The 115343-nt window shown below is 66.7% G+C and carries 109 protein-coding genes, 1 pseudogene and 2 riboswitches (1 of these 112 running past the window's edge); of the genes and pseudogenes, 62 read left to right on the top strand and 48 right to left on the bottom strand.

Going from position 1 to position 115343, the window contains the following annotated elements; translation table 11 throughout:
* The 5 genes from H977_RS0100560 to H977_RS0100540 all read left to right on the top strand — a co-directional run.
* Window positions 1–325, top strand: the 3' portion of a protein-coding gene (locus tag H977_RS0100560) for an Rv0340 family IniB-related protein (protein ID WP_029106030.1). The gene continues 218 nt to the left of window position 1, outside the view; 325 of the gene's 543 nt are visible here — the last part of the coding sequence; its start codon lies off the left edge, out of view; the stop codon is at window positions 323–325.
* A 281-nt stretch (window positions 326–606) separates the two neighbouring features.
* Window positions 607–1752 (top strand): IniB N-terminal domain-containing protein, encoded by a 1146-nt coding sequence (locus H977_RS0100555; protein ID WP_029106029.1) that lies wholly within the window; start codon window positions 607–609, stop codon window positions 1750–1752.
* Window positions 1753–1843: 91 nt separating this feature from the next.
* The gene (gene iniA, locus H977_RS0100550; RefSeq protein ID WP_036474726.1) at window positions 1844–3709 is read left to right on the top strand and encodes an isoniazid-induced dynamin-like GTPase IniA; all 1866 of its coding nucleotides are present in this window, start codon (window positions 1844–1846) and stop codon (window positions 3707–3709) included.
* A gap of 42 nt (window positions 3710–3751) precedes the next feature.
* The gene (locus tag H977_RS0100545) at window positions 3752–5242 is read left to right on the top strand and encodes a dynamin family protein (protein WP_029106027.1); all 1491 of its coding nucleotides are present in this window, start codon (window positions 3752–3754) and stop codon (window positions 5240–5242) included.
* A 54-nt stretch (window positions 5243–5296) separates the two neighbouring features.
* On the top strand, window positions 5297–7132 hold the full coding sequence (locus H977_RS0100540; protein ID WP_353586938.1) for an Hsp70 family protein: 1836 nt from the start codon (window positions 5297–5299) through the stop codon (window positions 7130–7132).
* 58 nt (window positions 7133–7190) lie between these two features.
* On the opposite strand, the gene H977_RS0100535 is transcribed toward H977_RS0100540, so the two are convergent.
* The 8 genes from H977_RS0100535 to H977_RS0100500 all read right to left on the bottom strand — a co-directional run bounded on the left by H977_RS0100535 (window position 7191) and on the right by H977_RS0100500 (window position 20483).
* On the bottom strand, window positions 7191–8126 hold the full coding sequence (locus tag H977_RS0100535; RefSeq protein WP_029106025.1) for a type IV toxin-antitoxin system AbiEi family antitoxin domain-containing protein: 936 nt from the start codon (window positions 8124–8126) through the stop codon (window positions 7191–7193).
* A gap of 81 nt (window positions 8127–8207) precedes the next feature.
* On the bottom strand, window positions 8208–8657 hold the full coding sequence (locus H977_RS0100530; protein ID WP_029106024.1) for a hypothetical protein: 450 nt from the start codon (window positions 8655–8657) through the stop codon (window positions 8208–8210).
* A gap of 19 nt (window positions 8658–8676) precedes the next feature.
* The gene (locus H977_RS34615) at window positions 8677–9144 is read right to left on the bottom strand and encodes a hypothetical protein (RefSeq protein WP_231395831.1); all 468 of its coding nucleotides are present in this window, start codon (window positions 9142–9144) and stop codon (window positions 8677–8679) included.
* Window positions 9145–9183: 39 nt separating this feature from the next.
* Window positions 9184–10116, bottom strand: coding sequence for an LLM class F420-dependent oxidoreductase (locus H977_RS0100520; protein ID WP_029106707.1), 933 nt, complete (start codon window positions 10114–10116; stop codon window positions 9184–9186).
* Between the two features lie 22 nt (window positions 10117–10138).
* Window positions 10139–18478, bottom strand: a complete 8340-nt coding sequence (locus H977_RS32190; RefSeq protein ID WP_502691121.1) for a BTAD domain-containing putative transcriptional regulator — start codon at window positions 18476–18478, stop codon at window positions 10139–10141.
* A gap of 69 nt (window positions 18479–18547) precedes the next feature.
* Window positions 18548–19168 (bottom strand): TIGR03085 family metal-binding protein, encoded by a 621-nt coding sequence (locus tag H977_RS0100510; RefSeq protein WP_029106022.1) that lies wholly within the window; start codon window positions 19166–19168, stop codon window positions 18548–18550.
* A gap of 9 nt (window positions 19169–19177) precedes the next feature.
* Window positions 19178–19744 carry a hypothetical protein gene (locus H977_RS0100505; protein ID WP_051288487.1) on the bottom strand — a complete coding sequence of 189 codons (567 nt, stop codon included), beginning with the start codon at window positions 19742–19744 and terminating at the stop codon, window positions 19178–19180.
* A gap of 19 nt (window positions 19745–19763) precedes the next feature.
* On the bottom strand, window positions 19764–20483 hold the full coding sequence (locus tag H977_RS0100500) for an MBL fold metallo-hydrolase (protein ID WP_029106020.1): 720 nt from the start codon (window positions 20481–20483) through the stop codon (window positions 19764–19766).
* 96 nt (window positions 20484–20579) lie between these two features.
* On the opposite strand from H977_RS0100500, the gene H977_RS32185 reads away from it, so the two are divergent.
* A complete protein-coding gene (locus tag H977_RS32185) occupies window positions 20580–21410 on the top strand; it encodes a hypothetical protein (RefSeq protein ID WP_051288486.1) in 831 nt (276 codons plus the stop codon).
* Here H977_RS32185 and H977_RS0100490 read toward each other — a convergent pair.
* The 4 genes from H977_RS0100490 to H977_RS0100475 are packed head-to-tail and all read right to left on the bottom strand — an operon-like array spanning window position 21380 to window position 25300.
* Window positions 21380–22351: an ABC transporter substrate-binding protein gene (locus H977_RS0100490; protein ID WP_029106019.1), complete on the bottom strand. Its 972-nt coding sequence runs from the start codon at window positions 22349–22351 to the stop codon at window positions 21380–21382. The genes H977_RS32185 and H977_RS0100490 overlap by 31 nt on opposite strands.
* A 27-nt stretch (window positions 22352–22378) precedes the next feature.
* On the bottom strand, window positions 22379–23137 hold the full coding sequence (locus H977_RS0100485; RefSeq protein ID WP_029106018.1) for an ABC transporter ATP-binding protein: 759 nt from the start codon (window positions 23135–23137) through the stop codon (window positions 22379–22381).
* Window position 23138: 1 nt separating this feature from the next.
* Window positions 23139–23978 carry an ABC transporter permease gene (locus H977_RS0100480; RefSeq protein ID WP_029106017.1) on the bottom strand — a complete coding sequence of 280 codons (840 nt, stop codon included), beginning with the start codon at window positions 23976–23978 and terminating at the stop codon, window positions 23139–23141.
* Entirely contained in the window at window positions 23975–25300 is a 1326-nt protein-coding gene (locus tag H977_RS0100475) for an aryl-sulfate sulfotransferase (RefSeq protein ID WP_029106016.1), read from the bottom strand. The genes H977_RS0100480 and H977_RS0100475 overlap by 4 nt, the downstream gene beginning before the upstream one ends.
* 157 nt (window positions 25301–25457) lie before the next feature.
* Between H977_RS0100475 and H977_RS0100470 the strand changes: the two genes are divergently transcribed.
* The gene (locus H977_RS0100470) at window positions 25458–26489 is read left to right on the top strand and encodes a LacI family DNA-binding transcriptional regulator (RefSeq protein WP_029106015.1); all 1032 of its coding nucleotides are present in this window, start codon (window positions 25458–25460) and stop codon (window positions 26487–26489) included.
* A gap of 113 nt (window positions 26490–26602) precedes the next feature.
* Window positions 26603–26705: riboswitch (glycine riboswitch) on the top strand.
* A 51-nt stretch (window positions 26706–26756) separates the two neighbouring features.
* Window positions 26757–28139: an L-serine ammonia-lyase gene (locus tag H977_RS0100465; protein ID WP_036474720.1), complete on the top strand. Its 1383-nt coding sequence runs from the start codon at window positions 26757–26759 to the stop codon at window positions 28137–28139.
* On the opposite strand, the gene H977_RS32180 is transcribed toward H977_RS0100465, so the two are convergent.
* Together H977_RS32180 and H977_RS0100455 are read right to left on the bottom strand one after the other, a co-directional pair.
* The gene (locus H977_RS32180; protein WP_036474718.1) at window positions 28136–29443 is read right to left on the bottom strand and encodes a DUF445 domain-containing protein; all 1308 of its coding nucleotides are present in this window, start codon (window positions 29441–29443) and stop codon (window positions 28136–28138) included. The two genes, H977_RS0100465 and H977_RS32180, sit on opposite strands and share 4 nt — an antisense overlap.
* A 39-nt stretch (window positions 29444–29482) precedes the next feature.
* Window positions 29483–30301, bottom strand: coding sequence for an Abi-alpha family protein (locus H977_RS0100455; protein WP_196808143.1), 819 nt, complete (start codon window positions 30299–30301; stop codon window positions 29483–29485).
* A gap of 317 nt (window positions 30302–30618) precedes the next feature.
* On the opposite strand from H977_RS0100455, the gene dnaK reads away from it, so the two are divergent.
* From dnaK to H977_RS0100420, 6 genes are all read left to right on the top strand, one after another.
* Window positions 30619–32481: a molecular chaperone DnaK gene (dnaK, locus tag H977_RS0100450; RefSeq protein WP_029106012.1), complete on the top strand. Its 1863-nt coding sequence runs from the start codon at window positions 30619–30621 to the stop codon at window positions 32479–32481.
* Complete coding sequence (gene grpE / locus H977_RS0100445) at window positions 32478–33119, top strand: nucleotide exchange factor GrpE (RefSeq protein ID WP_029106011.1); 642 nt, start codon at window positions 32478–32480, stop codon at window positions 33117–33119. Before dnaK ends, grpE begins: the two co-directional genes overlap by 4 nt.
* 37 nt (window positions 33120–33156) lie before the next feature.
* Window positions 33157–34323: a molecular chaperone DnaJ gene (gene dnaJ, locus H977_RS0100440; protein ID WP_029106010.1), complete on the top strand. Its 1167-nt coding sequence runs from the start codon at window positions 33157–33159 to the stop codon at window positions 34321–34323.
* Window positions 34320–34706: a heat shock protein transcriptional repressor HspR gene (locus tag H977_RS0100435; RefSeq protein ID WP_036474716.1), complete on the top strand. Its 387-nt coding sequence runs from the start codon at window positions 34320–34322 to the stop codon at window positions 34704–34706. The genes dnaJ and H977_RS0100435 overlap by 4 nt, the downstream gene beginning before the upstream one ends.
* Before the next feature lie 117 nt (window positions 34707–34823).
* Complete coding sequence (locus tag H977_RS35110; protein WP_155946448.1) at window positions 34824–35330, top strand: hypothetical protein; 507 nt, start codon at window positions 34824–34826, stop codon at window positions 35328–35330.
* Window positions 35331–35473: 143 nt separating this feature from the next.
* Window positions 35474–35860, top strand: coding sequence for a hypothetical protein (locus H977_RS0100420; RefSeq protein WP_036474714.1), 387 nt, complete (start codon window positions 35474–35476; stop codon window positions 35858–35860).
* Between the two features lie 2 nt (window positions 35861–35862).
* On the opposite strand, the gene H977_RS0100415 is transcribed toward H977_RS0100420, so the two are convergent.
* The 3 genes from H977_RS0100415 to H977_RS32175 are packed head-to-tail and all read right to left on the bottom strand — an operon-like array spanning window position 35863 to window position 38971.
* Window positions 35863–36765, bottom strand: a complete 903-nt coding sequence (locus H977_RS0100415) for an aldose 1-epimerase (RefSeq protein WP_029106006.1) — start codon at window positions 36763–36765, stop codon at window positions 35863–35865.
* 18 nt (window positions 36766–36783) lie between these two features.
* Window positions 36784–37950: an FAD-binding oxidoreductase gene (locus H977_RS0100410; protein WP_029106005.1), complete on the bottom strand. Its 1167-nt coding sequence runs from the start codon at window positions 37948–37950 to the stop codon at window positions 36784–36786.
* Window positions 37937–38971, bottom strand: a complete 1035-nt coding sequence (locus H977_RS32175) for a membrane protein (protein ID WP_036474712.1) — start codon at window positions 38969–38971, stop codon at window positions 37937–37939. The genes H977_RS0100410 and H977_RS32175 overlap by 14 nt, the downstream gene beginning before the upstream one ends.
* Before the next feature lie 100 nt (window positions 38972–39071).
* Here H977_RS32175 and H977_RS0100400 point away from each other — a divergent pair, with 100 nt between their 5' ends.
* A complete protein-coding gene (locus H977_RS0100400; RefSeq protein WP_051288484.1) occupies window positions 39072–39701 on the top strand; it encodes a TetR/AcrR family transcriptional regulator in 630 nt (209 codons plus the stop codon).
* 4 nt (window positions 39702–39705) lie between these two features.
* Here the strand turns inward: H977_RS0100400 and H977_RS32170 are convergent, their stop codons facing one another.
* From H977_RS32170 to H977_RS35535, 3 genes are read right to left on the bottom strand one after another with little or no spacing between them, the layout of a single operon-like run.
* Entirely contained in the window at window positions 39706–40296 is a 591-nt protein-coding gene (locus H977_RS32170; RefSeq protein WP_155946447.1) for a hypothetical protein, read from the bottom strand.
* Window positions 40297–40347: 51 nt separating this feature from the next.
* Window positions 40348–40668: an ESX-1 secretion-associated protein gene (locus H977_RS0100390; RefSeq protein WP_036474710.1), complete on the bottom strand. Its 321-nt coding sequence runs from the start codon at window positions 40666–40668 to the stop codon at window positions 40348–40350.
* Window positions 40661–41551 (bottom strand): EspA/EspE family type VII secretion system effector, encoded by an 891-nt coding sequence (locus H977_RS35535; RefSeq protein ID WP_029106002.1) that lies wholly within the window; start codon window positions 41549–41551, stop codon window positions 40661–40663. The genes H977_RS0100390 and H977_RS35535 overlap by 8 nt, the downstream gene beginning before the upstream one ends.
* Before the next feature lie 115 nt (window positions 41552–41666).
* Here H977_RS35535 and H977_RS0100380 point away from each other — a divergent pair, with 115 nt between their 5' ends.
* Window positions 41667–42107, top strand: a complete 441-nt coding sequence (locus H977_RS0100380) for a hypothetical protein (RefSeq protein WP_029106001.1) — start codon at window positions 41667–41669, stop codon at window positions 42105–42107.
* A gap of 1 nt (window position 42108) precedes the next feature.
* Window positions 42109–42564 carry a hypothetical protein gene (locus H977_RS0100375; protein WP_029106000.1) on the top strand — a complete coding sequence of 152 codons (456 nt, stop codon included), beginning with the start codon at window positions 42109–42111 and terminating at the stop codon, window positions 42562–42564.
* A 2-nt stretch (window positions 42565–42566) separates the two neighbouring features.
* On the opposite strand, the gene H977_RS0100370 is transcribed toward H977_RS0100375, so the two are convergent.
* The 3 genes from H977_RS0100370 to H977_RS0100360 are packed head-to-tail and all read right to left on the bottom strand — an operon-like array spanning window position 42567 to window position 45137.
* A complete protein-coding gene (locus H977_RS0100370; RefSeq protein WP_029105999.1) occupies window positions 42567–43190 on the bottom strand; it encodes a CYTH domain-containing protein in 624 nt (207 codons plus the stop codon).
* Window positions 43191–43228: 38 nt separating this feature from the next.
* Window positions 43229–43897: a GAP family protein gene (locus H977_RS0100365; protein ID WP_029105998.1), complete on the bottom strand. Its 669-nt coding sequence runs from the start codon at window positions 43895–43897 to the stop codon at window positions 43229–43231.
* Window positions 43898–43952: 55 nt separating this feature from the next.
* A complete protein-coding gene (locus H977_RS0100360) occupies window positions 43953–45137 on the bottom strand; it encodes a macrolide family glycosyltransferase (protein ID WP_029105997.1) in 1185 nt (394 codons plus the stop codon).
* A 110-nt stretch (window positions 45138–45247) separates the two neighbouring features.
* On the opposite strand from H977_RS0100360, the gene clpB reads away from it, so the two are divergent.
* Together clpB and H977_RS0100350 are read left to right on the top strand one after the other, a co-directional pair.
* Window positions 45248–47794, top strand: a complete 2547-nt coding sequence (gene clpB / locus H977_RS0100355) for an ATP-dependent chaperone ClpB (RefSeq protein WP_029105996.1) — start codon at window positions 45248–45250, stop codon at window positions 47792–47794.
* Between the two features lie 20 nt (window positions 47795–47814).
* Entirely contained in the window at window positions 47815–49155 is a 1341-nt protein-coding gene (locus H977_RS0100350; protein ID WP_029105995.1) for an alpha/beta hydrolase domain-containing protein, read from the top strand.
* 56 nt (window positions 49156–49211) lie between these two features.
* Here H977_RS0100350 and H977_RS0100345 read toward each other — a convergent pair whose 3' ends face one another.
* Window positions 49212–50291 (bottom strand): NAD(P)H-dependent amine dehydrogenase family protein, encoded by a 1080-nt coding sequence (locus H977_RS0100345; RefSeq protein ID WP_029105994.1) that lies wholly within the window; start codon window positions 50289–50291, stop codon window positions 49212–49214.
* Entirely contained in the window at window positions 50288–51319 is a 1032-nt protein-coding gene (locus H977_RS0100340) for an aromatic ring-hydroxylating dioxygenase subunit alpha (RefSeq protein ID WP_029105993.1), read from the bottom strand. Before H977_RS0100340 ends, H977_RS0100345 begins: the two co-directional genes overlap by 4 nt.
* A gap of 90 nt (window positions 51320–51409) precedes the next feature.
* Between H977_RS0100340 and H977_RS0100335 the strand changes: the two genes are divergently transcribed.
* The 8 genes from H977_RS0100335 to H977_RS0100300 are packed head-to-tail and all read left to right on the top strand — an operon-like array spanning window position 51410 to window position 58575.
* Window positions 51410–52048, top strand: a complete 639-nt coding sequence (locus H977_RS0100335; protein WP_029105992.1) for a TetR/AcrR family transcriptional regulator — start codon at window positions 51410–51412, stop codon at window positions 52046–52048.
* Window positions 52049–52107: 59 nt separating this feature from the next.
* On the top strand, window positions 52108–52974 hold the full coding sequence (gene ttfA / locus H977_RS0100330; protein WP_029105991.1) for a trehalose monomycolate transport factor TtfA: 867 nt from the start codon (window positions 52108–52110) through the stop codon (window positions 52972–52974).
* Between the two features lie 34 nt (window positions 52975–53008).
* Window positions 53009–53785: an SDR family NAD(P)-dependent oxidoreductase gene (locus tag H977_RS0100325; protein WP_029105990.1), complete on the top strand. Its 777-nt coding sequence runs from the start codon at window positions 53009–53011 to the stop codon at window positions 53783–53785.
* Window positions 53786–53803: 18 nt separating this feature from the next.
* A complete protein-coding gene (locus H977_RS0100320; protein ID WP_029105989.1) occupies window positions 53804–54694 on the top strand; it encodes a hypothetical protein in 891 nt (296 codons plus the stop codon).
* Entirely contained in the window at window positions 54687–55340 is a 654-nt protein-coding gene (locus H977_RS0100315) for a TrmH family RNA methyltransferase (protein WP_029105988.1), read from the top strand. Before H977_RS0100320 ends, H977_RS0100315 begins: the two co-directional genes overlap by 8 nt.
* 15 nt (window positions 55341–55355) lie before the next feature.
* On the top strand, window positions 55356–56456 hold the full coding sequence (locus H977_RS0100310) for a glycoside hydrolase family 76 protein (RefSeq protein ID WP_029105987.1): 1101 nt from the start codon (window positions 55356–55358) through the stop codon (window positions 56454–56456).
* A 56-nt stretch (window positions 56457–56512) separates the two neighbouring features.
* Window positions 56513–57679 (top strand): XdhC family protein, encoded by a 1167-nt coding sequence (locus tag H977_RS0100305; protein ID WP_029105986.1) that lies wholly within the window; start codon window positions 56513–56515, stop codon window positions 57677–57679.
* A complete protein-coding gene (locus H977_RS0100300; protein ID WP_155946446.1) occupies window positions 57676–58575 on the top strand; it encodes an LLM class F420-dependent oxidoreductase in 900 nt (299 codons plus the stop codon). The genes H977_RS0100305 and H977_RS0100300 overlap by 4 nt, the downstream gene beginning before the upstream one ends.
* A gap of 9 nt (window positions 58576–58584) precedes the next feature.
* On the opposite strand, the gene H977_RS0100295 is transcribed toward H977_RS0100300, so the two are convergent.
* Window positions 58585–59277: a VTT domain-containing protein gene (locus H977_RS0100295; protein ID WP_029105984.1), complete on the bottom strand. Its 693-nt coding sequence runs from the start codon at window positions 59275–59277 to the stop codon at window positions 58585–58587.
* A gap of 74 nt (window positions 59278–59351) precedes the next feature.
* On the opposite strand from H977_RS0100295, the gene fbaA reads away from it, so the two are divergent.
* Window positions 59352–60389 carry a class II fructose-bisphosphate aldolase gene (fbaA, locus tag H977_RS0100290; protein WP_029105983.1) on the top strand — a complete coding sequence of 346 codons (1038 nt, stop codon included), beginning with the start codon at window positions 59352–59354 and terminating at the stop codon, window positions 60387–60389.
* On the opposite strand, the gene H977_RS0100285 is transcribed toward fbaA, so the two are convergent.
* Together H977_RS0100285 and H977_RS0100280 are read right to left on the bottom strand one after the other, a co-directional pair.
* Window positions 60386–60976, bottom strand: coding sequence for a CHAP domain-containing protein (locus tag H977_RS0100285; RefSeq protein ID WP_029105982.1), 591 nt, complete (start codon window positions 60974–60976; stop codon window positions 60386–60388). The two genes, fbaA and H977_RS0100285, sit on opposite strands and share 4 nt — an antisense overlap.
* Before the next feature lie 9 nt (window positions 60977–60985).
* Window positions 60986–61777: an Rv0361 family membrane protein gene (locus tag H977_RS0100280; RefSeq protein ID WP_029105981.1), complete on the bottom strand. Its 792-nt coding sequence runs from the start codon at window positions 61775–61777 to the stop codon at window positions 60986–60988.
* A gap of 64 nt (window positions 61778–61841) precedes the next feature.
* Between H977_RS0100280 and H977_RS0100275 the strand changes: the two genes are divergently transcribed.
* A complete protein-coding gene (locus tag H977_RS0100275; protein WP_029105980.1) occupies window positions 61842–62258 on the top strand; it encodes a DUF3151 domain-containing protein in 417 nt (138 codons plus the stop codon).
* Between the two features lie 3 nt (window positions 62259–62261).
* Here the strand turns inward: H977_RS0100275 and H977_RS0100270 are convergent, their stop codons facing one another.
* The 3 genes from H977_RS0100270 to H977_RS0100260 all read right to left on the bottom strand — a co-directional run bounded on the left by H977_RS0100270 (window position 62262) and on the right by H977_RS0100260 (window position 64623).
* Window positions 62262–63158 carry a cation diffusion facilitator family transporter gene (locus H977_RS0100270; RefSeq protein WP_029105979.1) on the bottom strand — a complete coding sequence of 299 codons (897 nt, stop codon included), beginning with the start codon at window positions 63156–63158 and terminating at the stop codon, window positions 62262–62264.
* A gap of 62 nt (window positions 63159–63220) precedes the next feature.
* Window positions 63221–64012, bottom strand: coding sequence for a site-2 protease family protein (locus H977_RS0100265; protein WP_029105978.1), 792 nt, complete (start codon window positions 64010–64012; stop codon window positions 63221–63223).
* A gap of 29 nt (window positions 64013–64041) precedes the next feature.
* Window positions 64042–64623 carry a hypothetical protein gene (locus tag H977_RS0100260; RefSeq protein WP_029105977.1) on the bottom strand — a complete coding sequence of 194 codons (582 nt, stop codon included), beginning with the start codon at window positions 64621–64623 and terminating at the stop codon, window positions 64042–64044.
* A gap of 105 nt (window positions 64624–64728) precedes the next feature.
* On the opposite strand from H977_RS0100260, the gene H977_RS0100255 reads away from it, so the two are divergent.
* Both H977_RS0100255 and H977_RS0100250 read left to right on the top strand, forming a co-directional pair.
* Window positions 64729–66024 (top strand): adenylosuccinate synthase, encoded by a 1296-nt coding sequence (locus H977_RS0100255; RefSeq protein WP_029105976.1) that lies wholly within the window; start codon window positions 64729–64731, stop codon window positions 66022–66024.
* On the top strand, window positions 66021–66653 hold the full coding sequence (locus H977_RS0100250; RefSeq protein WP_029105975.1) for a PaaI family thioesterase: 633 nt from the start codon (window positions 66021–66023) through the stop codon (window positions 66651–66653). The genes H977_RS0100255 and H977_RS0100250 overlap by 4 nt, the downstream gene beginning before the upstream one ends.
* Before the next feature lie 2 nt (window positions 66654–66655).
* Here H977_RS0100250 and H977_RS0100245 read toward each other — a convergent pair whose 3' ends face one another.
* Entirely contained in the window at window positions 66656–67402 is a 747-nt protein-coding gene (locus H977_RS0100245) for an SDR family NAD(P)-dependent oxidoreductase (RefSeq protein WP_029105974.1), read from the bottom strand.
* 93 nt (window positions 67403–67495) lie between these two features.
* Between H977_RS0100245 and H977_RS0100240 the strand changes: the two genes are divergently transcribed.
* The 3 genes from H977_RS0100240 to H977_RS0100225 all read left to right on the top strand — a co-directional run bounded on the left by H977_RS0100240 (window position 67496) and on the right by H977_RS0100225 (window position 70606).
* Window positions 67496–68167, top strand: coding sequence for a hypothetical protein (locus H977_RS0100240; protein WP_502691120.1), 672 nt, complete (start codon window positions 67496–67498; stop codon window positions 68165–68167).
* Window positions 68168–68560: 393 nt separating this feature from the next.
* Window positions 68561–70096: an HNH endonuclease signature motif containing protein gene (locus tag H977_RS0100230; RefSeq protein WP_029105971.1), complete on the top strand. Its 1536-nt coding sequence runs from the start codon at window positions 68561–68563 to the stop codon at window positions 70094–70096.
* Between the two features lie 51 nt (window positions 70097–70147).
* Window positions 70148–70606: a nitroreductase family deazaflavin-dependent oxidoreductase gene (locus H977_RS0100225; protein ID WP_081681597.1), complete on the top strand. Its 459-nt coding sequence runs from the start codon at window positions 70148–70150 to the stop codon at window positions 70604–70606.
* On the opposite strand, the gene H977_RS0100220 is transcribed toward H977_RS0100225, so the two are convergent.
* The 5 genes from H977_RS0100220 to H977_RS0100200 are packed head-to-tail and all read right to left on the bottom strand — an operon-like array spanning window position 70593 to window position 76416.
* The gene (locus H977_RS0100220) at window positions 70593–70787 is read right to left on the bottom strand and encodes a ferredoxin (RefSeq protein ID WP_029105969.1); all 195 of its coding nucleotides are present in this window, start codon (window positions 70785–70787) and stop codon (window positions 70593–70595) included. The two genes, H977_RS0100225 and H977_RS0100220, sit on opposite strands and share 14 nt — an antisense overlap.
* Before the next feature lie 5 nt (window positions 70788–70792).
* A complete protein-coding gene (locus H977_RS0100215) occupies window positions 70793–71998 on the bottom strand; it encodes a cytochrome P450 (RefSeq protein WP_029105968.1) in 1206 nt (401 codons plus the stop codon).
* A gap of 9 nt (window positions 71999–72007) precedes the next feature.
* Complete coding sequence (locus tag H977_RS0100210) at window positions 72008–72814, bottom strand: alpha/beta fold hydrolase (protein ID WP_029105967.1); 807 nt, start codon at window positions 72812–72814, stop codon at window positions 72008–72010.
* A 10-nt stretch (window positions 72815–72824) separates the two neighbouring features.
* Window positions 72825–74831, bottom strand: coding sequence for an MMPL family transporter (locus H977_RS0100205; protein WP_029105966.1), 2007 nt, complete (start codon window positions 74829–74831; stop codon window positions 72825–72827).
* Window positions 74824–76416 carry a Na+/H+ antiporter gene (locus H977_RS0100200; RefSeq protein WP_029105965.1) on the bottom strand — a complete coding sequence of 531 codons (1593 nt, stop codon included), beginning with the start codon at window positions 76414–76416 and terminating at the stop codon, window positions 74824–74826. Before H977_RS0100200 ends, H977_RS0100205 begins: the two co-directional genes overlap by 8 nt.
* Before the next feature lie 43 nt (window positions 76417–76459).
* On the opposite strand from H977_RS0100200, the gene H977_RS34610 reads away from it, so the two are divergent.
* The 6 genes from H977_RS34610 to H977_RS0100170 are packed head-to-tail and all read left to right on the top strand — an operon-like array spanning window position 76460 to window position 80557.
* The gene (locus H977_RS34610) at window positions 76460–76762 is read left to right on the top strand and encodes a UBP-type zinc finger domain-containing protein (RefSeq protein ID WP_081681555.1); all 303 of its coding nucleotides are present in this window, start codon (window positions 76460–76462) and stop codon (window positions 76760–76762) included.
* 24 nt (window positions 76763–76786) lie between these two features.
* A complete protein-coding gene (purT, locus tag H977_RS0100190) occupies window positions 76787–78052 on the top strand; it encodes a formate-dependent phosphoribosylglycinamide formyltransferase (RefSeq protein ID WP_029105964.1) in 1266 nt (421 codons plus the stop codon).
* A gap of 6 nt (window positions 78053–78058) precedes the next feature.
* A complete protein-coding gene (locus tag H977_RS0100185; RefSeq protein WP_029105963.1) occupies window positions 78059–78514 on the top strand; it encodes an Rv0361 family membrane protein in 456 nt (151 codons plus the stop codon).
* Window positions 78511–78924: a rhodanese-like domain-containing protein gene (locus tag H977_RS0100180; RefSeq protein ID WP_029105962.1), complete on the top strand. Its 414-nt coding sequence runs from the start codon at window positions 78511–78513 to the stop codon at window positions 78922–78924. The genes H977_RS0100185 and H977_RS0100180 overlap by 4 nt, the downstream gene beginning before the upstream one ends.
* 8 nt (window positions 78925–78932) lie before the next feature.
* Window positions 78933–80144 (top strand): O-succinylhomoserine sulfhydrylase, encoded by a 1212-nt coding sequence (locus H977_RS0100175; protein ID WP_029105961.1) that lies wholly within the window; start codon window positions 78933–78935, stop codon window positions 80142–80144.
* A gap of 2 nt (window positions 80145–80146) precedes the next feature.
* On the top strand, window positions 80147–80557 hold the full coding sequence (locus H977_RS0100170) for a hypothetical protein (RefSeq protein ID WP_029105960.1): 411 nt from the start codon (window positions 80147–80149) through the stop codon (window positions 80555–80557).
* On the opposite strand, the gene H977_RS0100165 is transcribed toward H977_RS0100170, so the two are convergent.
* Window positions 80554–81405 carry an SDR family oxidoreductase gene (locus H977_RS0100165; protein WP_029105959.1) on the bottom strand — a complete coding sequence of 284 codons (852 nt, stop codon included), beginning with the start codon at window positions 81403–81405 and terminating at the stop codon, window positions 80554–80556. The genes H977_RS0100170 and H977_RS0100165 overlap by 4 nt on opposite strands.
* Before the next feature lie 73 nt (window positions 81406–81478).
* Between H977_RS0100165 and H977_RS0100160 the strand changes: the two genes are divergently transcribed.
* The 4 genes from H977_RS0100160 to H977_RS0100145 all read left to right on the top strand — a co-directional run bounded on the left by H977_RS0100160 (window position 81479) and on the right by H977_RS0100145 (window position 84600).
* A complete protein-coding gene (locus tag H977_RS0100160) occupies window positions 81479–82558 on the top strand; it encodes a class I SAM-dependent methyltransferase (protein WP_029105958.1) in 1080 nt (359 codons plus the stop codon).
* Window positions 82559–82663: 105 nt separating this feature from the next.
* Complete coding sequence (locus H977_RS0100155; protein WP_036474708.1) at window positions 82664–83158, top strand: GNAT family N-acetyltransferase; 495 nt, start codon at window positions 82664–82666, stop codon at window positions 83156–83158.
* Window positions 83155–84252 carry an LLM class flavin-dependent oxidoreductase gene (locus tag H977_RS0100150; protein ID WP_029105956.1) on the top strand — a complete coding sequence of 366 codons (1098 nt, stop codon included), beginning with the start codon at window positions 83155–83157 and terminating at the stop codon, window positions 84250–84252. Before H977_RS0100155 ends, H977_RS0100150 begins: the two co-directional genes overlap by 4 nt.
* Window positions 84253–84318: 66 nt before the next feature.
* Complete coding sequence (locus H977_RS0100145; protein WP_029105955.1) at window positions 84319–84600, top strand: hypothetical protein; 282 nt, start codon at window positions 84319–84321, stop codon at window positions 84598–84600.
* Between the two features lie 14 nt (window positions 84601–84614).
* Here H977_RS0100145 and H977_RS32165 read toward each other — a convergent pair whose 3' ends face one another.
* Both H977_RS32165 and H977_RS0100135 read right to left on the bottom strand, forming a co-directional pair.
* Window positions 84615–85421, bottom strand: a complete 807-nt coding sequence (locus H977_RS32165) for an SDR family NAD(P)-dependent oxidoreductase (RefSeq protein WP_051288480.1) — start codon at window positions 85419–85421, stop codon at window positions 84615–84617.
* Between the two features lie 3 nt (window positions 85422–85424).
* Window positions 85425–86159 carry an MBL fold metallo-hydrolase gene (locus H977_RS0100135; RefSeq protein WP_029105954.1) on the bottom strand — a complete coding sequence of 245 codons (735 nt, stop codon included), beginning with the start codon at window positions 86157–86159 and terminating at the stop codon, window positions 85425–85427.
* On the opposite strand from H977_RS0100135, the gene fgd reads away from it, so the two are divergent.
* On the top strand, window positions 86153–87202 hold the full coding sequence (gene fgd / locus H977_RS0100130) for a glucose-6-phosphate dehydrogenase (coenzyme-F420) (protein ID WP_196808156.1): 1050 nt from the start codon (window positions 86153–86155) through the stop codon (window positions 87200–87202). The two genes, H977_RS0100135 and fgd, sit on opposite strands and share 7 nt — an antisense overlap.
* Here fgd and H977_RS0100125 read toward each other — a convergent pair.
* Window positions 87199–87960: a GntR family transcriptional regulator gene (locus H977_RS0100125; protein ID WP_029105952.1), complete on the bottom strand. Its 762-nt coding sequence runs from the start codon at window positions 87958–87960 to the stop codon at window positions 87199–87201. The two genes, fgd and H977_RS0100125, sit on opposite strands and share 4 nt — an antisense overlap.
* 211 nt (window positions 87961–88171) lie before the next feature.
* On the opposite strand from H977_RS0100125, the gene H977_RS0100120 reads away from it, so the two are divergent.
* The 4 genes from H977_RS0100120 to H977_RS0100105 are packed head-to-tail and all read left to right on the top strand — an operon-like array spanning window position 88172 to window position 94310.
* Window positions 88172–89728, top strand: coding sequence for an APC family permease (locus tag H977_RS0100120; protein WP_029105951.1), 1557 nt, complete (start codon window positions 88172–88174; stop codon window positions 89726–89728).
* Window positions 89729–89756: 28 nt separating this feature from the next.
* A complete protein-coding gene (locus H977_RS0100115) occupies window positions 89757–91076 on the top strand; it encodes an aspartate aminotransferase family protein (protein ID WP_029105950.1) in 1320 nt (439 codons plus the stop codon).
* Window positions 91077–91095: 19 nt separating this feature from the next.
* Window positions 91096–93183: a phosphate acetyltransferase gene (gene pta / locus H977_RS0100110; protein WP_029105949.1), complete on the top strand. Its 2088-nt coding sequence runs from the start codon at window positions 91096–91098 to the stop codon at window positions 93181–93183.
* On the top strand, window positions 93180–94310 hold the full coding sequence (locus tag H977_RS0100105; RefSeq protein WP_029105948.1) for an acetate kinase: 1131 nt from the start codon (window positions 93180–93182) through the stop codon (window positions 94308–94310). The genes pta and H977_RS0100105 overlap by 4 nt, the downstream gene beginning before the upstream one ends.
* Window position 94311: 1 nt before the next feature.
* Here H977_RS0100105 and H977_RS0100100 read toward each other — a convergent pair whose 3' ends face one another.
* The 3 genes from H977_RS0100100 to glnX are packed head-to-tail and all read right to left on the bottom strand — an operon-like array spanning window position 94312 to window position 98898.
* Complete coding sequence (locus H977_RS0100100) at window positions 94312–96594, bottom strand: serine/threonine-protein kinase PknG (RefSeq protein ID WP_029105947.1); 2283 nt, start codon at window positions 96592–96594, stop codon at window positions 94312–94314.
* Entirely contained in the window at window positions 96594–97565 is a 972-nt protein-coding gene (locus H977_RS0100095) for a glutamate ABC transporter substrate-binding protein (protein ID WP_029105946.1), read from the bottom strand. The genes H977_RS0100100 and H977_RS0100095 overlap by 1 nt, the downstream gene beginning before the upstream one ends.
* 13 nt (window positions 97566–97578) lie before the next feature.
* Window positions 97579–98898, bottom strand: a complete 1320-nt coding sequence (gene glnX / locus H977_RS0100090; protein WP_029105945.1) for a protein kinase G-activating protein GlnX — start codon at window positions 98896–98898, stop codon at window positions 97579–97581.
* 135 nt (window positions 98899–99033) lie between these two features.
* Between glnX and H977_RS0100085 the strand changes: the two genes are divergently transcribed.
* Window positions 99034–99540, top strand: a complete 507-nt coding sequence (locus H977_RS0100085; protein ID WP_029105944.1) for an NUDIX hydrolase — start codon at window positions 99034–99036, stop codon at window positions 99538–99540.
* Here the strand turns inward: H977_RS0100085 and thiE are convergent.
* On the bottom strand, window positions 99524–100195 hold the full coding sequence (gene thiE, locus H977_RS0100080) for a thiamine phosphate synthase (protein ID WP_029105943.1): 672 nt from the start codon (window positions 100193–100195) through the stop codon (window positions 99524–99526). The genes H977_RS0100085 and thiE overlap by 17 nt on opposite strands.
* Before the next feature lie 35 nt (window positions 100196–100230).
* Window positions 100231–100345, top strand: a riboswitch (TPP riboswitch).
* Here thiE and thiO point away from each other — a divergent pair.
* The 6 genes from thiO to H977_RS0100050 all read left to right on the top strand — a co-directional run bounded on the left by thiO (window position 100335) and on the right by H977_RS0100050 (window position 104991).
* Window positions 100335–101339 carry a glycine oxidase ThiO gene (gene thiO, locus H977_RS0100075; protein ID WP_029105942.1) on the top strand — a complete coding sequence of 335 codons (1005 nt, stop codon included), beginning with the start codon at window positions 100335–100337 and terminating at the stop codon, window positions 101337–101339. Its footprint overlaps the riboswitch before it by 11 nt.
* Window positions 101336–101536, top strand: a complete 201-nt coding sequence (gene thiS, locus H977_RS0100070) for a sulfur carrier protein ThiS (RefSeq protein WP_029105941.1) — start codon at window positions 101336–101338, stop codon at window positions 101534–101536. The genes thiO and thiS overlap by 4 nt, the downstream gene beginning before the upstream one ends.
* Entirely contained in the window at window positions 101529–102326 is a 798-nt protein-coding gene (locus H977_RS0100065) for a thiazole synthase (protein WP_081681554.1), read from the top strand. Before thiS ends, H977_RS0100065 begins: the two co-directional genes overlap by 8 nt.
* Window positions 102323–103108 (top strand): SGNH/GDSL hydrolase family protein, encoded by a 786-nt coding sequence (locus tag H977_RS0100060; RefSeq protein WP_029105939.1) that lies wholly within the window; start codon window positions 102323–102325, stop codon window positions 103106–103108. Before H977_RS0100065 ends, H977_RS0100060 begins: the two co-directional genes overlap by 4 nt.
* Before the next feature lie 213 nt (window positions 103109–103321).
* Window positions 103322–104233 carry an ATP-binding cassette domain-containing protein gene (locus H977_RS0100055; protein ID WP_029105938.1) on the top strand — a complete coding sequence of 304 codons (912 nt, stop codon included), beginning with the start codon at window positions 103322–103324 and terminating at the stop codon, window positions 104231–104233.
* On the top strand, window positions 104230–104991 hold the full coding sequence (locus tag H977_RS0100050) for an ABC transporter permease (RefSeq protein WP_029105937.1): 762 nt from the start codon (window positions 104230–104232) through the stop codon (window positions 104989–104991). The genes H977_RS0100055 and H977_RS0100050 overlap by 4 nt, the downstream gene beginning before the upstream one ends.
* A gap of 7 nt (window positions 104992–104998) precedes the next feature.
* On the opposite strand, the gene H977_RS0100045 is transcribed toward H977_RS0100050, so the two are convergent.
* On the bottom strand, window positions 104999–105700 hold the full coding sequence (locus tag H977_RS0100045) for a slipin family protein (protein ID WP_029105936.1): 702 nt from the start codon (window positions 105698–105700) through the stop codon (window positions 104999–105001).
* 336 nt (window positions 105701–106036) lie between these two features.
* Here H977_RS0100045 and H977_RS0100040 point away from each other — a divergent pair, with 336 nt between their 5' ends.
* The 5 genes from H977_RS0100040 (at window position 106037) to H977_RS0100020 (ending at window position 111652) form a co-directional block, all read left to right on the top strand.
* On the top strand, window positions 106037–107542 hold the full coding sequence (locus H977_RS0100040) for a M28 family metallopeptidase (RefSeq protein ID WP_029105935.1): 1506 nt from the start codon (window positions 106037–106039) through the stop codon (window positions 107540–107542).
* Window positions 107539–108975 carry a M28 family metallopeptidase gene (locus tag H977_RS0100035; protein ID WP_029105934.1) on the top strand — a complete coding sequence of 479 codons (1437 nt, stop codon included), beginning with the start codon at window positions 107539–107541 and terminating at the stop codon, window positions 108973–108975. Before H977_RS0100040 ends, H977_RS0100035 begins: the two co-directional genes overlap by 4 nt.
* Window positions 108976–109053: 78 nt before the next feature.
* A complete protein-coding gene (locus H977_RS0100030; protein ID WP_231395830.1) occupies window positions 109054–110121 on the top strand; it encodes a type III polyketide synthase in 1068 nt (355 codons plus the stop codon).
* Window positions 110121–110630, top strand: a complete 510-nt coding sequence (locus H977_RS0100025; protein ID WP_029105932.1) for an isoprenylcysteine carboxyl methyltransferase family protein — start codon at window positions 110121–110123, stop codon at window positions 110628–110630. Before H977_RS0100030 ends, H977_RS0100025 begins: the two co-directional genes overlap by 1 nt.
* Window positions 110627–111652, top strand: coding sequence for an NAD(P)/FAD-dependent oxidoreductase (locus H977_RS0100020; RefSeq protein ID WP_029105931.1), 1026 nt, complete (start codon window positions 110627–110629; stop codon window positions 111650–111652). The genes H977_RS0100025 and H977_RS0100020 overlap by 4 nt, the downstream gene beginning before the upstream one ends.
* Before the next feature lie 101 nt (window positions 111653–111753).
* Here the strand turns inward: H977_RS0100020 and H977_RS0100015 are convergent, their stop codons facing one another.
* Window positions 111754–113007 (bottom strand): uracil-xanthine permease family protein, encoded by a 1254-nt coding sequence (locus tag H977_RS0100015; protein ID WP_029105930.1) that lies wholly within the window; start codon window positions 113005–113007, stop codon window positions 111754–111756.
* Between the two features lie 18 nt (window positions 113008–113025).
* On the opposite strand from H977_RS0100015, the gene H977_RS0100010 reads away from it, so the two are divergent.
* The gene (locus tag H977_RS0100010; RefSeq protein ID WP_029105929.1) at window positions 113026–114714 is read left to right on the top strand and encodes a SulP family inorganic anion transporter; all 1689 of its coding nucleotides are present in this window, start codon (window positions 113026–113028) and stop codon (window positions 114712–114714) included.
* Here H977_RS0100010 and H977_RS35530 read toward each other — a convergent pair.
* Window positions 114711–115343, bottom strand: a pseudogene (locus H977_RS35530) (HNH endonuclease); the annotation flags it as partial. The gene H977_RS0100010 and the pseudogene H977_RS35530 overlap by 4 nt on opposite strands.

The following is a 115343-nucleotide window of genomic DNA, read 5'->3' as shown; positions in this document are numbered from 1 at the left end:
CAACGTGTGGGCCAGCGGGGCGGCCACCGCGGCGTTCGACGCCTTCGGGGATCACGTGCCGCTCGATGCCCCCAACGACGCCTGGGACAGCACCGCCGGGCGGGTCATCGACCAGCCGGACTCCCTGGACCATTTCGCGTCGTCGGTCATCGACGATGGCGGTCTGGTGGACCAGCCACTCGACGACCTGTCGCTGCAGCTCAACGAGCCGGTCATCGAGGACGCCGCGGTCGTGGACCCGGCTCCGGAAGGCGATTGGGCCCACCCGGTGCTCGACGACCAACACCACACCGACAGCGGTGGCGGATTCGACATCTTCGACTGATCTACCCTCGCGTCCCGATAAGCGCACGACCCACGCGGTCGTGCGCTTATTGCGTTTACCAGCAGAAACGTCAATAGGCCCGGGGTGTCCACAGTTGCCCCTAGCCATCCCCTAACCCCCTATTGGGGCGTCCCCCTCCACCCCGAGTAGGGGCGATACGGGGAGGGGAGTCCACCCCGTTTCCGGGGCTGTTGCGTCGCCATAACGTTGTCTCCAGATCGCCGGAGAGCCCGGCGGGGGACTCACCAGAGACTCCCAGAAACATCCGAAAGGTTGGAGAAATGACCACTCTGATCGACTTCATCCTCGAGCTCTTCCGCAGCCCGGCAGCCGCGGCGGCCTACGTCGCCAACCCCGAGGGCGCACTGCGCGACGCGGGACTGCCCAACGTGTCGGCCGCCCAGCTGGCCTCCGTGGCGGCATCGGCTGCCCCGGCCGGCATCGCGCTGGGCAACGGCGACCCGGTCTACGGACTGCAGCGGGCGGTGGCCGACTACCACAGCATCGGTTCCCCGTTCTCCCCGCAGACGGCCTTCACCTCGCAGCCGACCTTCGCGCCGGAGACCAACACCGATTTCATGAGCGGTAACTCGACCGATCTGGCCAGCCACAACAACGTCCCGATCATGAGCCCCAACCAGGACGCGGGTGCCAACGCTCAGCAGGGCGCGTTCAACCTGGGATTCGGGGACATCACGTTGGGAGACAAGACCTCCAACACCGCCACCAACGGTGCGGTCGTCAACACCGGCCACGCCGACGGGCCCATCGTCACCGGCGACGGTGCGGTGCTGGGCCACGGCAACACCGTCAACAACGGTGATGTTTGGGCCGGCTCCGGCTCACACGTCAACGTGGGTGAAGGCAACGCCATCGAGGACAGCTCGCAGCACGCCGGCGGGAACGTCATCTCCGGCAACGACGGCCCGGTGATCAGCGATGTCGACATGAGCGGCGGCCACGGCGGTGGTGCCAGCGCCAGCGGTGGCGGCGGCCTGCTCGGCATCGGCGGCGGACACGCCAGCGGTGGCGACGGCGGCAACGCCGGAAGCATCGTGATCAGCGACAGCTCGAACCACGCGGTGGGCGGCAACCAGACCACCGCCGGTCACGACGTGGGCAGCGGCAACAGCAGCGTGATCGACTCGTCGGTGCACACCTCGACGTCGACCTCGACCACGCACAATGTCGAGGACAACTCGTCGAGCTACTCGTCGAACATCGCCTCGGGCAACGAGTCTCACACCGCGCTCGGGTCGGGCAACGAGTCTCACACCGCGCTCGGGTCGGGCAACGAGTCTCACACCGCGCTCGGGTCGGGCAACGAGACTCACACCGCGCTGGGCTCGGGCAACAGCTACGACTCGCACTCTCACACCGACGTGGCGTCCCACAACCCGATCGAAACCGGGTTCGACGCCTTCTGATCCACATCGCATCGCAACGGGCGGAGACCCCAACCTGGGGTCTCCGCCCCTTCATGCGCTTACGGTGGACTCCGCAGGAGGGAACGTTTTCATGACCCAACCGACGGCTCAGCCGACGCAACCGAATGACCCGCGCAAGGTCAGGGTGATCGTCGAGCTCATCGACCACTCCACCAAGATCGCCGCCGCGCGCGACCGGGCAGACCTGGTGGAACGGCTGGAAGTGGCCAACCGACGGATCAATGATCCGCAGATCCGGGTGGTCATCGCCGGCCAGCTCAAACAGGGCAAGAGTCAACTTCTCAACTCGCTGCTGAACGTTCCCGTGGCACGCGTCGGCGACGACGAGAGCACTGTGCTGGCCACGGTCGTCTCATATGGGGAACAGCCCACCGCGCGTCTGGTGGTGGCGCGGCCCGACGGCGCCGAACCCGAGCTGATTCCCATCTCTCCCTCGGACCTGACCAAGGATCTGCGCCGAGCACCCGAGGCCGGTGGCCGCGAGGTGCTTCGCGTCGAGGTGACCGCCCCCAGCCCGCTGCTCAAAGGCGGCCTGGCATTCATCGACACCCCAGGCGTGGGCGGGCTTGGGCAGCCGCACCTTTCGTCGACCCTCGGTCTGCTGCCCGATGCGGACGCGCTGCTCATGGTCAGCGACACCAGTCAGGAGTTCACCGAACCGGAGATGGTCTTCATCCGCCAAGCGGTCGAAATATGTCCGGTGGCCACGATTGTCGCGACCAAGACCGATTTGTACCCGCATTGGCGTGAAATCGTCGGAGCCAATATCGGCCACCTGCAGCGGGCCGGCGTGAGCATTCCCGTGACACCCGTTTCCAGCATCCTGCGCAGCCATGCGATCCAGCTCAACGATAAAGAGCTCAACGAGGAGTCGAACTTCCCGGCCATCGTGAAGTTCCTGTCCGAACACGTGCTGTCCCGAGAGAACGATCGCGTACGGGATGAGGTGGTAGCCGAAATCCATTCGGCCGCAGAACATCTGCTACTGGCAGTGGAATCCGAACTGGCATCCTTCAATGATCCGGGCGAACGGGAGCGGTTGACCGCGGACCTGGAGCGGCGCAAGGAGGAAGCCCAAGAAGCTCTGCAGCAGACGGCGCTGTGGCAGCAGGTGCTCAATGACGGCATCGCGGACCTGACCGCTGACGTCGATCACGATCTGCGTCACCGATTCCGCAACATCACCGCGCACACCGAGAAGGTCATCGACTCCGGCGACCCCACGCTGCATTGGGCCGAGATCGGCACCGAGTTGGAAGAAGCGGTGGCGACCGCTGTCGGCGACAATTTCGTCTGGGCCTACCAGCGTGCGGAGGCACTGGCGGCCGAGGTGGCCCGCACCTTCACCGAGGCGGGACTGGAGGCGGTGCAGCTGCCGCAGATCGACGCCAGGGACATGGGTGCCGGACTCGGTGAAATGAAATCGCTGGCCCGGCTGGAGGCCAAACCGATCAAGGCCGGGCACAAGGTCATCACCGGTATGCGCGGTTCGTACGGTGGCGTGCTGATGTTCGGCATGCTCACCTCCTTCGCCGGGCTGGGTATGTTCAACCCGCTCTCACTGGGCGCCGGTCTGGTGCTGGGCCGCAAGGCCTACAAGGAGGACATGGAGAATCGCATGCTCCGGGTGCGTGGTGAGGCCAAGGCCAACATTCGCAGATTCGTTGACGATGTCGCCTTCGTCGTCGGCAAGGAATCGCGGGACCGGCTCAAGGGCATCCAACGTCAACTGCGCGACCATTACCGGGGCATCGCCAACCAGACCACCCGCTCGCTCAACGAGTCTCTGCAGGCCACTCTTGCCGCGGCGAAGACCGAGGAGAACGAGCGCAACGCCAGGATCATGGAACTGGAACGTCAGCAGAACATCCTCACCCAGGTGGTCCAGCACGCCCAGAATCTGTCCAGGCAGGCACCACTAGGCTCCAACAGTTAGTTCCCGGGTGTTTTTGGATTCGTAAGAGGTGGATTCCGCAGCGTGAGCACGGCCGATCAGGTGCGCTCGATTCTGGGCGGCACCATCAAGGCGTACCGGGGCGACCCGGCCTACCGTAATCGGCCCGACGTGCACAACGAGCTCGACCGCATCGGGCGCAGGCTCAACCAGCCGATCCGCATCGCGCTGGCCGGGACACTCAAGGCCGGGAAGTCGACGCTCGTCAACGCCTTGGTCGGGGAGGACATCGCTCCCACCGACGCCACCGAGGCCACCCGCATCGTCACGTGGTTCCGGCACGGTCCCACGCCGAAGGTGACTGCCAACCACCGCGGCGGTCGCCGTTCCAATGTGCCGATCGCGCGTGATCCGCACGATCGGGGCCTCACGTTCAGCTTCGCCGGCCTCAATCCCGACGATGTGGTGGACCTCGACGTCGAGTGGCCCGCGGCCGAGTTGATCGACAGCACGATCATCGACACCCCGGGCACCTCGTCGCTCTCGCGTGACGTCTCGCAGCGCACCCACCGGCTGTTGGTGCCAGAGGACGGCGTGCCCCGCGTCGATGCGGTGGTGTTCCTGCTGCGCACCCTCAACGCCGCCGACATCGCGTTGCTCAAACAGATCGGCGAGCTGGTCGGCGGGTCGTCGGGGGCGCTCGGCGTCATCGGCGTGGCCTCGCGCGCCGACGAGATCGGCGCCGGCCGCATCGACGCGATGATGTCGGCCAAGGATGTGGCCAAACGGTTCACCGAAGAGATGGACAAGACCGGCATCTGCCAGGCCGTCGTCCCGGTGTCCGGGCTCCTCGCGCTGACCGCCCGCACGCTGCGCCAGAGCGAATTCGTGGCGCTGCAGAAGCTCGCCGGTGTCGAACCCGCACAGGTGACCAAGGCGATGCTCTCGGTTGACCGGTTCGTGCGCGAGGACAGCTCGCTCCCGGTGGACGCGTCGACCCGGGCGGCGCTGCTGGACCGGTTCGGCATGTTCGGCATCCGGATCTCGATCGCGGTGATGCACGCGGGGGTGTCCGACTCCGTGGCCCTGGCCGACGAACTGCTGGAACGCAGCGGTCTGGTCGCTCTGCGCGACGTCATCGACCAGCAGTTCGCCCAACGTTCCGAGCTGCTCAAAGCGCATACGGCGTTGCTGTCACTACGCCAGTTCGTCCAGCAGAACCCGATCTACGCGACGCCCTACATCCTCGCCGACATCGACCCGCTGCTGGCGGACACACATGCCTTCGAGGAGCTACGGCTGCTCAGCCTGCTGCGTTCGCGCCAGACGACGTTGAATGAGGACGAGATGGCCTCACTGCGCCGCATCATCGGCGGCTCCGGCACCGATGCGGCCAGCCGGCTGGGACTACAACCCGACGCGCCGTTCGATGGGCCCCGCGCCGCGTTCGCAGCCGCGCAACGCTGGCGGCGGCGGGCCGATCACCCGCTCAACGACCCGTTCACCACGCGAGCCTGCCGCGCGGCGGTGCGCAGTGCCGAGGCACTGGTCGCCGCGTACTCCTCGCGCCACTAACGAATCAAGCCTCTCCGTCGACATACAGGTATGCGTGATTGCCTGGGGTTGTCTGTGGGGGCGACCAATCTGGTGGCGATCGCCGATCATGCGCCTCTGGTGCGGCGGGCAGTGCTCACCGTCTCCGCACAGCGCGGGCCTGTGGTCGGCGCGCCGTCCGAGACCTTGCTGCCGGCCGGCGACGGGTTGTTGTTCACCGATTTCGTAGGGCGCGTGGGTGACCCGGTGCCCCTGGTCGCCGCCGACGGTTCGGTGCACCACGCCGAGCAGTTGTTGGCCGGCGCCGTCGAAGCGCTGACGCGGGAGACCAGCCCGGCGCATCGTCCCGACGTGTCGGTGCTCGCGGTGCCCGCACATTGGAGTGTGGGCACCCTCGAGGCGGTGCGCCGCACATTGCCCGGCGTCCGGGTGGTTTCTGATTCGGTCGCGGCATTGACCGCCATCCAGGCACACCCCGGCCTGCCCGCTCGCGGCGTCGTCGCCCTCTGCGATTTCGGCGGCTCCGGCACCAACCTGACCCTTGCCGATGCCGGGGCGGGATACGCGACCATCGGGCAGACGACGCGCTACGACGACTTCTCCGGGGACTTGATCGACCAGGAAGTGCTGCGACACGTCCTGAGCAATCTGGAGGCCGAGCCCGCCGGTACCGCGGCGGTGGCTGCACTGGGCCGGCTGCGCGACGAGTGCCGGGCCGCCAAGGAACGGCTGAGCGACGAGGGGGCGACGAGTCTCGCCGGTCCCGCCGGTGCGATCAGGCTCACCCGCGCCGAACTGGACGCGGTGGTCGACCAGCCGCTCGGTGGCGTGATCGAGGCTCTGCTGGACTTGCTGCGCCGCAACGGCATTCACCCGGCGCAACTGACGGCGCTGGTTACTGTCGGCGGCGGGGCACGAATACCGCTTGTCACCCAACGGCTTTCCGAGGCATTCCGCATGCCGGTCACGACCGTCCCGCAGGCTCAGGTGATCGCCGCGGTGGGAGCCGCGCTGCTGGGCCGCCGCGGTGCCGATGAGACCGCGACCCAGGTGGCATATGCGCCTGCGTCGGTTCCTGTTGTAGGGACCGGCACCCTCGCCGCGTCTGCACTGGCGTGGTCGGTGGAGGACTCGGTGGCTGAGGTGGCCGCGTTCGTACCCGAGTCGGTGACCGACGATTCGGCCCGGCCGGAGTTCGTGTTCACCGAACCGCCTCTGCCGCCCACAATTCCGCGAAAGCCGTGGTATCGGCGTGGAGGTGTGGTCGCCTACGCGGCCGTCTTCCTCGCTGTCGTCGGCACGGTAGGCACGGTGTTGTCTGTCCGGGCAGACCACCGCGACGCCGCCGCGACCAGCCTGTTGGCGCCGCAACCGGTTCCGGCCGAATCTCCGCTGGCCCAAACCGCATCCGCGCCCCCGACCCGCACTGTGGTGGTGCGTGATCCGTCCTGGCCCGGACCCGGTGCGCCCGCTCAAGCCGCGCCGCGGCCGGCCGCTGCACCGCGGTTGGTGCAGAGTCGCCAAAGTGCACCGCTGCCCCCGGCGCCGCAGCGGATGGCCCCGGCGCCGCAGGCGCCTCGCCCTCTGCCGGCTGCTCCTGCACCGGCCCCCGCGCCCGTGCCCGTGCCTGTGGGGATCCCGTCGATCCCGGTGCCGCCGTTGGTGTTTCCACCTGTGACGCTCCCGCAGCTGCCGATCCCGACGTTCAAGCCGCCGGTGCCTGAATCGCCAGCGCCGTCGCCGTCACCAGCGCCGTCGCCGTCGCCGTCGCCCAGTCCGACTCCCACGCCCGAGCCGACGGTTGAGCCCACACCTTCGCCAGAACCCACACATACGCCCGAGCCCACGCATACGCCGGAGCCCACTGCGGCACCTGAGCCCACGCCCACATCGACGGCACCGTCACCGTAAGCAGGACTTAAATCTAGGATCACTGCTTAATAGTGACCGCAATCCTCGGTGTTGATGGCTATGCGGCCCGGTCGAGTGGAGTGAACTCACACCCAGGCCCACATGGGTGGCCGGCTACCGCGATCCCGTGCCGCTGCAATACCTGAGCGATCTTGCCCGCGGTCTGACACGGCCGGTCGAAGACCTGCCCGTAGGAGAGCCTGACTGTCGAACGGCCGTCCACGGCCGCGTCGAGATCCCGCTCGAAATCGGCATCCCGGCGGGTCGATGAATCGTGGTACATCCGACCGTCAAGCTCGACGATGAGTTGTTCGCCGTACTCGGCATCGCGATAGCAGACACCGAGGGATGACGCGGCTCGCTTCTGCCGGGTGGCCTGGGGTAGACCGTGCGGACGCTCGACGCGAACCAGATAACCGTGCTCCAGAACTGAGCAGGTGCCGTCGGCGATGTCCACCAGCACCGCGCGTAACCAGCGGCGACGGCGGACCCGTGCCCGAGAATCGAGCACTTGCAGCAGCCGATGCGCGGTGGTTCGCCTCGATTGGCAGGCGTTCGCCAGTATGGCGATGGCATCGAGTTCGGACGCGGCGCGGCATGCGACATCGAGAGTGGCTTCGTCGTAGCGCATCCGCGGTGGGCTGACGTTCCACAGCACGCGCTGCTCAAGGTTCGCGAGGTGGTGAATGTGGACTCCCACCGGTTCAGCCAGTATTGCCCGGCGTTGCGCGACGGCGACATGGATGGGCAACGCCTCGGCGCCAAGAGCCGAATCGAAGCACAGCGCCGCCGGAGCCGCGTAAAGGACTGCGGCCCAAGCGTGTTGCGGCCAAGTGAGTGGTCCGGTGTGGTCGACGTACACGCCCGCATGGACACGAGCCCACTCATTGCGCCTGATCAGTCGCCGGATTTCGTGCGCCCGCAGGCCCGCGTCCAAAGCCTGCCGACGCGAGATCACCCCATCCTGTTGGCGAAGCACATTGTCGACGTCCACCAAGTCGATACTCGTGGACAGGCACGCCGGCGACCAGAATCATTTCGCGGACCTGTGGATAACCGGTCGGCGTCGAGCAGCTCAGGGGTTGCCGGCAGGCGGCGTCGTGGTCGTCACGGGTGCGGTCGTGGTGGTGGTCGGTGGCGTCGTCGTCGTGGTCGTGGTCTCGGTGGTTGTGGTGGGGGGTTCAGTCGTCGTGGTGGTCGGCTCGGTGGTTGTCGTGGTCGGTGCCACGGTTTCGGTGACGGTGTGAGTCGGCACGGGTACGACCGGGGCTGTGCTGACGCCCGACGTGGTGGTCGTCGTGGTCGACGTGGTGGTTGTCGTGGTCGTCGACGGAGAGTCGGACGAGAACAGCTGCACCAGGGCATAGATGACGAGCGCCGCGATGACAGCGCCCACCGCACCCATGCCGATCAGCGCGGCAGGCTTGCGGTACCAGGGAAGCGGCTCGGGCGCGGGTTGCTCCGAGTACTCGCCGTAGCCGGAGGCGTATTGAGTGGGCTCGTCGTCGTCGTAATAGTTCGACACGCGCCGATGGTAGGCGCGTTCAGCCGCCGGGCGCCGGATACAGCGTGCGTGTCACGTTGGTGCGGGGACGACGGTGCGTGGTGGTCGGCGCCTCGTAGCCGGCGCTGCCCGACTCGGTCGTCGTGGTGGTCGTGGTCGTCGACGTGGGTGAAGTCTCGGACGTGGTCGACGTTCCGGAAGTCTCCGAAGGTGACGTGCTTGACGTATCCGACTCGCCGGGCAAACCGAACTCCGTGGTCACCGGAATGCGGCTGGTCGTGGTCCGGGTGGTGGTGGACTTCGACGTCTTGACCGTCGTCGACGCGAAACTGGGCGGGACGAAATCTATCGGTGCGTCCTGCGGGCCGCCGGAGCCGGTGAGCGCGATCGCCGCCCACACCACCAGTCCGATCACGGCGAGGGCCGCCGCGCTGGCCCCCGCAACAGCCGGCGTCGAGTGATGCCAGGGCGCCTCGGCAGGCTGCCCTTCCTCGTCGTCACCGGTCACGGGCACCGATACTATGCCCGCTCCCGGGACGAGCCTCGGTCAGCTCAGCTGACGCACGACCTCACCGGCGAAAAGCTCGAGGTGTTCCAGATCGGACTGGTCGAGCAGTTGCAGGTAGACCCGCTGTACTCCGGCCTCCAAGAACGGGCCGAGCTTGTCGACGATCTCGGTGGGCGTACCAACCAGAGGGGAATTGCTGCGCAGTTCGTCCACCTCGCGGTTTATGGCGGCGGCCCGTTTGGCGATCTGCGCCTCATCGCGGCCCGCGCACACCACGAACGCTGCCGAGTAGGTCAGCGCGTCGGCTGGGCGACCGGCGTCGGCCACGGCTGCGGCGACCCGCGCGAACTGCGTCTTGAGGGTGTCCAGCGGTACGAACGGCACGTTGAATTCCGAGGCGAACTCCGCGGCCAGCGCCGGTGTGCGTTTGGCGCCCATGCCGCCGATGACGATCGGCGGGTGCGGGTCCTGCGCGGGTTTGGGCAGTGCCGGCGAATCGACGACGGTGTAGTGCTCGCCAGCGAAGTCGAACGTCTTCCCGACGGGCGTGTCCCAGAGTCCGGTCAGAATGCGTAGCTGCTCTTCGAGCCGGTCGAAACGCTCACCCAGCGGGGGGAACGGGATGGCGTAGGCCTGGTGTTCGGCTTCGAACCAACCCGCGCCCAGGCCCAATTCGACACGGCCACCGCTCATTTCGTCGACCTGTGCCACCGAGATGGCCAGCGGTCCCGGGTGGCGGAAGGTGGCCGAGGTGACCATGGTGCCCAGCCGGATCGTCGAGGTTTCGCGCGCGATGCCGGCCAACGTCACCCAGGAGTCGGTCGGCCCGGGCAGGCCGTCACCGCTCATCGCCAGGTAGTGGTCGGATCTGAAAAATGCGGAGTAACCCAGCGCTTCGGCGGCGCGAGCCACCGCGAGCTGATCGGAGTAGGTAGCGCCTTGCTGGGGTTCGACGAAAACACGGAAATCCACGAATGCCAGCCTATCGGCGATCTCAAGTGGTCGTGGCCGGGTGACCGAGCTCATCGAAGCGGGCGAGCGCGATATTGAGGTCTGCCTCGTCGAATAGTTCACAGCGGTTGGTGCCGTCGGCTGCGGTCATCAGAAGTTCGACTATCCGCCACTCGGCGACGAAGCCACCTCGCGATCTCCCATCGGCCGTATGAGTAACGACTGCTCCGAGGTTGCTGAGTCGGTGTACGGCCTCGATGTAGACCTTCACGTCCGGGGCGACATCCCACGCGGAGCGGATATACGCGGCGAGATCGTCTGCCTCGAACGTCTCACGAACGCGGTGGTCGATGGTGACCCAATCCGGTGTCGCCGCTGGTACTTCGTGTCTGTTGAGTGCGGCGTAGCCCTGCCTCATCACGGACCACATCTGCGAATGCGCGGCCGCTTCACCGGCAAGATAGCGCGCGTCGAGCTCCGCGAAGGCGGCATCGAGGTCGTCGGGTTCGAAGGTTATGACAGCGGCGATCTGCTCGTCGGTATCCAGTTCGACGACTTCGAGAAGGTTGACTTGATACGCACTGGTCTGTTCGTGGCCGACTGCGTACTGAGAGTGCCTGAGCGCCAGCCGCTCACCGCGTGTCGCAAGGACTGTTGTCGCTGTGATCCCGGCGCCGAGTCCGGCGATTACGCGGGCGTCTTCGAGAGCGGCATCCCGTCCGTGCCGGATGCCGGAATTTACGATGTGACGACGATCCTCACTGCAGATGTCGTCGGCCAACAGGTTCGCCATCGCATCCAGATCGGCTTCTGCCAAACACTTCTGGAAGCGGTCGAACACACGACTCGCTATGTTGCTCAGCTTGGCCGACCGACCGAGCTCGTCGAAGCGGGCCAGCGCGATATCGAGGTCGGCCTCGTCGAACACTTCGATGCGGCTGATCCAGTCACCATCGACCGTGAATAGCGCGATCTCCCGCCATTCGAAGTCGAATCCGTCGCTTGACGATCCGCGAGTGACCTGGCAGACGACCGCTCCGACATCACTCAGCCGATGCACGGCTTCGACCGAGACGGTGGCTTGCGGCGCGAGATCCCAGGTGGCGCGAATGTAAGGGGTCAGGTTCCCCGGTGCGAATGCCCGCGCTCGCCTGTGGTCGACGTTCACCCAGTCTGGCGTTGTCGACGGCATCTCGTGCCGGTTGAACGCGGAATAGCCGCCCGTGATCGCCGACCATGTATGCGCGTGTTCGCCGGCCTCGCCGGCGAGGTATCGCGCGTCGAGTTCCGCCAAGGCGGCGTCAAGGTCGTCGACGTCGAATGCCATGAACGCCGTGACCCGCCGTTCCGCATCGATCTCGATCATGTGGAGTACTTCGGTGTCGAATGCATCGGGCCGATTGTCGTCGCCCCAGAATCGGGAGTGCATCAGAGCGAGGCGCTCCGCTCGGGTCGCAACAACGGTCGATGTCGCGTTGATGACACCAAGTTCGGCAGTCACCTGCGCGTGGGCGATCACGGCATCCCGACCCTGCTGGCGCCCCAGTCCCACCAACCGACGACGATCGTCCGCGCAAAAGTCGTCGGATATTATGGCGCCCAATGCCTTCCAATCGCCGGTGACGTAGTACGCGTTGAAGCGCTCATATTCGCGAGTTGCCGCATTCTGGAGCCGTGGGGTCGGCGGAGTGACGTCATCGAACCGTGCGAGCGCAGTGTCGAGGTCCGATTCGTCGAACATCTCGCTTCGAGTGAAGAGGCCACCTTCGATCACCATGAGGTGGATCTCGCGCCACTCTGCTTCGAATCCTTGGCGCGAGGTTCCTCGCAGCGCGTGAGTGACGACAGCCCCACGGCCGGTCAACTGGCGGACTGCCGCGATGCGAAAGCTGATGTCCGGCATCTGGTTCCAAGCAAGTCGGGTGTAGTCCTTGATATCGCCGGGTGCGAACGAAGTTACCCGCCGATGGTCGATGCTCACGTGATCAGGGGCAGTCTCGGGAAACTCACGCCGGTTGAGTGCGGTGTATGCGCCTATGACCGCCGACCACGTGTCCCCGTACGGCGCAGCCTCGCCGGCAAGATAGCGGCCGTCGAGCTCCGCGAAGGCAGCGTCGAGATCCTCGGTGTCGAACGCGATACCTGCCGCGATCCGGCCGTCGACAGCGATCTCGATGATGCTGAGCAGCTCAAGGCCGAACGGCTCCGACCGCTGATCGCTACCCGACACGTGGGTACGAGTGAGTGCGAGACGCTCCCCCCGGGTAGCGATGGTGACTAACTCCATGTCCTTGACCCCGACGTCGACGACAGCCCGAAGGTTCGCGATCTGGGTATCCCGACCGCGTTGTATGCCGATGTTCACCACCCGTCGGCGATCGTCGTCGCAAACGTCCTCGGCGAGTAGTTCTGCCATGGCATTCCAGTCGCGAGCTCTGAGGTGGGCGTTGAAGCGCTCGTACACCCGACTCGCCGCGTTTTCCAGCCTCGGTGTTGGCTGACTGAGTTCATGGAATTTCGCGAGCGCAGCGTCGAGGTCCGACTCGTCGAAGACCTCGCAGCGGTCGATCGATTCCCCTGCGACTGTGAGCACTCCGATTATCCGCCACTCCGCGTCGAAGCCCTCTTGCGAGGTGCCATGGGCGACCTGTGTGATCACGCCTCCGAGATCGCTCAGCTCATGCACGTTCTCGATGTAACTCGAGAAGACTGGTGTCAGCTCCAACGCCGTGCGAAGCAGTGCCTCCATGCCGCCCGCGTCGATGTTTGCGGCTCGTCGGTGATCGACGTCGACGAAATTCGATGTGGTATTCGGTAGTTCGTGCCGATTGAGTGCAGCGGAAGCCGACGCGATCGCCGACCAAGTGCGCGGATGTGTAGCCGCTTCACCGGCGAGATACAGAGCGTCGAGCTCCGCGAAGGCGGCGTCGATGTCGTCGGGGTCGAACACAACCACCGCCACGGTCCGCCCGTCGGCGTCGACCTCGACGACGTTGAGGACATCGTTTTGAATGGCCTCGGGCCCAGTACCCGAGCCTCTAACCCGCACGAGGGCGAGTAACTCGCCCCGAATCGCGGTGACGCCTGACGTGCTGAGAGCGAAGCCGATGTCGGCGGTCGCCTGCAAATCTTGGACCGCGGTTTCGCGGCCATATCGGATGCCGACATTCACTATCCGCCGGCGATCGTCGATGGAGAGGTTGTCGGTCGCAGCTTCAGCGATGGCGTCCCAGTCTCGGGCGAAGAACGACGACTCGAACCGTCCGAATGCACGCGTTGCCGCATTTTCCAGCCGCCGCGCCGATTGGCTGAGTTCGTCGAAGCGCGCCAGCGCTGCGTCTAGATCTGCCTCATCGAACAGCTCGGAGCGGGCGAGCGAATCGCCTTTTACCGTCAGTACGTGGACATCTCGCCACTCGGCATTGAAGCCCTCCTGCGAGATCCCATGCGCCACATGGGTGACGACCGCTCCGAGGCCGCTGAGCCGATGCACCGCCTCGATGTAGATCTTGGTATCAGGCGAGTCGTCCCACGCGGCTTGCATATACGCGATCATTTCGCCGGGAGCGAAACCAGCACCGCGACGGTGGTCGATGTTCACCCAGTCCGGCGGCGTCGCGGCGAGCTCCCGCCGGTTGAATCCGGCGTAGGCATCCACAACCATCGACCAGGTGTGGTCATGAGCCGCCGCTTCACCGGCGAGGTACCGCGCGTCGAGTTCCTCGAAGGCGGCGTCGAGGTCGCCCGGGTCGAAGGTGACAGTGGCGACCATCCGCTCGTCGGCACCCGCCTGCCCGATGCGGAGTATCTCGGTGCGAAACGCGTCGGGTCGCTTGTCCCGACCAGTGAAGGTGACGCGACTGAGGACGAGGCGGTCCCCGCGGGTCGCAAGTACCTCTGACGTCGTGTTCTTGACCCCGAGGTCGGCGATCACGCGCATCTCCGTGATCAAGGTGGCGCGGCCGTTGCTCTCTCGGCGGATTGCTTGTCGCCTCTCCTCGACCACGATGTCGTCGCTGAGCATGGCGCCAATGTCGTCCCAGCGGCTTTCGGCAAAGAGTGCGTTCAGTCGTTGCTCGGCTCGGCTTGCGGTGTTCTCGAGCCGCAGGCGAGAAGATTGATCTTCCGATCGCGCATGGATGGCATCCAGTTCGGCAAGGGCCGCTTCGATGTCGTCGAGGTCGAACCAAATCTGCAGTGCGATTCGGCCTTCGTCGTCGACGCCGCACAGCTGGAGAAATTCGTCCTGCGGCGCGCCCGGGCTTTCATCGACAGTGCCTATGCTCACCCGTGCGAGGGCGAGACGCTTGCCGCGTACGGCAAGGATGACATGGGCCGCCCGCATGATCCCGTTCTCGAGATCGCTCCTGGTCTGGTGTATCACTTCCTGTTGTGAGAAGTCGGTCCGCTTGAAGCCGACGAGCTTGCGTCGGCTTTCCACGGAGCCGCTGGGTGTAAACAGCCGTTCGAACTCGTCCCACTCCCCGGCATCGACGGCCGCTGCGGCACGTTCGAACGCTTGGATGGCCGCGCTGTGAATCTCGACCGGCGCTTCGGGTTGAGCGGATGCAGCGGGCGGGGTCGGAAGGTCTTGTTTCCCAAGAAGGTCGCGCGCTTTCTCCGCAAGTGCCGCGGCGCCTTTCAGTTCATAGAGGCCGACCGCTTGCTCAGCGGCCGCCCGTGCCCTTGAAGCGTCTCCGGCGGCGCCCAACACCGTCGCGAGGGCAAGACACGCATCGCCATGGTCGACCAGCGCATCGGTGCGCGCGGCAATGGCCACGGCCTCCTCGGCCACCCGACGAGCCTCCTCATGAGCACCGGCACGCGCCAGCAGCTGCGCCCGGACCGTCCGCCACGTGATCGATGCCTTCAAATCGTGGCCGGCGAGACGCTCACTCTCGGTGCATAATTCGTCGGCGTCGTCGCCCCTGTCGAGTGCGAGACAAGCGCGGGCGAGCAAGGCGGCAGTCTCGGCTGTGTCGGCGTCCAGACCCATGCGACGGAATCCGTCACAGGCGCGTCGCAGATACGGCTCGGCGGCCGCAGGATCGTCGGCCACCAACTCGACGATGCCTGCGAATTGGTCGACCTCAAGTAGTGCGTGTCGCATGCCGAGTTCGGTGAGTGACCGTCGGGCGGAGTCGATCAGCTGCCGTCCCGCGGCAGCGCGGCCGCGAAACGCGTCCAGGACCCCTTGGCACCTCGTCGACGTCGCTTCCACGACTGGTGATCCCGTCGTGATCCGAAGCAGCCGTACGACATCGAGACATCGTCCGCCCGCGCGCGGTACGGGGTTCGGGCCCCACAGCGCGGCAAGTGGCGCCCCGGCCAGCACCGCGTTCACTTGGCGATGATCACCTGCGCGTCGCGCCGCCGTGAGCGCTTGGTCCAACGCGGACTCGCAATCGGCGACTCTCCCGAGGCGGCCGAGGCACGCGGCCCGGACAGTCTGGGCCTTGGCCTCACCCGCGGCGTCCTCAAGGCCGGCCAGCCGCTCGGCCGCAGACCCCAACGAGGCTTCGATCTCGTCGAGGCGCTCGGGATCGGTGAGCATCGAAAGCTGTCCGTCGAAACACGTGCCCCAGGCCGCCAGACGTGCGGAATTGCCTGCGGCTTCTTGCAGTTGCGACACCGCACCCGCCGCCGAAGCGACGTCACCCGCTGCCAGTAGCGCCTCGCAGCGTGCGACAAGCAGCTCGGCCTGCTGGTCGTCGCGGTCGGGCAGTTCCTCGTCGAGTTCCTCGAGCGCGTGCAGTGCCCTGTCGTAGAGCTCGGCCGCGCCCTCGTAGGCCAGGCGTGCCATCGCCTGGTCGGCGGCACGTCGGCAGTAGTCGACCGCCTTGGCCGCATTGCCCGCCCATGCGCATTCGAAATAGTGGTAGGCCAATTCGGCCAGCAGCTCGTCCTCGGCCTGCGGCTCGTTCTCGAGGGTCGCGGCGATGCGCTGATGCAGCCGCATGCGCCGTACCGATGCCAGCTCCGCGAGCAGCGACTGCCGGACGATGGCGTGGTTGAACCGGTACAGACCGCCCGGCTCCTCGATGATGATGCCCGCCTTGCACGCATCGTCGAATGCGTCGACAAGGTCATCACCGATGACGCGCTCAACCAGCTCGATCGCAAACCTGCTGCCCACCACCGCGGCAGCGGCAAGGGCCTTGTTGGTGTCTGCCGAAAGCCGGGAAAGCCTGCGGCTCACGGCTTCACGAACACCTTGGGGCAAGGTGCTCGGGTCCCAGCGGCCACCGCTTTCGTCGACGTGGCGCAGTGCCTCGATGAGAAAGAACGGATTGCCGCCCGTGACCGACGCCAAGGCCCGGGCCAGCTCTTCGTCGTCGTATCCGGCCCCGGCGACGTAGGCGGTCACGTCGTCCTCGTCGAGCCCGCCCAGCTGGAGGCGAGTGGCGGAGCCAGAACCAGCACTGCGGTGAAGGTCGGCGAGCATCGCCGCCAGTGGGTGAGAGCGGTCGAGGTCCGTGCTGCGGTAGGTGCCGACGATCTGGATGCGGGTGCCGTCGCCGAAGCGAAGGAGGTGGCGCAGCAGAAGCAGTGTCGGCTTGCCCGCCCAGTGAAGATCGTCGAGGACCAGGACGATGGGTGCGTTGGCGGCGGCGGTTCCGAACGCCTCGACGACGGCGTCGAAAAGCGCGTAGCGCTCGGTGTCCGGGTCGGCTCGAGTCGGTGCCGCGAGGTCCGGCATGAGGTCGGTGAGCCCGGGCACCAACGAAAGGAGCGCTTCGACGCCGCGAAGCGCACGTAATCGATTGGCACCGAGGCAGGGTACGAGCGACCGCAAGGCTTCCGCGAAGGGCTGATATGGCGCACCGAGGTCCTCGTCGCAGCGCCCGTAGAGCACGACGGCACCGTGCTCGTATGCCTGCCGGGACCATTCGCCGGCCAGGCGGGTTTTGCCCACACCGGGTTCGCCGGCGATCAACACCGCGGTTGTGCCACCGGCGAGCGTGTTCTGCCACGTGGAGAAGAGTCGCTCCAGCTCGCGGCCACGTCCGACGAACGGTCCGGGACCGGCCAGCACCGCGGGTGGGCCCGGGCGCTCCATCGGTGTGTCCGTCGTGGGAGGCCGGGAATCGCCGGAGGTTTCCAGGCGGAGTTCGAAAACGTGCTCCGGGCGTGCGAGGTTGCGTAGCTGCCGCATCCCCAGATCGGCCAGCACCACATCGTCCGCGAGTGAGTCGATGACCAGTTCGGCCGTCGCCCCCGAGCACAGGATCTGGTCACCCGCAGCCAGGGACCGCAGGCGGGCGGCGCGGTTGACCGCCCGGCCGAAGTAGTCGCCGTCGCGAAGTTCGACCTCGCCGGTGTGCAGTGCAACCCGGATGCGCAGCGGTTCCGACAGCGCCCAGGGCTCATGGCGGATCGCCTCCTGCAGTTCGATGGCCGCGGCGGCGCCCGCCGACGGCCGGTCGAAGACGGAGAACGTCGCGTCGCCCTCGCCCCGCGTCTTGATGAGCCGCCCTCCGCGTGACGTGACGAGCTGTTCGACGAGCTCGTCGTGTCGGGCCAGCGCCGCCGCCATGGCGTCGGCGTCTGCCTCCCAAGCGGCCGTGGACCCTTCGATGTCGGTCAGTAGAAAGGTCACCGCGCGAGTGACTACCGTAAGCTGTTGTGACACTGGAATTTCCAGCGCGACATCCTGCGCGACGATGGCGGCTTCGAGCCGGCGAAGCTCGGGTCCGGGGTCGACGCCGAGCTCGTCGGCGAGCAGCGATCGGGCGCGTTGAAAAGCGCCAAGGGATTCGCCTTGCCTGCCTGCGCGGTAGAGCGCGAGCATCAGCTGGCCCCAACGCCTTTCGCGCAGCGGCGCATCGGCGATCGCAGCCTCCAGATCACCGATGATCTCCGCGGCGCGACCCGTCGCGAGCAGCGCATCGGCCCGGTCCTCGACGAGCGCGGCGTGGCCCTCGATCCAGCGGGTCTTCTCGGAGACGCCGCGCGAGCTATCGGGAAGTTCAGGGCTGCCGCGCCAGAGAGTCAGCGCCTCGTCGAAGCGAGCCACTGCACCGCTGGTGTCGCCGGCGGCGATGGCGTCGCGGCCCATCCTGGCAGCCAGCTTGTAACGCGAGGCATCGATCTCGGTCGTGCTCAGCCGCCAGCCTGTGCCCTCGGTCAGCACGAAACCGTCGCCGAGGGCGTGACGCAGTGAGGAGATATGGGTCTGGAGCGCTTTGACCGCGGTGCGTGGCGGACTGCCACCCCAGAGCAGTTCCACGAGCACGTCGGCAGGCACGACCGAAGCGCCGTGCAGCCCGAGCAGCGTGAGGATGGCGCGGGGTTTGGCGCCCGGGATTGTGACCGGCAGGCCATACTGCCGGACCTGCAGAGGTCCCAAAACCCCCAGCTCCACCTGTTGAAGCGTACTCACGCAGCAATCGTCTGGTTGACGATTCAACACATGGTCAAGAACGAGTAAAGCTGCGCACTACCTGCAGTTCTACAGCCCGCGACGGGAGGCACGCAGCGCGGCCACGGCATCGTCGTCGCCGGAGAACTCCACCCGCGCCGGCTCGCGGCCGGCGGCGAACAACAGCAGCTCACCGGGCTCACCGGTCACCGTCACCTCCGGGCCGGAGCCGACAGTGGCCAGTGCCTTGCCCGCCGGTGTCGTCAGGGTCACCCGGGCGGGGGATTTACCCATCGTCATCCGGGCCATCGCACCGATTCCGCGGGACAGCGCGGATACCGTCGCATCATCGAGAGGTCTTGGCTCCCAGCCTGGTTGGGCGCGGCGCACGTCTTCGTTGTGGATGAACATCTCGGCCACGTTGACCAGTGGGTCGAGCAGTTTGAAGGGGGAGTACAGGGGAGGGCCCGCAGCGATCTGGTCAATCAGGTCGGCCCAGTCGCTTTCGGCCACCTTGCGCTGAACCCGCTCGGTGTAACCGGCGAGTTGAGGCACAAGGATCCCGGGTGCGGCATCGAGTCGACGCTCCCTCACCACCAGGTGGGCGGCCAGGTCACGGGTGTTCCAGCCCTCGCACAGGGTGGGCGCATCGGGACCTGCGGCACGCATGGACTCGACCAGTGCGGCACGTTCCCGCCGAGCGATACTCATGAAACGACTCTAGAAGGTTTTCACCCCTTCGACAGCGATGGTCATCCCGTGCCCGGTGCCGTCATTGCTGATGCGCGTGCCGTCCTCACCCGCATCGATGGTCCAGCCCACCGCACTGTATGTGCGGTAGTCGAGGGTGACCACCGGAATGTCGCCGAGATTGCCCAGCACCCATTTGATCTTGCCGTCGGGGGTGAGCCTGACCCCGTTCGCGTGGTCGCCATCGACCACCGGGGCGTCGGCGAAATCCGATTCGCACCCGACCTCCTGCTTGGACAGTTGGCAACGCGTCTTGCCGGACTTGGTCTCGATGAACACATACCCGTTCTGTGGCTGCAGCGGGCTGGCTCCGGACGGTGCATGGGAGGTGCTGGGTGGAGCCGCGGAGGTGGTGCTCGGCGAGGGCGGGGGGCTGGACCGCGTGGGCCGAGCGGTCGGAAAACTCGGCTCGGTCGGTGACTGCGGGCTGGTGCTCGGAGTGCCCTCGATGCTCGATTGGCAGCCCGACAACAGCACACCCGCGGCCAGCAGGGCGCTCAGTGACTGCCACGCCTTCACGGCGCCAAGGCTACGCATGGCTCGTGATGACGACGGGCTATGACGCGCCGAACAGCCCCGCGTAACCGTCGGCCAGCGTGCGCAACTGCCCGGCACCGTCGCCGTGGAACGACGCGCCGTGCATGATCGCCAAGGTGGTGGGGCTCAGCTCGGCGAGCTGCATCAACGTGGGCGTCAGATTCGTGGTCAGGCCGGTGGCGTGAAAGAGCCCTTCGGCCTCCAATGCCGGTGCCACGCAATCCGACTCGGTGAGGGACGGACACTGGCCGGTGTGGGTGAACAGGTCGCCGGCGAGCAGCGTCGACGTGGTCTCGTCGAACCACAGCCCTGCTTCCCAGTTGTGCGGCACGTGTGGGGTGGCGATGAACCGCAGGCGATGCCCACCGGTGTCGTGCACACCGTCCAAAGGCGCTGCTACCGGCGGACGGTCGCACATGTCGGTCAGCGACAGCATGATGGCCAGCGGTCCGTGGATCACCTGGGCGTCAGGTGCTGCCGCCAGGAACTGGTTGACCGCGCCACACTCGTCGGCTTCCAGATGTCCGAACGAAATCCAGCGCAACCGAGCCAGCGGCAGAACCCGCTCGATGGCCGTCGAGACCTGCGGGAACAGGAAGCGCTGTCCGGTGTGGAACAGGAACTGTTCATCCCCGGTCAGCAGGAACTGGTTGAAGGTGAAGCCGTGCTCGGTGATCCCGGGTACCCACGTGGACAGGCGGTAGACGTCCGCGGCGATCTCGTCGACGCGTGTTTCCAGGTCGAAGGCCATGACTACATGGTCCGCCCGTGGAGTTTCGTCGGATGGGTTTTGCCGTCTTGGGATTCTCCCAGTTGCGTTACTTACAGTCGTCGCGTGCTCGGCAAAGCGCTCGACGCGTTTCTGGACTCGCCCTTGTCCGGAATCCTGCCGTGGGCGCTGATGGCCATCCTCGCCGGTCCCGGCCGCTACGAGATCGCGGTGACGGGTGCCCTCGGCCTCTCGTTGCTGGTGCTGTTGCTGACCTGGCGCCGCAACATCCCTGTGCACGTGCTGGAGGGGCTCGGAGTGGGCTACTTCGTGCTGTTGGCACTCGTCGGGCTCTCGGCCTCCAGCGGTCAGAAAGCGTGGCTGGAAATGTGGTCGGGCGAGATCACCAACGCCTCGCTGGCGCTCTTCGCCCTTGCCGGCCTGATGATCGGCCGGCCCTACACAACGGCTTATGCCCGCGACGTCATTCCATCGGAGCGGTGGGATACGCCGCTGTTCAAGCGCACGAACATGGTGGTGACCGCTGTGTGGGCGGCGGCGTTCGGGTTCTCGGCCTCCGTCGGGTTCCTCGGGGATGTGGTCTACGGCAGTACCGACAACTTCTGGACCGGTTGGATCCTGCAGTTGGGTGCCCTGTTCTTCGCAGTTTCCGTCACCGAGTTCTATCCCGAGTACGCCCGCGCCAAAGACGTGGCACACCCGCACCACCCGCTGCCGTCTTGGTCACGGGTGTTCGAGTGGGTGCCCCCGTTCGTCCTGGCCACCGGTGTGGCCGGCTGGCTACTGGCGACGATCGGCAGCGGGTTGGCCGCCGACCTGGTGGTGATCGGAGCGATCGGGACGGCGCTGTTGCGGCGGCGCGACCGGCGAGCGCGGGCGCGGCCCGATCCCGCGCCCGCTCGGCCTCAGGACCTTCTGGATTCCGGCAGGAACTGATTGTCGAGGAACTTCGCGTAGTCGGGCAGTTGCGTGTCCGGAGCGATGGACTTCTGGGTCTTGGCCCAAGCGCCGAGTTCGGCCAGCTTGTCCGCGAGGTCAGGCTTGAGCTGCAGGGTGAAGTCGAACTCGCCGAGCACGGTGCCGAGCAGCTCGGGGTCCAGTTGGGTGGCTTTGGCCACCGCGTCGGTGGCGGCCTTGTCGTGCTGGGAAAGGGCAGTTCCGGCGTCACCGAGGGCGGCGAGGAAGGCGCTGATCGCCTTGCCCTTGGCCGTGACGGCCGACTCGGTGGCGACGAACAGGCTGTGCTGGTTGTAGGTTCCGCCGGTCAGCGCCACGGCGTCGTCGCCCAGGCTTTCGATGGTCTGCGCCTGATACGGCTGGAAGATCGACACGGCGTCGACATTGCGCTGGGTGGCTGCGGTGACGATCGCGGACGGGGCTACCTGGACCAGCTCGGCCTTGATGTTGTTCTGCGCCAGAGCATTCGACACGTAGTAGGCCGCACTCGTGCCCAGGGGAGTGCCGATCGACTTGCCTGCCAGATCCGCGACGGTGTTGATGCCCGCACTGCGCCGGGCGACGATGCGCGATCCTTCCCAACGGGAACCGTCGGCGATCACCCGCAGGGTGGGGGTGCGGGTCAGCGCGGCTGAGGTGGGTACATCGGCGGCGGTGGTGATGTCCACTTGGCCTGCGGCCGCGGCCTGCAATGCCTCGACACCGGACTGGAAGTTCACCACCTTGACGTTCACGTCGTGCTTGCTGAACAGCCCGGTGTCGGTCGCAACGGGGATCTGCGCCCAGGACGGGTCGACGACGAATCCGACGGTGAGCTGATCGGCGTTCGCGGTGCCCGTGTCGGTGCAGGCGGTACCGGCGACAGCGAGGGCGGTAGCGGCAACGGCAGCGGCGACGATGCGCCGAAGTGGGGTCTTCACAGATGGGTTCCTTTGTCCGGTGGGAGGTCAGTGCAGGGCGTGATCGATGCCGAGCTGGTGGTGCAGGGTCTTGCGCATCTCGCTGTAGCCAGGCTGATCTGCCAGTGCATCGGCCGGCCGGGGCCGGCTGAGCGGGTTGGTGATCTGATCGACGATCTGCCCGTCGCGCAGCACGCTGACGGTGTCACCGAGCCGGATCGCCTCGTCGATGTCGTGCGTGACGAAGACGATGGTGCGGTTCAGCCGCGTCCACAGATCGATCAGCAGATCTTGCATGCGCAGGCGAGTCAGGGCGTCCAGAGCCGCGAACGGTTCGTCCATCAACATCACGGTCGGCTCCCCGGCCAGCACCCGGGCGATGCTGACGCGCTGCCGCATGCCGCCGGACAGCTCGCCGGGCCGCTGTGCGGCCACCTCGTCGCGCAGGCCCACCAGATCGAGCAGTTCCTGAATCGTGGTGCGGCGCTCGGATTTTGGCAGCCGCCGCGCCGCAAGGGCGAAGTCGATGTTGTCGGCGACCGTCATCCAGGGGAACAGCACATCGCGCTGGAAGGCGACACCTCTGCGGGGATGCGGCGCGTTGACCGTCTCGCCGTTGTCGGTCACCGAGCCCGCGGTCGCGGTGATGAGACCCGCCAGGCAGTGCAGCAGTGTCGATTTCCCGCTGCCGGACGCGCCGACGAGGACGGAGAAGGACCCGTCAGGGATGGTCAGGGAAATGCCCTTGAGTGTCGGCTCCTGCTTGCCCGGGAACTTCACCACGAGATCATGGGTCTGGACAGCCATCTCAGCGCTCCTCTTGAGCCCAGCGGGTGAACGGGGACGTGACCGATGCGACCAGCAGGTCACACAGCGCGCCGACGATGCCCAGGACGATCAGGCAGAAGATCAGCCGGTCGGCCTGAGAGAACAGCTGTGCCTGCGAGATCCGGTATCCGATACCCGCCGTGGTTCCGGTCATCTCGGCCACCACGATGAGCACGAATGCCATCGCCGCGCCCACGCGCAGACCTGACGCGATGTCGGGGGCAGCTTCGGGCAACACCACTTTCGACAGCGTCTGCCACCGGCCGGCTCCCAGGCAGCGCGCAGCCTTCAGGTAGTCGACCGGCGTGCTGGCCAACCCGGTGTGGCTGTTGATCCACACCGGGACGAAGACGCCGAGCGCGATGACCAGCGTCTTGCTGTTCTCGCCCAAGCCGAGCCACAGGATCGCCAGCGGGACGAGACCGATCGTCGGGATGGGGGAGAACACCCGTAGCACCGGCTGCAGCAGATTGCGCCCGGCCGACGTGGTTGCGGTGAAGACCGCGACGACGATGCCGATCGCGGCACCGATCGCGAAACCGACTGCTGCCCTGCGCAAACTGGCGAGAACGTCATCGGCCAACAGGCCTTCGGTCCACAGGGTCTGCCCCGCGGCCAGGATCTCGGGCACGCTGGGGAACAGCTGCCGCGGGAACCGTCCGGTCGCCACCATCGCCGACCACAGCGCCGCGGCGATGCCCAGCCCCGCCAGCGTCCAACCGAGTACACGCAACCGGCCGAACACCGATCGCACCAGGGCGGGGCCCGGACGACAGGCCACGCTCGGTGCGGGTGCGCGGGCCGCCAAACCGGCTGTCATGGCACACGTTCCGGGTTGTGTCCTACTGGATGAAGTGAGGAGCGTGACGTGCCCTCGGGTACCCAATCGAACGGGACGGCCTGCGAGCGGTACACCAGCGCAGTCCGGGTGAGCCGGTCGACCCCGGGCACCCTCGTCTGCTTGACCTCGGGTTCGCCGGCGACACCGTAGCCTTCATACGGGCTGTGGTACTCCCACACCACGTCACCGTCGGGGGTGGTCTGGAACAACCGGCCCTGCATGCCCTCGGTGATCAAGGTGTTGCCATTGGGTAGCCGCTGGGCATTGCTGACGAAGGAACTGAAGAAGGTCCAAGAGGCGAGACCGGAATCTTCAGCGGTGTACTGCCATACGATTTCTTTTGTGACCGGGTCGATTTCGAGGATCCGCGAGCCGGCGTAGATGCCCAGCGGTGCGGCCGGGTACCCGGCGCCACCTTGGTTGTCGAACACCAGTATGTTGCCAGCGCCGGGAAGGCCCGGGGCGATCATGTGAGGGTTGTGCTGACCGGAGGTCTGATCGACCGGGCGCGGCACCTTGTGCACGTTGATCCGCTGATGCTGGGAACCGAACTCGGCCTCGTGGTAGGGGCCCAGTTTCCAGGCGATCCTTCCGGACGACTTGTCGATCAGCGCGACGATGTTGGCCTTACGGAAGCTGACCAGGATGTTGTCGGGGTGAAAGACGGAGTCCGGATCGTCGACGTACCACCGATTGGGCCCGAGGCTCTTGGCGCTGTTCATCTCCAGATAACCCCAGGGATCATCGGGGTCGCGAGCGACGGTCTGACGCAGGGCATCCCAACCGGCCTCGGAGAATCCGAACTCATCGAGATGATCGCCGGCCAGCCACTGCCAGACGATCTCGCCCCCCGGTGTGACTTCGTAGAGTCCCTGATCGCCGACTGTGTGCCGGCCGAGGGCGGGCACCACGCGGGGAACGGTCACCAAGATCAGGCGATTCCCGTTGGGCAGCAGTTCCCAGTCGTGGTTCTGCCGAGCTGCGCCGTCAGGTGCCTGCGTGCCCCATTCCCAGACGATCTCGCCGTCCCAGTCGAGCTGGCCGACGGTGCCGTTGGCGTAGATGCCGCCGCGGGCGTCATCGCTGTCGGACAGCTGTACCCCGACGTCGCCGACGCGCCCGTCGTTGAGCGCGGGATCCAGAATGCGGGGCGGCACACCGGCATACGGCCACTCGTGCACCACGGTGCCGTTGAGGTCGATCACCCGGGTGACTCCGTCGGCGCCGGTGAACAGGACATAGCTGTCATGGACAAGCTCGGGATCGAGGTAAGTGACTCCACTGAGACGTACAAATGCCATGTCAGTTACTCCACCAATTTCCGGTTACAGCCATGGGTCCTCCTCGTTACGGTTCTAATCGATTAGCGTAAGCAAGCGAAGCTGAGGCGGAACCGTCACAATCGGGGTGATTCAAACTCTTATGAGCGGTCGTCGACGAGCGGAGGGTCCACGCGTTGTGAGTGTGAAACGTCCGACCCTGGCAGACGTCGCCGGCCGCGCCGGCACCTCGACGGCGGTGGTGAGCTACGTGCTCAACAACGGGCCGCGGCCGGTATCAGATCTGTTGCGGGCCAAGGTGCTCCGCGCGATCGACGAGTTGAACTACCGGCCCGATGGTCGGGCCAGGGCACTGCGTCGGCCGCGTCGCTGGCGGCAGATCGGCCTGTTGGTTCCCGATCTCACACTTCCGTTGTTCGGTCAGTTCGTGGGACGCATCGAGGTCGAAGCCCGAGCGCGCGATCACCTGACCCTGATCGGCAACACCGGATACGACCCAGAGCGGGAACTCGAATTCGCCACCGCGTTCACCGAGGTCGGCGTCGACGGCCTACTGGTGGTCGGTGCGGCGAACGCACCGGAAACGGCGAAACTCTGCCGGCAGGAACGTATTCCGGTGGTGTGGATGCACAACATCCGCGGTGAGGTCGAGGCCGACATCGTCGGCGTGGATCACGTCCGTGCCGGCGAACTTCTCGCCCGGCACCTGCTCGACACCCACGGTTGCCGCGACGTGGCCTTCGTCGGCGGTTTCACCGAGGCCGACGTCCGTCTCGGCGATCGGGAAACGGTGCAGCAGCGTTTCGAGGGCGTCGTCTCCGTGGTCGGTGGCGACATTCCGCTCATCCGGACCGATCTCACGCCGGCCGGAGCCTATGCGGCGGTCGCGGAGTATCTGCTTGGCGGACAATCCACCCCGCGGGCGTTCGTGGTGGGCACCTACGGCCAGTCGGCGGCCACCATCCGGGCGATCGCCGATGCGGGCCTGCGGATCCCGCAGGACATTCGGGTGGTCGGCTTCGACGGTGCCGTGACCGACTACGGACGGCTCCGGCTCACCACCGTGCAGCAACCCGTCGATGCCCTGGCCCGTCAGGCGCTCGGCCGTCTGCTCGGAGATGCGCCGGCTGCCGAGATTCTGGACCCGTCGCTGCGGATCGGCGATACCTGCGGGTGCAGCGACCGGCCGCAACGCGTCCCAAGCGAGTAACATCCGTCACATAACTCAATACGTCGATGACGCATTGTGGGAGAACCTCCGTTCCGGAGGCGCCGTAGGAGCAAATCCTCCCCGGGAATCTCTCAGGCCCAATACCGCAGTGTCGAGGCAACTCTGGAGAACAGTGCGACCCGTGTACGTCGCGCTTACCGAAGGTGAAAGGCGCGCCGCGCCAAAACTCTCAGGTTTCAGGACAGAGCGGGGAGGTGTCACCACACGACGCATCCGTAACTGGATGCCCGGAGACTGGAGCGCCTCATGACCAGCGTGTTCGACCTGTTCTCGGTGGGTATCGGCCCGTCGAGCTCGCACACCGTGGGCCCCATGCGGGCGGCCGGCATGTTCGCCGACGAACTCGTCGGCCGCGGCGCGCTCGATGACGTCGTCGAGGTCAGGGTGGATCTGTTCGGCTCGCTCGCGGCGACCGGTGCGGGGCACGGCACGATGCCGGCGATTTTGTTGGGTCTCGAGGGCTGCCGGCCCGAGACGATCGAGACCGACGAGATGGAACGGCGCCTCGAGGCCATCCGAGCCGAGGCCGCGATCCGGTTGGCCGGCCGGGTCGCCATCGCGCTGACCGAGTCCGACATGCACCTGCAACCGGACCGCCGGCTGGCCCAGCACCCGAATGCCATGACGTTGACCGCGTTGTCGGCCGGTGGCGACATCGTCTACCGCGAGACCTATTTCTCGGTCGGCGGTGGATTCGTCGTCACCGAAACCGAACTGGCGCGGCACGCAGCGGCGGAATCGGAGTCGCCCGGATCCTTCCGTTCGGCCGCCGACCTGCTGGCACTCACCGAGCGGGAGGGGCTGTCGGTCAGCCAGGCGATGATGCGTCAGGAGTGTCTGTCTCGAGACGAAGCCGAGGTGCGCGAACGCCTCCTGCAGATCCGCGATGTCATGGTGGCTTGCCAGACCAACGGAATGTCGCGGGACGGATATCTGCCGGGCAACCTGAGGGTCCGGCGTCGCGCCAGGGACTGGTTCGTGCGCCTCGACGCCGAGGACCCGCAGCGCGATCCGGCTTTCGCCGAGGACTGGGTGAACCTGATCGCGCTCGCGGTCAACGAGGAGAACGCGTCGGGCGGCCGGATCGTGACCGCGCCGACCAACGGTGCGGCCGGGATCATCCCGGCGGTCCTGCACTACGCGTTGCATTACACGCCTGCCGGAAAGGCCGACCCGGACGACACCGCCATCCGCTTCCTGCTGACGGCCGGGGCCATCGGTTCGCTGTACAAGGAGCGGGCCTCCATCTCGGGTGCCGAGGTCGGCTGTCAGGGCGAGGTCGGCTCCGCCGCATCGATGGCCGCGGGTGCGCTGGCCGAAATCCTCGGCGGCACACCGCAACAGGTCGAGAACGCCGCCGAGATCGCCATGGAGCACAGCCTCGGCCTCACGTGCGATCCGATCGGCGGGCTGGTGCAGATTCCGTGCATCGAACGCAACGCGATCTCGGCGGGCAAGGCGATCAACGCGGCCCGGATGGCACTGCGGGGTGACGGCACCCACCGCGTGAGCCTCGATCAGGTCATCGAGACGATGCGGGCCACGGGCATGGACATGAGCGCCAAGTACAAGGAGACCTCAACCGGCGGGCTGGCGGTCAACGTCCCCGTCAACGTCGTCGAATGTTAGTGATGCAGCAGGGCGCGCAGCGCGACGGCCGCGGGTTCGTTGCCGAAGTGCTCGACGACCTGCACCTGGATTTCGCCGACGACGCCGCCGAGGATCGCGCCGACCGCGATCATGGTCGGTTCGTCGTCCTTGAAGACCGGCCGCAGGATCGACTCGTACTCCTCGTTGGTGAGTTGACCCATCTTGTCGATGATGGTCTGTTCGAGGTCCAGCGCATTCATGGCGTAGTCCTGGGCCTCGACCAGCGTGGTGGGAAGGCGCTCCAGCACTATCTTCACCATGTTGTCCTTGAGGGCGTTGTATCGCCGGGTTCCGACGGCGAACTTCACCAGCGGGGTGGCGATGCCGGTCTGCGCGTCGATGGCCGCAGCGACTTCCTTGCCGACCAACGCGAACAGCTTGTCGGAGCCCGGGCCTCGTAACACGCCGTCGAACAGGATCTCCGGTGAGAACAGATCCTCGGCCAGGATGCGCGCGTAGTCCTTGGTGATCTCCTCGCGTTCGGCGTGCAGCAATCCCTGGAACGGGATGAAACCGAGGTACTTCGTGGGCCTCACGGGCCGGAACAGCATGTTGAGCGCGATGTAGTCACTGATCAAACCGACCCCGAACCCGAAAGCCGGCATGATCCACGGGTTCTGGAACAGCGCCCACGCGACCATCTGGACCACGCCGATCACGAGTCCGAAGTAGATGCCGCTGCGACGGACGAAGGCCATCGCGTTGTCGCCGAGTCCGCGCATCAGCTTGTTGAGCTTGTCCTTGTTGCGGACCAGTGTCGTGACGGCCAGGTACTGGATGTCGACGAACCGGTTGAGGTCCGACCGCATCTCGGCGAGCATCTTCTCCACGACTATCGAGGTCTGGTCGTGGATACGCGACATGATCGCCTTGCGCGCGGCGTCGGGCAGCGAATCCCAGAGCCCGGGGCGGATCTGCTCGGCGATGTCGCGGGAAATCTCGTCGACTGCCTGGGTCAGAGGTTCGCGCAGGGCATCGACGGCCTCTCTGGCGTCGACCTTCTCCAGCAGCTCCTCAGGCCTCAGGAGCTTCTGAGTGAGCAGCTCGATGGTCTTGGACCCGACCTTGCCCGCACGGCGAGGCACGATGCCCTGCCAGCCGATCAGGCCGATGCCCTTGAACTCCATCGGCCGGTACAGCATCTCGAGCGCGACGATCTTGGTGCTCCACCCGACGAAGGCGGCGACGAACGGCATGGACAGATAGATCAGCCAATTGACGCCGAAATCCGCCTTGATCTCCTGCCAGGTCTGGATCGCGAGGAATGTCTCGGCTGTTGTCATGCGCGATCCGCCTTCGGCTTCTCGCTGCTGCCCATGCGGTTACGTACCGTCCCGCTGGACCGCAGCCTCCCACAGACCGCGACCCAGGCCCGACAGCGTGAGGGTCAGCTTCTCCACCCGGGCGGTGAGCGGCCCGCGCGAGGCGCTCTTGACGGCCTTCAAGACCATGGGCTCGGCCATGAGCACCTCGTAGTCCGCCTTCTGCGACGGATCCTCGGGGCCGGTCTCGACCAGTCCCAGGGACAGCAGATGACCGACGTACTGCGGGACCATGGCCGGCAACGCCACGTTGGCGGTGCGGCCGATCAGGCATGCGTTCTCCAGGACGGCCTGTCCCGGGGTCCGGGCGCGTGTCCAGGTGTAGACGTTGACCAGTGGCGAGGCCGCGCCCTCCGACAGCGCGCCGATGATCCGGGCTTCGTCGGCGACCAACTGATCGAGGAGGCGGTGGTAGAGCTCGACCTGGCTGCCGGTGGTGCTCTGGTCCAGGGCGCGGTCCAACAAGCGGTCCATCTTGGTGTTCAGTGAGTGGGCGGTCGGCTCCTCCGGCGTGGCCGTCGGTACCGGCCGCGGTGTCGATTCGATGGCCTCCAACCGGTTCTTCACCAGGGTGGCCAGTTGTTCCTCGCCCCAGGCGGCCAGCTTCATGCTCGTCTTCGCGGCGTCGAGTGCGCGATCGGCGATACCGAACGGGTCGTACCGCTTCGGCAGGAGCGGCCGGGGATTGCGCGGGGTGCGGATGGCGATGGCGATGTCGCCGACCGGGGTGGCCCATCGGAACGCCCGGCGCTGGTATCCGTGCTTGGCGGGCTTGTCCTCGGGCACGTTCGGTTCGGGCCTGGTTATCTCGTCTGCCATCGCCGGTCGATCCCCCTCAAGTGGCTGTTCGCGCCCCGGGGGCGACGGTGTGAGCCGATGTCGAGCCGTGGCCGAGCCCGGCCGGCGGCATCTGATTATGGGGCACGGTACCCGGCCTGGGCAGAGGCGAGTACCGACGGTGAAACCGTCCTCGAAGAAACCGCTGCGCCGGGAACAAATCCGCCGAAGCCCCCGTTGACCACATCGACAGCAAGTTGAGTGACAGTGACTCAAGTCTGGGTTGACAACCTATGCTCGCCCGGAGCAAGCTTGAGCGCAGTCCGCTCAGACCCCGATATCTATCAGGAGGCAACACCATGGCTCGTGCGGTCGGCATCGACCTCGGGACCACCAACTCATGCGTCGCGGTTCTGGAGGGTGGCGACCCCGTCGTCGTCGCGAACTCCGAGGGCTCCCGGACCACCCCGTCGGTTGTCGCATTCGCGCGCAACGGCGAGGTGCTGGTCGGCCAGCCCGCCAAGAACCAGGCCGTGACCAACGTCGACCGGACCATCCGTTCGGTCAAGCGTCACATCGGCAGCGACTGGACCGTCGAGATCGACGGCAAGAACTACACCGCGCAGGAGATCAGCGCGCGTGTGCTGCAGAAACTGAAGCGTGACGCCGAGGCCTACCTCGGTGAGGACATCACCGACGCGGTCATCACCGTGCCCGCGTACTTCAACGACGCCCAGCGTCAGGCCACCAAGGAAGCCGGTCAGATCGCCGGCCTCAACGTGCTGCGCATCGTCAACGAGCCGACCGCGGCCGCTCTGGCCTACGGCCTGGACAAGGGCAGCAAGGAACAGACCATCCTGGTCTTCGACCTCGGTGGCGGCACGTTCGACGTCTCGCTGCTGGAGATCGGCGACGGTGTCGTCGAGGTGCGTGCCACCTCCGGTGACAACCACCTCGGTGGCGACGACTGGGACGACCGGATCGTCGAGTGGCTGGTCGACAAGTTCAAGTCCACCAGCGGCATCGACCTGACCAAGGACAAGATGGCGATGCAGCGGCTGCGTGAAGCCGCCGAGAAGGCCAAGATCGAACTCTCGAGCTCGCAGAGCACCTCGATCAACCTGCCCTACATCACCGTCGACGCCGACAAGAACCCGCTGTTCCTCGACGAGCAGTTGACCCGCGCCGAGTTCCAGAAGATCACCCAGGACCTGCTGGACCGCACCCGTCAGCCGTTCCAGTCGGTGATCAAGGACGCCGGCATCTCGGTTTCCGAGATCGACCACGTCGTGCTGGTCGGCGGCTCGACCCGGATGCCCGCTGTCACCGAACTGGTCAAGGAACTGACCGGTGGCAAGGAGCCCAACAAGGGTGTCAACCCGGACGAGGTTGTCGCCGTGGGCGCCGCGCTGCAGGCCGGTGTGCTCAAGGGCGAGGTGAAAGACGTTCTGCTGCTTGACGTCACCCCGCTGTCCCTCGGAATCGAGACCAAGGGCGGCGTGATGACCAAGCTGATCGAACGCAACACCACCATCCCGACCAAGCGGTCGGAGACCTTCACCACCGCCGACGACAACCAGCCGTCGGTGCAGATCCAGGTCTTCCAGGGTGAGCGCGAAATCGCTTCGCACAACAAGCTGCTCGGCTCCTTCGAGCTGACCGGCATCCCGCCGGCCCCCCGCGGCGTGCCGCAGATCGAGGTCACCTTCGACATCGACGCCAACGGCATCGTGCACGTCACCGCCAAGGACAAGGGCACCGGCAAGGAAAACACGATCAAGATCCAGGAAGGCTCCGGCCTTTCCAAGGAAGAGATCGACCGGATGATCAAGGACGCCGAGGCGCACGCCGACGAGGACCGCAAGCGTCGCGAAGAGGCCGACGTTCGCAACCAGGCCGAGTCGCTGGTCTACCAGACGGAGAAGTTCGTCAAGGAGCAGCGCGAAGCCGAGGGCGGATCGAAGGTTCCCGAGGACACCTTGACCAAGGTCGACGCCGCGATCGCGACGGCCAAGTCGGCGCTGGAAGGCTCCGACATCTCAGCGATCAAGGACGCCATGGAGAAGCTCGGTGTCGAGTCGCAGGGCCTGGGCCAAGCGATCTACGAAGCCACCCAGGCTGAGCAGGCCGCCGGTGGATCCGACGGAGCTGCCGGCTCGTCCAGCGCGGACGACAATGTGGTGGACGCCGAGGTTGTCGACGATGACCAGGAGACCAAGTGAGCGAGAACGATACGCACGAGCCGGTGACCATCACCGACAAACGGCGCATCGATCCCGACACCGGTGAGGTTCGTGAGCAGGCGCCGGCCCCTGGTGGGCCGGCGTCGGCCGCCTCCGAAGCCGGAGAGTCGGCGAGCGATAGCGACGAGGTCGCCGAGCTCAAGGCCACGCTGCAACGCGTGAAGGCCGAATACGACAACTACCGCAAGCGGGCACTGCGCGATCAGCAGGTCACCGCCGAGCGGGCCAAGTCCGGCGTCATCACCCAGTTGCTGGGTGTGCTCGACGACCTGGACCGTGCTCGCAGCCACGGTGACCTGGAATCCGGACCGCTCAAGTCGGTTGCCGACAAGCTGGTCAGCGCCCTTGAAGGACAGGGCCTTTCCTCATTCGGCTCCGAGGGTGACGAGTTCGACCCGTCACTGCACGAGGCCGTGCAGCACGAGGGCGAGGGCACCCATCCCGTTGTCGGGACCGTGATGCGCCGTGGCTACAAAATTGGTGACCAGGTGGTCCGGCACGCCCTCGTCGGTGTGGTCGACACGGTGCCCGAGGCCGCAGACGGTACTGATTCCCCGTCGGGGACAGCGGATAACGCTGACGCCGCCGGTGATCAGGCCGCAGAATCAGACAACTAGACAATCCAACTAGAGAGAAGAGGTAAGGAGGTGGCGCATGGCCCAACGCGAGTGGGTCGAGAAGGACTTCTACAAGGAGCTCGGCGTCTCCTCTGACGCCAGCGCCGACGAGATCAAGAAGGCCTACCGGAAACTGGCCTCCGAACTGCATCCCGACCGCAATCCCGATGCGGGAGCGGCGGAGCGGTTCAAGGCCGTTTCCGAGGCCAACAGTGTTCTGTCGGACCCCGCGAAGCGCAAGGAGTATGACGAGACCCGCCGGCTGTTCGCCGGGGGTGGGCGTCGGTTCAACCCGGGCGGGAACTTCAGTGGCGGATTCGGTTCCGACGGAGCCGAATTCAACCTGGGTGACCTGTTCGACGCGGCCGGCCAGAGCGGCGGCGCAAACATCGGTGACCTCTTCGGAGGGCTGTTCGGGCGCGGTGCACAACCGCGTCCGAGCCGGCCACGCCGGGGCAATGACCTGGAAACCGAAACCGAGCTGTCCTTCTTGGAAGCCACCAAGGGCGTGGCCATGCCGCTGCGGCTGACCAGCCCGGCACCCTGCACCAACTGCCACGGCAGCGGTGCACGGCCGGGCACCAGCCCCAAGGTGTGCCCGAACTGCAATGGCTCGGGTGTGGTCAACCGCAACCAGGGCGCGTTCGGATTCTCCGAACCCTGCACCGAATGTCGGGGCAGCGGCTCGATCATCGAGCATCCCTGTGCCGAATGTCAGGGCACCGGCGTCACCACCCGGACCCGCACGATCAACGTGCGGATTCCACCCGGCGTCGAGGACGGTCAGCGCATCAGGCTGGCCGGCCAGGGCGAGGCCGGGCTACGGGGTGCGCCGTCGGGCGACCTCTACGTCACCGTGCATGTGCGTCCCGACAAGGTATTCGGGCGTGACGGCGACGACCTGACGGTCAGCGTTCCGGTCAGCTTCCACGAATTGGCCCTGGGAACAACGCTTTCCGTTCCCACCCTGGACGGTAAGGTCGGCGTGCGCGTGCCCAAGGGCACCTCCGACGGCCGGATCCTGAGGGTGCGCGGTCGCGGGGTGCCCAAACGCTCCGGCGGGCACGGTGACCTGCTGGTCACGGTGAAGGTCGCGGTGCCGCCGAACCTGGAAGGTGAAGCGGCAGAGGCGCTGGAGGCCTATGCGAAAGCCGAACGGGCCAGCGGTTTCGATCCGCGGGCCGGATGGGCAGGCAACATATGAGCCAGCGGAAAGAGGAAGCTCGCACGTTTTTGATCTCGGTGGCCGCCGAGCTGGCCGGTATGCACGCGCAGACCTTGCGTACATACGACCGGCTCGGCCTGGTCAGCCCGCAGCGCAGTTCCGGCGGCGGGCGCCGCTATTCCGAGCGCGACGTCGACCTGCTCCGCGAGGTGCAGAGGTTGTCGCAGGACGAGGGTGTCAACCTCGCCGGCATCAAGCGCATCATCGAACTGACCAATCAGGTCGACGCGCTGCGGGCTCGGGTCTCCGAATTGACCCAGCAGGTCGAACAACTCAGCACCAACCAGCGTCACGATGTGTCGGTGGCCTCCAAAGCGGTGGTGCTGTGGCAGCCCGCGGCCCGGCGGCGGCATTCACAATAAGTTGCGATGTGTCGGCAAATTTTAGGTAGCGGCTTACGCTAGTTGCCCCCTCCGGTGCGGTAAACGATCACGGTGCACAGCATTGGTGCTATGCACAGCAGATCGGAGGCACGTGCGATGGAGGAAAGCGACAGGCGGACAGGTATCCCCAAGGAAGCCTGGGCCGCCATTGGCGTAGTCGGGGCCGCCGCGGTCACCGGTCTCGTGACAATCATCGTCAATCACAGCAGTAGCCCCGGCGGTTCGGCGAGCAGCGCCTCGTCGTCGTCGACATCTTCGATGCGCTCGGATCCTGTCGCCGCGATGATGGGCCGGTGGGAGGGCACGGCCAACAGCGAAGAGGGACGCGCCTTCGACATCACGCTGACCATCGACCGCGGATGCCATCTTGGCGAACGTTGTGGATCCATAGGGATTCCGAGCGTCCCCTGCTACGGTCAGGTGTTCTTGAGCCAGGCCGATGGCGATGAAGTCGAGTTCCGGGTGGCCAACTTCGATGCGCACAGTGATCTTCAGAAGTGCCAGGAGGGCGCGGGTGAGCGCTTCCGGGTGCTTTCCGACGGCAAATTGGGATACCGAACGACGTATCCGCCTGTGGCTGAAGGCGTTCTTGACCGCTCCTAGAGTCAAGTGAGTACCACAGGTCATAAATTGAAGTAGTCGCCTACGCGTGCCTGCCCGTGCCGTCCCCGCAACGATTCACATAGCCGCCCGCGCACTGCACCGGCAGCTTGTGTGGAGGCGGCTCGAATGTGGGGGAGGACATCATGGGTCACAACATTTCCCGGATCGTCGGAGTCGGCGTTGCGTTAGGTACCGCGAGTGCGGTTCTGCTCGCCACTGCCGCACCGGCACTGGCGGATCCGTCACCGGCGATGCACTGGGGTTCGGACACCCGAGCCAAATCTCAACCGCAATGCATGACAGATGCGGATTTTGCGATCCGTGAGACCGGACTGAGAGTGACATCCAACGGCAACGGATCCGTTTCCGGCGCAGGAGAACTCAACGGCACGGGGGTGTCGGTGCTCGTCACGTGCTTGTCGCTCGGCCCCCGAACCTGGATTCAGGTAGTGGGCGTGAGCCAGGACAGCGAGGCGGCCGGTCAAGCCAGGAACCGCGTGCGCACCATCACCATGGGGTCACCGAGCTAGCCCTAGCCGACTTTGATCGAAAACGTGGCTGTCTCCGGCGTTCCGGGCACCGCGAAACGGTAGTTTCCCCGCCGCAACGCATCGGTGGGCGCGGCCATCGGCTCGATGCCCACCACGTTGTCGGAGAGCGGAGCGAACAGCTGCGCGGCGGGGTAACCCGCGTCGAAGGCGACCTCCACCCGGCGGCTTCCGCCCGACAGCGTGAACACCGCACCGACGTCGACGGCATCGAATCCGTCGTCGAGTTCGGTGGTACCCAGTTGTCTCGACCCACCCGGCCAGTCCTCGGATTCGCCGGTGGGCAGGCCGCGGTCATCCACGAACAGATGCCGCATATCGGGCGTCCGTAACTGCCAATCCTCGAGCGGCACATCAGGAATCGTCAGATATGGGTGGTAGCCGTAACACAGCGGCACCGGTTGCTCGGAGGTCGCCGCCACCGTGGTGGCGACGGTCAGGGTGCGGTCGGCCAGCGTCACCGCCATGGTCAAGCGATGCGGGAACGGAAACGTCACCAGCAGCCGCGGGTCGTTGTCCCAGCCCAGCGATGCCGTCAACGCGTTCTCGGTGTGTTCGATCACCTGCCAGTCCGGATTGGCGGCCAGCGCACCGTGCATCGGTGACCCGTACGCGTCGCCGCGCACCCCGTTGACCCCGGGTGCCACATTCACGATGGTGTCGCCCACGCGATACCCGTTGGCGCTCAGGCGATTTGCCCACGGGTAGAGGATCGGGATGCCCATCGTCTTGCCGTCGGTCAGGTAGGCCTGCAGTCCGCGGCGCTGGCCGAGGTATTCGACGACGTCGTCGGCCAGCGAGGTGCAGATCATTCCCGCAGTGGGGACGTAGGTGGCCGTCAGCGACGACGACGGATCATGCAGGGTGACTGGGTGAACCGCGGCCATGGCGCCAGTCTGGCATCCTCAGCGCGTCAGCGGGTCGTGCTGGATGCGTTCGGCCGGTGCTCCCCGCTCGACCAGCGCGGCTTTGGTGGCGGTGACCATGTCCGGGCCACCACAGATCAGGATCTGCCGATCGCCCCAGTTGCCGTACCTGGTCACGACTTCGGCCAGGGTGCCCTTTTGGCGTACGTGCAGGCCGCGCGGTGGCTGGACGTCGGGATACTGACCGGCCCAGGGCGGATCGGTGCTGTACTCGGACACCGGGGTGACCGACAGCCACGGGTTGGTCGAGGCGATGTGCCACAGCGTTTTCAGGTCGTACAGATCACAGGGGTAGCGGCCGCCGAAGAACAGGTGCACGCGCGGATTCTCACCGTGCAAGGTCATGTCCATGATGATGTTTCGCAGCGGGGCCAGACCCGTGCTGCCCGCCACCATCAGCACATCCTCACCGTCGCGGTCGACGTGCAACCCGCCGTGCGGGCTGGACATCCGCCAGCGGTCCCCGATCTTGGTCTCGGCGACGATGGCGGTGCTCACCATGCCGCCCGGCACCGATCGGACGTGGAATTCGATGCCCCCGGAGCGGTCGGACGGAACCGCCGGGCTCAGGTAGCGCCACCGGCGCGGCCATTGCGGCACCTGGACGGTGACGTACTGGCCGGGGTGGTAGAACAGCGCCTGGTCGAGTTGTAGCCGGATCACCGAGACGTCGCGGGTGACGCGGTGGTGTTCGATGACGGTGCCGTCGCAATAGGCCGGGGAATCCTCGGCGTCGGCCGCCCCCCGCATCACCCCGATGATCAGGGCCACTGCGTCACGGGTGGCCTCGGCCAACCGGTCGTCCCATTCAGACTCGAGGTGGCTGTGCAACGAGTTGTACAGGGCGTCCTGCATGGAGTCGTAATGGCTCTGCGTCACACCGTATTTGCGGTGGTCTCGGCCGAGCTGAGCCAGGAACGCCACCGGCTCCTCGGCGCGCTGCGCGATCAGCTCCCCGAACAGCCAGGTCAGAGCGCGGGCGAACACATCGCGCTGGCTGGTCATGTCGGGCGGGAAAAGATCGCGCGCCGAGAGGTCGGTGGCGAACCACTGGGTGTAGAAGTTGCGGATCAGCGTCGCGGAGCCCTGCTCGGGGTCGACGGCACTCTGCAGTGTCTGCAGCGCTTCACGGTCATCGAGTCCCACGGAGTCGCAGTCTAGGCGCGGGCCGTCCGGGCCGCCGCAAAGCCGCGATGATCACCAACGACAACCCGGCGAGGACCCAGCAACTGAGCACGATGAGCGCCAGGTCCGCGCCCGCGCCGCCGAAGTAGGCGGTGGATCGCAGCAGCGTGGCGGTGGCACCCTGCGGCAACAGTTGACCCAGCTGGCCCCAGCCGGCCGGCAACATCTCGGGTGCCGACGTCAAACCCGACAGCGGGTTGCCCAGCAGCAAGGCCAATGCGGCGCCCAGACCCAGGCCGGCCTTGCCGAACAGTGAGCCCAGGCCGAGCATGAACAGTCCCGCGGCGGCGATCCCCAGGGCCAGCCCTGCGGCGACGCCCCACAAGTTCGAGTCGATCGAGCCGAACACGTAGTAGAGCAGGGCCGCGACCGTAGTGCCGGCGAGTGCGGAGAACACGATGGTGGCGGTCAGGCGGGTCCACACCTCGCGTCGCAACAGCAGCACCAGTGCGACGGCCGGCAGCATCCCGGCCAGTGTGATCGGCAGGGCAGAAGCGGCGAGTCCGGTGCCGCGCGGATCTTGGCTGGTGGGTGGCGCGAGGTCTTCGGTGTGAAGGGCCATCCCGGAATGCGCGGCGATGCCGGTGCCGATCTGGGTGAGCAGTTGCGCGACGGCCGGGCTGCCTCCGGTGGCAGTCAGCAGGGTCGGCCCCTGCGGGCCGAACGCTATGCCGCCGTACACGTTTCGATTGAGGATCGCCTCACGCAGCGACTCCTCGCCGGGGTAGTAGGTCACGGCGAATGCGCCGGGGGCCTGCTGTTCGAGGCGTTCGGCGATCTGACTGGTGGCGGCCTGGGGTCCCGCGGCGCCGATCGGGACGTCGTGCGGTTTGGAGCGCGACGCGGGCAGGGCGAAGGCGATGGCCACGATGGCGATCGCGACGGTCAGCACGGTGACGATGCCCGCAGCGCGCAGAGCGGCGGGTGGTTGGTGTTCGGGCGCCGCGTGGTGGACGGGCGCGGGGGCTTGGGTCGAGAGCATCGTTCCCTCTTTTCATCCGACGTTGAATTAATCGGTTGATGTGAGGGTAACGCCGCTACGGGTATTTTTTCAACACCTATTGAAATGATAGTGTCGATGCATGGCTTCACCTGGGAAAACTGCCACGCGCCGCGGGCGCCGTCAGGGTGATCCGGTGTCCCGCGACGCAGTGCTGGCAGCGGCCAAGCAGCGCTTCGCGGCCGAGGGATATGAGAAGACGACGCTCCGCGCCATCGCCGCGGATGCGCACGTCGACGCGTCGATGGTGCTCTATCTGTTCGGCTCGAAAGCCGACCTGTTCCGCGAGTCGCTACGGCTGATTCTCGATCCCGATGTGTTGGTGGCGGCGCTGGAAGGGCCGCCCGAGGAGATCGGCGAACGCATGGTCCGCGTCTATCTGAAGATGTGGGAGTCTCCCGACACCGCAGCCAGCATGCGGGTCATGCTGCAGTCGGCAACATCGAATTCCGATGCGCACGTCGCATTTCGAACGTTCATGCAGGATTACGTGCTCGCCGCGGTGTCAGGCGTGCTGGGTGGTGGCGAGCAGGCCCGGTTGCGCGCCATGCTCGCCGCATCGAATCTGGTCGGTACCGCGATGCTGCGCTATGTCATGGCGGTGCCGCCGCTGGCGACACTCGACGGCGAAGAGGTGGTGCGGCTGCTGGCCCCGACGATCACCCGTTACCTCACCGCCGATGCGGCTGAGCTGGGCTTGCCCGAGTTGTAGGCGGTCAGTGCGCCCGGTCGGAGTGGCGGGCGATCAGTGCGAGCTCTGCCTCGCCGGCCTGCTCCGGGGTCGCGAACGGCATGTTTGTTCCGACGAAGTCTCGCGCTTCCTGGAAGTCCATCCCCTGCTCGACCATCATGTTGACCACGCCGACATGCACCACTGCCGTCGCCCGCTTGGCCGCGACGCCGGCCACGAACCGGATTTCGTCTGCCAACTGAGCCTCGGTCAGCCTGGTCACCTTCGGGTCCAGATCCACCTGGGCGACTGACCCGTTCAGGTACGCCGTGACGGTGACAGTGCCGGGCGGATTGATGGCCTGGACCACCGGGATCTGCTCTTCGTCTTCTTCGTCAGGCCGGCCGTCGAGGGCACCGAAGCCGTCGTCCTCGTGGTCCTCGACTTCGTCGTGATTGGCGTAGTCGTGGACCGCGTCCAAACCGGTGCCGTGGTCGTCGTGAACGTCCAGGCCGCCCTGGAAGTCCGGCAGCGCGTCGAGGTCGGACGCGTCTTCCTCGACCTGAGGTGCGCCGAAGTCGAACGCATCGAGGCCGTTGTCATCGGCGTCGTCCCAGTCGGAACCGTGAGGCGTCATGCGTTAGTCATACCTGTTCCGGCTCAGCCATCGAATAACTGGTCGGCATTGTCACCGTGGATGCATCTGCTTGCCGATGTCTGCTCCACCTTGAGTATCCGTCCGCTCATACTGTGTGGCGGAGATGTTCAGCTTCTCCGACATGTCCTGCGAGACGAATGCCATTGCTTCGCATGCCGCTGCGCGGGCATCGTTGGCAAAAGCCAGGGCCATGATGCTGGCAGTGCAGATCGTGCCGTGGTTCACCATCATGGAATCGGTGACGCCGTCGGTGATGGTCGCTCCGACCTTCATGTAGCCCGCCGCAGTGCGCTGTCGGTTGGACAGCTCGCGGACGTGGGGCGCAGTGACGCCGAGTGTGCCGTCAGACATCGATCGATCCCTCTCCAGTACCTGTCGACGTGCCACCGGAGGGGCTCCACGGGGCGGGAGTCGTGTTGCCGTCTGGTGGTGACATCGACCCTGGTGGCGCCCCGGCGGGCTTCGCGCCAGCGGCGGCCTCTCGGTAGGCGTTGGCGGCTTTCTGGAACTTCTGTGCATTGTCGGTCGCCAGGTATTGCATCGTCGCAATCGCGCCGAGCACCGGGGGCATCGCTATGCCGACCGCACTCACCTCGAACGCCATCTGTTGTGCCGGGCCGGTCGGTGGCGTCTTCCCGATCACAATCGCTATCGGGATGCAGACGGTGAGGTAGGTCGCCGCGACGTCGAGGACCATACGTGTCTTTTCAAGCTGACCCGCCTGGCCGGCGATGATGTCCTGTACTTCTGCGTCGATCTTGGCCATCTTCGCGGCGCGGTCCTGCTGCAGATCATTCTGGGCGGCGTAGGCATCCGATCCGCTGCCATGCCACTGCTCGGTGGGCGTCGCGCTCTTCAAAGTGTCCGCGATCGTGTTGAAGTGGTCGGCGCCCTTAGTGAACCGGTCGCCGGTCTCCGGATCGCCGATTCCGCACGTCAACTGGATCCCATTAAGGGCGAGGAGGGCTGCACTGAGGATCGGCGTCCCGAACCCTTTGATCGTTGGTTTCGGAGAACCGTAAGAGCTGAAGTTGGTGGGCGACTTCTTGAGCAAGTGTTCGGAGCCAAGCTCGCCGAACATGTGCAAGCCACCGATTAGGTCTGCGCCAAGACCGGCCTGGGCTACGGCCGCCTCGACCGGGTTCTCCTTATTCTTCGCTTCCCAGTGCTCAGAGGCACCCTTACCCGCGAACGCGACCTCGATGACCGATCGGGCGTGATCCAGCTTGCTCATTTGCCCCCTCTTCGTCTGCGACTTCGCAAGCCTAACAGCGGGTTTACGGGCTTCGGCGCATCAAATTGAGCACTTGCCACGGTGCCCGTCGATGCGACGTAGCTAGACTGCGGCAATGCTGGTTCCGGGGGAGATGTTCATCCCGCTGTCCGTACGCAGTTGGCCCGACACTCCAGAGGAAGCGTTGGCTCGCTTCGTCGCGATAGGCCTCTTGATGTCCGTGATTCTCGTGGCTGCGAGCGGGCTCTGGTGGTGGTTCTATACGAACCGGCCGAATGCCTACTGGCGGCGTTTGGAGCAGGAATCGGCACAGTTCCGTGCCCGCTGGCCCGCTGACCGGCTGGATAGCGCGCCCTACGGTGAGTTGGACAAGGAAGCGCAACGGTGTTGGCTGATGCTTCTCCTGCTCGAGGAGGGCAAACTGGTGGTTCCCAATAGCCAGGAGCGCGCCAAAGAGATTGCCGCCGTGCGACATTGGACAGGCGCAGTGGTGGCTGCGTTGAACGCAGCCATCGTGCGCGACCGGCAGGCAGCCATTGCTGAAGGGTTCAGATGACATGGGCACCGAATTCGACCTTGGCACCTTCATTGAGGGGTCCATTCCCTATGTGATTGTCGGGCTAGTAGCGACGATCGGAAGTGCGGCCGCGGTCCTTGCAGCCGATTGGAACGGCACAAAGGTGTGCTATCGGACCCTCGCACGGTTATATACGCACTCGTCGGCATTCTGGGCGCGCTGGCCGGGCGATCGCCTCTGGGTGGCGCCGTACGAGGAGCTGGCCGCTGAAGCGGACAGGTGCAATGAGCTCATCGGATATGTGGGCGAAAAGCGAATGAGACTGCCTGTGAGGCGGCATGCGAGGAAGCGGGCCGAATCCGTACATGCTGAGTTCCGTCAGCAGATCGAACGCGAAGAAGCCATGTACCAGACCATGCTCGTCACCGTCCACAGCGCGATGAACTACGCGATCTCTCAGGGCCGTGGCCCGCAGCAGCAGTCCTACCGCGCCTGAATTCAGTTTCCCTCGAAGTGATTGTGGCCCAAAGTATCCACGAAGGTCGGTCCCTGCTGACCCAGCTCACTCAGATATTCACCTGACCAGGTGCCGAAGGGCTTGTGCGCCAGGTATTCATTGCGGAACCGGTCATCTTCGGACACCTCGGAAACACAGAACGAGGGAATCGCCAGATCGACCACGGGTCCGCCACGCTCAACTTCGGAGAGCAACAGCGGTGCATTTCGCCCGAGGAACTGATCGATGATCCAGCCGTCCTCGCCCAGCCACATCGAATAGCGGACCTTGGCGATCACGAATTCGGACCGGCTCACGATCTGCGCCGCAATCAGTGGATCGAGCTCCCGTTCGGCTTCATAGCGGGTGCCCCCGATGGCGGGACCTTTGGCTGTCATAGTTCCCAACGATCCGTCGCCCAATGTCTCCACGAGCTGGGCGGGAGTCGCGTTCAATTCAGCGGGCGCCGGTCCCTGGACGCGGACGCGCACCGCGTAGCCATCGGAGGCGAACAGATATGCCTGGACGATCAGCGCTGGTGCAGGATCCGATGCTGCCACTGCGGGCAATTCGCGGACAAAGAACTTCCGCTCGAATTCGAAATCACCGAAACCGGATTCGGACATGCGCATACCGTAGCCCGATCTGTGCCGAAAAGCCTGACCTACAGGCCGTGAATTCCCTTGTAGAGCACGAGGAGACCGATCACCACGAGAATGGCCGCGACCAACACGGCATGCCGGCGTTCCATCCATTCCTTGAGCCGGGCGAGCATGGGATCGAGCCGATCACCCGACACTGCATACGCGAGGATCGGCAATGCGACCGTCGACGCGGCGGCGGCAACGAAGTAGAGCCCTGCCGCCCAGACCCCCGGCTGGCCGAGACCGGCGCTGCCGATCGCCAAACCTGCTGCCGCGCAGATGAACAGCACCTTGGGGTTGACCACGGTGAGCGCCAGGCCGGCGGCGCCTGCCCGGGCCGGCGAGAGGCTGCTCAGGCTGGCCATCCACTTGGGGCTGTGCTCGGATTTCGCCCGGGTGAGATAGCGGTACACGCCGAAGACGATCAATGCGGCACCGACCACGATGCGCAACCACGATGCCCACTTCGGAGGCTCGTCGAGGTGGCCGAACAAGCCGGACACGCCGACGAAGATCGCGGTCAGCGCGGTCAGGCCGATCAGCCATCCGGCGAGGAACGCCAGGCCGGCCGGCCGGGGGCGCGGCGTGTGCAGCACCAGCACCGCCGGAATGATCGACAGTGGCGACAGGGCCACCACCATGGCAAGCGGGATGAGGTCGGCAAGAACCGAACCCCAGCTCTCGGTCATCGGCGCCCTCTCGTTGCATTACTCAATGCGGTGTCCGAGCAAAACCTAGCAACGTTCACCACCGTCCGGAGGTGATGTCCTCGACAGCGTCGGCGGCATGTTGCGGCCCGCCGTGGGCGTGGATCTCCGCGCGGATGGTGTCGAGGTTCAACCGGACCCGTGGGTCGTTCGCGATCCCGAGTACCGCGTCGCGGATGTCTTCCACGCTGGGCAGGCGATCGGGCAGGTGACGGCCGACCCCGATGGTCTCCAGGCGTGCGGCATTGGCCGGCTGATCGACGGCCTGTGGGATCGCCACCATCGGGACGCCGAACCACAAGCCCTCGGTGCACGAACCCATGCCGGCGTGGGTGATGAAGCATTGGGCCTGTCGCAGCACGGCCGGCTGGGGAACGGACTTTCGCACCTGGACCCAGGACGGGACCGCGCCCACGTCGGCGCGCCCGCACGCCAACACCAGCCGCCAGCCCAGCCCGTCCAGTGCGTCGATCGCGTTGCGGTACACGTCGGCCCGTTCGGTATAGGCGGTGCCGAAGGCCAGCAGCGCCAGTGGGCCGCCGCCGGCCGGCGGGGTCCAGTCGCCGGCATCCTCGCGCCGCGGGTCGATGCACGGGCCGACGAACCGGTAGCGATCGCCGACCCGGTCGGAGTTGCGTTGCATGACCCGTGGGATCAGCACCAGACAGCGCGGCGGTACGCCGGTCACGCCGTCGAACGTCAACTCGGTCCCTGAATCGGTGAGCCACTCGTCGAACGCTTGGCGATAGGCCAGTCCGCCTGGGCTGTTGAGGATCGGGTCCAGGATCTCGGCCATGTCCTCGTGATAGCCCTCCCAGGCCACCTCGCTCGGGGAGAGTTGGGCCGACGGCACGCCCCAGCGCGCGGCGGCGACCGGGCCGGCCAAGCCGCCGATGTCGTAGAGAACGACGTCCGGGCGGTCGTTGTCCAGGGCGGCATGGACCTGAGGCAGGACGTGCACCGCTTCGTCGAGGAACATCCGCATGCCGGCCGCCGGGTCGGAGTCGTCGAACGTTTCCGGTGCGCCCGGTGCCCCCGGCAGCACCGAGGTGCAGGCGATCACGTCGGCCCCGGTCGCGGCCACCAGATCGGCCAGATGTCCACCCACCAGGTAGCTGACCCGGTGGCCGCGGCGTACCAGTTCGTGAACCACGGCCAGATGCGGGTACATATGGCTGGGAGCGGATGCGGCGACGACGGCGACGTGGGAGGGGGTGCGCACTCAGCCGATTGTGCCCGCAGGAAAATTTTCAAAGTTGAGCGGAACAGACTCAACCTTGACTACGTTGTACATCGGGACAAGCATTTTCTCTATCGGAAAAGGGAGGTGTCGTGGACTCGTTCAACCCGACGACCAAGACTCAGGCGGCGCTGACCTCAGCGTTGCAGGCGGCCAGTTCCGCAGGCAATCCGGAGATCCGGCCCGCCCACCTGTTGATGGCACTGCTCACTCAGAACGAGGGCATTGCCGTACCCCTGCTCGAGGCCGTCGGCGTGGACCCCGCGACGATCCGGACCGAGGCGCAGCGGTTGCTCGACCAGCTGCCCAGCGCCAGCGGCGCCAGCAGCCAACCCCAGCTGAGCCGGGAATCGCTCGCCGCGATCACCACGGCCCAGCATCTCGCCACCGAGATAGACGACGAGTACGTCTCGACCGAGCACCTGATGGTCGGCCTGGCCACCGGGGACTCCGAGGTGGCCAAACTGCTCACCGGGCATGGCGCATCCCCGCAGGCGTTGCGGGAGGCGTTCACCAAGGTGCGCGGCAGCGCCCGCGTCACCAGCCCCGACCCCGAGGGCAGCTACCAGGCGTTGGAGAAGTACTCCACCGACCTGACCGCGCGCGCCCGGGAAGGCAAGCTCGACCCGGTCATCGGGCGCGACAACGAGATTCGTCGCGTCGTGCAGGTGCTCTCGAGGCGTACCAAGAACAACCCGGTGCTCATCGGTGAGCCCGGCGTCGGCAAGACCGCGATCGTCGAGGGCCTGGCCCAGCGTATCGTCGCCGGCGACGTGCCAGAAAGTCTGCGGGACAAAACCGTCATCAGTCTCGACCTCGGTTCCATGGTGGCCGGTGCCAAGTACCGCGGTGAATTCGAGGAGCGTCTCAAGGCCGTCCTCGACGACATCAAGAACTCGGCCGGGCAGGTCATCACGTTCATCGACGAGCTGCACACCATCGTGGGCGCCGGTGCCACAGGCGAATCCGCGATGGACGCGGGCAACATGATCAAGCCCATGCTGGCCCGCGGTGAACTTCGCCTGGTCGGTGCGACCACGCTCGACGAGTACCGCAAGTACATCGAGAAGGACGCCGCTCTGGAACGCCGTTTCCAGCAGGTGCTGGTCGGCGAGCCGTCGGTCGAGGACACCGTCGGCATCCTGCGCGGTCTCAAGGATCGGTACGAGGTGCACCACGGTGTGCGCATCACCGACTCGGCTCTCGTTGCCGCCGCGACCCTTTCGGATCGCTACATCACCGCGCGGTTCCTGCCTGACAAGGCGATCGACCTGGTCGACGAGGCCGCGTCGCGGTTGCGCATGGAGATCGATTCGCGGCCCGTCGAGATCGACGAGGTCGAACGGCTGGTCCGTCGCCTCGAGATCGAGGAGATGGCGCTGGAGAAGGAAGAGGACGACGCATCCAAGGAGCGGCTGGACAAGCTGCGCGGCGAGTTGGCCGACTACAAGGAGAAGCTGGCGGAGCTGACGACTCGTTGGCAGAACGAGAAGAGCGCCATCGACATCGTTCGCGAGCTGAAAGAGCAGCTGGACACGCTGCGCGGTGAGGCCGACCGAGCTGAGCGCGACGGTGACCTGGCCAAGGCCGCCGAGCTGCGCTACGGGCGTATCCCCGAGGTCGAGAAGAAGCTCGACGCCGCACTGCCGGTGGCCGAGGCCCGCGAGAACGTCATGCTCAAGGAAGAAGTCGGTCCCGACGACATCGCCGAGGTGGTCGAGGCGTGGACCGGTATCCCGGCGGGCAGGATGCTCGAAGGCGAGACCGCCAAGCTGCTGCGCATGGAGGAGGAGCTGGGCAAGCGCGTCATCGGCCAGCGGGCCGCAGTCACAGCGGTTTCCGATGCGGTGCGCCGCAGTCGGGCCGGGGTGGCCGATCCCAATCGGCCGACGGGCTCGTTCATGTTCCTGGGCCCGACCGGTGTCGGTAAGACCGAGCTGGCGAAAGCGTTGGCGGAGTTCCTGTTCGACGACGAGCGTGCCATGGTCCGCATCGACATGAGCGAGTACGGCGAGAAGCACTCGGTGGCCAGGCTGGTCGGTGCACCTCCGGGATACATCGGCTACGACCAGGGTGGTCAGCTCACCGAGGCGGTGCGTCGGCGTCCGTACACCGTGGTGCTGTTCGACGAGATCGAAAAGGCCCACCCGGACGTATTCGACGTGCTGCTGCAGGTGCTCGACGAGGGTCGGTTGACCGACGGCCAGGGCCGCACGGTCGACTTCCGCAATACGATCCTGATCCTGACCTCGAACCTGGGTGCCGGCGGCACCGAGGAGCAGGTGATGGCGGCGGTGAGGTCGGCCTTCAAGCCCGAGTTCATCAACCGGCTGGACGACGTCATCATCTTCCACGGGCTCGAGCCCGGCGAGCTGGTGTCGATCGTGGACATCCAGTTGCAGCAGCTGCAGAAGCGGCTGGCCCAGCGTCGGCTCACCCTCGAGGTGTCGCTACCGGCCAAGCAGTGGCTGGCCCAGCGTGGCTTCGATCCGCTCTACGGTGCCCGCCCGCTGCGGCGGCTGGTGCAGCAGGCGATCGGTGACCAGCTGGCCAAGCTGTTGCTGGCCGGTGAGGTGCACGACGGCGACGTGGTGCCGGTGAACGTCAGCGCGGACGGTGAAGGCCTGGTCCTGGGCTGACGTTGCGCGAAGATGATTGGGTGATCACCAAGGTTGTCGGTACGCCCAAACTGCTCCTCGGCTCCTACGACCTGGCCATGCTGGGTTACGGGGCCGAGGAGTTTTTCGTCTCGGGGACGGCTCAGTCGTATGCGCCGGCGGGTTCGGCGGAGTACACGACGCGCATCGTCGTTGTCATGCCGACCGACTCCTCCACATTCAACGGCACCGTCCTCGTGGAATGGCTCAACGTCAGCGGCGGTATCGACGCTCCTGCAGTGTGGTTCATGGCACACCGCGAGATCGTCCGAAGCGGTTACGGGTATGTGGCGGTGTCGGCCCAACACGTCGGCGTGGAGGGCGGGGACAGCCTCGTCGGCGCCGACATGTCTCTGAAGGCGCAAGACCCCCAACGCTATTCGATGCTGCACCACCCGGGTGACGCGTTCGCCTACGACATCTTCACCCACGTCGGTCGTGTGGTACGTGATGGCGCTATCAATGGTCTCGAACCGGAAACCGTGCTGGCGGTCGGGGAGTCGCAATCAGCGATGTTCCTGACCACTTATGTCAACGACGTCGATCCCACCGTCTCGGTTTTCGATGGCTTTCTCGTCCATTCGCGGTTCGGGCCGGCCGCTCCACTTGAAGGGACCCGCGCGATACGGGCGTCGGATCCCGTGCCATTCCGCGACGATCCGCGGGTCCCCGTCCTCGTAATGCTCACCGAAACCGACGTGGTCGACGGCCATCTGCCCGGCTATCACAAAGCGCGACGGTCGGCTGGCGAGCGTTTCCGGGCCTGGGAGCTACCCGGCAGTGCGCACGCCGACAACTACACGATCCGTGTCGGGTTCATCGACAGCGGAGCCGTCCCGGTAGAACAAATCGCGGCGGCGTACGCGCCGACCGATCAGCTGATGGGGACGCAGCTGTCGTACTTCATCAATTTCGCCCCGCAACACCACTACGTGCTGCAAGCCGCAGTCGATGCCCTCAACGCCTGGGTGCGCACGGGTGCGCCGGCACCAGCGGCCGCGCCGATCGAACTATCTGACAGCGGCCAGCTGATCCTCGACGCCAACGGCCTTGCCAGGGGCGGAGTTCGGACGCCGTGGGTCGATGTGCCGATAGCGCGGACCTCGGGACTCGCGAACGATGAGAGCCCGATGTCGTTTCTTTTCGGATCGGGCGAACCCTTCGATGCGGACACGCTGCAGGCGCTGTACCCCGGCGGCTCGGCCGAATATCTGGCCCGTTTCACCGAGTCGTTGGACCGGACCGTCGAAGCGGGATTTCTTCTGCAAGAGGACCGTGCCGAAATCCTGGAGCTCGCCGCGGCATTATTTCCAGGGCTGAATTTGTCCGCCGAGCAGACGTAAAACTGCCCTTTTCCAAGTGGAATTGGGCAGTTTTGTGTCTGCTCGCCAGGGAAACGCTACAGGCTGAACCTCCCGGCGATCCCGCGCAGCGGCACGTCGGCACTCGTCAGGAGCCCGGGCGGCGCCTTGACAACGGATGCGATGGCGTTGAGTGCGGGGAGCCCGGTCACGGTCATGCCGATGGAGGCGAACGAGTCCGGATCGGAAAGGTCCACACCGGGTTTCGGGAAGATCATATGCTTGTTGTAGATGCACGGATCGCCCTTGATCTGGGTGATGTAGCAGCCCTTGATGTCCCAGCTGGGGTCGGTGTGCGGGGTCATCTGCCATTCCAGGTGGGTCTCGACGCGCGGCACGCCGTCGACCGTCCCGACGTACTTGATGTAGTTGCCGCCCAGCGATCCTTTGGGCAGGGTGTACCAGCCCAGGTCGACGTCCTTGGTGCAGGCGCCCAGTTCGTATTCGAACTTGACCTCGTCGAGTTCGAGGCCGAAGCAGTCGGCCATCATCAGCACACTGTCGGCGAAAACCCGGGTGTACTTCTCCAGCTTGCCCGGGATGGACGGGTCGTCTACGGGAAGTCCGTAGCCGACCTCGATCCAGGTGTCCTTGCTGTGATGGCATGACACGTCGACGGATTCGATGGTGGTGACGTTCTCGATCTCGGCGACATCGGCTGAACACACCACTCCGAGGATCTGGTTGACGCCGGGATTCATGCCGGTGCCGTAGAACGTAGAACCACCACGTGCGGCCGCTTCCGCCAGGACCTGGCTGACCGGTCTCCCCGACGGATGAGGGTGGTTGGTGTCGCGGTGCCAGCCGGTGATCCAGTCGGCGGTGGTGACGATGTTGATCCCGGCCTCAAGGACTTTCACGTAGAGATCCTCATCCGGAAAGACACCGTGGAACGTCAACACGTCAGGACGCGCCGCGATGATCTCGTCGATCGAACCCGTCGCCGTCACCCCGATCGGCCCGATCCCGGCGATCTCCCCGGCATCCCGGTCAACCTTTTCCGGTGTGTAGCAATGCAATCCGACCAGTTCCAGGTCGGGGCGCTTACCGATGCGTTTGATCATCTCGGTGCCGACGTTGCCGGTCGCCACCTGGAACACGCGGATCTTCTCTGTCATAGGGTGTCTACCTTTCGTACACGCGCCAGGTCTGCGGCACTGCCTCCGAGACCATCTGGATAGAACTGCATGGCCCACTTGCGGATTGCGGTGAAGCCCTCGTATTCGGAGCCGGCCAGTGCCGGGGGATCGGAGTAGCGCTGGTGTGACCAGATGTGGATGTCTTGCGTGAACTGGCGGATCACCTCGTCGCCGAACTCGGTGGCTCGCTGGGCGGCCCGGGGGGTGTCCTTGCCGGGCGTCCGGCCGATGTAGACCATGAACCGGACGTCGGAGGTCGACTCGTCGACGGGGGTGACCGCCGAGATGGTGCGGTTGTCGATCATTCCCCAGCTCTTGGTCACCGCGATGCCCAGACCGCCGTTGATCGCCTCGACACCGCTCTGCACATCGTCGATGGATTGTTGATCGCTGCCCTCGAAGGTGATGGTGAAGTCGACGTAGGAGACGGGTGCGGCGAAGTCGTGGCGGGTGAACACCGGCACGATGGGGGTCTGGTGCACGAACTTGAAGTGCGCGAAGTCGACGCCGTTCTCCAGCACGTACTGCGGATGCAGCTCGAGTCCTCCGCGGAACAGCCGCTGCTGGGGGTAGTAATCGGTGGCGCTGCTTCCGTCGGCGAACGACGCGAACACGTCCGGCGCCTCGAAGAACGGCTCGCGCCCTTCGGCGTCGTGCCAGATGTAGATGGCCTCGTTGCGTTCGGCGACGGGGTAGGTGCGCATGCGGCGGCCGCGGTTGGGCCGGTCCTCGTACGGGATGCAGACGTTGCGTCCCTCGGCGTTCCACTGCCAGCCGTGGAACGGGCACTGGATGACCTCGCCGACCACGTGGCCGCCGAATCCGAGATGCGCGCCCAGGTGCTCGCAGTAGGCGTTCATCACCGTCACCTGCCCGGATTCCGAGCGCCAGGCGACCATCTCCTCACCGAAGTACTTCATGGCGTGCACGGCCCCGACGCCGACCTGGTCCGACCAGGCGACTTGGAACCATCCCGTCGGTTTCATCGACAGCGGTGGTTTTGCCATGACGCGAATCGTAGGAGGTTCTGTGAAAGTTGTGAAGAGGTTTAGTAGAGGGTTCTGTGAAACGTGGCCCGACCGGCTAACCTCATGAAGATGACCGAGGTGAGCGGGCGCCGCACCAACCGGCGCGGCGAAGCCACCCGGGAGAGCATGCTGGAGGCCGCGCGCAAGGCGCTGGCCACCGGAGACCCGGGAGCGGTCTCGGCCAACCGGATCGCCAAAGACATCGGCGCAACCTGGGGCGCGGTGAAATACCAGTTCGGCGACATCGACGGCTTCTGGGCCGCGGTCCTGCAGCGCACCGCCGAACGTCGCGCGGGCATGCTGAGCCATCGCGACCGCGGTGCGCCGCTGCGTCAGCGCGTCGCCGGGATCATCGACCTGCTCTACGACGGATTGACCGCGAGCGATTCGCGGGCCATCGAGAACCTGCGTGCGGCGCTGCCGCGGGACCGGGCCGAACTCGAGCGGCTCTACCCGAAGACCGCGGCCGAGCTGTCCTCGTGGGGGCAGGGCTGGCTGCAAACCTGCCAGCAGGCTTTCGCCGACCTCGACGTGGATCCCGAGCGGGTCCGTGAGGTTGCCTCATTCATCCCGGGTGCGATGCGCGGCATCACCTCCGAGCGCCAACTCGGCACATATACGGACCTCGACGTGGCGCGGCGAGGACTCACGAACGCGATCGTCGCGTACCTCCGAGAGTCCGGTTCCCGGCCGTCTGATCACCAGTAATCGGGTTGTGACCTCCCAAGGTGGAGGCAATCGGGCCGTCAACAAGTAGGCTAGGCCCGATGGTCCCGCTCTGGTTCACGCTGTCCGCACTCTGTTTCGTGGGTGCGGCGGTGCTGCTGTATGTCGACATCGACCGTCGACGTGGGTTGGGACGGCGCCGCAAGTCGTGGGCGAAGTCGCATGGCTTCGATTACGAGCACGAGTCGCACGAGATCCTCAAGCGCTGGAAGCGCGGGGTGATGTCGACCGTCGGTGACGTCACGGCCAAGAATGTCGTGCTCGGCCAGATCCGTGGCGAGGCGGTGTTCATCTTTGACATCGAAGAGGTCGCGACCGTGATCGCGCTGCACCGCAAGGTCGGCACGAACGTCGTCGTCGATCTGCGGCTCAAGGGCATCAAGGAGCCTCGCGAGAGCGATATCTGGCTCCTCGGCGCGATCGGTCCGCGGATGGTGTACTCCACCAACCTCGACGCCGCTCGCCGCGCCTGCGACCGCCGGATGGTCACGTTCGCGCACACCGCTCCGGATTGCGCCGAGATCATGTGGAACGAGCAGAACTGGACGCTCGTCAGCATGCCGGTCACGAGCACCCGCGCCCAATGGGACGAGGGGCTGCGCACAGTGCGCCAGTTCAACGACCTGCTGCGGGTGCTGCCTCCGGCTCCGCAGAACGGTGTGGCACCGCAGTCGGGTCAGGGCAGCCAGGCTGCGCTGGCACGTCGCGCGGGCTCGCCCAGTCGCCCGTTGGCGCCGACTCCCGCTGGGCGTCGGGAGCTGCCGCCGGGCCGCGCTGATGCGGCACCCGGACGCAGCGACGTGAGCCGCTACACCCAGCCGCGCCAGGAGCCCGGCCGCCCCGATGTGGTCCGTCGGACCCCGCCGCCGGCGCGCAACGGGCGGCACGCACCGCACTACCAGCGCTAGCCGGCGCACCAGAACCGTTCAGTACCCTGTCGGCATGCCTCGTCCCGTCGCGCTGATCACCGGACCGACCTCGGGACTGGGCGCCGGGTTCGCCCGCCGGTATGCGCGCGACGGTTATGACCTGGTCCTCGTGGCACGAGACGGCGCGCGGTTGGAGCGGCTCGCCGCGGAACTGCACGACGAGGCCGGCACGAACGTCGAGGTCCTTCCCGCGGATCTGGCGTGCGCTCCCGATCGGGCCAAGGTCGCCGACCGGTTGCGAGCCGGGGTCCAGGTGTTGGTGAACAACGCCGGCTTCGGCACATCGGGTGAATTCTGGACTGCCGATCTCGCCCAGCTGCAGGCCCAACTGGATGTCAACGTCACTGCGGTGATGGAGCTGACCCACGCCGCGCTGCCGTCGATGGTCGATGCGGGCAGCGGGACCGTCATCAACGTGGCAAGTGTCGCCGGGCTGGTGCCCGGGCGCGGATCGACGTATTCGGCATCCAAGGCCTGGGTCGTATCGTTCAGCGAGGGGTTGTCGAATGGCCTGGGCGGCACCGGGGTCGGCGTGCATGCGCTGTGCCCGGGTTTCGTCCACACCGAGTTCCATGCCCGCGCGGGCATCGACATGGCGGGCACGCCGTCGTTCCTGTGGCTCCAGGTCGAGGACGTGGTGCGTGAATGCCTGGCCGACGCGGCCGCGGGCAAAGTGGTCATCGTGCCCGGCCTGCAGTACAAGGTGCTCACCACCGGGAGCCGGATGGTTCCGCGAAACCTGGTGCGCGCCATAACAAAAGCAGTGGGAAAAGGTCGTGGGAGAACTTAGAACAGAACTTTCGTGGCAGTGCGGGCGCTGATCGCGGGGGTGATGGCGATACTTCTCGCCGTCACCGCGGGCTGCAGCTCCGATCAGCCGGGACGTACCTATGAGGCGTCGACCGCTGCCCTCGGTGATTCGCTCGACATCCTCGGCTGGCATCTGAAGGTGTCGGATCTGCGGTTCGACTCCGAACACGTACTGGTCGACGTCGAGGGCTCCGCTTCGGGTGACGCCCACGCCAAGCCGGAGGACATCCGGTTCGGCCTGTACGGCGCACTGGCGCATCCGATCGAGGTCGACGGGCTGCACGGTTGCGATGACGTGTCCAACCTGGGGATCCGGGCACTGACGGCACCGGCGCCTGACAAGCTCAGCGGCACAGTCTGTCTCGGGCCGCTGAAGGACCAGAGCCAGGTGCGCGGGGTGTATGCGTACTCACCGCGCGAGCGCATTGCCGGGACCACCGTCGCCTATCCGGCGGCCTTCCCGGTCGGCGTGCTGCCCACCAACGTCAACGACACCGGGGTCACCGTCAAGTCGACCAGCGTGGACGCGTTCAGTGCCGACGGCGGCCAACTGGCCCCAGCCGCACTCGGTGACCCCAGCGCCTTCAACGGCAAGGGATACATGCTCATCGGCCTCGAAATCGATGGTGCGGCAAAGCGTTACGCAGATGATGCGGCGGCACGGGGTGGCCCGCTGATGGTGGTGGCCGGCCCCACCATGCCGCCACCGGGGCTCAGTCATGCCTGCTCGGTTTACGGCTCGTCGGTGCTGATCATGCCGGAGGCCTCACGCGAGGCCGTCAACGTGCGGGCCTCGCTGTGCACGCAGGGAGAGATGAACGCTGCGCTGCTGTACGCATCGGTTTCGGTGATCGGCACGCACGCCGCGCTGTGGACCACTCGTGACTGACGCCGTCGGCCCGACCGAGTGGGGCGAGTCCCCGGGAGTAGGTCCCTGGGAGGGGCCGTTGCCCACCGGGGATGACGCCGCGCACTACGACCCCCAGCTGCTGAGCGACGGTGACACGCGCAATGTCGTTGATGCCTACCGGTATTGGAGCCGGGAAGCGATCATCGCCGACATCGACCACCGGCGGCATCCGCTGCACATCGCGATCGAGAACTTCGGTAACGACGCCAACATCGGTGCGGTGGTGCGCACGGCCAACGCCTTCGCCGTGGACACCGTGCACATCGTCGGGCGGCGGCGGTGGAACAGGCGAGGCGCCATGGTGACCGACCGCTATCAGCGGCTGCACCACCATGACACCACCGCCGACTTGCTGTCCTTCGCCGCCGATGCCGGGTTGACCGTGGTCGCTGTCGACAACGTGCCCGGCGCGGCGCGGCTGGAACAGACCGAACTACCTCGCGACTGCCTGCTGATCTTCGGCCAGGAGGGCCCGGGCATCACTCCGGAGGCGCAGGCCGGAGCGGCAATCACGGTGTCCATCGCGCAGTTCGGTTCGACCCGCAGCATCAATGCCGGAGTTGCCGCCGGAATCGTCATGCACGCCTGGATCACCCGACATGCCGACATTTCGCGCGCTTGGTAAGGCAGGATCGTCAGTATGGATCAGCTATGGGCCAACCGTGCGGCCAGCGCCGAAGCTGCGATCACCCAACGTCACCTGACCAAGCTGTGGGGTCTGCCGGGCACCCAGCTCGGTGTGGTGGCCTGGCCGGCGACCAAGAAGTACCGCAGATTCGGAACCTGGCATTACTGGTGGCAGGCGCACCTCCTGGACACTCTGGTCGACGCGCAGGTGCGCGATCCGCAGCCCGAGCGGAAGACGCGCATCGAACGGCAGATCCGCACACATCACCTGCGCAACAACCTGTCCTGGACCAACAACTATTACGACGACATGGCCTGGTTGGCATTGGCCCTCGAACGGGCCGGCCGGCTGGTCGGCGTCGAGAAATCCCACGCGCTCAAGAAGCTGTGCGCGCAGTTCGTCGATGCCTGGGTGCCCGAGGACGGCGGTGGCATCCCGTGGCGTAAGCAGGACCAGTTCTTCAACGCCCCGGCCAACGGTCCGGCCGGCATCTTCCTGGCGCGCTACGACGATCGCCTGCGCCGGGCCCAGCAGATGGCCGACTGGATCGACGAAACCCTGATCGATCCGGAAACCCACCTGGTGTTCGACGGCATCAAGGCCGGCTCGATGGTGCGTGCTCAGTACACCTACTGCCAGGGCGTGGTGCTCGGGCTGGAGGTCGAACTCGCGGTGCGTACCGAGGATGCCCGGCACTCCGAACGGGTACGTCGGCTGGTGGCCGCGGTGGACAAGGAAATGGCCACCGACGGTGTCATCAAGGGCGCGGGCGGCGGTGACGGCGGGCTGTTCAACGGCGTCACGGCGCGATACCTGGCGCTGGTGGCCAGCACCCTGCCCGGCGATACGGCAGAGGACGATGCTGCCCGTGAGACGGCCCGGTCACTCGTGCTCAAGTCCGCGCAGGCTGCCTGGGACAATCGCCAGACCGTCGACGGGTTGCCGTTGTTCGGAGCGTTCTGGGACCGCGCCTCCGAAGTGCCCGGGACCGAAGGCCAGCAAGCACAGTTCGTCGACGGCGCGGTGAACGCGTCGGCGATCCCGGAACGTGATCTCTCAGTTCAGGTTTCGGGTTGGATGCTGATGGAAGCAGCGCACACTCTGTCCGAATAGCCGCGCTCTCGGCCCCGCAACTGAGCGGCTGCCCAACAGCGACTAGGTTGGGCATCGTGAGAGATGTGCTCGCCGAGCTGCTGGCCGTGTGGCGCGCCGGGGGCACCGCGGGTCTGGCGACGGTGGTGCGCACGTTCCGTTCCGCCCCACGACCGGCCGGGGCCTCGATGGTGGTGGCACCGGACGGCGCGGTCACCGGCTCGGTGTCCGGCGGATGCGTCGAGGGCGCGGTGTACGAACTCGCCGGGCAGGTGGTCGCCGACGGCACGCCGGTACTGCAGCGTTACGGCGTCAGCGACGACGACGCTTTCGCCGTGGGGCTGACCTGCGGCGGCGTGCTCGACGTGTATGTCGAGCCCGTGTCCGAGCGGACGTTCCCGGAACTGGAAGTGCTGGTCGGCGACATCGAAGCCCATCGACCTGCCGCGACCGCCACGGTGATCGCACATCCCGATCCTGTGTGGGTGGGCCGGCGACTGGTCATCCGCGCTGACGAGGTGACCGGCACCCTCGGCTCGGCCCGCGCCGATGGCGCGGTCACCGACGACGCCCGCGGGCTTCTCGACACCGGCCGCAGCGCGGTACTGACGTTCGGGCCGGACGGCGAACGGCGCGGTGAGGGCATGGACGTGTTTGTCGCGAGCTTCGCGCCCCGGCCTCGGATGCTGGTGTTCGGCGCGATCGATTTCGCGGCCGCGGTGGCGCGGCAGGGTTCGCTGCTCGGTTACCGCGTCACGGTGTGCGACGCGCGTCCCGTCTTCGCGACCGCTGCCCGCTTCCCGACCGCCGACGAGGTCGTCGTCGACTGGCCCGACCGCTACCTGTCCGCACAGGCTGCCGCCGGCGCGATCGACGGCCGGACCGTCGTCTGCCTGCTCACCCACGATCCGAAGTTCGACGTTCCACTGCTCGAGGTGGCCTTGCGCTTACCCGCGCTCGGCTACGTCGGCGCCATGGGGTCGCGGCGCACCCACGAAGACCGGCTGGCCAGGCTCCGGGAGATCGGGCTGACGGAGGCAGAACTCGCGAGGTTGTCCAGCCCGATCGGGCTGGACCTGGGAGCCAGGACACCCGAGGAGACCGCGGTGTCGATCGCGGCGGAGATCATCGCCCAACGCTGGGGCGGCACCGGCAAGCCGCTCACCGAGACCGGCGGCCGCATTCATCACGAACACAGTCATCACGAATACGACGAACCGAGTGAATTGAGGAGTGGTCAGTGACACGAGCCAGGATCGATTTCCCCAGCCGAGTCGGTGTGTGGTGGGCCAGCGACACCTGGTCGATGCCGGACGCGCAGCAGGTGGCGCGGGAGATCGAGAGCCTCGGATTCGGCTCGTTGTTCCTGCCGGAGGTGGTGGGCAAGGAGGCGCTCACCCAGTCGGCGGCGTTCCTGGCCGCCACCGAACGCCTCGTCGTGGGCACCGGCATCGCCAACATCCACGTCCGGGTGCCGTCGGCCGCCGAATCCGGAGCGCGGACCTTGACCGCGCTCTATCCGGGACGGTTCGTACTCGGGCTGGGCGTCAGCCACGGGCCGTTGGTGGAACACGGCCTGGGCGGCACGTACGCCAAGCCGCTGGCCACGATGCGCACCTACCTGGACCGCATGGCCGCGGTGCCCGAACAGATCGAACCCGGGGTCGGACGTCCGCCGCGGCTGGTGGCCGCGCTCGGCCCGAAGATGATCGAACTGTCGGGCACCCACGCCGACGGCGCCCACCCCTACCTGGTCACACCGGAGCACACCGCGGCGACGCGCGAGATCCTGGGCCCCGACCGTTGGGTGGTGTCCGAACAGGCCGTCGCCATCGGCGGAGACGACGCCGACCAACTGGCCCGGGCGCACAAGCACCTCGACGTCTACAGCGGTCTGCCGAACTACCGGAACTCGTGGCTGCGGCAGGGTTTCGACGACACCGACCTCGTTCGCGGCGGATCGGACCGACTGGCCCGCAGACTCGTCGGCATGGGCTCGGTCGAGCAGGCTGCCGCGGCGATCACCGCGCACCTGGATGCCGGCGCCGATCACGTCGTCGTGCAGGCACTGGGGGAGCACCCGACAGCCGATCCGCGTCCGGCATTACGCGAGCTCGCGGCCGCGCTGAATCTTGGGTAGCCGGCGCGGCTAGACCTGATCAGCGGCCTTTTTGGCGGCGCGGCGGCGCTTGAACCACTCGATGAACATCGGTGCCACCGACGCCACGACGATCAGGATGAAGATCGGCTCCAGCAGCTTCTGGATGATCTCGAACTGGCCCAGCCAGTAGCCGAGCAGGACGAGGCCGACGCCCCACACGACCGCGCCCAGCACGTTGAACGTCGTGAACACCGAATAGCGCATCTTCGCGGCGCCGGCGACGAGCGGGGCCAGCGTCCGCACGATCGGCACGAAGCGGGCGATGACGATCGCGAACGGGCCCCGTTGCTCGAAGAATCCGTGGGCCTCGTCGAGGTACTTCTGCTTGAGGATCCGGGCGTCGGGCTTGAACATCTCGACACCGATGAACCGGCCGATGACGTAACCGACCTGGCCGCCGAGAATCGCCGCCAACGGGATGAACACCAGCAGCTGCCAGAGTTCGAAGTTCGCGTCCACCGACGTTCCCTGGGCGGCGGTGCCCGCGGCGAGCATGCCCGCGACGAACAGCAACGAGTCGCCGGGGAGGACCGGGAACAGCACCCCGGACTCGACGAAGACGACGACGAGGATGCCCACCAGGGCCCAGGTGCCGAAGGATCCGATGAGGTGCAGCGGATCCATGAAATCCGGCATGAGCGCCAGATTGGTCGTAGCCTCAGGGAGGGCGATGTCGATCACGACTCCCTAGGGTACCTGGGCCCCACCACCGGTCTTCACCTGCGATAACCCGCGTCCAGATGGAAGGACAAGCTATGCCGATCGCCACGCCCGAGGTCTATGCCGAGATGCTGAGCCGGGCCAAGGAGCATTCCTTCGCCTTCCCGGCCATCAACTGCGTCGGCTCCGAGAGCCTCAACGCCGCCATCAAGGGTTTCGCCGACGCGGGCAGCGACGGCATCATCCAATTCTCGACCGGCGGGGCCGAATTCGCTTCGGGGCTCGGGGTCAAGGACATGGTGACCGGCGCTGTCGCGCTGGCCGAGTTCGCCCACGTGGTCGCAGAGAAATACCCGATCACGGTGGCCCTGCACACCGACCACTGTCCGAAGGACAAGCTGGACACCTATGTGCGGCCGCTGCTGGCGATTTCCGCCGAGCGGGTGGCCGCGGGCCGCAATCCGCTGTTCCAGTCGCACATGTGGGACGGCTCGGCAGTGCCGATCGACGAGAACCTGACCATCGCCCAGGAGCTGCTGAAGATCGCGGCTGCGGCCAAGATCGTTCTCGAGGTCGAGATCGGCGTGGTCGGCGGCGAAGAGGACGGTGTCGAGGCCGAGATCAACGAGAAGCTCTACACCTCGTCGGACGACTTCGAGAAGACCATCGACGCGCTGGGCGCCGGTGAACATGGCGCGTACCTGCTGGCCGCGACGTTCGGAAACGTGCACGGCGTCTACAAGCCCGGCAACGTGGTGCTCAAGCCCGAGGTGCTCGCCGAGGGGCAGCGGGTGGCCGCCGCCAAGCTCGGATTGCCCGGTGACGCAAAGCCTTTCGATTTCGTCTTCCACGGCGGATCGGGTTCGCTGAAGTCCGAGATCGAAGATTCTCTCAAGTACGGCGTAGTGAAGATGAACGTCGACACCGACACGCAGTACGCCTTCACCCGACCGCTGGCCGCGCACATGTTCACCAACTACGACGGTGTGCTCAAGATCGACGGCGAGGTCGGCAACAAGAAGGTGTACGACCCGCGGAGCTACCTCAAGAAGGCCGAGGCGTCGATGACCGAGCGCGTCATCGAGGCATGCAACGACCTGCACAGCGCCGGGCGCAGCGTCACCGGAGGTTAAGGCGCCAGCCTGCCGAATCCCAGGATCCCCGCGGTCTCGGCGTCATCGAGGGTATGCACCCGGATGCCGCCCTCCTCGTTGCCGCCGACCGTGGTGATCGCGTTGTCATCCACGACCGCAACGAAATTCGCATGCAACCCGAGCGGGCTGCCGTCGGCGTACATCACGACGTCACCGGTGTGCGGCTGGTACCCGTCGGGTGCGGCGAACCGGCCGGCACCCTGGTAGTACTCCTGCAGCGTGTACACACCCGGGATCCGCCAGCCTCCCGAATTGGGGTTGGCCAGAGGCCGGCCGGCCTCGTTGAGCACCCAGCTGACGAAATCGGCGCACCACGGCTCCTCGACGCCTTCGGAGAAATGGCTGCCGCCGGGCTGGGCGTCGTATTGCGCCTGCAGCACGTCGACGACGCGCGCCTGAGCCGGATCGAGTGCGGCACGGTCGATCTGAGGGAAGGCAACACGTTTGCCGGGCAGCGCGTCGAGGGCAGAGCCCGGATGCCGGATCAAAACCGCGGCCACACCGACGATGACGATCGCGCCGAGCGCGCACAGTGCCAACCAGAGCTTGGGTCCGCGCAAGGTCACCCGATCAGGTTAACCGGTGGGTGCCTGGCAGACCTTCCACTGATTGTCGCGGAACTGGAGGTCGAAGCTGCGGGTGGACCGGGTTTGCGGGGCAAACGCCATGAAGCTGGTGACGTTGGCCTCGGCGTGGTCGCCGTTGACGACGACCTGGTCGATGCTGGCAACCACTGGGTACTGCTTGGCGGCCTCCACTCGGGCGTGAGTTTCGTCCCACGCCTTCTGGTCGTACTTGACGTAGTTGTCGCGGGTGGTGCCGCAGGTGATCGACCGCAGGGCGGCCAGGTCGCCACGTTGGATGGCGGAGTCGAAGTTCTGGATCGTCGTGCGAACGTCGTCTTCCCGGGACACCGTCGCCGATGACTTACGGGTCAGCAGGACGGTGCCGAGCACGGCGATGGCCACCAGCGCCGCGATCACCAACACGACCGCGATCACCCAGCCCCAGCTCCGGCGGGTAGCGGGCTGCGGCGGTTGGGCCGACTCTTCGCGTGCTGGGATGACTTGTGGAGCAGCACCTTTCGGTACCTCGGCGGCGACGGTATCGCCCTCGGCCGGTGGCGCGAAGACCTCGGTCTCCGGGTCAGGGGGCGTGTCGATCTTCTGGGTGGACCCGTCGAATCCGGACGGCGCGGTGAACCGTCGTTCGTCGTTGAGGTGCACTTCCCCGGTGACTTCGTCGGCCGAACCGAAGATCTCGGTGGCAGGCTCGGTCGTCTCGGACATATTCGGCAACTCGACCTTCTCGGTCGGTGTGTCGCTTTGGTCGGCGCGGTTCTCGTCAGGTCCCGTTGGGTTCGACATCCCTGCTGCGGTCCTCCCGTACGTCGGTACCGGTGGAGCTTATCGGTCGGTGCACAATAGGCCCATGACACGGATGGGTGATTTGTTGGGGCCGGAGCCGGTCCTCCTTCCCGGGGACCCCGAGGCCGAGGACGAACTGGCTGCGGGTGAAAAGGCGGCCGTGGTGGCCGCCGCCCACCCGTCGGCATCGATCGCCTGGGCCGTACTGGCCGAGCAGGCGCTCGCGGACGACAAGGCCGTCACCGCATATGCCTACGCCCGCACCGGTTATCACCGCGGGCTGGATCAATTGCGGCGCAACGGCTGGAAGGGCTTCGGCCCGGTGCCGTTCGCCCATGAGCCGAACCAGGGGTTCCTGCGGTGTGTGGCCTCGCTGGCCCGAGCCGCCGGCGACATCGGCGAAACCGATGAATTCCAGCGCTGCCTGGATCTGCTCGACGACTGCGATCCGTCCGCGCGCCGCGAGCTCGGCCTGGGCTGAGTCTCAGTCCTTCGCCTCGCACGAGCAGTCCTCCGCGGCGTCGGGCGGTTCCACCTGCACGGTGGCGTGGGCCAGGCCGCGGGCATTCAGGACCGCCCGCGCGTCGTCGAGCACCCGGGCTGTGTCGGCGCTGCTCGTCAAGTGTGCGGTGACCATGTCCTTGCCGGGGACCAGCGTCCACACGTGCAGGTCATGCACGCCGGTCACACCGTCCACCGCGCCGAGCGCGCTGCGCAGTTCCTCGACGTCGATGTGGCTGGGGGAGGACTCGCTCAGAATCCGCAACGCTGCCCGGGCGAGGGCGAAGGCCCGGGGCAGCACCCACAGCGCGACCAGGACCGCGACCACCACATCGGCGTAGGGCCAGGCGGTGGTGACGGTGACGATGCCGGCGACCAGGACGCCGATGCTTCCGACGGTGTCGGCCACAACCTCCATGTAGGCGCCCTTGACGGCCAGGCTGTCCTTGGACTGCGAGCGCAGCAGCATCACGACGACGGCGTTGGCGGCCAGGCCGGCCAATGCCACCACGATCATCGGCACGCCGGGCACGTCGGGAGCATTGCCGAGGCGTTCGATGGCCTCGTACAGGATGAAACCGGCGACTCCGAGCAGTAGCGCGGCGTTGGCCACTGCGGTGAAGACCTCGGCCCGGTGCCAACCGTAGGTGCGGGCCGGGGAGGTACTGCCGCGTCGCGCCAGCAAAACGGCGGTCAACCCCATGAACATGGCTACCAGGTCGGTCAGCATGTGGCCGGCATCGGCCAGCAGGGCGATCGAGTTGATCATCAGCGCGGTGACCAGCTCGAGAACGAAGAACCCGCTGAGGATCGCCGCCGCTATGACCATCCTGCTGACGCGCGTATCGCTGCTGTGGCTGTGATCGTGGCCGGCACCCATGTCCCGAAATATATGCGGAAGTTCGCATATGTCGCAAGTGTCGTGGGCGCCGGCGTCACGCGTCAGAGCCAGGCGGACCAGAACCGGGTGAGTTGGCTGCCGATCGATACCAGCTGGCCAGGCACACCGGAGAGGTCGACGAACCAGAACACCACCGAGAAGAACCAGCGATTGAGTGTCGGCGTGAACAGCAGGATCAGCAGGATGAACAGGCCCCACTGCTTGGCCGGCGCGAGCGCTCGTTGCGTATCGGGGCTCAGGTGCGGTTCGAGGGCGCCGTACCCGTCGAGTCCCGGCACCGGCAGCAGGTTCAGCACAACGGCGGTGACCTGCAGGAACCCAAGGAATGCCAGCCCGGACCAGAACACGCTGTGGGCCGGATCGAAGAAAATCCGGGTGATGCCGAGCAGCAGGACAGCCAACACCAGATTGGCGGCCGGGCCGGCCAAGCTGACCAGGGTCTTCTGCCTGGCGGTCATCCAGGAGGTGCGGACATAGACCGCGCCACCGGGCAGGCCGATCCCGCCCAGGGCGATGACCAGGATGGGCAAACCCAGCGACAGCAGCGGATGGGAGTACTTGAACGGGTTCAGTGTCAGATAACCCTGGCCCGCCACTTCGCTTTTCATGGTGGCGTCGCCGAACCGCCATGCGGTGAAGGCGTGGCCGAACTCATGCAGGCACAGCGACACCAGCCAGCCCGCGATCACCAGGATGAACACGCCGACATAGGACAGCGGCTTGACGTTGTCGGCCGCGAGCCAGGCCACCACGCCGCCCGCGGCGGTGAGCGCGACGACGGCCAGGAATACCGGGCTCGGCCGTACCGACTGATGCAGCGGGCGAATGTTCACGATTCGACGCTACCTGCAGTGTTGGCAGATCAGCCGACTCTCAGCCAACCTTCGGTGTGCCGGTAGAACGTCGAGCGCCGGACCGTCCGGGGCGCGGGCACTCCGTCGCGGATCACCTGCGCACCCGGGGTGCCGAGCTGCGCGGCACGTCCGGCGACCCAGCGGCGCGGCCGGCCGCGGTCCGACAAGATGCCGGCGCGTAGTCCCGGCATGGTCAGCGTGGGCTCGACCCGGACGCCTGGCGCCTCGCCGTCGAACAGGACGACGTCGTCGACGATGGCCTCACCCTGCAATGGCGCACCGTCGACTCCGCGCCATTGCGCCGCGCTCACCAACACCGTTCCGGTCTCGTCGCGGATCAGCGGGACACGCCGGGCCGGGGCGCGCAGCGCTCGCCGGGCCGACCAGCTGCCGGTGGCCACGGCGACCTCGATGTCGAGTCGGTCGGCGCGCAGCAACCCGGTGAGCACGGCGGCCAACTCCGCTTCGCCGCCGCTCACAACCAGTCTGCGGTGTGCGCCGAGGTCATCGACGTCGACTCGGGGTAGGCCGCGAAGTGGGCGCGGAACACGCGCGGTGCCCACCACCGCAACCCCGTCTGAGGTGGTCAAAACTGTTCCTTGCGGTCAGACAAATGTGTTCCTGGCGTGAGCTGGGATATTGTGACCTACCGGCTGCATCACACTAGTGCGGAAGATTAGGCGGGAGATTACGCCATGCCGGCAATCGTCCTCATCGGCGCCCAATGGGGTGACGAGGGCAAAGGTAAAGCCACCGATCTACTCGGTGGTCGCGTGCAGTGGGTGGTTCGCTACCAGGGAGGCAACAACGCCGGTCATACCGTCGTGCTTCCCACGGGGGAGAACTTCGCACTGCACCTGATTCCCTCGGGCATCCTGACGCCAGGGGTCACCAACGTCATCGGTAACGGCGTGGTGGTCGATCCCGGTGTGCTGCTCACCGAGCTCCAGGGCCTGGAAGAGCGCGGCGTCGACACCTCGGGCCTACTGATCTCCGCCGATGCGCATCTGCTGATGCCCTATCACGTCGCCATCGACAAGGTGGTCGAGCGATATGCGGGCAGCAAGAAGATCGGCACCACCGGCCGCGGCATCGGTCCCTGCTACCAGGACAAGATCGCCCGCATCGGCATCCGGGTCGCCGACGTGCTCGACGAGCAATTGCTGGCCGAAAAGATCGAGGGCGCACTGGAATTCAAAAACCAGGTGCTGGTCAAGATCTACAACCGCAAGGCGCTCGAACCGGCCGAGGTGGTGGAAAACCTGCTCACCCAGGCCGAAGGCTTCAAGCACCGCATCGCCGATTCCCGGTTGCTGCTGAACCAGGCGCTGGAGAAGGGCGAGACCGTCCTGCTCGAGGGGTCGCAGGGCACCCTGCTCGACGTCGACCACGGCACCTACCCGTTCGTCACCTCGTCGAACCCGACGGCCGGCGGCGCCGCCGTCGGCTCCGGAATCGGACCGACGCGCATCACCACGGTGCTGGGAATCCTCAAGGCGTACACCACCCGCGTCGGCTCCGGCCCGTTCCCGACCGAACTGTTCGACGAGCACGGCGCGTACCTGGCCAAGACCGGCGGCGAAGTCGGCGTGACCACGGGCCGCGCCCGGCGCTGTGGCTGGTTCGACGCGGTGATCGCGCGGTACGCGACGCGGGTCAACGGCATCACCGACTACTTCCTGACCAAACTCGACGTGCTGTCCAGCTTGGAGACCGTACCGGTGTGCGTCGGCTACAAGGTCGACGGCAAGCGCACCAACGAGATGCCGATGACGCAGTCCGACATCCACCGTGCGGAGCCGATCTACGAAGAGCTGCCCGGTTGGTGGGAGGACATCTCCACTGCCCGCGAGTTCAGTGATCTTCCGGCGAAGGCGCAGGACTACGTGTTGCGGCTGGAAGAGCTTGCCGGCGCCCATGTTTCGTGCATCGGCGTGGGCCCGGGTCGTGAGCAGACGATCGTGCGCCGCGACATCCTGGCCGCTCCATGAGTGATGGGGCGGGTGACGGCTCGGTTTTCGATCAGCACGGCGGATTCCCAGTTTTCGAGCCGGCCGATCCGGGGCCGGGTTTCGAGCGGTTTCTGACGGCCATGCGCCGGGCTCAGGACCTGGCCGTCTCGGCCGACCCCGACAGCGACACCTGGGATGACGCGGCCGACCGCGTCGAGGAACTCGTCAAGCTTCTCGACCCGTACCAAGCCGCCGAGGGGGTGGGGCCGGCCAACCGGATGCCCTCGTTGCCGGGCGCGGGCAGCCTGCTGATGCCGCCGTGGACCATGTCGAAGTTCGAGCCCGATGGCGTCGAATTGCACGTGCAGTTCAGCCGGTTTCACGTCGGCGGCAACTATGCGGTGCACGGCGGTGTGCTGCCGCTGTTGTTCGATTCGGTGTTCGGCATGGTGATCCATGCTGCGGGCCGCCCGATCAGCCGGACCGCTTTCTTGCATGTGGACTATCGCAAGGTGACTCCCATCGACACCAAGCTCACAGCGCGCGGCTGGGTGCGGGAAACCGAGGGACGCAAGGCATTTGTGAACGCCGAACTCCGTGACCCCGACGAGAATCTGCTCGCCGAGGCCAACGGTCTGATGATCAGACTCTTGCCGGGACAGCCTTAGAGTCAGATCGCAGTGCGCCCGCCGTCGGCGGGCAGCACCGCGCCGTGGATGAAACTGGCGCTCTCTCCAACCAAAAACCCGATGGTTCTTGCGATTTCAGAGGGATCTGCGACGCGTCGCGCCGGGGCCTGGGCGGCGAGCGCGGCAAGGCGGTCGGTGCCGTACTGCGCGGTGGTGCCTTCGGTCAGCGTCGGTCCCGGAGCGACGGCGTTGATCCGGACTCCTTTGGGGCCGTATTCGGCCGCCCACGATTTGGTCAGCAGGTTCAGCGCGGCCTTGGAAGATGCGTACACCGCCGCGCCCGCTGTGCCGAACATCGACACCATGGTGCTGACGTTGACGATCGCGCCGTCTCCTCGCGCAGCCATGGCCGGAGCGATGGCCCCGACGAGGAAGAACGGAACCTTCACGTTGAGGGCGTAGCAGGCGTCGAAGTCCTGTTCGGCGATCGCCGCGGTAGGTCCGAAGACCGCGATGGCGGCATTGTTCACCAGAATGTCGATCTGGCCCGCGATATCGATTGCCCTTCCCGCCAATTCGTGTGCGCTGGCCGCATCGGTCAACGTGGCGCCCAGAAAATCGGCGGTGCCGCCGGCGTTGCGGATCGCGGTCACCACCTGAGCTCCGCGGTCCGCGTCTCGACCGCTCGCCAGGACATGAGCGCCTCGTTCAGCGAGATGGAGCGCGGTGGCATGACCGATGCCGCTCGTCGCTCCCGTGACCAATGCGGTTTTCCCACCGAGTGACATCCGGCCATCGTATGGGCCGCGAATATCGGACTCGATTGCGCATCGAATCGCGATCTTCCCGCACGTCGCGGCGACGAGTGTCACCATGACGCCGTGGTCCAACAACATTTGCACCGCTTGTCGACGCCCCGGGCAGCCGCATTGGCGGGCGTCCTGTTCGCTGTGCTGTTCGGGGCGGCGCTCGTACTGATCCGCACTTCGTTGCCCGAGGGTGCCGAGCCGGGTTCGCAATGGGTCGATGGCGCGACAACCCACCTGCGGGTCGCGTCGGTCTTGATGCCTTTCGCGGGCATCGCGTTCCTGTGGTTCATCGGCGTGGTGCGTGACGGCTTCGGTCGCTACGAGGACCGGTTCTTCTCTTCGGTGTTCCTGGGCAGCGGGATCCTGTTCCTGGCGATGATGTTCGTTTCCTCGGCGGTGGGTGCCGGGCTGATCGCCAGCCGGGCGGGCATTGCCGATGCCGCCGCCTACAGTCACGTCGCCACGTTCGGGCAAATGGTGTTGATGGCGTTGAGCAAGACCTACGGCGTGCGGATGGCGGCGGTGTTCATGATGTCGTTGGCGACGATCTGGTTGAAGACGGGCCTGATGCCGCGCCCGCTTGTGTACGCGACTTACCTTGTCGCCGTGGCGCTTCTGGTCGCCGGCAATGTCAGCATGTGGATCGTGCTGGCGTTCCCGCTCTGGGTGTTCGCGGTCAGTCTGCTGATCTTGATCAGGGCCGGGGTGATCGACCTGCCGGGCGAACGCGAGGAAACTGCGTAGCTCTTGGTGGCATCTGCCTGAACGTGTCGCCCTATCTCTGTTATCGGCGTCTCTGTCATTGGCGGTGATCACTGATCGAACAAGGTCACAAGTGTCACCAGACGTCACGGGATGTCATGGGAGATGACGCCGAAAATCGTGTCGGTTGTGATGTCTCAGGACATCGGTGACGGACGGTTCTGCATCAGGACATCGGTGACAGTTGGTCCCGCGGGGCGCATCATCAGGCCACTGCGAGATCGCAAGACGGACCCGAGGATCGATGGGTTCATTGACAGCCACCGCCCGAGCCTCGCGACAGAAGTGTCACCGATGTCCTGATGCAGAACTGTCACCGACGTCGTGAGAGATAACACGAATATCGTGTCGGTGGCTGGTGGCATAATCGAACACATGTTCGAGATGGACGCTGATGCCGATTCGGGTGCGGCGTTGATCGATGCGATCACTGCCGCGGCGCGGGCCGAGTCAGCAGCGATCGCGGCCCGATTGACCGCCATCGGGCAACTGGATACCCGCCGGGAACGCGAGTTGGCCGAGACCATCTTTTGGACCACCGATCCGTTCGAGGAAGTGGCCGCCGAAATTTCGGCGGCGATGCGGATCAGCCGCAACCGGGCCGGCACCCAGATCCACCACGCCAGGGTGTTGCGCGACAAACTGCCCCTGGTGGCGGCCCGATTCGCCGCCGGCGACATCGACTACCGGGTGGTGCGGATCATCATCGCCCGCACCGAAACCGTCCATTCCTCGGTGTGGGCACAGCTCGATGAGGCACTGGCGTCGCGGGCGCGGAGCTGGATGCGACTCTCGGAACGCAAGGTGCGCGAACGGGTGGATCAGCAGGTCGCCAAACTCGACCCCCACGGAGTACGAGTCCCACCGGATCTGACCGAAGACGCGTTCGTTCAGATCGACCCGGGCAGCCCCGGACGGGCCACACTATGGGCCAACGTCGATGCCACCGACGCGGCGGCACTGGATCAGCGCCTGGATGCGGTGGCCAACACGGTCTGTGACAACGACCCGCGTACGCATGCGCAGCGACGCGCTGCCGCGATCGGGCCGGTGGCCCGCATGCAAGCCCAGTTGCGCTGCCTGTGCGGGCTACCCGACTGCGCGGCCACGCAGAAACGCGCGGCCGCCAATGCCGCGGTCATCCATGTGCTGGCCGAGCAGGCCACTGTGGACGGCACCTCCAATGATCCGGGGTATCTACCTGGGCATGGCATTCTGCCCGCCCACCGTGTGCGGGAGTTGGTGGCCACCGCCAAACTCAAGCCGCTGCGCGTGCCGGCGGCTACAGCTAAGCGGACCCCACCAACCGAGACGGCCGAACCCAGCGAGCCCAGCGAGTCGGCCGAGACGACTGAGCCGACCGCATCTCCCGAACCGACTGAGCTCGGCCAGCCCGGGTACCGCCCGTCGGCGGGGCTCTCCGAGTTCATCCAGTGGCGCGATCTGACCTGCCGATTCCCCGGCTGCGACGCCCCCGCCCAACGCTGCGATGTTGACCACACCGTGCCCTACCCGGCCGGACCGACCCATCCGTCCAACAACAAGCTCTACTGCCGGGCCCATCACCTACTGAAAACCTTCAGCGCCGGCTGGTCGGATCGCCAATTGCCCGACGGCACCGTCGAATTCACCGCACCCACCGGCCACACCTACACCACCGAACCCCACGGCGCCGCCATGTTCCCGGCATTAGCCACACCGACCGGCAACCTGGAGCTACCCGAACCCGAGGCGCCCAGCCCCAACCGCGGCGCGAGGATGCCGACCCGCCGCAAAACCCGCGAACAAGACCGCCAAAACCGCATCACCGAAGAACGCTGCCTACGCGCTGAACTCAACAACAACCTCGAACACGAACACCAATTCCAAGCCTGGATCGCCGAACACTACGGACCACCCCCACCATTCTGAGTGCCGGCACTGGCGTTACCGCGAAATGCCGAGCAGGATTGGCGTATGAGCATGCCGTGGTGGGAGAGGTACATCGGTCTGCCGATGCTGATGCTGCACGACAAGGTCTACAAGGCCACAGACGGGCGGATCGGGCACCACATCCCCGGCGGTCCGACGACCCTGATCCTGCACACCGTCGGAGCCAAGACCGGTCAGCAGCGCGCCAATTCGCTCGCCTACGCCCGTGACGGCGACGACTATCTGGTTGTGGCGTCAAAGGGAGGCGAACCCACCGCGCCCGGGTGGTATCACAACGTGAAGGCCAATCCGAGGGTGGAGATCAACATCGGCCCGAAGCGGCTCAAAGCGACCGCCAAAGCCGTGCTTCCAGACGGTGCTGACTATCCGCGGCTGTGGCGGATCGTCAATGACATGCCAGGAAACAAGGACCGCTACATCGGATATCAGAAGCGAACGTCGCGGCCGATTCCGGTGATCGTGCTGACGCCCGACGTCACTCCCCGGTGAGCTTCAATGCCGATGCGGGGCACAGCTTGACGGCCTGCCGCGCCTTGTCGATCTGATCGTCGGGCACCTCGTCGACAAGCACTTCGACGACACCGTCGTCGTCCTGATCGAAGATGGCGTCGGAGATCATCACGCAGTTGCCCGATGCGATACAGGCGTCTTGATCTGCTTCTACCTTCATGGCATTCACCACGTTACCGCCAACGATTTCAGCCCGTAGATGAAGTGGAATGACCGGTAGGCGACGTCCTCGAACGGTTCGGCGAGCGCGAGGTCCGGGAACCGGCGCAGCAGGGCCGGGAAGGCGATGCGCATCTCCATGCGGGCCAGCGGGGCACCGAGGCAATGGTGCACGCCGTGGCCGAATGCCAGGTGGCCGGGCGCGCCGCGGCTGATGTCGAGCACATCAGGGTTGGCGATGAAGTGGGGATCCCGGTTGCCCGCGGGCAGTGAGGCAAAGACCAACTCGCCCGCCGGTATCCGCACGCCGGCGATCTCGACTTCTGTGGTGGTGAAGCGGGGGATCGCGTTCTGCACGATGGACAGCCAGCGCAGCAATTCCTCGATGGCGGGAGCGACGGTATCCGGGTCGTCGCGTACCGCGCTCAGCTGGTCGGGGTGGCGCAGCAGTGCCAGGACACCGAGGCCCAGCATGTTCGACGTCGTCTCGTGCCCGGCGAGCAGCAAGAGCCCGGCGATGCCGACGAGTTCGTCGTCGGACAGCTCATCCCCGTGCTCGCGTACCAGCATGCCGAGGATGTCCTCGCCCGGATCGCGGCGTGCCCGCCCCACCAGGCCGCGCATGTACTCGCGGCTCTGCTGTTGCAGCGCAAAGCGTTCGGCGATGGGCAGCGACAGGTCGAGTTGGTGGGCCGAGCGTTGCTGGAAGTCGTCGCGGTCCTCGTAGGGCACCCCGAGCAATTCGCAGATCACCAACGAGGGGATCGGCAGTGCAAAATCGGCCACGAGATCCGACGGCGGGCCGGCCGCTGCCATCGCATCGAGACGGGCGTCGACGATCTCGACGATCCGAGGTTCCAGACGTTTCATCCGGCGGATGGTGAACTCCGCCGTCAGCATGCGGCGCAGCCGCTGGTGTTCGGGCGGGTCAAGCCCCAGAAGGTTGCCTGCCCGTGCGCTGGCCAGCTCCTCGTCGGACATCGCCGGCGCGCCCGGCAGGGCGAAACCCGGTGGTCTGCTGTTGGAGAACCGTTCATGGTCACCCAGTACCGCCTTGACGTCCTCGTGGCGGGTGATCAGGTACACGGCGTTGCCGAGCGCACTGACGACAGTGCGCACTCCGGCGTTCTCGCGGATCTCGCCCAGGTCCGGCGTCGGGTCGAAGGCATTGCGCCGCATGTGCAATGGCGGCAGTGTCGTCGGCCCAGTCATGCCACGACGCTACTCGCGTGCCAGGAACTGCCTGATCAACGTGTTGACGAGGCGGGGATTCTCCAGCGCGGCCAGGTGCGCGACGCCGTCGAGCACCGTCACGTCGGCCCCCGGAATGGCGTCGGCCATCGCGATGGTCTCCCGCAGCGGGAACGTCGCGTCTTCGGCGCCGGCGACCACGAGCACCGGCGCCTTCACGCGGGAGAGCAACGTCCGCTGGTCCGGGCGCCGCGGTACCACGCTCTGCACCGCCCAGGCGGCGGAATCGACGTCGACGCGGTGCACGGCGTTCCGTACGAAGGCAACCACTTCGGGACGCGTGTGAAACGTCGTCGGGCCGAGGAACGCCGTGAGCACCGGTCGGGTGAGGGGACCGCGGATTCCCCTGAGCGTTTTGGCCATCCGCAGCAGCAAACCGTACTCCAACTTCTGCGCTCGCCCGGCGGGCGATGCCGTGCAGTTCATCAACACGGCACGGCCGATGCGGCTCGGGTGCAACGCCGCGAACGTTCCACCGATCATCCCACCCCACGAGTTGCCGACGAAGTGCGTGCGCTCGACGCCCACGCCGTCGAGAATGTCGGCGACGACATCGGCGCAGTCGGTGAAACTGAAGGGGGCGGTGAGCTTTTCGCTGCCGCCGTGACCGGGCGGGTCGACGACGATGACCCGGTGATCGGGCTCGAACTCCTGCACCTGCCCGGCCCACATGTCGCCGGTCATCAGCAGGCTCGGCCAAAACAGCAAGGCATCGCCGTCGCCGCGGACCTGGACGCGAAGGCGGCCGAGTTTCGTCGGCACTCGCAGCTCCTGCACACCTGCCAAGCTAGCGCTCGGCGTGCAACCCCGGCCACCAGATCCGCGGGCCGATCAACGTGAAGAGCGCCGGGATGATCACCGTGCGGACCACGAACGTGTCCAGCAGGATGCCCAGGCCGACGATGATGCCCAGCTGTGTCAGCACGATCAGCGGCAGCACGCCCAAAACGCAGAACACTGCGGCCAGCACCACACCGGCGCTGGTGATCACCGCACCGGTGGCCGACACCGCCCGCACGATGCCGTGGCGGGTGCCGTGTTCCGGTGTCTCCTCGCGGGCCCGGGTGACCAGGAAGATCGTGTAGTCGACGCCGAGGGCCACCAGGAACAGGAACGCGAACAGCGGAGTGCTGTTGTCCAGAGCCGGGAATCCGAATATGTGGACGCTGGCCCAGCCGCCCAGCCCGAGTGCGGCCAGCGCGCTGAGCACCGTCACCCCGACCAGCACCAGTGGCGCGAAGGCGGACCGCAGCAGCAGGTAGAGCACCGCCAGCACCACCGCCAGAATCGCCGGGATCACCACCATCCGGTCACGCTGCGCTGCTTTGGCGATGTCCCTCGCCTGGGCGTCGGACCCGCCGACCAACGCGGTACGGTCCGCCGAATGTACCGAATCGCGCAGGGCGTCAATCGTTTTGAATGCCTCGTCGGAGGCGGGTTCGGCCTTGAGCACCACCGACCACTGGCTGAGCCCGGTTGGTGACTGACCGACAGGTCCGGCGGAGACAACACCGGGGGTGTCGGTGATCGCGCGCTGCACCGCACCGGCTTTGGCGGTCGACGCGATGACGCGGGTGGGGTCGGTGAGACCGCTCGGGAAGTGGGCGGCCAGCGTCTGATAGCCGGTCACCGATTCGGCCTGTACCCGGAACTGCTCGGTCTGGGTCAGCCCGATCGGTGTGGCCAGCAGAGCGGTGCACAGCACAGCCAGGCCCGCCAATGAGACCACCGCGACGCGGGCGGGCTTGTGCGCCACGGAGTCTGCGATCCGGTGCCAGACACCGCTTTCGGTCAACGGCGTGGCGCCGACCTCGGGAATGAAGGGCCAGAACAGTCGCTTGCCGCACAGCGCGAGCAGCGGCGGCAGGACGACGAGAACGAAGATCGCGGCGACGATCAGACCCGAAGCGGCTTGCACGCCGAGGCTGCGGTTGCTCGGTGCCGAGGCGAACAGCAAGGTCAACAGGGCCAGCACCACGGTGGCGTTACTGGCCACGATCGCGGGGGCGGCGGCCCGCACCGCCGTCACGAGCGCCTCCCGATGCTGCTCGGTGCGCCCGAGTTCCTCCCGGTAGCGCGAAATCAACAGCAACGCATAGTTGGTTCCCGCGCCGAACACCAGCACGCTCGTGATGCCCGACGTCGACCCGTCCGGGCTCAGACCCAATCCGGACGCCACCGCGGTCCCGACGACGGCACCGACACGGTCGGCGAAGGCGATGACCAGCAGCGGTACCAGCCACAGCACCGGCGAGCGGTAGGTGACGATGAGCAGCAGCGCCACTACCGCCGCGGTTACCGCGAGCAGCGTGATGTTCGCTCCGGCAAACGAATTGGCGATGTCCGCACCGAAGGCCGGACCGCCGGTGATCTCTGCCCGAAGTCCGGCGGGCAAGCCGTTGGTGGCGGTTGCGCGCAGATCTTTGACGGCGTCGTTCAGCCCGAAACCGGACAGCCCGGCCTTCAACGGCACGGTGGCCACCGCGGCCTTGCCGTCGTCGGCGACCACCACGGGCGGCCCGGGCGCATCGGTCATCCGGTGGCGGGCGTCCGCGGTGGCGTCGACGTCGCCGCTGGTGAGCTCACCGCCGTCGGTGCGGGTCACGACGAGGATCGCCGGCACCTGATCGCCGCCGGGGAAATCGGCTCGCAGCGCGTCGGCCCGTGCCGATTCGGCATCGGCCGGGACGGCGACCGGCGATTGTGAGGCGGAGTCGCCGCCGCTGAGCAGGCCGAGCAGCCCGCCGGAGACCAGCACCACCAACACCGCGAGCCACGCCAGCCGCTTAATCACGATTCAGTGTCGCCTCTTCCAGATCGAGCCCATGCAGCACAGTACGCAGCACTTCGTCGTCGATGTGGCCGGCGTCGCGTTCGGCGATGAACGCGTCGCGTTCGGCGGCAAGCATTTCCAGTCGGAGCCGGCGGAACGCGGACGCCGGGCTCTCGCCGATGTCGTCTTCGCCGCGTCCGAGCCGCTCCCATGCGGCGTTGCGGCGCCGGGTGTTCCATGCCCGCAGCACGTCGGCGGCACGTTCGGGCACATCGCTGCCGGCCGGTTGTTCGGCCAGCAGCGAGTCGAGTCGTTCGGCCGCGGCCCGGGCCGCCTTGTCCTGCGCAGCGGCCGTGGCGATCGCGTCGCTGTGCGCCTCGTCGCCTCGCGCGTCGAGTACCCGGATGAACCACGGCAGCGTCAGGCCGTGCAGGAGCAGCGTTCCGACCACGACCACGAAGGTGAGGAACACCAATTGGGGTCGGCCGGGGAAGGGATCGCCGGCCAGTGTGGTGGCGGGAACGCCGAATGCCGCGGCCAGTGACACCACGCCGCGCATCCCGGCCCACGCGACCACGAACACCTGCCCGGCCGGCGGTGCGGGCTCGTGGGAGCAGAGCTGTTTGGACAGCATCCGGGGCACATAGGTGGACGCGAAGACCCAGACGATGCGCACCCCGATCACCGCGGCGAGGACCGCCGCCGACGAGATGGCCAGCGTGGCCGCCGAGATGCCGGACAGTTCGCTGATCACCTTGGGCAGTTGCAGGCCGATCAGCAGGAATGCGAACGACTCGAGGATCAGCTGCAGTGCCTTCCACACGGCCTTGTCCTGCAGTCGGGTGGCGTAGCCGGCCTGCGTTTCGCGCTGGCCCAGCAACAATGCCGCGACCACGACGGCGAGCACGCCGGAGCCGTGGATCTCCTCGGCCAGCAGGTAGATGAAGAACGGTGCGACCAGGCCGATCGCGCTCTCGACCAGTGGGTCGTCGAGCCGGGTGCGGATGAAGTGCACCACCATCCCGATCACGCCGCCCACCACGGTGCCGCCGACCGCGGCCAACGCGAACGTGGCCAATCCGCTGCTCCAGGTGGCGGCCGTGCCGATGGCGGCGCCGAGTGCCACCTTGTACGCGGTCAGCGCGGTGGCGTCGTTGAGCAGGCTTTCCCCGCCGAGCAGGGTCATGGTGCGCCGCGGCAGTCCCAGCCGGCGGCCGACCGCGGTGGCTGAGACGGCGTCGGGCGGGGCCACGATGGCGCCGAGGGTCAGGGCCGCGGCGACCGTCAGTTCGGGGACGGTCTGGTAGGCGACGATGCCGACGACGAACGTCGTGGCCAGCGGCAATCCGACGGCGAGCAGCCCGATCGGGCGGATGTTGCGGCGCAGCGCCACGTAGCTGCTCTCCAGGCCGGCCGACCACAGCAGCGGAGGCAGGATCACGAACAGCACCAGTTCGGGATCCAGGTGGACATCGTCGAATCCGGGCAGCGCGCTGCCCGCCAATCCGGCGACCACCAGCGCCAACGGCGCCGAGACGTCGAAACGGCGGGCGACGGCGGCCAGCAGGACTGCGGCGACCAGCGCCGCCAGGAGTGAGGCACCCACGTTGTCGTTCCTCCTTCGTGTGCCGTGCCTATCCTTGATCAACATGTTGAGGAGATCACGTCGGCGTGAGCACAATCCGGCGCCTCGCACCTGTGCCCATCTTGATGACGAGGTCGACGAGCCGCAGCCGGTGACCCCAGGGCATTGTCAGGAATGCGAGGAGCTCGGCGAGAGTAGCTGGGCGCATCTACGGATGTGCATGGCGTGCGGTCACGTCGGTTGCTGTGACTCCAGCCCGCATCAGCATGCCACCAAGCACTTTCAGCAGAGCGGTCATCCGGTGATGCGCTCGGCGGAACCCGGCGAGAGTTGGCGTTGGTGCTATATCGACCATCGGGTCGGGTGACGATCTGGCAGGGTGGAGCGTGCGATGAGTGAATCGATAGAGGACGCGCAGCCCACGGGGGAAATCCCTGACCTGGTCGAGGGTGCGGGAGACGAGCAAGCAGACAAACCCAGCGAGCCTGCCGCGACGGTGCTGCTGCTGGGTTCGGGTGACCTGAGCCGTGAGCTCGCGCTGGCGTTCCAGCGGCTGGGCGGTGTCGTGGTGGCTGCCGACCGGTACTACGCGCCGGCGCACGGTGTCGCCGATCGCTCGGCGGTGATCAAGATGAACGACGCCGAGGAACTCACCGCGCTGATCGAGCGGGAGAAGCCGCGCTACGTGGTCGCCGAGTCCGGCGTCATCGCCGCCGATGCGCTGGTCGCGGTGGCCGAGCGAGGCGACATCGAGGTGCTGCCCGCCCCGCGCAGCATCCGGCTCAGTCAGGACCGGGAGGGTCTGCGCCGGCTCGCGTCGGACGAGCTGGGCCTGCCGACCGTGCCGTTCTGGTTCGCCGGGTCGGCCGAGGAGCTGACCGCGGTGGCCGAGCACGCCGGCTTCCCGTTGGTGGTCAAGCCGGTGATGGGCGCGCAGCGCGACGGTGAGTCGGTGCTGCTGCGTCCCGACGACGTCGAACCGGCCTGGCAGCGCGCCACGACCGCCGGACACATCGCCCAGAGCCGGGTGCTGGCCGAGTCGGTCGTCGAGGTCGAATACGAGATCACGATGCTGACCGTGCGCACCACCGGACCGACCGGTCCCGGAGTGCAGTTCTGTGAGCCGATCGGGCATCGTCAGGTCGGGACGGACGTGCTGGAGTCCTGGCAGCCTCAGCCGCTGACGCCGGCGGCGCTGGATGCCGCGAAGTCGATCTCCGCGCGCATCGTCAACTCACTGGGCGGGCGCGGGGTCTTCGGTGTCGAGCTGCTGGTTCAGGGTGACGACGTGTACTTCTCCGACGTCCGCATCCGTCCGCACGACAGCGGATTGGTGACCCTGCGGTCGCAGCGGTTGTCGGAGTTCGAGATGCATGCCAGGGCCATCCTCGGTCTGGCGGTGGACACCATCATGATCTCGCCCGCGGCTGCCGAGGTCACCTACGGTGGGGCCGACGCCGGCGAGCCGTCGACCGACATCGCCGCGGTGCTGGCCGAAGCGCTGGCCACGTCGGAGAGCGATGTGCGGCTGTTCGGTCGCCCGGGCGAGTCCGACGCTCCGCGGCGTCTCGGGGTCGCGTTGGCCACTGCGCCCGACGTGATCATCGCCCGTGACCGTGCCAGACGGGTCGGCACCGCGCTGCGCAAGCTGTGGTAGGCCGTGATGGCTGACGAGGCTGACGAAACCGAAGATCGGCCCACGATGGCGCCGTTCCTGGGCGCGTTGGCCGTCATTGCGCTCGTGGTGATCGTTGTTGTCCTGCTCAACACCTTCGGCGCCGACGGGCGCAGCGCGGAGCAGAAGGTGAGCCTCGCGGCGGTGGGCCAGAATGACGCTCTGCAGCGGGAGAACTTCGGCGAATTCTCCGATCACACCTGCTCCGCCCAGCGCGGCACCGAGGCAGATTTCATTGCCCGCCAGCGTGATTGGGTGGCCAAGCAGGGCGCACGGTATGTCGACGACGTGACTGCGGTGCATGTCGAAGGGGAGCGGGCCACGGCAACGGTGGTCTACCACTTCGCCAATACCCCCGACGCCAAGGTGAACACCGAGACGGTGTTCGTGCGTGAGGACGGCCAATGGCGCGTCTGCTCGAGTATGGGAGACTCACGGCCGTGAGCTATGCGGGAGACATCACGCCTGAGGAGGCCTGGAAACTTCTGAGTGAGAACTCCGAGGCCGTGCTGGTGGACTGTCGGACCGACGCCGAATGGCGCTTCGTCGGTGTGCCGGATCTGTCCAGCCTTCAGCGTGACGTGGTGTACGTGGAATGGAACCGGAACGACGGCAGCCATAACGACGCGTTCGTCGACGATCTTCAAGCGTCGGGAGTGACTCCCGGCGAGCGGCCGGTGGTCTTCCTGTGTCGCTCCGGCAACCGTTCGATCGGCGCTGCCGAGGCCGCCACCGCGGCCGGTATCGCGCCGTCCTACAACGTGCTCGACGGTTTCGAGGGCAATCTCGACGAGAACCGCCACCGCGGCGGCGCGGGTTGGAAGGCCGTCGGCCTGCCTTGGAAACAGAGCTAGGGGCAGTCATGAGCGACGAGATTCCCTCGGTCCGGATTCCTGCTGCGCTGCCCGACGGGGTCAGCCAGGCCACCATCGGTGTGCGCGGGGGGCTCCTGCGGTCGGAGTTCGAGGAGACCGCCGAGGCGATGTACCTGACGTCGGGCTACGTCTACGAATCCGCAGCCGCGGCGGAGAAGGCGTTCACCGGCGAGATCGACCGCTTCGTGTACTCCCGCTACGGCAACCCGACCATCTCGATGTTCGAGGAACGGCTGCGGCTCATCGAAGACGCGCCGGCCTGCTTCGCCACCGCTACCGGCATGGCGGCGGTGTTCACCGCGCTCGGGGCGTTGTTGGGTGCCGGTGACCGCCTGGTGGCCGCCCGCAGCCTGTTCGGGTCGTGCTTCGTGGTGTGTAGCGAAATCCTGCCGCGCTGGGGCGTGGAGACGGTGTTCGTCGACGGCGACGACCTGTCGCAGTGGGAGCAGGCACTGTCGGTGCCGACCCAGGCGGTGTTTTTCGAGACGCCGTCCAACCCCATGCAGTCCCTGGTGGACATCGCCGCGGTGTCCGAGCTGGCTCATGCCGCCGGCGCAAAGGTGGTGCTGGACAACGTCTTTGCCACTCCGCTGTTGCAGCAGGGCATTCCGCTCGGCGCTGACGTGGTGGTGTACTCCGGCACCAAGCACATCGACGGACAGGGCCGCGTGCTCGGCGGGGCGATCCTGGGCGACAAGGAGTACATCGACGGCCCGGTGCAGAAGCTCATGCGCCACACGGGCCCGGCGATCAGTGCGTTCAATGCCTGGACGCTCCTGAAAGGCCTTGAGACGCTTGCGGTCCGGGTGGACTATTCGAACCGTTCGGCCCAGCGGATCGCTGAATTCCTGGAGGCCAAGCCCGGCGTGAACTGGGTGAAGTACCCATTCCTGGAATCGCATCCGCAATTCGACCTGGCCAAGCGGCAGATGCGCGGCGGCGGCACCGTGGTCACCTTCGAGTTGGATGGCGGCAAGGACCGTGCTTTCGAGGTGCTCGACAAGCTGCGCGTCGTCGACATCTCCAACAACCTGGGCGACGCCAAGACGCTGATCACTCACCCGGCCACCACCACGCACCGGGCGATGGGGCCGGAAGGCCGGGCCGCGATCGGGCTGGGTGACGGCGTCGTCCGCATCTCGATCGGCCTGGAAGGCACCGAGGATCTGATCGCCGATCTGGATCAGGCGCTGGGGTAGCAGTGTCCCGCGGATCCGACGCCAAGAAGGCCCGCCGCCGTAAGCGGCAGGCCGACCGGAGTGTGCACCGGGTGTCGGCGGAGTCGGTCGACGAACTGGCGGACATCCCCGATGCGGTCGTCGCCGATCTGGCCGAGTTCGATGAGCGAATCACCGCGCGCGGCTGGACTTTTGACGAGGAACAGTCAGGCGACGACTTCGCGGTGTGGTTCTACGAACCGTCCGGGGCTCAGGTGGAGGACGGCCTCGAGGTGACGTCGCTGTGGCTGGATGCGGCCGAGGACGGCGAGATCGTGCGGGTGGTTTTCGTCAGCAGCGTCGAGCGCTACGAGTTCACCCATGAGGAGTTGCTCGACGGTGCCCTCGACGTGATCGAGGGCTACCGCGCCGGTCAACCCCTGCCGAAGTTCTAGCTTTCGATGACTCCCTGAGCCGTCTGGGCCCGGTCCTCGTAGCTCTTGCGCTTGGCGGCGTCGAACTCCAGGAACACGTTGTCCAGGCCCAGCTTCTTGTTCATCCAGCGCCTGCCCTTCGGCGGCAGCATCTGCGCGGCCTGGGCGGTGAACCGCAGTGGCGGCGGCACCGACACATGCGTCTTGGGCTTGTTGAGGGTTTTGACGATGGCTGCTGCGATGTCCTCGGGCTCGACCGGCTTGATCGCTCCACCGGACTTGGTGCCCGCGATCAGGTCGGTGTTGGTGAAAGGCGGCATGATCACGGAGACGTCGACGCCGTGCGGGGCCATTTCATCGGCGAGCGCGGTGGTCAGCCCGACGACGGCGTACTTGGCGCCGACGTAGACCACCTGGCCCGGCAGCGGGATCAGGCCCGACAGCGAGGCGATGTTGATGACGTGGCCGCTGCGGCGCCTCACCATCTCCGGCAGTGCCAACTGGCAGCCGGTGAGCACGCCGTACACGTTGACCTCGATGTTGGACCGGATCGACTGTTCGCTCTGTTCGAGGAACGGGCCGACCGGCATGACACCGGCGTTGTTGATCAGCACGTCGATGTGTCCGCCGCCGTCGGTACGGGCCTTGTCCAGGAACGTCGCGAAGGACTCCCGGTCGGTGACGTCGAGCGGGTAGCCGGAGACCTGTCCGAGCTTGGTCAGCTCGACGACGGCCGACTCCTGAAGTGCCACGTCACGGTCGCCGATCACGACGCGGGCGCCATGTGCCAGCAGGGCCTTGGCGGTGGCGTAACCGATGCCGCGGGCTGCGCCGGTGATCGCGATGGTCTTGCCCCTGATGTTGTCCATGGCGGCGAACTTTACACGTGTCAAGTTTTGGGCGGAAGGGGGTCGTCGAAGCGGCGTAGTCTGAGCGGGCGTGATGGCGAACGGCACCGATCAGCAGGCAATTACCGAAACCGCAGAAGATTTCTTCGACCGGATCACCGCGGCGATCGACAGCGCAGGGTTGACGCTTTTGTTGAGTATCGGTCACCAGACCGGGCTGTTCGACGCGATGGCGAAGCTGCCGTCGGCGACCAGCGCCGAGATCGCCGAGGCGGCCGGCCTCGATGAGCGCTATGTCCGGGAATGGCTGGGCGGGATGGCTGCGGGGCAGGTGGTCGACTACGACACGGATGCCTCGACATATCGGTTGCCCGCCCACCGCGCCGCTGCGTTGACGCGCGAGTCCGGCCTGGGCAACCTGGCGCGGCTGGCCCAGTACGTCCCGCTGATGTGCGAGGTCGAACAGAAGATCCTCGGCTGCTTCCGCGACGGTGGCGGCTTGAGCTACGGCGACTATCCGCGCTTCCACACCGTGATGGCCGAGCGCAGTGGTGAGGTGTTCGACGCCGCCCTGATCAGCGACGTGCTGCCGTTGGTCAAGGACCTCCCGCGGCGGCTTGAGGCCGGGATCGACGTCGCAGACTTCGGTTGTGGCAGCGGGTACGCCATCGGTCTCATGGCCCGGGCCTATCCGGCCAGCCGATTCACCGGTATCGACTTCTCCGACGAGGCGACTGCCACCGGGGCCGCCGAGGCGGCCCGGCATGGGCTGACCAATGTCGCATTCCTGCCCGCCGACTTGGCGGATCTCGACGCGACCGCGGCATACGACCTCATCACGGCGTTCGATGCGATCCATGACCAGGCGCAGCCGGCTCAGGTGCTGGCGAACATCTACCGTGCGCTGCGGCCGGGTGGGGTGCTGCTGATGGCCGACATCAAGGCCTCCAGCCGGCTGGAGGACAACATCGGGGTGGCGATGAGCACGTATCGCTACGCCGTGTCGCTGACGCATTGCATGTCGGTCTCGCTGGGCTTGGGTGGCGCCGGGCTGGGGACGATGTGGGGCAGGCAGGTGGCCGTGTCGATGCTGGCCGATGCCGGATTCGCCGATGTGGAGGTTGCCGAGGTCGACCAGGACCCGTCGAATTACTACTACCTCGCCAGGAAATGACCGGCGCGGCAGGTTTTCGATCAGGCTGAGTCTGTGGGCATATCCCGCCCACGGCTGTGCGTTGAACTCGCCGTGGGTAACGAAGCGGTGGTTAAGTCAGCCCCCGTGAGTGGTGTGCAGTTTGTGGCGGCCGGCCTGGACGATCCGCTGGCCGGACCGCTGCTGGCAGAGTTGGCAGTGGAGTACTCGGAGCGCTATGGGGGGACTCCCGAGCTCATAACGAATTGGCTGGTCAGTGCGCCCGAGCAGTTCGCGCCGCCGGGCGGCGGCCTCTATGTCGGGTTGCTCGACGGCGTGCCGGTCACCGGCGGTGCCTTCACCCGATTCGACGCCGAGACCGCGGAGCTCAAACGCATCTGGACCGACAGCCGCTTCCGGCAGCGCGGATTCGGCAAGGCGCTGCTGGCCCACCTGGAGACCGAGATCGCCGCACGCGGGTATCGCCGGGTGTATCTGACGACGGGGCACCTGCAGCCCGAGGCCGAGGCGCTCTACGACTCGGCGGGCTATGCCCGGTTGATCGCGCCGTTGCCGCCGGAGGCTGACGGGGCGGTCTTCCCGATCGCGTTCGAGAAGAAGCTGCGCGAGGAGTCCACATGACCGTGCCGCTCTCGATCCTCGATCTGGCTCCGATCAGTGCGGGTAGTGACGTGGTGACCGCACTGCGGAACACCGTCGACTTGGCCCGTCATGCCGAACAGTTTGGCTACCAACGGTATTGGGTTGCCGAACACCACTTCGTATCGGTGGCGAGCTCGTCGCCCGCGGTCCTGGTGGGCCAGATCGCCGCGGCCACCGAACGGATCAGGGTCGGTACCGCAGCCGTGCAACTCGGCCACACCACGGCCATCGCGGTGGTGGAGAGTTTCGGCACGCTGGCCGCGTTCCATCCCGATCGGATCGATCTGGGAGTGGGCCGCTCGGGTCAGAAACGCGCCGAAGCGGTGCGGGCCAAGCCCCGGGAGCCCAGGCCGCCGCGTGAATGGCACGAGATCGACGGTGTGGTGATACCCACGCCCTACGACGTCAGTGCCCTGATGCGCGATCCGCGGTTGCGCTCCCGGATGGCGGTGTTGCAGCAACCCGAGGCTGTGGCACCGGATTTCGCCGAACAGGTCGACGACATCCTGGCGATGCTCGCCGGCCGCTATCCGGTGGGCACGGCCGTGCCCGGCGCGGGCGCCGGCCTGACGCCGTGGGTGTTCGGCAGCAGCAAGGGGCAGAGTGCCCGCGTGGCCGCTGCCCGCGGGCTACCGTTCGTCGCGAGCTATCACATCACCCCGGCCACCGCGCTGGAAGCAATTGAGGTGTACCGCAACGGATTCACCCCTTCGGAGCACTTGTCCGAGCCGTATGTGGCGGTATCGGCCGACGTGGTGGTGGCCGACGATGAAGCCACCGCGCGACACCTCGCCTCCAGCTACGGCCACTGGGTGTATTCGATCCGCGCGAACGGCGGCGCGATGCCGTACCCGGACCCGGACGAATGCGTCCCGCTGTCCGACGAGCAGCTGGAGGTGGTGCGGGACCGTACCGCAACACAATTCGTCGGCGACCCCGATCAGGTGGCCACGAGGCTTGAGGCCCTCCAGCGGGTCAGCGGGGCCGACGAACTCGTCATCACCTCGGTCACGCATCGGCACGAGGACCGGTTGCGGTCGCACCAGCTGATCGCGCAGCGGTGGGGCCATTAGCGGCTAGGCTGGCTCCCGAAGCTGTCGTAGCCGCTAGGGGGGTATTTGCCGAGTTCGCAGGTAATCGTGGGATCGCTGCTGCTGGCAGCGGCTGCGGTGGTGTTCGCGACCGGTGTGGCTTTGCGGCTGTTCATCGGCCGACGGGCTGAATCAGCGGAATCTCGGCGGCGGATGCACGCATTTCGCCGGACCAAATTTGCCCGGGTGTTGTTCGGGACGGTGTACGACGACGAGGAGTTCGATCCCGACGAACTCGACCAGATGGTCTTGATGCCGACGATCGTGCTGGCCTGCGGCTTGTGCCTGACAGGCTTCTTCCTGTTGGGCTACCGCATCCTGCAGCACTAGCCGGGGCGGGTGGTTCAGCTCTTGCCGAGCCCGGAGGCCATGAACCGGCCGATCGAGGTGAGCGCCTGCTTCCTCGACATCAGCCGGGTCTGGACGAACAGAAATGCGCGGCTGGCGAACCCGGGCACCACCGTCGGTTTGCGACCCAGGGCCGAAAGCACTTCCGGCACCACGGCTGCCGGCTCGGCCATCAGCCAGCGCGGGTACTTCGACAGCGTGTCGCCCTGGGTGTTCATCAGTCCGGCGATCATGACCAGTACGTCCACGCCGGTGCCGCGCAACTCGTACCACAGCGCCTGGCCGAACATGAGCTGGAAGGCCTTGTTGGCCGCATACGCCCCGGTGTACGGACCGGAGGTGAGCCCGACGCCCGAGGACACGATGATGATGGCGCCACGACCACGGCGACGCATCTCGGTGCCGAAGCGGTGAATGAGATTGGTGTAGCCGCGGGCATTGATGTCGATCATCCGGCTGTGTGTCTCCAGCGGCATGTCGAGGATGGGCGGCGTGTCGGTCGGAGTGAACATGTGGTTGCAGATCAGCACGTCGACGACGATGTCCGCTATCGCGGTCTCGATCGCGGCATAGGGGGCGGGGTCGCCGAGATCGCATGTGGCAGTGCGGACCTGGATGTCGAACTGATCGCGGAGTTCTCGCGCGCGCAGGCCCAGATCGTCGTCGAGCACGTCGACGAGGACGAGGTTGAGCCCTTCGGCCGCGAGCCGGCGCGCGAACGCGTATCCGAGGCCTTCCGCGCGCGCCGAGCCGGTGATCAGCGCCCAGCCCCCGGCGTAGTCGGAGATCTTCGATGTGCGCATCGCTCACCCGTGCCGGGCCGCGGCTGCGGAAGCGGCAGCGGCGATCGGGCCGCGCCACACCGGTCCGTGTCCGGGCAGCATCACGTCGGCGTCGACCGCGGCCAGCGCCTTCAGGCTCGACAGGCAGCCGGCCTCGTCGTGGTTGAACAGTGCCGGCAGCAGCTGCGGTCCGGGGCGGGGCGCCAGGGGATGCCCGGTGACCAGGGCGTCTCCGCTGATCAGGACCCCGTCGACGATGAACGAACAGTGCCCGCCGGTGTGACCCGGGGTAGGGACTGGTGACGGCTTGCCCGGGAGGTCGTCCTGGTCGGTCAGCGCCTGAGCGGTGGGAATGCCGGCGTGGTTCATGCCGCCCTTGGCGGTGATGGTGGCTGCCCACTTCAGCCAGCGGGGCTGCCAGATGTTGCGCACCACATCCGCGGGCGCTGCCTGCTCCAGATACTCGCGCTTGGTGTGGCCCAGCTCGGCGTCATGGCAAAACACCGGCGTGCCATGGGTTTTCGCCAGCCAGATGGCGGTTCCGAGGTGGTCGATGTGGGCGTGGGTCAACAGCACGGCGGCGATGTCGTCGACGGTGAACCCCAGCCGGCGGACCGAGCCGATGACGTCTTCGCGTTGCCCCGGGAACCCGGCGTCGATCAGCATGACGCGGTCCCCGTCGGTCACCAGCGTCCAGTTGACCAAGTCTGTTTGGGCGAAGTGCACATGCTCGGTGATAGCGCTCAGGGCTGCTGCCATGTCGCGAGTTTAGGCGGAGGAGTAGAAACGAACTCGTGGACTTGAAACTGGGATACAAGGCATCGGCGGAGCAGTTTGCTCCGCGTGAACTGGTGGAGTTGGCGGTCGCCGCGGAGGCGGCGGGCATGGACAGTGCGACCGTCAGCGACCACTTCCAGCCGTGGCGTCACGAGGGCGGGCATGCGCCGTTCTCCCTGGCCTGGATGACGGCGGTCGGTGAACGCACGGAACGGCTGGTGTTGGGCACCTCGGTACTGACGCCGACGTTCCGCTACAACCCCGCGGTGATCGCGCAGGCCTTCGCGACCATGGGTTGCCTGTACCCGGACCGGGTCTTCCTCGGCGTGGGTACGGGTGAGGCGCTCAACGAGATCGCCACCGGGTACGAAGGCGACTGGCCCGAGTTCAAGGAGCGCTACGCCCGGCTGCGCGAGTCGGTCAAGCTCATGCGCGAGTTGTGGCTCGGTGACCGGGTGGACTTCGAGGGTGAGTACTACAAGACGAAGGGCGCCTCGATCTACGACGTCCCCGAGGGCGGCATCCCCATCTACATCGCCGCCGGTGGGCCGCAGGTCGCCAAGTACGCGGGCCGGGCCGGTGACGGGTTCATCTGCACGTCGGGCAAGGGCGAGGAGCTCTACAAGGACAAGCTCATCCCCGCGGTGAAGGAAGGTGCGGAGGCCGCCGGGCGCAACGCCGAGGACATCGACCGGATGATCGAGATCAAGATCTCCTACGATCCAGACCCGCAGAAGGCGCTGGAGAACACCCGCTTCTGGGCGCCGCTGTCGCTGACCGCCGAGCAGAAACACAGCATCAACGACCCGATGGAGATGGAGAAGGCCGCCGACGAGCTGCCCATCGAACAGGTCGCCAAGCGCTGGATCGTCGCCTCTGATCCCGACGAGGCCGTCGAGATGGTCGGCCAGTACGTCAAGTGGGGGCTCAACCACCTGGTCTTCCACGACCCTCGCCACGATCAACGCCGCTTCCTCGAACTGTTCAAGAACGACCTGGAGCCCAGGCTGCGCAAGCTGGGTTAAGCGCTGTTCACGGAACGCTGAACTGCGCCGACCGCGCCATGGCTCGTTGCGGTGAGCCGGACCCGGTCGGCGCGGAACAGGTCGTAGGCGTACTCGAATGGCTCGCCGGTGTTGTCGCGCGCGACGCGTGTGATCGCCAAAAGTGGCTTGCGGTGGGCGATGTCGAGCCATTGCGCCTCACGCGGGCTGGCGCTGACCACTTCGATGGTCTCGGTCGTGACAGCTGGTGTCAGGTCGTACCGGACCCGCAACAACTCATAGAGTGAACCGCCGAGTGGTTGTTCCAGCAGGTCCTCCATGCGTTCGGCGACGAAGCAGGAAAGGTCTACCGACAGCGCCACCCCGTCGGCGAAGCGCAGCCTGCGGACGGTGATCACCTCTGCGTTGTCGGCGATTTCGAGGGCATGCGCTTCGACCTGGGTGGCCGGTCTGCGGTCGGTGGCCAGGACCCGGGTGGCGCTGCTGTGTCCGCCGCTGCGCAACCGGGCGGGAAGCCCGGCCAATTCGGCCGCGTTGCGTTCCACGACGTCGAAACGCACGAAGGTACCGCCGTTGCGCCCGGTGCGACGCTCCAGTACACCCGCCTGACTCAACGGCAGTAGCGCGCTGCGCAGCGTGGACCGCGACACCGCGAAGTTCTCGGCCATCTCACGCTCGGTGCCCAGCCGTGAGCCGGGGCCCAAGGTGCCCACGGCCAACATGGACAGGATGCGGCGACGCACGTCCTCGGCGACAGGGCCGCCGGATGTCGGGGACATGCCCCGAGTGTGAACCAAATCGACGCCACACGGCATACCAAAAGCCACCGTTAACATGACCGCAACAAACGGGTTGACCCGCAACAAGTTTCGAGTTGCCCGCTGGCCTGGGCGGGATGACAATGTGCTGCGTCGCACCACAATGCCGTCGGCGACGCCAAACAATCAGACCAAATAGTGGTCCGAAAGTCGTCCTCAGTAAGGACCCGCAATGAGTGAGATCATCGATCCGCCGGCACCGTCGAGTGCCGGAGTCCAGCGCCTCAAACCCAACGCCGTGGGACTGGTCGGCGTGCTGTTCATGGCGGTCGCCACGGCCGCCCCCATCACGGCAATGGTCGGCAACGTGCCGATCGCGGTCGGCTTCGGCAACGGTGCCTACGCGCCCGCGGGGTACTTCGTCGCCACCATCGTGCTGACCTTGTTCGCCATCGGCTACGCGGCGATGAGCAAGCACATCACCGCCACGGGAGCCTTCTACGGGTACATCTCCCACGGTCTGGGCCGTGTCGTCGGCCTGGGGGCGGGCTTTTTGACCGCACTGGCCTACATGGTGTTCGAGGCATCGCTGATCGGCATCTTCTCGTTCTTCGGCAACGATCTGTTCAAGTCGTTCTTCGGCATCGACGTGCCATGGGTCATCTTCGCCGTCGTGATGCTGGCGGTGAATGCCGTGCTGACCTACTTCGACATCAACCTGGCGGCCAAGGTGCTCGGGGTATTCCTGATCACCGAGATCATCATGCTGGCCATCATGGCTCTGTCGGTGGTGTTCACCGGTGGCGGCCCGCAGGGTTGGTCGCTCGGATCGCTCAACCCGCTCAACGGTTTTCAGAGCCTCTCGGGTGAGGTGGCCGGTGTCGACGGCAGCATGATCACCGTCGCCGGCTCGGCCGGCGTCGGCCTGTTCTTCGCGTTCTGGTCATGGGTGGGCTTCGAGTCCAGTGCCATGTACGGCGAGGAATCCCGGAACCCCAAGAAGATCATCCCGATCGCGGTGATCTGTTCGGTGGTCGGCATCGGCGCGTTCTACGTCCTGGTTTCGTGGTTGGCAATCGTGGGCACCGGACCGCAGAATGCGATTGCGCTGGCGCAGGATTCGACGACCGCGGGTGACATCTTCTTCAACCCGGTGCACCAGCATCTCGGTCAGTGGGCCGTCGACATGTTCAAGATCCTGTTGATGACGGGCTCGTTCGCCTGCGGCATGGCGTTCCACAACTGCGCCGCGCGCTACCTCTACGCCATCGGCCGGGAGAACGTCATCCCCGGCATGCGCAAGACGATCGGCGCCACCCATCCGGTGCACGGCTCACCGCACATCGCCGGATTCGTCCAGACCGGCTTCGCCACCCTGGTCGTGCTGTTCTTCGACCTGACCGGACGTGATCCCTACACGGGGCTCTACGGCCTGATGGCATTGCTGGGTACGACCGCCATCATGATCGTGCAGGCCCTGGCGGCGTTCTCGGTGATCTCGTACTTCCACGTGCAGAAGCGTCATCCGGAGACGGCGAACTGGTTCACCACGTTCCTGGCGCCGCTACTGGGTGGGACCGGGATGCTCTACGTCATCTACCTGCTCGCCAAGAATGCATCGTTTGCTGCGGGTTCAGCCGCGTCGGACTGGGTCTTCACGTCGATCCCGTATGTTGTCGGCATCGCCGGAATCGGTGGTGTGCTGTGGGCGCTGTTCCTGAAATTCCAGGATCCGCAACGCTATTCCGATCTGGGGCGCACAGTGTTGGAGGAAGCGCACGAACGTTAGGGGCCACGAATGTGAGGGGCAAGCGGCCATGAGTTTTTCCAACATCATGGATTCGAACAGCTACAGCGGTCTGTCGACCGATCCGCAGACCGCACAGCTGATCGAGACCCGCACCCGCCTGTTGGGCCCGGCGTACCGGCTGTTCTACGAACGGCCGGTACACCTGGTCCGGGGCAGCGGCAGCCATCTGTTCGACGCCGAGGGCGAGCGCTACCTCGATGCGTACAACAACGTCGTCAGCGTCGGGCACTGCCACCCGCGTGTGGTCGCCGCCATCACTCGTCAGGCCGAGACCCTCAACACGCACACCCGGTATCTGCACGAAGGCATCGTGGAGTACTCGCAGCGGCTGTTGGCCACGCTCCCAGCAGAAGTCGGCCAGGTGATGTACGCCTGCACCGGCTCGGAGGCCAATGACCTCGCCCTGCGGGTCGCCCAGATGTACACCGGGGCACGTGGGGTGATCGTCACCCGCGACGCGTACCACGGCAATACCGCAGCGGTGACGGCGATTTCGCCGTCGATCGGCGGGGCCACCGCCATCGGCCCGCACGTGCGCGCCGTGGCCGCACCGGACAGCTACCGCGCGGGTGAGGATGTGGCCGGCCGGTTCCTGACCGACGTCGACGCCGCGATCGCCGACCTGAAGGCGGCCGGTCACGGGCTGAGCTGCCTGATCGTCGACACCTTCTTCTCCTCCGACGGCATCTATCCCGATCCGTCGGTGCTGGCTCCGGCGGTGCGGGCGGTCCACGCGGCAGGCGGAGTGTTCATCGCCGACGAGGTACAACCCGGGTTCGGCCGTACCGGGGAATCGATGTGGGGCTTCAGCCGCCACGGTGTCGTCCCCGATCTGGTCACCATGGGCAAGCCGATGGCCAACGGCCTACCGGTGGCGGGGTTGGCCGGGCGCAGCGAGGTGCTCGAGGCGTTCGCTCGCGAGGTGCCGTACTTCAACACCTTCGGCGGCAATCCGGTGTCGATGGCCGCGGCGGCCGCGGTGCTCGATGTCATCGAGGACGAGCAGTTGATGGCCAACGCGGCCCGGGTGGGCACAGCGCTGCGCGACGAGCTGGCCCGGATCGCCACCGCGAATCCCCGCATCGGCGACGTTCGTGGCGCCGGGTTGTACGTGGGGATCGAGATGGTGACGGACGCCGAGCAGAAGATCCCCGACCGGGCCGGTGCGCACGACCTGGTCAATGCGATGCGCGATCGCAAAGTGCTGATCTCGGTCTGCGGGGCTGACGGCAATGTCCTCAAGGTGCGCCCACCGTTGGTGTTCTCGATGAGCGACGTGGACTGGTTCTGCACGGAATTTGCGGGGGCGGTGGCGGCGCTGCCCTGACCTAGGGAATGCTGGAGCGGTGCCGGATGGAGACATCGCGACCGCGATCTACGTAGCGTCGCCCGAAGGGGACACCGGTAAATCGACCATTGCGCTGGGAATTCTGCATCGCCTGGCCGCGACCGTGCCCAGAGTGGGCGTGTTCCGTCCCATCACCCGCCTGGGTGAGGACCGCGACTACATCCTGGAACTGTTGCTGGCCGGTACCACCGCCGGGCTGAGTTACGACGACTGCGTCGGTGTCAGCTATCAGCAGGTGCACGAGGACCCCGACGTCGCCATCGCCGACATCGTCGACCGGTTCCACCGCGTGGCCGAGAAGTGCGATGCCGTGCTGATCGTCGGCAGCGACTACACCGACGTCGCCACCCCCAGCGAGCTCAGCATGAACGCGCGCATCGCGGTCAACCTCGGTGCGCCCGTGGTGCTGGCGGTCAAGGCGGCCGACCGCACCCCCGACGAGGTCGCCCACGTGGTCGAGGTGTGCCTGGCCGAACTCAACCACCAGCACGCCCACGCCGCCGCCGTGGTCGCCAACCGGTGCGATCCGGCCCAGCTGACCGCGGTGGCCGAGGCGCTCAAACCGCTCGGGCCGCCCGCCTACGTGCTGCCCGAGGAGCCGCTGCTGGTCGCGCCGTCGGTGGCCGAACTGCAGGTGGCGGTCGACGGCACGATGATCGCCGGGGATCCGGAGTTGCTGTCCCGCGAGGCGATGGGTGTGCTGGTGGCGGGCATGACCGCCGAGCACGTGCTGGAGCGCCTGACCGAGGGCATCGCGGTGGTGACGCCGGGTGACCGGTCCGATGTGGTGCTGGCCGTGGTGAGCGCCCATGCCGCGGAAGGTTTTCCGTCACTGTCCTGCATCATTCTCAACGGCGGGCTCGAGCTGCATCCGGCCATCGCCTCGCTGGTCGAAGGGTTGGGGCTGCGGCTGCCCATCGTGGCCACCGAATACGGCACGTTCGAGACCGCGAGCCGGGTTGCCGGGGCCCGCGGCCGCGTCACCGCGAAATCGCAGCGCAAGATCGACACCGCGCTGGCGCTGATGGACAAGCACGTCGACGTCAACGATCTGCTCGCGCAGCTGAGCATCCCGATACCCGCGGTCACCACGCCGCAGATGTTCACCTACCAACTGCTCGACCAGGCCCGCTCGGACCGCAAGCGCATCGTATTGCCCGAAGGTACCGACGATCGCATCCTCAGGGCCGCGGGCCGGCTGCTGCAGCACCAGGTGGCCGAGCTGACCATCCTCGGTGAGGAAAGCCAGATCCGTTCCCGCGCAGCCGAACTCGGGGTGAACATCGATGCTGCCGTCGTCCTCGATCCGCGTACCAGTGAACTGTGTGACCAATTCGCCGAGCAGTACGCCGAATTGCGCCGCAAGAAGGGCGTCACCGTCGAGCAGGCCCGCGAGACCATCCACGACGTCTCGTACTTCGGCACCATGCTGGTCCACAACGCGATGGTCGACGGCATGGTCTCCGGTGCCGCGCACACCACCGCGCACACCGTGCGTCCGGCCTTCGAGATCATCCGCACGGCGCCCGGGATCTCCACGGTGTCGAGCATTTTCCTGATGTGCCTGGCCGACAGGGTGCTGGCCTACGGTGACTGCGCGATCGTTCCCGATCCGACCTCGGAGCAGCTTGCCGACATCGCGATCTCCTCGGCCCGCACCGCCGCGCAGTTCGGCATCGATCCGCGGGTGGCCATGCTGTCCTACTCGACAGGCACCTCGGGCACCGGGGCCGATGTCGACAAGGTCAGGGCCGCAACCGAATTGGTGCGACAACGGGAGCCGGACCTGCTGGTGGAAGGGCCGATCCAATACGACGCCGCGGTCGAGCCGTCGGTGGCGTTGACCAAGATGCCCGAATCGGCCGTGGCCGGGCGCGCCACCGTGCTGATCTTCCCCGACCTCAACACCGGCAACAACACGTACAAGGCCGTTCAGCGCAGTGCCGGCGCCATCGCGATCGGCCCGGTGCTGCAGGGTCTGAACAAGCCCGTCAATGACCTGTCCCGAGGTGCGCTCGTGGAGGACATCGTCAACACCGTAGCGATCACGGCGATTCAGGCGCAGGGACAGGGGCACAACGGATGACAGTCCTGGTGGTCAACTCCGGCTCGTCGTCGCTGAAATACGCGGTGGTGAATCCGGACACCGGTGAATTCCTGGCCGACGGCATCATCGAACAGATCGGCTCGGACCAGATACCCGATCATGACGCCGCGCTGCGCGCCGCCTTCGACAAGCTGGCCGCCGAAGGGCTGCACCTGGACACCCTCGGCCTGGTGGCCGTCGGACACCGGGTGGTGCACGGCGGCAAGACCTTCTACCGGCCCACATTGGTCGACGCTGAGCTGATCGCCAAGGTCGAAGAGCTGTCTCCGCTGGCCCCACTGCACAATCCGCCGGCCCTCCTCGGCATCGAAGTGGCGCGCAAGCTACTGCCCGATCTGCCGCACGTGGCAGTGTTCGACACCGCGTTCTTCCACAATCTCCCCGAGGCCGCGGCGACCTACGCCATCGATCGCGAGGTCGCCGAACGCTGGGGTATCCGGCGCTACGGGTTCCACGGCACCTCGCACGAGTACGTCAGTCAGCAGGCCGCCGCCTACCTCGGGCGGCCCTACGAATCGCTGAATCAGATTGTGCTGCACCTGGGCAACGGTGCGTCGGCGTCGGCGATCGCCGGGGGCAGGCCCGTGGACACGTCGATGGGCCTGACGCCGATGGAGGGCCTGGTGATGGGCACCCGCAGCGGTGACATCGATCCGGGCATCATCATGTACCTCCGGCGCAGTGCGGGTATGGGTGTCGAGGAGATCGACACCATGCTCAACCGGCAGTCGGGTGTGCGTGGTCTCGGCGGTGAGAACGACTTCCGCAAACTGCACGCCCGGATCGAATCCGGCGACCACAACGCGCAATTGGCCTACGACGTCTACATCCACCGGCTGCGTAAGTACGTCGGTGCCTACCTCGCGGTGCTGGGCCGCACCGACGTCATCAGCTTCACCGCGGGCGTGGGGGAGAACGACGCCGCGGTGCGCCGCGATGCGCTGGCCGGCCTGACCGGGCTGGGAATCGAGATCGACGAGGCACTCAACGCCGGAGGGTCACACGAAACCCGGACGATCTCGACACCGGACTCGCCGGTGACGGTGCTGGTGGTGCCGACCAATGAGGAGCTGGCGATCGCGCGGGCAAGCGCGGCGCTGGTCTGACTCAGAAAGTGCTCATCGGCCGCACACTGTTGGCCAGATCGACCAGGGCGTAGCGGTGCGCCTGCGTGGGCGCGACGCGGGCCAGTGCCCGCAGTGACGCCTCGACGCCCAGCTTGAGACCGTGCTCGGTGAACGGAAAGCCGAGGATGTGGTTGCTGCTCGCCGAGTTGTCGGCCAGCCAGTCCATCGCCGTACCCAGCACCAGTGCCCGGATCTGCAGCACGCGCGGCTCCGAATCGGGCAGTGCTTCCACCCGCCGCGCCGCATCGCGGATGTTCTGTTCGGTGATCTCACCGGTGGACCGGCCGGACAGGAGGGTGACCGCGCTCGTCAGCCGGGCTGTGGTGAAATGCCGTGACGTGGGCGGAACTTCGTCGAGCGTCTCGACCGCCTTGTCGCGTGCGCCGGCAACCGACTCGGCGCGGGCCAACCCGAAGCCGGCCGAGATCACGCCGTTGTCGGTGCTCCACACCGTGTTGTAGAACTTGAGCTCGTCGGCGGTGCCTGCCAGCTCAGCCGTCGCGGCCAGGGCCAGCTTGGGTGCCAGCTCCCCGGGCAACGTGTCCAGCACCTCGGTGAAATGCTTTGTGGCCGAGTCATAATCAGCCGAGAGCATCTCGGCCACGGCGCGGAACCACACCAGCCGCCAGCGCCAGCCGGCCCATGAGGCCAGCTCGTCGAGCTTGCGGGTGGCCTTGGCGACGTCACCCAGATCGAGTAGTGCGCGGGCCTCCATCAACGGCAGCTCCACCGACTCTGCGAGGTCCACGCCTTCGGAGTCGATGGCGCCGTGGCGCGCGGCGCGCAACTGGTCCAGTGTGTGCACGGGCTGGCTGAGCACACTGGCCACCAGCATCGGGGCCCCGACATCGGTGCGGTCCACCAGCGGCACGGGCAGCGCCCGCACGATCTCCTGCGCGGTCAGTTTCTCCGAATGCACCTGTCCGTCAACGTAAACATCGGTGTGGGCGACCAGCAGATCGACTCCGAACGTCGACCGGGACGGGCTGAACACCGTCGACAGACCGGGGCGGGGGATTCCCGTATCGGCCGCCACCACCTCACGCAGCACACCGAGCAGCTGCGACGACATCTCTTCGGCGCTGGTGAACCGGCGCCGAGGATCGGGATCGATGGCGCGGCGCAGGAATCGGCCGAAGGAATCGTAGGTGTCCAGGACCGGGTCCTCGGACGGCAGACCATCGACATAGCGGCCCCGCCGGGTCCGGAGGTTCAAGGTCAGCGCCGCCAGCGTGCGTCCCACGGTGTAGATGTCGGTGGCCACCGTCGGCCCGGTACGGACGATCTCGGGTGCCTGGAATCCTGGTGTGCCGTACAGGTAGCCGTACGAGTTGAGCCGTGACACCGCGCCGAGGTCGATCAGCTTGAGCTGTTCCTCGGTGATCATGATGTTCTCGGGCTTCAGATCGTTGTAGGCCAGCCCGATCGAGTGCAGATAGCCCAGGGCAGGCAGGATCTCGAGCATGTAGCCAATGGCCTCGGCCACCGGAAGTCTGGTGCCCCTGGCCTGTTTCAGCGACGTTCCGCCGACGTACTCCATCACGATGTAGCCGACCGGGTTGCCGTGCTTGTCATCGTGTTCGACGAAGTTGTAGATCTTCACGATTCCCGGATGCGTCACCTCGGCCAGGAACTGGCGTTCGGCCATGGCGATCGCCTGGGCCTCGGCGTCACCGGAATGAACCAGGCCTTTGAGCACCACGGGACGTTCGTTCACGTTGTGGTCGAAGGCCAGATATACCCAGCCCAAACCGCCGTGGGCGATGCAGCCCTTGATCTCGTACTGGTCGGCGACGATCTCACCCGGGGACAGCTGCGGCAGGAACGAGTACGCGCTGCCGCAGTGCGGGCACCACCCCTCCGACAGGGCGTGCCCATCGGACGAGGACCTGCCGACCGGCTTGCCGCAGTTCCAGCAGAACCGCTTCTGTTCGGCGACGACCGGGTTGGTCATCAACGCCGCCAACGGATCCCGCTCGGGTACGCGCGGGATCTCCACCAGACCGCCGCCGAGGCGGCGCATGGGCGACAGCATCCGGGTGGCGATCGTGGCAAGGTTCTGCGGTTCGGTGTCGCCGTTGCCGAACGGGCTGTCGTCGGAATCGTCGAACTCGGGACGGAACACCGCCTGGGTCGCCATGGGCCGCATGGTCGACTGCGAGTCCATGTCGAGGTCTTCCAGGCTCGCCGGTTGTGTCCCGGGACCTCCGCTCGTATCGGGGTCGGGGGTGGCCGGCAGATCGGCGTCGTCGGGCTTCTTCATCAGTCGACATACCTCGCGACCGGGGGAGAGGGCGCTGGGCCAAGGACCGTCAACCATTTGCGGTACAACGTATTCCAGGTGCCGTCGCGGCGGATCCGTTCCAGCGTCGCGTTGACGACCCGGACCAGCCCGGTGTTCTGCAGGTTCAATCCGATGCCGTAGGGCTCTTCGTTGAGACTCGGTCCGACGATGTGCAGATACGGGTCCTGGGCCACCAGCCCGGCCAGGATCGAATCGTCGGTGCTGACGGCGTCTGCCTGCCGCTGCTGCAGCGCCACCAGGCAGTCGGCCCAGGTCACCACCGAGACGATGATCGGCGACGGGCTGATCTGCTGGATCCGTTTGAGCGACGTGGTGCCGTCCACCACGCACACCCGCTTGCCCGAGAGATCGGACGCCTGCGAGATGTTCGAGTCACGTGCGGCCAGGATGCGTTGGTGGGCCATCAGGTACACCGTGGAGAAGTTCACCTGCTTGCGGCGCTCACAGGTGATCGTCATGGTCTTGACCACGATGTCGACCTGATTGTTCTGCAGCGCGGTGATGCGGTCGGCCGACGACAGGATGCGGTATTCGACCTGTGACGGCGTGCCGAAGATGTCGCGGGCCACCTCCCCGGCGATGTCGACGTCGAAGCCGTTGATCTGACCGGTGATCGGATCCCGGAACGAGAACAGATTGCTGCCGATGTCCAACCCGACGACCAACCGCCCGCGGTCGCGGATCTTGGCCACCGCCGCATCGGCCTCGGCTTTGTTGCTGAAGGGCCGCAGACTCGCGGTGCGGTTGCACTCGTCGGTCTCCGGCTCCGGCACCCGCACCGGTTGAGGCGCCAGCTCCTGCATGCCGGCCGGGCTCGGCGGGGGCAGGGTCATCGTCGGCAACGTCAACGCAGGCGCGCTCTGACTGCAGCCGGCCACCGCCAGGGCCGCGGTCAGCACGGCCAACGTCTTCCGCACGGTTCTCCTCATCGCCTGTACCCGATCACCTGTACTCGCTCAGTCGAGGCCACAACCCCAGCGCCACCGCCAGCGCGGCGGCCACGCTGAGCAGGGCCGCGCCCACGGTCGCACCGGACAACACCCGGCGGGCGTTGGCGATGTCGTTGCGCAGCTGGCTGCGGCTCTGTTCGATGCCCTTGGACAAGGCGTCGTCGAGCTTGTCGAAAGCCGACGTGGAATCGTCCTCGCCGGTGCCCAGCGCCACCTGTGTCGCGGCCTGGTAGTTGCCCACGGCGATGTAGGCGTTGATCCGGTCATCCGCCGCACGCCATTTGGTGAGCAGATCCTCTGCACCCGTCAGATCGCTCTTGTCGATGCCGGTGTCGCGGGCCAGATACTGCGCGAGCTGCTGCTGCATGGCCTCGATCCGCTGGTAATAGGACTGCTTGCGGAGGTTCTCGTCACCGCGCCGGATCAGGGCCAGAGTCTCGTCTGCCCGGGCCTGCTGCGCGGTGATGGCCAAATTCGTCACGGTCTTGAGAGATTCGGCGGCTGTGTCCTTGGCGCTGCGGCTGTCCGACGTCGAGATCACCAGCGATGTGGTCACCCAGATCAACATGATCAGCACCGCCATGCCGCCTGCCACGAAACCGATGTTCACCCGGCGCCGGGTGCGCCGTGCCAGCCAGCGGTTGGCGAACGCGCCGAACATCAATGTGGCCAGTACCACCAACATCACCGAGGCCGGGATCCGCGTCGAGGCCGTCGTCTCCGCGTCGACGCGCGCCGAGGTCTCCTCATACAGGCGCTGCGCGTCGGGCAGGATCTGCGACTGCATCAGCGCCGAGGCCTCCGACAGATACGACGAACCGACCGGATTGCCCGCCCGGTTGTTGGTGCGCGCCGTTTCCACCAGACCCGTGTACACGGCCAGCCGCGCGTTGATCCGGCCGAGCAGCTGAACCAGTGTCTCGTCGGTCAGCCCGCTGGACGCCCGCGTCACCGCCACCGAAGCGTCGGTGATCGCCTGCTCGTAGCGCTGGCGCACATCTCGGGGCTCGGCCCCGGCGATGAAGGCCGTGGCCGCAGCGGCGTCGGCGACCGACAAGGTGGTGTAGAGCTGGCCGGCCGCGAACGCCAGCGGTTCGGTGTGGTCGAGCACCGTGGTCAACGCCTGCTGGCGGTCGTTGATGGTGGTGGACGTGGCGAACGCACTGGCCAGAACAAGGGCCGACAGCACCAGTCCGATGGTGAGGATGCGTCCGGGCGTGGTCCACAGAAACCACCAACGCGGGTGGGCAGGAGTGGTCGGCGACCGGGACGCGAGCGGTTCGGTCGAGGGATGTGCCAACTCCACAGTCACCTGCGCGCGGACCTCATTTAGTTTCGGTGCATACGGGCTGTTCCAACACTATAAAAAAATTCTAAGAGCGCCGCGCTTAGGCTCGCGGGGAAATCACGCCCCACCGAAACCGGCGACGTTCCCTATCCTGTACGAGTGCGTGGCGACGGTGACGGCTGGGTGTTCTCCGACAACGGCGCCCGGTACTGGGGGCGCCACGGTGCCGCCGGGCTGTTGCTGCGGGCCCCGCGGCCGGGCGGATCGGCCGTCGTTCTGCTGCAGCACCGCGCCCCGTGGAGTCATCAAGGCGGAACCTGGGCCCTGCCCGGCGGTGCCCGCGACAGCCACGAGACCGCCGAGCAGGCCGCCGTCCGGGAAGCCCACGAGGAAGCCGGCGTGACGGCCGAACAGCTCACCGTGCGGACCACGGTGGTGACGGCGGAGGTGGCAGGCATCGGCGGGACGCACTGGTCCTACACGACCGTGATCGCCGACGTGCCCGAACCGCTGGAGACCATCCCCAACCGGGAGAGCTCGGAGCTGCGCTGGGTGGCCGAGGAGGACGTCGCGGAATTGCCGCTGCATCCGGGGTTCGCCGCCAGCTGGCAGCAGCTGCGGACGGTGACGGCGTCTCTCCCGCTCGAACTCAACCCGCCGCGCTGATCATTTCCTTGAGTTCGGCTGCCGCCGCCCGGGGGTCGTCGGCCGCGGTGATCGCGCGGACCACGACGATGCGCCGGGCTCCGGCGGCCAGCACCTCGGGTAGCCGCTGCTGATCGATCCCGCCGATCGCGAACCACGGCTTGGCCGGGTTCAGCGCGGCCGTCGAGCGCACCAGGTCCAGGCCCGGTGCGGACCGGCCGGGTTTGGTCGGCGTGGGCCAGCACGGTCCGACACAGAAATAGTCGACGGGTTCTGCGAGCGCCGCCGCCATCTGCTCGGCGTCATGCGTGGAGCGGCCGATCACCGGACGCTCGCCGATGATGCCGCGGGCGACGGGCAGCGGCAGATCGTCCTGGCCGAGGTGCAGTACGTCGGCTCCGGCTGCCAGCGCGATGTCGGCGCGGTCGTTGACCGCCAGCAACGCTGCGTGGCGCCGGGCGGCGTCGGCCAGGATATCGAGTGCCTCAAGCTCCTGACGTGCCTCGAGCGGGCCGAACTGCTTCTCCCCGGCCGAGCCCTTGTCCCGCAGCTGGATCAGATCCACGCCGCCGGCCAGCGCGGCGTCGGCGAATTCGACCAGGTCACCACGCTCGCGGCGGGCGTCGGTGCACAGGTACAGGGTGGCGCGCTGCAAACGGTCGACGGGTGATTCCACACCGCGACGGTAGCCGGTAGCGCCCGAGTACCCTGGACTGGCAATACGGGGGCCCCGGGGACGAGGGGCTGAGAGTGGGCATTCGGACCGGCCCTGACCGTCACACCTGATCCGGGTAATGCCGGCGAAGGGAGCGGGTATGGCGCGAACACTTGCCGTCATCGGCGGCGGTGTGATCGGGCTGTCTGTCGCACGCCGGGCTGCCCTGGACGGCTGGACCGTGCGGCTGCACTGCACGCGCGAGCACGGTGCCTCGTGGGTGGCCGGCGGCATGCTGGCTCCGCACAGTGAAGGCTGGCCCGGTGAGGAACAGATGCTCCAGATCGGCCTGGAATCCCTGAAGCTGTGGCACTCGGGTTTCCTCGACGGGCTGGCGCCCGAGGTCGTCACCGCGCGCGAGTCACTCGTCGTCGCCGTCGACCGGGCCGATGTGGCCGATCTGCGTACCGTCGCCGAATGGCTGTCGGCGCAGGGGCAGCCGGTCGAGCTGACCGCGGCCGCCCGTGAGGTGGAACCCCTGCTGGCCCAAGGCATTCGGCATGGGTTCCGGGCCACCACCGAGCTTGCCGTGGACAATCGCGCGGTGGTCGACGGGCTGGCCGCGCACTGCGAGCGCCTCGCGGTGCGGTGGGCCGGCCCTGTGGACCACCTGGCTGATGTCGAGGCGGACATGCGGGTGATCGCCAACGGGATCGACGCCCCGAAACTTCTGCCGGACCTGCCGGTGCGTCCGGTCAAGGGCGAGGTGCTGCGGCTGCGGTGGCGCAAGGGTTGTATGCCGGTGCCGCAGAGGGTGATCCGCGCCCGTGTGCACGGGCGTCCGGTGTATCTGGTGCCGCGTACGGACGGCGTTGTGGTCGGCGCCACCCAGTATGAGCACGGCCGCGACACCGCGCCCGTGGTCAGCGGCGTGCGGGATCTGCTCGAGGACGCCTGCGCGGTGATGCCGGCACTGGGCGAGTACGAGCTGGCCGAGACCGCGGCCGGGCTGCGGCCCATGACGCCCGACGGCCTGCCGATCGTCGAACGTGTCGACGCGCGCACCCTGGTGGCCGTCGGACACGGACGGAACGGATTTCTGTTGGCGCCGTGGACCGCTGAGCGGATCGCGGCTGAACTCGAGGTGAGCGTGGGAGCGAAATGATCACCATCACGGTCAACAACGAGACCTTCGAGGTGGACGAACAGACCACCATCGAGGGGCTGCTGGAAACCCGGGGCTTCCCGGACAAGGGCATCGCCGTGGCGCTGGACTGGACGGTGCTGCCCCGTTCGGAGTGGGACCGGACGCTGTCCGACGGCGCCCGGGTCGAGGTCGTGACGGCGGTGCAGGGTGGCTGACGCCAAGCAGGCGGCGGGCAGGAGCGCAGCGACCGGGGAATCAAGACTGAGCATCGGTGGCCGGGAATTCGGCTCCCGGTTGATCATGGGGACCGGCGGCGCGCCCAATCTGGCTGTGCTGGAAGAGGCTTTGGTGGCCTCGGGTACGGAGTTGACGACCGTGGCAATGCGACGGGTGGACGCCGAGACCGGCACCGGGGTGCTCGACCTGCTCAACCGGCTCGGTATCGCCGCGCTGCCCAACACCGCGGGCTGTCGCGGCGCGGCAGAGGCCGTGCTGACCGCTCAGCTGGCCCGTGAGGCGCTGGGCACCGACATGGTGAAACTCGAAGTCATCGCCGACGAGCGCACCCTGTTGCCCGACGCCATCGAATTGGTCAAGGCCGCAGAGCAATTGGTCGATGACGGGTTCATCGTGCTGCCCTACACCAACGACGACCCGGTGCTGGCCCGCCGGTTGGAGGACACCGGCTGTGCCGCGGTGATGCCGCTGGGCTCGCCCATCGGCACCGGCCTCGGCATCTCCAACCCCCACAACATCGAGATGATCGTCGAGCAGGCCGGGGTGCCCGTGGTGCTCGATGCCGGTATCGGCACGGCCTCGGATGCCGCGCTGGCGATGGAACTGGGTTGCGACGCGGTGCTGTTGGCCACGGCCGTCACCAGGGCATCCGATCCGCCGACCATGGCCGCCGCGATGGCGGCGGCGGTCACCGCCGGATACTTGGCGCGCCAGGCCGGTCGTATCCCGAAGCGGTTCTGGGCCCAGGCCTCGAGCCCGGCGTTATGAGCGGTAAACGCTATGTCGCGCTGGGCAGTTCGATGGCTGCCGGGCCCGGGATCAAGCCATCGGCACCCGGCGCGCCGTGGCGGGCGGGCCGCTCGGCACGCAATTACCCGCATCTGGTGGCCGACCGGCTCGGGCTCGATCTGGTGGACGTGACGTACTCCGGTGCGACCACCGCCCATGTGCTGCGGGACGCTCAGAACGGTGCGCCACCGCAGATCGACGCGCTCGACGGGTCCGAAGTCCTCGTCACCGTGACCATCGGTGGCAACGACGCGGGCTACGTGCCGCTGCTGATGGCGGCGGCGTTGCCGCGCTGTGCCCGGTCCCTTCCGGTGCTCGGGCCGCGGCTGCGCGGGCTGCTCGATCCCGGCGAGCGTGCGGCGGCGCTGACCGACGTGGCCGGTGCTCTGGTGACGCTTGGGCGCGAGATCCGGGAACGCGCTGCGGGCGCACGGGTGCTGTTCGTCGATTACCTGACGATGTTGCCGCCGGAAGGCGTCGCGGCCTCGCCGCTGTCGGAGGTCGATGCGGCGCTGGGGCGACACGTCGCGGCCACGCTGGAACGAGTCACCGGAGAGGCTGCCGCGCAAGCACAGTGCGATTGGGTTCGCGCCGCGCAGGCAAGCGCGTCGCATCATGCCTGGTCGGACGAGCCATGGACGACACGGCCCGGTCTGCCCTGGCCGGGCCGGCCGGCGCCGCTGCACCCGAACGCCGCAGGCATGCGGGCGGTCGCCGACCTGGTGGTGGCGAAGGTGGACCCCGACAGCGAACGCCGATAGCCGACACTGTTGCGCACGCTCCGTTGCGGACACCCGATAGCGAATTGACGTTGCAACTGCTGCGATTTGACGGTTCCCCGGACACCGCGACCGTCACCGCGCTCCCGCGCAAATCTTAGAGATCCCCGGGATGCTTGCGGACGTGGATAGGGTGGTGGCGCAGACAATCTCGATTCAGCTCTCGGAGGAGGTGGCACTGACACCATGGGAGCCATGATCGAACTGGCCGGGCTGACAAAGCTCTACGGGACCCACCGCGCCGTCGACGATCTGACGTTCACCGTCGAACCGGGCGTGGTGACCGGATTCCTCGGGCCCAACGGCGCGGGCAAGACCACCACGATGCGGCTGATCCTGGGTCTGGATCATCCCAACGCAGGTACCGCGACGATCGACGGCAAGCATTACCGGGAACTGAGGGACCCGCTACGCACGGTCGGCGCCCTGCTCGACGCGCGCCAGGCCCATCCGAACCGCTCGGCCCGCAACCATCTGCGCTGGATCGCGGCGGCCAACCGGATTTCGCCGACCCGGGTCGACGAGGTGCTCGAGATGGTCGGGCTGACGTCGGTGGCGGACCGCACGGCGGGAACGCTGTCGTTGGGCATGAGTCAGCGGCTGGGAATCGCCGCCGCGCTGCTGGGCGATCCGCCGGTGCTGCTGTTCGACGAACCGGTCAACGGCCTGGACCCCGAGGGCATCCACTGGGTCCGCACCCTCATGCGTAGCCTGGCCGCCGAGGGCCGCACGGTGTTCGTGTCCAGTCATCTGCTGGCCGAGATGGCCAACACCGCCGATCGGCTGGTGGTGATCGGGCAGGGCAAGCTCATCACGTCGACCACCGTGAGCGAGTTCGTCAGCGGTACGTCGGCCGACGCCGTGCGGGTGCGCAGCCCGCAGCTGGAGACGCTGCGCGAGGTTCTCACGGACGCCGGATTCGAGGTCGAGGCGGCTGCCGACGGCGATGCGCTGGGTGTGCACGGCGCTGCCATCGAGGTGATCGGCGACCTCGCCGGGCGCAACGCCATCACCCTGCACGAGTTGAGCCAACGGCAGGCCTCGCTGGAGGAGGCATATCTGAAACTCACCGACGACGCCGTCGACTACCGGGCTGCACAGGCATGAGCGCACTGGCCGCGCTCGACGCCGAGCGCATCAAGCTGTCCACCACCCGTTCACCGCTGTGGTCGACGGTCGGGGTGGCGGTGCTCAGCCTCGGCCTGGCGGCCATCCAGGGCATGACCGCGCACCACTACACCGGGCTGTCCCCGTCCACGGCCGCTCTCGGGGTCGCGGTGTTCGGGGTTCCGGTGCTGATGGTGCTGTCCTCGATGACCATGACCGGCGAATACCGCAGCGGGCTCATCCGCACCACGTTGCTGGCCACCCCGAACCGGACGCAGGTGATGACTGCGAAAGCGGTGGTGTGCGCGGCCTTCTCATCGGTGTGTGCGGTGGTCATGGTGCTGGCCTCGGTCCTGGTGGCCCGCATGGTGGCCGACCCGGTGGTCGGTACGCAGTTGTCGATGGCCAACCCGGCGACCTGGCGGGTAGCCGGCGGTTTCGCGTTGTATGCCGCACTGGCCGCCGTGATCGGAGTGGCCGTGGGTGCGCTGGTGCGATTCGCGGCCGGGGCGGTGGCGGTCCTGCTGCTGTGGCCGCTGGTGGCCGAGCCGTTGCTGGGCAACCTGCCCAACGCCGGCCAGCGGATGGGGCCGTGGTTGCCCTTCGGCAACATGTTCCGGTTCCTGCACGTGGACTGGCTCTTCCCGGCGTACTACGACATGCCGTGGGGTGAGTCGGGCTCGCTGATCTATTTCCTGCTGTGGGTGGCGGTGGCGTTCATCGCCGCCGCGGTGTTGTTGAACAGGCGTGACGCCTGACCCGGAATCACTCCGGGTCAGACGCCACATCCGCCGCACCGGTTGCGTCGGTGCCCAGGGCCAGGATCACCTTCGACCCGTACGGAACCCGCTGGACCAGCTGCAGCTGAGCCAGCGCCGGGTGAGCGTCCAGCAACTTGCCGGCATTGGCCAGTGCGCGCAGGGCCGCCGTCTCGGCGCGGGCCGCTTCCAGCTTCGCCGCACCGGTGGCCTTGGCCGTCACCAGCTGCATTGCCGCGGCCCGAATCTCGGCCGGGATGATCACGTCCTTGACGAACGCCTCGATCACCTCGACCCCGGTGCGGGCACCGGCCGCGCGGGCCGCCGCCGCGATCGCCCCGGCATCGATGCGGTTGCCGCGCTGCATCACCTCGTCGGTGGTCAGCGTGGCGGCAAGGTCGCGCAGCGCGATCTGCGCGGCCAGGTACACCGCGGCCATGGGGTCGGCCGCCGCCTCCACATAGGCGACGGCGTCGCTGACCCTGAACTGCAGCGCGACAGTGATACGCAGCGTCACCGCATCGGAGGTCAGCACCTCCTGCGGTGCCAGCGTCAGCACCTGCTCGCGCATCTCGACACGCACCACCGAGGCCGCCACATCAATGCGGTGACGGCCCGGGGGCAGGACACGACCCAGCGTGCCGTCCCGGTATTCCAGTGCGCACTGGCCTGCGGAAACAGTGATTCGGTTGAACGTGAAGATGCCCATGTCGTGTCCTCCTTCCGGTGTATGTGTCTGTGCGGCAAAGGGATACCGCCGCCGGACGCAACCGCGGGCGGGGCGTCACACCCCGGTACCGGCGGGTGCGGGCCACAAGGCCCCCGACTGCGTGATTCCGGCGACGGTATCGGGGTTGCAAGAGAGGATTCGAACCTCAGGCCCTTTACCTGTGCCATGACGCCGCCGGCAACACGCAGAAACGTTGCGGTACCCCGCTCGGTCTGCTTCCCTGTCGGCGCCGTGGAACACCTTGCCATCACAGCAAATCGCCAGGCAACCGATTTATTCTCCGAGCCGTTCAGCCGAGCAGCTACCGTGGGTGCAATGCGACGTACTTCGACGGGGGCGGTTCTTGGCGCGCTGGCGCTGATCGTGGGGCTGGCCGGCTGTGATGCAAAGACCGAACTGCAGACCGAAGGGCAGCAGTCCCAGGTGTCCTCACCGGCGGCGGTGCAGTTCGCCGACCAGTTACGCGAGCGGGTGTCGGCCGACGCCATGATGGGGCACCTGGGCAAGCTCCAGGACATTGCCAACGCCAACAAGGGCAACCGGGCGTTGGGCAGCTCCGGGTACGACGCGAGTGTGGATTACGTGGCCAACGCGCTGCGCGACAAAGGTTTTGACGTGGACACCCCGGAGTTCGAGGTGAAGCTGCCGTTCGCGGAGGACCCGCAGGTCACCGTCGGCGGCCAGGCCGTCAGCGCCAAGCCGCTGGAGTTCACCATCGGCACCGACCAGGTCGGGCTGTCCGCGCCATTGGTGCCCGCGAAGGTCGAGGACACCCCGGGATGCCAGGCCGCCGATTACGACGGGCTGCCGGTTGCCGGTGCGGTGGTGCTGGTCGACCGCGGCTCGTGCCCCTTCGCGGACAAGCAGGCCGCGGCCGCCGAGCGTGGCGCCGTCGCGATGATCGTCGTCAACACCAACAACGACGAGAAGATGGGCGGCACCCTCGGCCGCAATACCGACGTCAAGATACCGGTGGTCAGCGTGACCAAGGACGAGGGCACCCGGCTGCGCAACGCGCCCGGTCCCACCACCCTCAAACTGGTCGCGGGAGTACGCGTCGAGCACACCCGTAACGTCATCGCCCAGACCAAGACGGGCTCGACCTCGGACGTGGTGATGGTCGGCGCCCACCTCGACAGCGTCCCGGAAGGGCCCGGCATCAACGACAACGGTTCCGGAGTGGCCGCGGTGCTGGAAACCGCCTTGCAGCTCGGTGATTCACCGCAGGTGGCCAACGCGGTGCGGTTCGGGTTCTGGGGAGCGGAGGAAGAAGGTTTGCTCGGATCGACCAACTACGTCGAATCCCTGGACACCGAAGCGCTCAAAGACGTTGCCATGTATCTGAACTTCGACATGCTGGGTTCGCCCAACGCGGGCTACTTCACCTATGACGGCGACCAGTCGGCGCCACTGGACGAGCAGGGGCGTCCCCGGGTACCCGAGGGTTCGGCGGGAATCGAGCGCACCCTGGCCACGTACCTGGAAGATGCCGGAAAGACGCCGCGTGACACCAGTTTTGACGGCAGGTCCGACTACGACGGGTTCACCATGGCCGGCATTCCCGCCGGTGGACTGTTCTCCGGCGCCGAGGACAAGATGAACGGCGAAGAGGCCAAGTTGTGGGCCGGCGAGGTGGATCAACCGTTCGACCCGAACTATCACAAGAACACCGATACCCTTGACCACGTGAACCGGGACGCGTTGCAGATACATGGTGGGGGAGTCGCATTCGCTGTCGGGCTGTATGCCCAAGATCAGCGGGGCCGCAACGGTTTACCGGTTCGTTCGGACCGCACGCGGCACCAGATCACCGCGCAGTGACGGCGCCCCGGCTTGCGGTAATACTGCTCGGTGTCGCGCTGGCCGGCTGCTCGGCGCAGCCATCGCCCAAGGCTGTCGAGCCGCTGGAACTGGCGGGCAAGATCACCGTCGACAACATGTTCACCCACCTGCGCAAGCTGCAGGAGATCGCCGACAGTCATGACGGGAACCGGGCGGTGGGCAGCGCCGGGTATGACGCCAGTGTCGACTATGTGGCAGACCTGCTGCGTGGCAAAGGTTTTGACGTGCAGACACCGGAGTTCGAGCGCATGGGAGCGATGCGCGGAGGTAACCCCGAGCTGACTGTGTCCGGGACCAGATACCAGGTGGATCAGGCGTCGATGCTGGTGACGACGGCGCCCGGCGGGTTGAGCGCGCCGACGCTGCGCCCGGGCAAGCCGTCGGGATGTGCGGCCACCGACTACGGGTCGCTCGACATCTCCGGGGCCATCGCGGTCGTCGACGACACCGGCTGTTCGGTTGTGGCAAAACAGAACACCGCGCTGGCCAAGGGCGCGGTGGGTCTGTTGGTGGTCAACAGCGGGCACCAACCCGCTCCCGGCGGGTTGTTCAGCACCGGCTACTACCGCCAGCTCACCGTCCCGGTCGGCGTCATCGACGAGAACGCGGATGCCGCGCTGCGACGTACGAGCGCGCCGGTTCGGCTGGTCCTCGACGGCAAAGCCGAGATGGTCAAATCCCGTAACGTGACCGCGCAGACCAAGACCGGTTCGGCGTCCGACGTGGTGCTCGTGGGCGCGCATCTGGACAGCATCGCCCGGGGTCCGGGTATCAACGACAACGGATCCGGAGTGGCGGCGGTGCTGGAAACCGCGCTCCAGTTGGGCAGTTCGCCGCCGGTGGACAACGCGGTGCGGTTCGCGTTCTGGGGTGCCGAGGAATTGGGCTTGGACGGCTCGACGCAATATGTGCGCAACCTTGCGCTGGATCAGCTCGACGATCTGGCGCTGTATCTGAACTTCGACATGGTCGGCTCGCCCAACGCCGGTTTCTTCACCTACGACGGCGACCAGTCCGGCCAGGCAGGAGATCCCAAGCCGATACCCGAAGGATCGGCCGGCATCGAGAGGACCATGGCCGGTTACCTGAACCTGGCCGGGGCCCGGCCCGCGGACATGCCGATCGGCGGCAACACCGACTATCACCCGTTCCTTCAGGCCGGGGTGCCGATCGGCGGTGCGACCACGGGAGCATCGCAGCGCAAGACCGAGGTGCAGGCCCGGTTGTGGGGCGGACGGGCCGGGACGGCGTTCGATCCGAACTATCACACCCCGCGCGACACGATTGACAATGTGGATGCCCGCGCGCTCGGGATCATGGGATCGGCGATCGCTTTCACCGTCGGCACCTATGGCCGCTCGATCGAGGGACCCAACGGTGTGCCGGCGCGAGACAAGCGGCATCGCGGCTGAGATCTGATTCACAGGCGGATCGTTGAACCGTCCGAGGTAGGCCCCCGTAGTACGGATATGGGAATTAACGTCGCGAGAATGCCCAGCCACAGCACTATTGCCGGCGTCCACGCCGTCCTGCCGCCGCATCGATATACCCAGGATGAGGTGACCAGCACCCTGCTGAGCCTGCCGGGATACGCCGAGGCCGAGGACGTGGTGCGGGCCCTGCACAAGAGCGCGAAAGTGAACAGTAGATACCTGGTCTTGCCGCTCGAGGAGTACGCCCATCTCGATGATTTCGGTGAGAGCAACAGCCTGTTCATCGAGCACGCAACCGAACTGGGCTGCGCCGCACTGTCCGGGGCGCTGGACGAGGCGGGCCTGCGCCCCGAGGACGTCGACCTGATCGTCACCACCACTGTCACCGGCGCCGCGGTCCCGTCGCTGGATGCCCGCATCGCGGGGCGGCTCGGCCTGCGCCCCGACGTGCGGCGGATCCCGATCTTCGGACTCGGCTGTGTGGCAGGCGCCGCCGGCATCGCGCGGCTCAACGACTATCTTCGGGGCGCGCCAGACAAGGTGGCGGTCCTGGTGTCGGTCGAATTGTGTTCGCTGACGCGCAAACACAATCCCACGATGCCGACGCTGGTGGCCGGTGCGCTGTTCGGCGACGGGGCTGCCGCGGTGGTCGCGGTCGGTGAACAACGCGCCCGAAAGCTGAATCCGACCGGACCCGATGTGCTGGACTCACGCAGCCACCTCTACCCGGACTCGTTGCATGCCATGGGTTGGGACATCGGCGCCGAAGGCTTCGAGATCGTGCTCAGCGCCGAAGTTCCGAGCTTCGTGGGGCGCTACCTCGGTGACGACGTCACGGGGTTCCTCGGTGCACACGGCCTCACCACCGACGATGTATCCGCCTGGGTGAGCCATCCGGGCGGCCCGAAGGTGATCGAGGCGATCATCGAAACCCTCGGATTACCTGAGGATGCACTGGATCTCACCTGGCAGTCGCTGGCCGACGTCGGCAACCTGTCGTCATCCTCTGTGTTGCACGTGCTGCGTGACACCATCTGCAAACGACCGGAATCGAACACCCCCGGTGTGTTGATGGCCATGGGCCCAGGGTTCTGCTCCGAGCTCGTCCTGCTGCGTTGGCGCTGATGAAGGGCAAGAGTTTTATCGCGTTGATCGCACTCGTCGCCGCCGAGCGGGTCCTCGAACTGGTGGTGTCCAAACGGAACCTCAAGTGGAGTACCGCACAGGGCGGCAAGGAATTCGGGGCCGGCCACTATCCGGTGATGGTGGCGTTGCACAGCGCGCTGCTGATGGGTTCGGTGGTGGAGGCGCGCCGGCGCCGGCGCCGCCCGGTGCTCGGCCGGATCATGGTCGCGGTCGTGCTCGCCGCCCAGGGGCTGCGCTGGTGGTGCATCACCACGCTGGGCAGGCAGTGGAACACCAGGGTGGTGGTGGTGCCCGGTGCCGCGCGCGTCGTCGATGGCCCATACCGGTTGCTGCCGCATCCGAACTACGTTGCCGTGGTCACCGAGGGAGCGGCGTTGCCGCTGGCCGGAGGCGCCTGGCTCACCGCAGTAGTGTTCGCGGTGGCCAACGCCGCATTGTTGCGCACCCGCATCCGCGTGGAAAACGAAGCGCTGCAAGGCTTGACGTGATCGATCTGCTCGTCGCAGGTGGCGGCCCAGCCGGGCTGGCCACGGCGGTGCACGCGGCGCGTGCCGGGCTGGAGACCGTGGTGGTGGAACGCCGCCCCGGCCCGATCGACAAGGCCTGCGGCGAGGGGCTGATGCCGCACTCGGTCCGGCAATTGCAGCGGTTGGGTGTGGAGCTGAGCGGACACCCTCACCGACCCTTCTACGGCATTCGTTACCTCGACGGTCACCGCGTCGCGGAGGCCAGATTTCGCGACGGTGCCGGGCGCGGAGTACGCCGCACGGTTCTGCATGCCGCGCTGTCGGACGCCGCCTCAGACGCCGGCGTCCGGGTGGTCCATGCCGAGGTCGGCCCGGTGGCGCAGGACTCGACATCGGTGAGCGCGGCCGGCTTTCGGGCCCGCTACCTGGCGGCCGCCGATGGCCTGCATTCACCGATCCGTCGCTCGCTCGGACTGAGCGGCGGTGAGGGCAGGCGACGCCGTTGGGGCATTCGCCGTCACGTCCAGATCGCCCCGTGGTCGGATTGTGTCGAGGTGTACTGGGGCTCCGACTCCGAGGCGTATGTGACGCCGGTCGGCGACAACTGTGTCGGGGTGGCGATTCTGACGTCGGTGCGTGGCGGCTTCGACGATCACCTGGCGGCATTTCCGTTGCTGGCCGAGCGGATTCACGGCGTCGAGCACGGCCAGGACCGGGCCGCCGGGCCGCTGCGGCAGAAGGTGCGCGACCGGAGTGCGGGCCGGGTGCTGTTGGTCGGTGATGCGGCGGGCTACGTGGATGCGCTGACCGGGGAGGGGATGGGCCTGGCATTCGGTGCGGCCGAACTCCTCGTCGGTTGTGTGCGGGCCGACCGACCCGGCGAGTATGACCGCCAATGGCGCGCGATGACCCGCCGTTATCGGTTGCTCACCGCGGCCCTGTTGCACGGCAGCGGTTTTGGTCCCGTTCGGGCCTGCATCACCCCGGCGTCGGCGGCGCTGCCCTCGGTGTTCAGCCGTGTGGTCAACGCGCTGAGCGAGTAGGGCCGGGGACTGGCAATCCCGGCGCCCGCACCGAGATTGAGCTGAGGGACAAGATTTCCTCGGATCCTGTCCCTGGACGCAATCTCGGTGAGCGCACAGGCCTAGCGACGGCTGCCGAGGTACTCGAGCAACCGCATGCTGTGGAAGATCAGCAGCGCGGCGATGGACCCCAGCGCGATCCCGGTGAAGGTCAGTGAACCGAGATGCCAGGTGAAGTCGGCGATCCCGATGATCAGGGGGATGGCCGCGGTCATCTGATTGACCGGTTTGGAGAAGTCCACATGATTGGTCAGCCAGATCCGTACGCCGAGGATGCCGACCAGGCCGTAGAGCACGATGGTGGCCCCGCCCAGCACGCCCGGCGGAATGGCCGAGATGGCGGCTCCGATCTTGGGGCACAACGACAATGCGATCGCCACCGTGGCGGCGACCCAGTATGCCGCGGTCGAGTACACGCGCGTGGCCGCCATCACCCCGATGTTCTCGGCGTAGGTGGTGGTGGCCGAACCGCCCCCGGCACCGGCCAGTACGGTGGCCACGCCGTCGGCGGCCAGCGCCCGGCCGATCAACGGATCGAGGTCGGTGCCGGTCATCTGTCCCACCGACTTGACGTGCCCGATGTTCTCGGCGACAAGGGCGATCACCGCGGGCAGGAACAGCGGTAGTACCGCCAGGTTGAACGTCGGGGTGTGGAACTCGGGCAGCCCCAGCCACGGTGCGGCGGCGATCGCCGCAGTGTCGACGTCACCGAGAGCCAGCGCGAGCAGATATCCGATCACCACCGCCCCGAAGATGGCCAGCCTGCCGATCAAACCTTTGAAGAAGGCCAGCGTGCTGACCAGCAACACCAGCGTGACCAAGCCGACCAGAGGCCCCTTCTCGAAATTGGACTTGGCGGCCGGAGCGAGGTTGAAGCCGATCAGCGCGACGATGGCACCCGTCACCACCGGCGGCAGGGTCAGATCGATCCACCGCGTGCCGACCAGGTGCACCACGCCGCCGATGAGGATCAGCAACAGCCCGACGGCTATCAAACCGCCGAGGGCACTTCCGGTTCCATGCGATGCCACCGCCGCCGTCACCGGAGCGATCACCGAGAAGCTCGACCCCAGGTAGCTCGGCAGCCGGTTGCCGGTGATGAGCAAGAACAGGATGGTGCCGACGCCGGAGAACAGCAGCGTGGTCGCCGGCGGGAAGCCCGTGAGCACCGGGACCAGGAACGTGGCGCCGAACATGGCCACCACATGCTGGGCCCCGATGCCGATCGTGCTGGCCCAGTCGAGCCGCTCTCCGGGGTTGACGACGAAGTCGTCATCAGTGCGGGTCTCCACGTACTTCCAACTCAGCAGGCTCACGAGTGTTGACTGAACACCATGAGCGTTGGTCGCGCACGTCAAACGTGGGCCCCCGGGCTGGCGCAGTTCACCGGCTACCAGCGGTCCTGGCTGCGCGGCGATGTCCTTGCTGGGGTGACTGTCGCGGCGTACCTGGTGCCGCAGGTGATGGCCTACGCGACCGTAGCCGGCCTGCCACCCGTCGCAGGGTTGTGGGCCGCGCTGGTCCCGATGGCGGTCTATGCGGTGCTGGGCTCCTCGCGGCAACTGTCGGTCGGGCCGGAATCCACCACGGCCCTGATGACAGCCACGGCGCTGGCTCCGCTGGTGATCGGCGATCCGGTGCGCTATGCCGCGATGTCGGCGGTACTGGCCCTGCTGGTGGGGGCGATCTGCCTGGTGGCCGGGCTGTGCAGGCTGGGATTCCTGGCCGACCTGCTGTCACGCCCCGTTCTGGTCGGCTACATGACCGGGGTGGCCCTCATCATGATCAGCGGCCAGCTCGGCAAGATCACGGGTGTCGAGGTGACTGGGGACGAGTTCCTCGATCAGGTCCGCTCTTTCGTCACGGGCCTCGAATCGGTGCATACGCCGACGGTGGTGCTGTCGGCAACGGTGCTCGCGGTGCTGCTGGTGTTGTACCGGATCTCGCCGCGGTTCCCGGGGCCGCTGGTCGCGGTGCTGGCAGCGACGGCGATGGTGTGGCTGTTCTCCTTGGACGACAACGGAATCCGGGTGGTCGGTGGCATTCCGTCCGGGTTGCCGAAACCCGCTTTTCCACCGGTCCCGATGACGGAGCTGGTAGGTCTGGTGATCCCGGCGGTCGGTATCGCGGTTGTCGCGTTTTCGGACAACGCCCTGACGGCCCGCACCTTCGCGGCGCGTAAGGGAGAGACGATCGACGCCAACGCCGAACTGCGGGCATTAGGTCTGTGCAACCTGACAACCGGTGTCACACAGGGCTTTCCGGTCAGCTCCAGCGGTAGCCGTACTGCACTGGGCGATACCTTGGGCAGTCGCTCGCAGCTGTACTCGTTGGTGATGCTGGCGACGGTCTTGGTGGTCATGCTGGCGGGGCGTGATCTGCTGGAGAATTTCCCGATGGCCGCGTTGGGTGCACTCGTGGTCTACGCCGCCCTGCGGCTGATCGACGTCGCGGAGTTCCGGCGGTTGGCACGATTCCGGCGCAGCGAGCTGATCCTGGCGGTCGTCACCACCGTCGCAGTGCTGGGCTTCGGTGTGCTCTACGGCGTGCTGGTGGCGATCGCCCTGTCACTCATGGATGCACTGCGGCGGATCGCCCGCCCGCACGACAGTGTGCTCGGCTATGTCCCCGGCATTGCCGGGATGCATGACGTCGATGACTATCCGGAGGCGCAGCTGGTTCCGGGACTGGTCGTCTACCGTTACGACGCGCCGCTGTTCTTCGCCAACGCCGAGGATTTCCGGCAGCGTGCGCTGGCGGCTGTCGCGGACGCGCCGGAGAAGGTCGAATGGTTCGTCTACAACGCCGAGGCCAACGTCGATCCGGACCTGACCGCTGTGGATGCGCTGGAGCAGTTGCGTCGTGAACTGACCGCGCAGGGCATTGTGTTCGCGATGGCCCGGGTCAAGTCCGATCTGCGCGACGATCTGGTGGCGGCGGGCTTTCTCGACCGGATCGGCACCGACCGGATCTTTCCCACCCTGCCGACCGCCGTCGAGGCGTTCCGCAACCGTTCTGCCTAGTAGGGCGGCGGTTTGTCCAGCTCGGTGTTGAGCCGGCGTTCGGTGTTGATGCGTTGGGTGCGGGTTTGTTGCCGGGTGCGCGTGCGGACCGGCATTTTGATGTCCCGACCGATTGCGGTCGATGGGGCCGGTCCTGTCGGTGGGGCTGGGGTGTGGGTGGCCCAGTCGGGGAACAGGATTTGGCTGAAGGGTGTGGTGTGGTAGGTGTGGCCGGTGGGTGCGGTCCAGGTGTGGCTGCCGTCGGGATGTTGGACGTCTGTCCAGCCGTTTTCGGCGGTTTGAAACGTCTTGATGAGGTGATGGGTTCGGCATTTGGGACCGATGTTGCCGGGGTGGGTGGCTCCGGCCGGCCAGGGCTGGCAATGGTCGAGATCGCAGTGGTCGGCTGCTATTCCGCAACCTGGGAACATGCAGACGAGGTCGCGCATCTGTACGAATGCGGTCAATTTCTTTGAGGGCCGGTAACTTCCCTGGCTATTGAGGTCGTCGGGATCGGTGAGGGACTTGACTGTGGCTCCGGTGGCGATCAGTTCGGCGAGCAGAGGTGCGGGCACGATACCGCCGCCGAGAATGGCTGCGGGGCCGCCGGATACGGCCGGTGTCCGGTCGTCGGTGAGCTCGGTGCAGTG

It is taken from the genome of Mycobacterium sp. URHD0025 (genome assembly GCF_000426065.1).
GTDB lineage: Bacteria > Actinomycetota > Actinomycetes > Mycobacteriales > Mycobacteriaceae > Mycobacterium.
This window is presented reverse-complemented; position numbering and strand designations above follow the sequence as displayed.

What these genes read in the sequence shown, in the direction of transcription:
- H977_RS0100555 (WP_029106029.1), top strand. Translation starts at nt 607, where the DNA reads ATGACCACTCTGATCGACTTCATCCTCGAGCTCTTCCGCAGCCCGGCA.
- iniA (WP_036474726.1), top strand. Translation starts at nt 1,844, where the DNA reads ATGACCCAACCGACGGCTCAGCCGACGCAACCGAATGACCCGCGCAAG.
- H977_RS0100510 (WP_029106022.1), bottom strand. Translation starts at nt 19,168, where the DNA reads ATGAGTATCGCTCGGCGGGAACGTGCCGCACTGGTCGAGTCCATGCGT.
- H977_RS0100505 (WP_051288487.1), bottom strand. Translation starts at nt 19,744, where the DNA reads ATGCGTAGCCTTGGCGCCGTGAAGGCGTGGCAGTCACTGAGCGCCCTG.
- H977_RS0100485 (WP_029106018.1), bottom strand. Translation starts at nt 23,137, where the DNA reads ATGGCTGTCCAGACCCATGATCTCGTGGTGAAGTTCCCGGGCAAGCAG.
- H977_RS0100480 (WP_029106017.1), bottom strand. Translation starts at nt 23,978, where the DNA reads ATGACAGCCGGTTTGGCGGCCCGCGCACCCGCACCGAGCGTGGCCTGT.
- H977_RS0100475 (WP_029106016.1), bottom strand. Translation starts at nt 25,300, where the DNA reads ATGGCATTTGTACGTCTCAGTGGAGTCACTTACCTCGATCCCGAGCTT.
- H977_RS0100465 (WP_036474720.1), top strand. Translation starts at nt 26,757, where the DNA reads ATGACCAGCGTGTTCGACCTGTTCTCGGTGGGTATCGGCCCGTCGAGC.
- H977_RS32180 (WP_036474718.1), bottom strand. Translation starts at nt 29,443, where the DNA reads ATGACAACAGCCGAGACATTCCTCGCGATCCAGACCTGGCAGGAGATC.
- H977_RS0100455 (WP_196808143.1), bottom strand. Translation starts at nt 30,301, where the DNA reads ATGGCAGACGAGATAACCAGGCCCGAACCGAACGTGCCCGAGGACAAG.
- dnaK (WP_029106012.1), top strand. Translation starts at nt 30,619, where the DNA reads ATGGCTCGTGCGGTCGGCATCGACCTCGGGACCACCAACTCATGCGTC.
- dnaJ (WP_029106010.1), top strand. Translation starts at nt 33,157, where the DNA reads ATGGCCCAACGCGAGTGGGTCGAGAAGGACTTCTACAAGGAGCTCGGC.
- H977_RS0100435 (WP_036474716.1), top strand. Translation starts at nt 34,320, where the DNA reads ATGAGCCAGCGGAAAGAGGAAGCTCGCACGTTTTTGATCTCGGTGGCC.
- H977_RS35110 (WP_155946448.1), top strand. Translation starts at nt 34,824, where the DNA reads ATGGAGGAAAGCGACAGGCGGACAGGTATCCCCAAGGAAGCCTGGGCC.
- H977_RS0100420 (WP_036474714.1), top strand. Translation starts at nt 35,474, where the DNA reads ATGGGTCACAACATTTCCCGGATCGTCGGAGTCGGCGTTGCGTTAGGT.
- H977_RS0100415 (WP_029106006.1), bottom strand. Translation starts at nt 36,765, where the DNA reads ATGGCCGCGGTTCACCCAGTCACCCTGCATGATCCGTCGTCGTCGCTG.
- H977_RS32175 (WP_036474712.1), bottom strand. Translation starts at nt 38,971, where the DNA reads ATGCTCTCGACCCAAGCCCCCGCGCCCGTCCACCACGCGGCGCCCGAA.
- H977_RS0100400 (WP_051288484.1), top strand. Translation starts at nt 39,072, where the DNA reads ATGGCTTCACCTGGGAAAACTGCCACGCGCCGCGGGCGCCGTCAGGGT.
- H977_RS32170 (WP_155946447.1), bottom strand. Translation starts at nt 40,296, where the DNA reads ATGACGCCTCACGGTTCCGACTGGGACGACGCCGATGACAACGGCCTC.
- H977_RS0100390 (WP_036474710.1), bottom strand. Translation starts at nt 40,668, where the DNA reads ATGTCTGACGGCACACTCGGCGTCACTGCGCCCCACGTCCGCGAGCTG.
- H977_RS35535 (WP_029106002.1), bottom strand. Translation starts at nt 41,551, where the DNA reads ATGAGCAAGCTGGATCACGCCCGATCGGTCATCGAGGTCGCGTTCGCG.
- H977_RS0100380 (WP_029106001.1), top strand. Translation starts at nt 41,667, where the DNA reads ATGCTGGTTCCGGGGGAGATGTTCATCCCGCTGTCCGTACGCAGTTGG.
- H977_RS0100375 (WP_029106000.1), top strand. Translation starts at nt 42,109, where the DNA reads ATGGGCACCGAATTCGACCTTGGCACCTTCATTGAGGGGTCCATTCCC.
- H977_RS0100370 (WP_029105999.1), bottom strand. Translation starts at nt 43,190, where the DNA reads ATGTCCGAATCCGGTTTCGGTGATTTCGAATTCGAGCGGAAGTTCTTT.
- H977_RS0100365 (WP_029105998.1), bottom strand. Translation starts at nt 43,897, where the DNA reads ATGACCGAGAGCTGGGGTTCGGTTCTTGCCGACCTCATCCCGCTTGCC.
- H977_RS0100345 (WP_029105994.1), bottom strand. Translation starts at nt 50,291, where the DNA reads ATGACAGAGAAGATCCGCGTGTTCCAGGTGGCGACCGGCAACGTCGGC.
- H977_RS0100340 (WP_029105993.1), bottom strand. Translation starts at nt 51,319, where the DNA reads ATGGCAAAACCACCGCTGTCGATGAAACCGACGGGATGGTTCCAAGTC.
- H977_RS0100335 (WP_029105992.1), top strand. Translation starts at nt 51,410, where the DNA reads ATGACCGAGGTGAGCGGGCGCCGCACCAACCGGCGCGGCGAAGCCACC.
- ttfA (WP_029105991.1), top strand. Translation starts at nt 52,108, where the DNA reads ATGGTCCCGCTCTGGTTCACGCTGTCCGCACTCTGTTTCGTGGGTGCG.
- H977_RS0100325 (WP_029105990.1), top strand. Translation starts at nt 53,009, where the DNA reads ATGCCTCGTCCCGTCGCGCTGATCACCGGACCGACCTCGGGACTGGGC.
- H977_RS0100310 (WP_029105987.1), top strand. Translation starts at nt 55,356, where the DNA reads ATGGATCAGCTATGGGCCAACCGTGCGGCCAGCGCCGAAGCTGCGATC.
- fbaA (WP_029105983.1), top strand. Translation starts at nt 59,352, where the DNA reads ATGCCGATCGCCACGCCCGAGGTCTATGCCGAGATGCTGAGCCGGGCC.
- H977_RS0100280 (WP_029105981.1), bottom strand. Translation starts at nt 61,777, where the DNA reads ATGTCGAACCCAACGGGACCTGACGAGAACCGCGCCGACCAAAGCGAC.
- H977_RS0100275 (WP_029105980.1), top strand. Translation starts at nt 61,842, where the DNA reads ATGACACGGATGGGTGATTTGTTGGGGCCGGAGCCGGTCCTCCTTCCC.
- H977_RS0100270 (WP_029105979.1), bottom strand. Translation starts at nt 63,158, where the DNA reads ATGGGTGCCGGCCACGATCACAGCCACAGCAGCGATACGCGCGTCAGC.
- H977_RS0100255 (WP_029105976.1), top strand. Translation starts at nt 64,729, where the DNA reads ATGCCGGCAATCGTCCTCATCGGCGCCCAATGGGGTGACGAGGGCAAA.
- H977_RS0100250 (WP_029105975.1), top strand. Translation starts at nt 66,021, where the DNA reads ATGAGTGATGGGGCGGGTGACGGCTCGGTTTTCGATCAGCACGGCGGA.
- H977_RS0100245 (WP_029105974.1), bottom strand. Translation starts at nt 67,402, where the DNA reads ATGTCACTCGGTGGGAAAACCGCATTGGTCACGGGAGCGACGAGCGGC.
- H977_RS0100230 (WP_029105971.1), top strand. Translation starts at nt 68,561, where the DNA reads ATGTTCGAGATGGACGCTGATGCCGATTCGGGTGCGGCGTTGATCGAT.
- H977_RS0100225 (WP_081681597.1), top strand. Translation starts at nt 70,148, where the DNA reads ATGCCGTGGTGGGAGAGGTACATCGGTCTGCCGATGCTGATGCTGCAC.
- H977_RS0100220 (WP_029105969.1), bottom strand. Translation starts at nt 70,787, where the DNA reads ATGAAGGTAGAAGCAGATCAAGACGCCTGTATCGCATCGGGCAACTGC.
- H977_RS0100215 (WP_029105968.1), bottom strand. Translation starts at nt 71,998, where the DNA reads ATGACTGGGCCGACGACACTGCCGCCATTGCACATGCGGCGCAATGCC.
- H977_RS34610 (WP_081681555.1), top strand. Translation starts at nt 76,460, where the DNA reads ATGTTGAGGAGATCACGTCGGCGTGAGCACAATCCGGCGCCTCGCACC.
- purT (WP_029105964.1), top strand. Translation starts at nt 76,787, where the DNA reads ATGAGTGAATCGATAGAGGACGCGCAGCCCACGGGGGAAATCCCTGAC.
- H977_RS0100185 (WP_029105963.1), top strand. Translation starts at nt 78,059, where the DNA reads ATGGCTGACGAGGCTGACGAAACCGAAGATCGGCCCACGATGGCGCCG.
- H977_RS0100175 (WP_029105961.1), top strand. Translation starts at nt 78,933, where the DNA reads ATGAGCGACGAGATTCCCTCGGTCCGGATTCCTGCTGCGCTGCCCGAC.
- H977_RS0100165 (WP_029105959.1), bottom strand. Translation starts at nt 81,405, where the DNA reads ATGGACAACATCAGGGGCAAGACCATCGCGATCACCGGCGCAGCCCGC.
- H977_RS0100160 (WP_029105958.1), top strand. Translation starts at nt 81,479, where the DNA reads ATGGCGAACGGCACCGATCAGCAGGCAATTACCGAAACCGCAGAAGAT.
- H977_RS0100150 (WP_029105956.1), top strand. Translation starts at nt 83,155, where the DNA reads ATGACCGTGCCGCTCTCGATCCTCGATCTGGCTCCGATCAGTGCGGGT.
- H977_RS32165 (WP_051288480.1), bottom strand. Translation starts at nt 85,421, where the DNA reads ATGCGCACATCGAAGATCTCCGACTACGCCGGGGGCTGGGCGCTGATC.
- H977_RS0100135 (WP_029105954.1), bottom strand. Translation starts at nt 86,159, where the DNA reads ATGGCAGCAGCCCTGAGCGCTATCACCGAGCATGTGCACTTCGCCCAA.
- H977_RS0100125 (WP_029105952.1), bottom strand. Translation starts at nt 87,960, where the DNA reads ATGTCCCCGACATCCGGCGGCCCTGTCGCCGAGGACGTGCGTCGCCGC.
- H977_RS0100120 (WP_029105951.1), top strand. Translation starts at nt 88,172, where the DNA reads ATGAGTGAGATCATCGATCCGCCGGCACCGTCGAGTGCCGGAGTCCAG.
- H977_RS0100115 (WP_029105950.1), top strand. Translation starts at nt 89,757, where the DNA reads ATGAGTTTTTCCAACATCATGGATTCGAACAGCTACAGCGGTCTGTCG.
- H977_RS0100105 (WP_029105948.1), top strand. Translation starts at nt 93,180, where the DNA reads ATGACAGTCCTGGTGGTCAACTCCGGCTCGTCGTCGCTGAAATACGCG.
- H977_RS0100100 (WP_029105947.1), bottom strand. Translation starts at nt 96,594, where the DNA reads ATGAAGAAGCCCGACGACGCCGATCTGCCGGCCACCCCCGACCCCGAT.
- H977_RS0100095 (WP_029105946.1), bottom strand. Translation starts at nt 97,565, where the DNA reads ATGAGGAGAACCGTGCGGAAGACGTTGGCCGTGCTGACCGCGGCCCTG.
- thiO (WP_029105942.1), top strand. Translation starts at nt 100,335, where the DNA reads ATGGCGCGAACACTTGCCGTCATCGGCGGCGGTGTGATCGGGCTGTCT.
- thiS (WP_029105941.1), top strand. Translation starts at nt 101,336, where the DNA reads ATGATCACCATCACGGTCAACAACGAGACCTTCGAGGTGGACGAACAG.
- H977_RS0100060 (WP_029105939.1), top strand. Translation starts at nt 102,323, where the DNA reads ATGAGCGGTAAACGCTATGTCGCGCTGGGCAGTTCGATGGCTGCCGGG.
- H977_RS0100055 (WP_029105938.1), top strand. Translation starts at nt 103,322, where the DNA reads ATGATCGAACTGGCCGGGCTGACAAAGCTCTACGGGACCCACCGCGCC.
- H977_RS0100050 (WP_029105937.1), top strand. Translation starts at nt 104,230, where the DNA reads ATGAGCGCACTGGCCGCGCTCGACGCCGAGCGCATCAAGCTGTCCACC.
- H977_RS0100045 (WP_029105936.1), bottom strand. Translation starts at nt 105,700, where the DNA reads ATGGGCATCTTCACGTTCAACCGAATCACTGTTTCCGCAGGCCAGTGC.
- H977_RS0100040 (WP_029105935.1), top strand. Translation starts at nt 106,037, where the DNA reads ATGCGACGTACTTCGACGGGGGCGGTTCTTGGCGCGCTGGCGCTGATC.
- H977_RS0100030 (WP_231395830.1), top strand. Translation starts at nt 109,054, where the DNA reads ATGCCCAGCCACAGCACTATTGCCGGCGTCCACGCCGTCCTGCCGCCG.
- H977_RS0100025 (WP_029105932.1), top strand. Translation starts at nt 110,121, where the DNA reads ATGAAGGGCAAGAGTTTTATCGCGTTGATCGCACTCGTCGCCGCCGAG.
- H977_RS0100010 (WP_029105929.1), top strand. Translation starts at nt 113,026, where the DNA reads ATGAGCGTTGGTCGCGCACGTCAAACGTGGGCCCCCGGGCTGGCGCAG.